The 115343-nt window shown below is 52.5% G+C and carries 81 protein-coding genes (1 of these 81 running past the window's edge); 31 read left to right on the forward strand and 50 right to left on the reverse strand.

Going from position 1 to position 115343, the window contains the following annotated elements:
* Positions 1–3673: Ig-like domain-containing protein (locus EYC87_RS00005; RefSeq protein ID WP_279251036.1), on the forward strand; the 3673-nt coding region annotated here is incomplete at its 5' end.
* A 296-nt stretch (positions 3674–3969) separates the two neighbouring features.
* Here the strand turns inward: EYC87_RS00005 and EYC87_RS00010 are convergent.
* On the reverse strand, positions 3970–5112 hold the full coding sequence (locus EYC87_RS00010; protein ID WP_279251037.1) for a TetR/AcrR family transcriptional regulator: 1143 nt from the start codon (positions 5110–5112) through the stop codon (positions 3970–3972).
* A 170-nt stretch (positions 5113–5282) separates the two neighbouring features.
* On the opposite strand from EYC87_RS00010, the gene EYC87_RS00015 reads away from it, so the two are divergent.
* Positions 5283–5597: a hypothetical protein gene (locus EYC87_RS00015; RefSeq protein ID WP_279251038.1), complete on the forward strand. Its 315-nt coding sequence runs from the start codon at positions 5283–5285 to the stop codon at positions 5595–5597.
* A 111-nt stretch (positions 5598–5708) separates the two neighbouring features.
* On the opposite strand, the gene EYC87_RS00020 is transcribed toward EYC87_RS00015, so the two are convergent.
* Both EYC87_RS00020 and EYC87_RS00025 read right to left on the reverse strand, forming a co-directional pair.
* Complete coding sequence (locus tag EYC87_RS00020; RefSeq protein WP_279251039.1) at positions 5709–7628, reverse strand: bifunctional diguanylate cyclase/phosphodiesterase; 1920 nt, start codon at positions 7626–7628, stop codon at positions 5709–5711.
* Between the two features lie 24 nt (positions 7629–7652).
* Complete coding sequence (locus EYC87_RS00025) at positions 7653–8351, reverse strand: transglutaminase-like cysteine peptidase (protein ID WP_279251040.1); 699 nt, start codon at positions 8349–8351, stop codon at positions 7653–7655.
* Positions 8352–8632: 281 nt separating this feature from the next.
* Here EYC87_RS00025 and EYC87_RS00030 point away from each other — a divergent pair, with 281 nt between their 5' ends.
* Positions 8633–10528 (forward strand): TolC family outer membrane protein, encoded by a 1896-nt coding sequence (locus EYC87_RS00030; protein WP_279251041.1) that lies wholly within the window; start codon positions 8633–8635, stop codon positions 10526–10528.
* 56 nt (positions 10529–10584) lie between these two features.
* Here EYC87_RS00030 and EYC87_RS00035 read toward each other — a convergent pair whose 3' ends face one another.
* On the reverse strand, positions 10585–12147 hold the full coding sequence (locus EYC87_RS00035) for a S1C family serine protease (protein WP_279251042.1): 1563 nt from the start codon (positions 12145–12147) through the stop codon (positions 10585–10587).
* Positions 12148–12169: 22 nt separating this feature from the next.
* Positions 12170–12853, reverse strand: coding sequence for a DNA-3-methyladenine glycosylase I (locus tag EYC87_RS00040; RefSeq protein WP_279251043.1), 684 nt, complete (start codon positions 12851–12853; stop codon positions 12170–12172).
* Positions 12854–12913: 60 nt separating this feature from the next.
* On the opposite strand from EYC87_RS00040, the gene EYC87_RS00045 reads away from it, so the two are divergent.
* Positions 12914–13543 (forward strand): mechanosensitive ion channel domain-containing protein, encoded by a 630-nt coding sequence (locus EYC87_RS00045; RefSeq protein ID WP_279251044.1) that lies wholly within the window; start codon positions 12914–12916, stop codon positions 13541–13543.
* A gap of 606 nt (positions 13544–14149) precedes the next feature.
* Here EYC87_RS00045 and EYC87_RS00050 read toward each other — a convergent pair.
* The 4 genes from EYC87_RS00050 to EYC87_RS00065 are packed head-to-tail and all read right to left on the reverse strand — an operon-like array spanning position 14150 to position 21096.
* Positions 14150–16096, reverse strand: a complete 1947-nt coding sequence (locus tag EYC87_RS00050) for an outer membrane protein assembly factor BamB family protein (protein ID WP_279251045.1) — start codon at positions 16094–16096, stop codon at positions 14150–14152.
* An 8-nt stretch (positions 16097–16104) separates the two neighbouring features.
* Positions 16105–18003 (reverse strand): pyrroloquinoline quinone-dependent dehydrogenase, encoded by a 1899-nt coding sequence (locus EYC87_RS00055; RefSeq protein ID WP_279251046.1) that lies wholly within the window; start codon positions 18001–18003, stop codon positions 16105–16107.
* A 5-nt stretch (positions 18004–18008) separates the two neighbouring features.
* Entirely contained in the window at positions 18009–19808 is a 1800-nt protein-coding gene (locus EYC87_RS00060) for a lyase (RefSeq protein WP_279251047.1), read from the reverse strand.
* Between the two features lie 43 nt (positions 19809–19851).
* Positions 19852–21096 (reverse strand): cytochrome P450, encoded by a 1245-nt coding sequence (locus tag EYC87_RS00065; RefSeq protein WP_157045143.1) that lies wholly within the window; start codon positions 21094–21096, stop codon positions 19852–19854.
* Positions 21097–21245: 149 nt separating this feature from the next.
* Here EYC87_RS00065 and EYC87_RS00070 point away from each other — a divergent pair, with 149 nt between their 5' ends.
* Entirely contained in the window at positions 21246–22517 is a 1272-nt protein-coding gene (locus tag EYC87_RS00070) for a cation:proton antiporter (protein ID WP_279251048.1), read from the forward strand.
* Here EYC87_RS00070 and EYC87_RS00075 read toward each other — a convergent pair.
* On the reverse strand, positions 22514–23440 hold the full coding sequence (locus EYC87_RS00075) for a histone deacetylase family protein (RefSeq protein WP_279251049.1): 927 nt from the start codon (positions 23438–23440) through the stop codon (positions 22514–22516). The two genes, EYC87_RS00070 and EYC87_RS00075, sit on opposite strands and share 4 nt — an antisense overlap.
* A 240-nt stretch (positions 23441–23680) precedes the next feature.
* Between EYC87_RS00075 and EYC87_RS00080 the strand changes: the two genes are divergently transcribed.
* The 4 genes from EYC87_RS00080 to EYC87_RS00095 all read left to right on the forward strand — a co-directional run bounded on the left by EYC87_RS00080 (position 23681) and on the right by EYC87_RS00095 (position 28434).
* The gene (locus EYC87_RS00080) at positions 23681–24865 is read left to right on the forward strand and encodes a patatin-like phospholipase family protein (protein ID WP_279251050.1); all 1185 of its coding nucleotides are present in this window, start codon (positions 23681–23683) and stop codon (positions 24863–24865) included.
* A 47-nt stretch (positions 24866–24912) separates the two neighbouring features.
* Complete coding sequence (gene xrtH / locus EYC87_RS00085; RefSeq protein ID WP_279251051.1) at positions 24913–25425, forward strand: exosortase H; 513 nt, start codon at positions 24913–24915, stop codon at positions 25423–25425.
* Complete coding sequence (locus EYC87_RS00090) at positions 25406–26032, forward strand: exosortase H-associated membrane protein (RefSeq protein ID WP_279251052.1); 627 nt, start codon at positions 25406–25408, stop codon at positions 26030–26032. Before xrtH ends, EYC87_RS00090 begins: the two co-directional genes overlap by 20 nt.
* A 119-nt stretch (positions 26033–26151) precedes the next feature.
* Positions 26152–28434 carry a TonB-dependent receptor gene (locus EYC87_RS00095; RefSeq protein ID WP_279251053.1) on the forward strand — a complete coding sequence of 761 codons (2283 nt, stop codon included), beginning with the start codon at positions 26152–26154 and terminating at the stop codon, positions 28432–28434.
* Between the two features lie 69 nt (positions 28435–28503).
* On the opposite strand, the gene EYC87_RS00100 is transcribed toward EYC87_RS00095, so the two are convergent.
* The 3 genes from EYC87_RS00100 to EYC87_RS00110 form a co-directional block, all read right to left on the reverse strand.
* Complete coding sequence (locus EYC87_RS00100) at positions 28504–29802, reverse strand: NCS2 family permease (protein ID WP_279251054.1); 1299 nt, start codon at positions 29800–29802, stop codon at positions 28504–28506.
* Positions 29803–29848: 46 nt separating this feature from the next.
* Positions 29849–30079 carry a DUF1653 domain-containing protein gene (locus EYC87_RS00105; protein WP_007229699.1) on the reverse strand — a complete coding sequence of 77 codons (231 nt, stop codon included), beginning with the start codon at positions 30077–30079 and terminating at the stop codon, positions 29849–29851.
* A gap of 61 nt (positions 30080–30140) precedes the next feature.
* Entirely contained in the window at positions 30141–30809 is a 669-nt protein-coding gene (locus tag EYC87_RS00110; RefSeq protein ID WP_279251055.1) for a Crp/Fnr family transcriptional regulator, read from the reverse strand.
* Between EYC87_RS00110 and EYC87_RS00115 the strand changes: the two genes are divergently transcribed.
* The 4 genes from EYC87_RS00115 to EYC87_RS00130 all read left to right on the forward strand — a co-directional run bounded on the left by EYC87_RS00115 (position 30775) and on the right by EYC87_RS00130 (position 34709).
* Positions 30775–31566 carry a class II aldolase/adducin family protein gene (locus EYC87_RS00115; RefSeq protein WP_279251056.1) on the forward strand — a complete coding sequence of 264 codons (792 nt, stop codon included), beginning with the start codon at positions 30775–30777 and terminating at the stop codon, positions 31564–31566. The genes EYC87_RS00110 and EYC87_RS00115 overlap by 35 nt on opposite strands.
* A gap of 150 nt (positions 31567–31716) precedes the next feature.
* Positions 31717–33126 (forward strand): DcaP family trimeric outer membrane transporter, encoded by a 1410-nt coding sequence (locus EYC87_RS00120; protein ID WP_279251057.1) that lies wholly within the window; start codon positions 31717–31719, stop codon positions 33124–33126.
* A 127-nt stretch (positions 33127–33253) separates the two neighbouring features.
* Positions 33254–34132, forward strand: a complete 879-nt coding sequence (locus EYC87_RS00125) for an SDR family NAD(P)-dependent oxidoreductase (RefSeq protein WP_007229577.1) — start codon at positions 33254–33256, stop codon at positions 34130–34132.
* Positions 34133–34202: 70 nt separating this feature from the next.
* Positions 34203–34709, forward strand: coding sequence for a ferritin (locus tag EYC87_RS00130; protein ID WP_279251058.1), 507 nt, complete (start codon positions 34203–34205; stop codon positions 34707–34709).
* Between the two features lie 441 nt (positions 34710–35150).
* Here the strand turns inward: EYC87_RS00130 and EYC87_RS00135 are convergent, their stop codons facing one another.
* The 7 genes from EYC87_RS00135 to EYC87_RS00165 form a co-directional block, all read right to left on the reverse strand.
* A complete protein-coding gene (locus EYC87_RS00135) occupies positions 35151–35909 on the reverse strand; it encodes a sugar phosphate isomerase/epimerase family protein (RefSeq protein ID WP_279251059.1) in 759 nt (252 codons plus the stop codon).
* 7 nt (positions 35910–35916) lie between these two features.
* Complete coding sequence (locus EYC87_RS00140; protein WP_279251060.1) at positions 35917–37377, reverse strand: MFS transporter; 1461 nt, start codon at positions 37375–37377, stop codon at positions 35917–35919.
* A 161-nt stretch (positions 37378–37538) separates the two neighbouring features.
* A complete protein-coding gene (gene glk / locus EYC87_RS00145; protein WP_279251061.1) occupies positions 37539–38495 on the reverse strand; it encodes a glucokinase in 957 nt (318 codons plus the stop codon).
* Between the two features lie 15 nt (positions 38496–38510).
* A complete protein-coding gene (locus EYC87_RS00150) occupies positions 38511–40373 on the reverse strand; it encodes a glycoside hydrolase family 3 protein (RefSeq protein WP_279251062.1) in 1863 nt (620 codons plus the stop codon).
* A gap of 73 nt (positions 40374–40446) precedes the next feature.
* A complete protein-coding gene (locus EYC87_RS00155) occupies positions 40447–42012 on the reverse strand; it encodes a sugar porter family MFS transporter (RefSeq protein WP_279251063.1) in 1566 nt (521 codons plus the stop codon).
* Positions 42009–44219 carry a beta-glucosidase BglX gene (bglX, locus tag EYC87_RS00160; RefSeq protein ID WP_279251064.1) on the reverse strand — a complete coding sequence of 737 codons (2211 nt, stop codon included), beginning with the start codon at positions 44217–44219 and terminating at the stop codon, positions 42009–42011. Before bglX ends, EYC87_RS00155 begins: the two co-directional genes overlap by 4 nt.
* Before the next feature lie 341 nt (positions 44220–44560).
* A complete protein-coding gene (locus tag EYC87_RS00165; protein WP_279251065.1) occupies positions 44561–45367 on the reverse strand; it encodes an IPTL-CTERM sorting domain-containing protein in 807 nt (268 codons plus the stop codon).
* A 446-nt stretch (positions 45368–45813) separates the two neighbouring features.
* On the opposite strand from EYC87_RS00165, the gene EYC87_RS00170 reads away from it, so the two are divergent.
* Complete coding sequence (locus tag EYC87_RS00170) at positions 45814–49257, forward strand: hypothetical protein (protein WP_279251066.1); 3444 nt, start codon at positions 45814–45816, stop codon at positions 49255–49257.
* Between the two features lie 156 nt (positions 49258–49413).
* On the opposite strand, the gene EYC87_RS00175 is transcribed toward EYC87_RS00170, so the two are convergent.
* Positions 49414–50412 carry a hypothetical protein gene (locus EYC87_RS00175; RefSeq protein ID WP_279251067.1) on the reverse strand — a complete coding sequence of 333 codons (999 nt, stop codon included), beginning with the start codon at positions 50410–50412 and terminating at the stop codon, positions 49414–49416.
* Positions 50413–50798: 386 nt separating this feature from the next.
* Between EYC87_RS00175 and EYC87_RS00180 the strand changes: the two genes are divergently transcribed.
* Positions 50799–53882 carry a glycoside hydrolase family 16 protein gene (locus EYC87_RS00180; RefSeq protein WP_279251068.1) on the forward strand — a complete coding sequence of 1028 codons (3084 nt, stop codon included), beginning with the start codon at positions 50799–50801 and terminating at the stop codon, positions 53880–53882.
* A 127-nt stretch (positions 53883–54009) separates the two neighbouring features.
* Here the strand turns inward: EYC87_RS00180 and EYC87_RS00185 are convergent, their stop codons facing one another.
* Positions 54010–54234 carry a DUF5989 family protein gene (locus EYC87_RS00185; RefSeq protein WP_341474962.1) on the reverse strand — a complete coding sequence of 75 codons (225 nt, stop codon included), beginning with the start codon at positions 54232–54234 and terminating at the stop codon, positions 54010–54012.
* Between the two features lie 94 nt (positions 54235–54328).
* Between EYC87_RS00185 and EYC87_RS00190 the strand changes: the two genes are divergently transcribed.
* Complete coding sequence (locus tag EYC87_RS00190) at positions 54329–56167, forward strand: carbamoyltransferase family protein (protein ID WP_279251069.1); 1839 nt, start codon at positions 54329–54331, stop codon at positions 56165–56167.
* A 5-nt stretch (positions 56168–56172) separates the two neighbouring features.
* On the forward strand, positions 56173–56583 hold the full coding sequence (locus EYC87_RS00195) for an SxtJ family membrane protein (RefSeq protein WP_279251070.1): 411 nt from the start codon (positions 56173–56175) through the stop codon (positions 56581–56583).
* Between the two features lie 13 nt (positions 56584–56596).
* On the opposite strand, the gene EYC87_RS00200 is transcribed toward EYC87_RS00195, so the two are convergent.
* The 7 genes from EYC87_RS00200 to EYC87_RS00230 form a co-directional block, all read right to left on the reverse strand.
* On the reverse strand, positions 56597–58747 hold the full coding sequence (locus tag EYC87_RS00200; RefSeq protein WP_279251071.1) for a tetratricopeptide repeat protein: 2151 nt from the start codon (positions 58745–58747) through the stop codon (positions 56597–56599).
* Positions 58748–58752: 5 nt separating this feature from the next.
* Positions 58753–60240 carry a tryptophan halogenase family protein gene (locus tag EYC87_RS00205; protein ID WP_279251072.1) on the reverse strand — a complete coding sequence of 496 codons (1488 nt, stop codon included), beginning with the start codon at positions 60238–60240 and terminating at the stop codon, positions 58753–58755.
* Between the two features lie 29 nt (positions 60241–60269).
* On the reverse strand, positions 60270–61286 hold the full coding sequence (locus EYC87_RS00210) for a cupin-like domain-containing protein (protein WP_279251073.1): 1017 nt from the start codon (positions 61284–61286) through the stop codon (positions 60270–60272).
* A gap of 28 nt (positions 61287–61314) precedes the next feature.
* The gene (locus EYC87_RS00215) at positions 61315–62037 is read right to left on the reverse strand and encodes a SapC family protein (RefSeq protein ID WP_279251074.1); all 723 of its coding nucleotides are present in this window, start codon (positions 62035–62037) and stop codon (positions 61315–61317) included.
* 26 nt (positions 62038–62063) lie between these two features.
* Complete coding sequence (locus EYC87_RS00220) at positions 62064–63620, reverse strand: tryptophan halogenase family protein (RefSeq protein ID WP_279251075.1); 1557 nt, start codon at positions 63618–63620, stop codon at positions 62064–62066.
* Between the two features lie 157 nt (positions 63621–63777).
* Positions 63778–66732, reverse strand: coding sequence for a TonB-dependent receptor (locus EYC87_RS00225; RefSeq protein WP_040541744.1), 2955 nt, complete (start codon positions 66730–66732; stop codon positions 63778–63780).
* A gap of 190 nt (positions 66733–66922) precedes the next feature.
* Entirely contained in the window at positions 66923–67678 is a 756-nt protein-coding gene (locus EYC87_RS00230; protein ID WP_279251076.1) for a sugar-binding protein, read from the reverse strand.
* Between the two features lie 251 nt (positions 67679–67929).
* On the opposite strand from EYC87_RS00230, the gene EYC87_RS00235 reads away from it, so the two are divergent.
* From EYC87_RS00235 to EYC87_RS00245, 3 genes are all read left to right on the forward strand, one after another.
* On the forward strand, positions 67930–69087 hold the full coding sequence (locus tag EYC87_RS00235; RefSeq protein ID WP_279251077.1) for a sensor histidine kinase: 1158 nt from the start codon (positions 67930–67932) through the stop codon (positions 69085–69087).
* Complete coding sequence (locus tag EYC87_RS00240; RefSeq protein WP_279251078.1) at positions 69074–69892, forward strand: LytR/AlgR family response regulator transcription factor; 819 nt, start codon at positions 69074–69076, stop codon at positions 69890–69892. The genes EYC87_RS00235 and EYC87_RS00240 overlap by 14 nt, the downstream gene beginning before the upstream one ends.
* 106 nt (positions 69893–69998) lie before the next feature.
* Positions 69999–71255, forward strand: a complete 1257-nt coding sequence (locus EYC87_RS00245) for a family 16 glycosylhydrolase (protein WP_279251079.1) — start codon at positions 69999–70001, stop codon at positions 71253–71255.
* Between the two features lie 42 nt (positions 71256–71297).
* On the opposite strand, the gene EYC87_RS00250 is transcribed toward EYC87_RS00245, so the two are convergent.
* The gene (locus tag EYC87_RS00250) at positions 71298–72155 is read right to left on the reverse strand and encodes a glycoside hydrolase family 16 protein (RefSeq protein WP_279251080.1); all 858 of its coding nucleotides are present in this window, start codon (positions 72153–72155) and stop codon (positions 71298–71300) included.
* Positions 72156–72362: 207 nt separating this feature from the next.
* Here EYC87_RS00250 and EYC87_RS00255 point away from each other — a divergent pair, with 207 nt between their 5' ends.
* A complete protein-coding gene (locus tag EYC87_RS00255; protein ID WP_279251081.1) occupies positions 72363–74228 on the forward strand; it encodes a Na+/H+ antiporter NhaC family protein in 1866 nt (621 codons plus the stop codon).
* Positions 74229–74386: 158 nt separating this feature from the next.
* Here the strand turns inward: EYC87_RS00255 and EYC87_RS00260 are convergent, their stop codons facing one another.
* From EYC87_RS00260 to EYC87_RS00280, 5 genes are all read right to left on the reverse strand, one after another.
* Complete coding sequence (locus EYC87_RS00260; protein WP_279251082.1) at positions 74387–75541, reverse strand: glycine cleavage T C-terminal barrel domain-containing protein; 1155 nt, start codon at positions 75539–75541, stop codon at positions 74387–74389.
* 37 nt (positions 75542–75578) lie between these two features.
* Positions 75579–77201, reverse strand: a complete 1623-nt coding sequence (locus EYC87_RS00265; RefSeq protein ID WP_279251083.1) for an acyl-CoA synthetase — start codon at positions 77199–77201, stop codon at positions 75579–75581.
* A complete protein-coding gene (locus tag EYC87_RS00270) occupies positions 77198–77992 on the reverse strand; it encodes an enoyl-CoA hydratase (protein ID WP_279251084.1) in 795 nt (264 codons plus the stop codon). The genes EYC87_RS00265 and EYC87_RS00270 overlap by 4 nt, the downstream gene beginning before the upstream one ends.
* 52 nt (positions 77993–78044) lie before the next feature.
* Complete coding sequence (locus EYC87_RS00275) at positions 78045–78482, reverse strand: CoA-binding protein (protein WP_279251085.1); 438 nt, start codon at positions 78480–78482, stop codon at positions 78045–78047.
* 168 nt (positions 78483–78650) lie between these two features.
* Complete coding sequence (locus EYC87_RS00280) at positions 78651–79877, reverse strand: MFS transporter (RefSeq protein ID WP_279251086.1); 1227 nt, start codon at positions 79875–79877, stop codon at positions 78651–78653.
* A gap of 223 nt (positions 79878–80100) precedes the next feature.
* On the opposite strand from EYC87_RS00280, the gene EYC87_RS00285 reads away from it, so the two are divergent.
* Entirely contained in the window at positions 80101–81873 is a 1773-nt protein-coding gene (locus EYC87_RS00285; protein ID WP_279251087.1) for an amidohydrolase, read from the forward strand.
* Between the two features lie 13 nt (positions 81874–81886).
* Here the strand turns inward: EYC87_RS00285 and EYC87_RS00290 are convergent, their stop codons facing one another.
* Positions 81887–82279 carry a RidA family protein gene (locus tag EYC87_RS00290; RefSeq protein WP_279251088.1) on the reverse strand — a complete coding sequence of 131 codons (393 nt, stop codon included), beginning with the start codon at positions 82277–82279 and terminating at the stop codon, positions 81887–81889.
* A 364-nt stretch (positions 82280–82643) separates the two neighbouring features.
* Between EYC87_RS00290 and EYC87_RS00295 the strand changes: the two genes are divergently transcribed.
* The 4 genes from EYC87_RS00295 (at position 82644) to EYC87_RS00310 (ending at position 90497) form a co-directional block, all read left to right on the forward strand.
* Positions 82644–84323, forward strand: a complete 1680-nt coding sequence (locus EYC87_RS00295) for a PAS domain-containing sensor histidine kinase (protein WP_279251089.1) — start codon at positions 82644–82646, stop codon at positions 84321–84323.
* Between the two features lie 192 nt (positions 84324–84515).
* Positions 84516–87404 (forward strand): M16 family metallopeptidase, encoded by a 2889-nt coding sequence (locus EYC87_RS00300; RefSeq protein ID WP_279251090.1) that lies wholly within the window; start codon positions 84516–84518, stop codon positions 87402–87404.
* Between the two features lie 136 nt (positions 87405–87540).
* Positions 87541–88587 (forward strand): phosphotransferase, encoded by a 1047-nt coding sequence (locus EYC87_RS00305; protein WP_279251091.1) that lies wholly within the window; start codon positions 87541–87543, stop codon positions 88585–88587.
* Between the two features lie 188 nt (positions 88588–88775).
* Positions 88776–90497, forward strand: a complete 1722-nt coding sequence (locus EYC87_RS00310) for an amidohydrolase (protein WP_279251092.1) — start codon at positions 88776–88778, stop codon at positions 90495–90497.
* Between the two features lie 123 nt (positions 90498–90620).
* On the opposite strand, the gene EYC87_RS00315 is transcribed toward EYC87_RS00310, so the two are convergent.
* The 11 genes from EYC87_RS00315 to EYC87_RS00365 all read right to left on the reverse strand — a co-directional run bounded on the left by EYC87_RS00315 (position 90621) and on the right by EYC87_RS00365 (position 104096).
* Positions 90621–90836: a TIGR02450 family Trp-rich protein gene (locus EYC87_RS00315; RefSeq protein ID WP_279251093.1), complete on the reverse strand. Its 216-nt coding sequence runs from the start codon at positions 90834–90836 to the stop codon at positions 90621–90623.
* A gap of 248 nt (positions 90837–91084) precedes the next feature.
* Positions 91085–92293 carry an MFS transporter gene (locus EYC87_RS00320; RefSeq protein WP_279251094.1) on the reverse strand — a complete coding sequence of 403 codons (1209 nt, stop codon included), beginning with the start codon at positions 92291–92293 and terminating at the stop codon, positions 91085–91087.
* Between the two features lie 40 nt (positions 92294–92333).
* Positions 92334–93953, reverse strand: a complete 1620-nt coding sequence (locus tag EYC87_RS00325; protein WP_279251884.1) for an AMP-binding protein — start codon at positions 93951–93953, stop codon at positions 92334–92336.
* 94 nt (positions 93954–94047) lie between these two features.
* Positions 94048–95250: a CaiB/BaiF CoA transferase family protein gene (locus EYC87_RS00330; RefSeq protein WP_279251095.1), complete on the reverse strand. Its 1203-nt coding sequence runs from the start codon at positions 95248–95250 to the stop codon at positions 94048–94050.
* A 96-nt stretch (positions 95251–95346) separates the two neighbouring features.
* On the reverse strand, positions 95347–96966 hold the full coding sequence (locus tag EYC87_RS00335) for an AMP-binding protein (protein WP_279251096.1): 1620 nt from the start codon (positions 96964–96966) through the stop codon (positions 95347–95349).
* Between the two features lie 78 nt (positions 96967–97044).
* Complete coding sequence (locus EYC87_RS00340) at positions 97045–98061, reverse strand: LLM class F420-dependent oxidoreductase (RefSeq protein WP_279251097.1); 1017 nt, start codon at positions 98059–98061, stop codon at positions 97045–97047.
* A 328-nt stretch (positions 98062–98389) separates the two neighbouring features.
* Positions 98390–98713 carry a DUF6812 domain-containing protein gene (locus EYC87_RS00345; RefSeq protein ID WP_279251098.1) on the reverse strand — a complete coding sequence of 108 codons (324 nt, stop codon included), beginning with the start codon at positions 98711–98713 and terminating at the stop codon, positions 98390–98392.
* Positions 98714–98824: 111 nt separating this feature from the next.
* Positions 98825–100531 (reverse strand): FAD-dependent oxidoreductase, encoded by a 1707-nt coding sequence (locus EYC87_RS00350; protein ID WP_279251099.1) that lies wholly within the window; start codon positions 100529–100531, stop codon positions 98825–98827.
* A 17-nt stretch (positions 100532–100548) separates the two neighbouring features.
* Positions 100549–101169 carry a gluconate 2-dehydrogenase subunit 3 family protein gene (locus EYC87_RS00355; protein ID WP_279251100.1) on the reverse strand — a complete coding sequence of 207 codons (621 nt, stop codon included), beginning with the start codon at positions 101167–101169 and terminating at the stop codon, positions 100549–100551.
* A 252-nt stretch (positions 101170–101421) separates the two neighbouring features.
* Complete coding sequence (locus tag EYC87_RS00360; RefSeq protein WP_279251101.1) at positions 101422–102825, reverse strand: phosphotransferase family protein; 1404 nt, start codon at positions 102823–102825, stop codon at positions 101422–101424.
* A 5-nt stretch (positions 102826–102830) separates the two neighbouring features.
* Positions 102831–104096, reverse strand: coding sequence for an acyl-CoA dehydrogenase family protein (locus EYC87_RS00365; RefSeq protein ID WP_279251102.1), 1266 nt, complete (start codon positions 104094–104096; stop codon positions 102831–102833).
* Between the two features lie 268 nt (positions 104097–104364).
* On the opposite strand from EYC87_RS00365, the gene EYC87_RS00370 reads away from it, so the two are divergent.
* Entirely contained in the window at positions 104365–105654 is a 1290-nt protein-coding gene (locus tag EYC87_RS00370; RefSeq protein ID WP_279251103.1) for an APC family permease, read from the forward strand.
* A 55-nt stretch (positions 105655–105709) separates the two neighbouring features.
* Here EYC87_RS00370 and EYC87_RS00375 read toward each other — a convergent pair whose 3' ends face one another.
* The 3 genes from EYC87_RS00375 to EYC87_RS00385 form a co-directional block, all read right to left on the reverse strand.
* Positions 105710–106822: a DUF1214 domain-containing protein gene (locus EYC87_RS00375; RefSeq protein WP_279251104.1), complete on the reverse strand. Its 1113-nt coding sequence runs from the start codon at positions 106820–106822 to the stop codon at positions 105710–105712.
* Complete coding sequence (locus EYC87_RS00380) at positions 106812–108074, reverse strand: sulfotransferase family protein (protein WP_279251105.1); 1263 nt, start codon at positions 108072–108074, stop codon at positions 106812–106814. The genes EYC87_RS00375 and EYC87_RS00380 overlap by 11 nt, the downstream gene beginning before the upstream one ends.
* 144 nt (positions 108075–108218) lie before the next feature.
* Positions 108219–109940: a haloalkane dehalogenase gene (locus EYC87_RS00385; protein ID WP_279251106.1), complete on the reverse strand. Its 1722-nt coding sequence runs from the start codon at positions 109938–109940 to the stop codon at positions 108219–108221.
* Positions 109941–110141: 201 nt separating this feature from the next.
* Between EYC87_RS00385 and EYC87_RS00390 the strand changes: the two genes are divergently transcribed.
* The 4 genes from EYC87_RS00390 to EYC87_RS00405 form a co-directional block, all read left to right on the forward strand.
* Positions 110142–111464, forward strand: a complete 1323-nt coding sequence (locus EYC87_RS00390; RefSeq protein ID WP_279251107.1) for a DUF1501 domain-containing protein — start codon at positions 110142–110144, stop codon at positions 111462–111464.
* Positions 111461–114019 carry a DUF1588 domain-containing protein gene (locus tag EYC87_RS00395; protein WP_279251108.1) on the forward strand — a complete coding sequence of 853 codons (2559 nt, stop codon included), beginning with the start codon at positions 111461–111463 and terminating at the stop codon, positions 114017–114019. Before EYC87_RS00390 ends, EYC87_RS00395 begins: the two co-directional genes overlap by 4 nt.
* Positions 114020–114309: 290 nt before the next feature.
* Positions 114310–114630: a hypothetical protein gene (locus tag EYC87_RS00400; protein ID WP_279251109.1), complete on the forward strand. Its 321-nt coding sequence runs from the start codon at positions 114310–114312 to the stop codon at positions 114628–114630.
* On the forward strand, positions 114623–115343 hold the 5' portion of the coding sequence (locus tag EYC87_RS00405; RefSeq protein ID WP_279251110.1) for a 2OG-Fe(II) oxygenase family protein. 128 nt of this gene lie beyond the right edge of the window; 721 of the gene's 849 nt are visible here — the first part of the coding sequence; its start codon is at positions 114623–114625; the stop codon falls past the right edge of the window. The genes EYC87_RS00400 and EYC87_RS00405 overlap by 8 nt, the downstream gene beginning before the upstream one ends.

Genomic DNA, 115343 nt, shown 5'->3' on the forward strand with positions numbered 1-115343 from the left:
ACTGGATGATGCTTTAGTTGAGTCCACCGAGAACCTGCTGCTTAACTTGAGCAATGCGAGCAATGCCACGATCGCCGATCCGCAGGGCGTGGTGACAATTCAGGATAACGATAACCCTCCACCCGAGACACCGCCGATCGCCAATAATGATGAATTCACTACCGATGTGAACGAGTCTGTGTCTGGCACGGTCTTCCCCAATGACGTTCAAACGGATGGTGATGCCTTCACTGTTACGAGTAACACTGATCCTGCCAATGGATCAGTGACGGTTAACACTGACGGTACCTTTGAATACACACCTGATGAGAACTTCAGTGGTGTAGACACCTTTACCTATACAATCTCTGATGACGATGGCAGCGATACAGCGACTGTAACAATCACCATCAATGGCTCGGACTCTCCATTTACGGTTGCTGATGACGAGGATGCCTTTAGTGAGGCCCAGGTTGAGGGTGGTGCTGAAGTGGCGGGTAATATCAACGTACTGGATAACGATAGCGATGACCCAGATGTAAACGATAATCCGGTTGAGGTTGTTCCCGCTGCAGGCGTACCCGCATTATCGACGTTGGATAACGTACAATTGGGTACGATTGATTTTGCCGCTGATGGCACATACAAGTTGACGCTGAACGCAGAAGGCCAGTCGCGCGCGAACGCGTTGAACAATGACGAAACTTTGGCAGTTGCGGCGGATTACACCGCAACCAATGCGGACGATCCTGCACAAACTGAAGACGCGACACTGACGATTACGATTAACGGTGTGGATGATGCCTTTGTTGCCCGTGATGATGTCGATGCGTTCAGCGAGAGCGCGGTTGAAGCGGGCCAGACGGTTGATGGCAACATCAATGTGCTGACGACTGCACCGGGCGTTGATGGACCTGATCCTGATACGAACGACAATCCGATCACGGTTGTGGCTGCAACGGGTGTTGCTGCGCTGTCGACTGCTGACGATGTACAGCTGGGTACGATTGATTTTGCCGCAGATGGTACGTACAAACTGACTTTGAACGCGGAAGGCCAGGCGCGAGCGAATGCGCTCAATAATGGAGAGACCCTGGCTGTTGCGGCGGATTACACCGCAACCAATGCGGACGATCCTGCACAAACAGATGACGCGACACTGACGATTACGATTAACGGTGTGGATGATGCCTTTGTTGCCCGTGATGATGTCGATGCGTTCAGCGAGAGCGCGGTTGAAGCGGGCCGGCCTGTTTTTGGCAACATCAATGTGCTGACGACTGCACCGGGCGTTGATGGACCTGATCCTGATACGAACGACAATCCGATCACGGTTGTGGCTGCAACGGGTGTTGCTGCGCTGTCGACTGCTGACGATGTACAGCTGGGTACGATTGATTTTGCCGCAGATGGTACGTACAAACTGACTTTGAACGCGGAAGGCCAGGCGCGAGCGAATGCGCTCAATAATGGAGAGACCCTGGCTGTTGCGGCGGATTACACCGCAACCAATGCGGACGATCCTGCACAAACAGATGACGCGACACTGACGATTACGATCAATGGTGATAATGATCAGCCGACGATCGATATTGATATTGTCGAGAACGAAGTCTACGAGTCATATCTCCCGGGCGGTACAGATCTACCTGCCAGTATTGATACGCCTTTAACTGCTTCAGGCACGATCACGTTGTCTGATTCAGATGGACCTGAAGATATGGTCCAAATTCGCATTGGTGGAGCCTTAGCCAATGGTGGATCCTTAGGCAGTCAAGTGGTGACTCTGGCTGAGCTGCAGGGCCTAGAGGCTGGTTTGGTGTCTACCATTCCACTTTCTAATGCAGCGGGCGTTGAATATGGGGATCTCGTACTAAATAGTTACGACAGTAATACCGGAGTTATCGAGTGGACGTATACGCTTGATACGGTAGTCGATAACGATTTGCAGGCCGAGATAGATAACTTAGCTGAAGATACTCTGGATCGTACTTATATCACGGTAGAAATCTCTGATAACGGTGGTAGCACGTGGGTAGGCCCCGAGACTGGATCCATTATTGTTTTCGATGATGACCCAATGTTTATGGCAGATAGTGCAATTGTAGTAAGCGCTCCGGACAACAGTAACAATGACCCTGTAGATATTATTGACTGGACCGCTGGTGCCGACGGTTTTGCGAGCATTACCTCTAATTCAGGTGCAGCTGAAATAGAGTCCTCGTCTGCAGACACTGTGGTTATTAACCTCCTGGACGGAGGCGAGATAGTGGCTGTTCTGACGCTTAATGCTGATGGTACTGATTCGTTAGTCGTGGTCGATCGGCCGCCCGAGATAGTAGAGGTTGCGCTTTCTACAGCCTCTGTGGTGGCAGGCGGTCCAATTGTCGGCTATATCATCACTGACGAGATCTCTGGTTTGGAGACCCTTGTTACTGGTTCTGATGACGTGAACCCCAGCAACCAGGGTTGGGCTATTGATGATCAACAGGTCGATCCGGGTGAGGAGATTAGCTTTGCGTTTTCAAACGCAGAGGTTGAGAGTTTTCAATTTGACGTCGTGGGGTTCACTGGGGGTCAACAAGCTAATAACGTAGCAACTCTGGATATTCTGATTAGCTACAATGAAGGTGGCTCAACTCCGCTAAACGGTGTAAATGTGAACGAAGACGGCACATTTACGACCAATGACTATGCATTGGATGCCGGTAAGACTATTGCATCTGTGAGTGTAACGAGCGCCGAAGTCGATAAGGGTGACGGTTTCAGGCTTAACGATGTGCTGGCTTTTGCGATTTCTGAGAACGATCCTGATGATCTCGATTTTAACTTTACTTTGAATCTCGTAGATCAAGATGGTGACAACGCCAGCCAGGACTTTGAAATCACCTTGCGTGGATCTGAGGAGGGGGATATCTCGATCAGTCCTGTGGCGCCAATCACGATCGACCTCAACAACGATGGTGTGGACTATGTTTCTCGAGATGCGGGCGTGGTCTTCACCGATGAGGAATCTGGTGAATCGGTCAACACCGCCTGGGTCGGCCCGGACGACGGCCTTCTGGTGATCGATGCTGATCAGTCCGGCACTGTTAATGAAGCGAAAGAGTATGTCTTCACTGAGTGGAGTGATACCGCAGAGACTGATATGGAAGCAGTTGCTGAAGTATTTGATACGAATCAGGATGGAGTGCTCGACGCGAACGATGAGCGTTTTGATGAGTTCGCAGTGTGGCAGGACGCCGACTCTGACGGCGTTACTGACGAAGGTGAGTTAACTTCTCTGGTTGACCTGGGCGTGGATAGCATCGCTCTGGACTACTCAGCTGAGAGTACTTCAGGCACAGCAGCTGACGGGGATGTGGTTATTCACGGACAGTCTGCAGTAACCTGGAGCGATGGTAGCACTACGGTTGCAGAAGACACATCCTTTGCAACTGAGTCACTTGATTTGAGAGACCTTCTCTCTGACGAGGGCGCGAACGACGATCTGTCTGCCTACTTGAATGTTTCTTTTGATGGCAGCGACACCGTCATTGAAGTGAGCAACTCTGGTGGTTTCGCCGATGGCACCACTGATGGCGTGCAAATTGATCAAACCATTACCGTCGAGGGAGTTGATTTGGTGGGCAGCGATGATTTGGCCGCAGCCATCCAGAACATGTTGAATAGCGGGCAGTTAAGTACCGACTAGATTCTTAACAGAGTATGATCAATCCCTGCTGTCTCGCGATGGCGGGGATTTTTTTTGAAAAGAGTGAGATGGTGTTGCCGTCTAGGCACAAAGATTTATGAATGTGCCTGGTAAGATTACGGTCAATTCCCGCCATCGGGCTCGATTACACCTTGACTGCTGGCTTACTCAATGTGGGCTATTTCAGAAAGGACGCAGCTCGGGGAAGGAAAAAAGACGTGTATTTCATCGATAGTCTTTTTTGGTATAACACTTGGGCCACACACGGGGGCTTGCGTTGATCAAGTCTGTGCTTGTTAGAACCGCTTGGCCATTACAGACTCATCTTTTGAAGTCGTCATTCCTAAATGATGAAGTAGTTCACGCAACTCGAATTCTGCGAGATTGACGTTTTTATGGATAGCCGCAGCGCCTGATTCTTTAGCGTAATTTTGTGCCGTCTGAAGTAGTTTTATCGCCACAACTGTGCCTAGGCTCTTCGGATAGTGCAGGTCGGTAATAACGGCTAACGATTGCGCAAGAGTCAATGATGTAAGTGATTGCACGCGGACAAAACCTTGTACTTGGGTTGTATCGTCGACGTAGACAAAAAGCTCGCACTCGTCCTGGGTGACGGAATGTTCCACGAGCAATCGAGCTGTGTCTCGGTCTTGAGTGATAGTTGATGTTTTAATTAGGAGATCGGTAACTTTGTCTATGTCTTGCTTCGTCGCAATACGGCATATTGCAGCGGTATCGACTGCCGAGTCCTCATCTATGTGTTGCGGTAGGTCATACGCCCAGGGAAAAACGCTGCCGAGAAAAGACTGGTAAAGCACTCTGTGTGCATCAGGTCCAGACCAGCTTTTATGGTAGTAGGCCTCAGACCAGAATCCATCGATCATGGAGTAAAAGGCGGTGGCGATAGCTTCGTGATTCATACGCTTGCCAGCATCATCCATAGCCAATATACCTTTACAAAACTCTGCAATCATTGCGTAGTTTAGGTTTTCGGATCTATCGAGTAACAACTGGGTTTCCGGTGTGTTATTTTGATTCGTATAGTAACAACACAAGGTGCAAATCTTTTCTCTACTGTCGGCTGAGCCCGTGTCGAGAAGCACTTCAAATGCTGCGCTGAGCCCCGCCACGGGGTTGTTTGCATAGGTCTGGCTGGTTTGAAGAACCGTTTCTTCAAACTCTTTACTCAAATCAAAAATAACCTGATGAAGCAAATCTTGCTTGGTGTTGAAGTAAAAGTTGACTGCAGCTGCGCCCAGGCCGGCGCGCCCCGCAATCTTTTTTAAGGTGGCACCGTCAAGGCCGTTTTCGGCGATCACCGAATAGGCAGCAGACAGCAACTGCTGTCGCCTATCAGGACGACGGTTTAATGTATCTTTGGTTTCCATGGCAACGTTTTTAGCTTTGTTTTTCACACAGAGTAACAATTTTTCCCTCACCTGTCTCTGTACTCCCGCCGGTTGTGCCTACTTATCGAGCTAAGTTTCTGCGCTTTGCGTGCAAATTAGCTGGCACGGCGGCAATGTGTACTTATAATGTTTTGACGAACAGACAGTCTGTGCCGGTTGATTGGGCTGCTTTTGGTAGTTGTGCGCCTGGGAGATGGTTGATGCCGTATGTGATGCGAGATGAGAAAGGGGTTGTGGTTGCCGTTAGTGCCGTGCGCGCGGCCGGCTTTGAAGAGCGATTGGATTCAGGTTCACCCGAGCTGACGCAGTTTTTGAATGAGCAAGATGCGGCCAACTCATTGGACGCCACTGATAAAGACTTTGTTCGCGTACTTGAGGACGTGGTCGAACTACTGATTGCAAAAGGTGTCATTTTATTCACTGACCTTCCCGGGTCAGCGCAGGATAAGATCATGCGCAGGCAAAGATTGCGAAGTGAGCATGCAGGTAAGTTAGATTTGATTGGCGAAGATTAAGCAGTAAGTCACGGTCTTCTATAATTGCACGTAGCCGGATTGCCGTCTGTCTGGGAATGAGCAGGACGTCACTGCGAGTTCAAAAAAATCTCCTCAATGACGCCGAAGCCATTACTCTGTTAATGAAATCCCTGGCCCAGTCGCACCATCTGCACCAATCTCCAGCATGGTTTGCCACTCTTGCTCAGTGCGCACTCCTTCCGCGTAAACCTTCACGCCAATAGAGTGACCAACGGTGCACAGTGTTCTCAGTAGCGTCTGGTTGGCGGAGTTGTTTTCGATATCCCGCACGAAACTGGCGTCTATTTTCAGGTAATCCAGGCCCACATCACTCAGGTTGCCCAAGTCAGAAAGCTGATGCCCCACGTGCTCAATACCGATTTTGCAGCCACTGGCCTTGACCCTTTTGCACAATGATTTAAAGTTTTGAATGTGCCGGAAAGCCATAGCCTCAGGAATTTCAATCCATAGGTTTTTAGCGGCAGCGCTCTTGGCGGTGAATCGCTCACCTATCCAGCTGACGAAGCCTGGCTCTACTACCGCGGCCACTGACAGGTTAATAGCCGTTGGATAACCGGTGGTCTCTATAGAGCGCAGCGCCAGGTCAACCACGTGCTTGTCTAATTCTGAAGATATCTCCAGGCGATTAACCCACGGCAGGAATTGACCAGCAGACAGTTTTTCTCCTTGCCACTTGAGCCGCACCATTGCTTCGTAATGAATTAATTCGTTTTCCAGACCAACCAGGGGGAAGTAATCGAGGAGGAAGTTTTGATCACGGAATGATTGCTCCAAAATTTCACGCCATTCCTCCATCTGTTGACGCACAGGTTGCATCTGGATATCGCCTTCAAAAGCAACGCTGATACTGGACTCGCCCTCGCGCTCGTTGGCAAGAAGGGCGCCATCCAGCCGGGTCATTATTGAGCCGATTGTATCGCCGTGCGCGTAAATGGTCGTTGCCGCTGGAAGCAGTATGCCTTCATCCATGCTGCGTGCCTCTAGTACCTGGCGTATCCCGTCCTGCATTTGTTGGGCAGCTTCATTAGGGTCCATCGCACGTGGCGCTAAAATGGCAAAGTCTGAGCCATTAAGCCTGCACGCAGCCCAGCGGCTATGTGACATTACGATTCGATTGAGCTCATTGCCTACTTCACTGAGTACGCCGTCCATGGCCGCACGACCAAACAACTGGTTCATGCGCGCCAGGCCGGTGATGCGCAACAGGGTGAGGCTACCGGTGGCGTTGACGTCATCACTTTCGAGAGCGGCATCTACAGATTTCATAAATGGCTCACGGTTGTTCAATCCAGTGACCTTATCTACGTGTGCTTCTCGCTGCCACTTCTGCAAGCGCTTCGCCTCTTGCCCCAGAACGTGTTTGATGCGCGCCGACATCTCGTTCATAGCGCTGACGACCTGCTTAAATTCCAGTGTGCTGGGCTCGGGGATGGTAATGAAGCGGCGGTTACCAATAGCCTGGGCCTGTTCAACAACATCATCCAGCGGTTTAAGGATGCGTTTTAGCACTTGCCCGCCCAAGAAGCCTGAGATCAGCATTGCCACCAGAAAAATGAGAGCCAGCATCTGCGCGCTCTGCCACAAACGCTCATAGGCAAATTTAGAATGGCTGCGCAGAGTCAGCGTGCCCACTTGCTGCCAGCCGGACTGCACCGTCGCAATGCCAGCATCAACGTTGATCTCGAACGCGGTTACAAACCAGGAGGGTGCCTGGTCGATAGGTTGCTCATCCTGGCGCAGTATCTTCAACTTGCCTTCAGGGTCGCGCAGTTCTATCAACTCGTAGAAACCGGTATCAAACTGGGCAGAAAGGGTTAGCTCAAGCAAGATATCGTCTGCGCCCTGTTGGGTTAACGACAAAGCCAACGCTGCAGCGTTATCGGCGTTCTTCATTGAGATCTGCTGTTCCAGATAGGACTTGGCGGAAACAGTGGATACCAGAAAGCTGCCGCTGAATACCAGCAGTAGCAGCACAATGATCGCTATCCAGAGTTTTTTGTGTAATGACATGTCAGGCTCCGTTACTCATTCGGTTTATCCCAGTCCTTCAGCCGCTGCGCGCTGCAGCAGATCTCTCCAGCGAGAGAGCTTGGCGCCGGGGTTGGTGGTCGCTGGCGTTGCTGCGCCGCCCACCCAAAGGCCCCGGCTGTTAAAACCGTAAACTGGCGTCAAATCGGTACGCTTGGTGGCTAGGTAAATATCTGTGATCAGATTATCGAGAATTTGGGGTACAGCAGCAGGGGTAGGGTAGTAGGCCAGTACCATGTGAGCTGCGTGAATCTTGCTATTGGGGCCGCCCATTTGAGCCTTTACGTAGGTAATGCGGAGCTTGTCGATGTCTACACCCGCTAGCACCAACATTGAATATTTGGCGATGGCAAAGTCTTCACAGTCACCCCTGCCGTTGCCCATGGTTTCCAGCGGAGTGGCCCAGTAGTCTTTTTGACCCCAGGCTTCGGGGTCTTGTACCCAGCGAATTTTTCGGTTGAAGAACTTATTGGCGGCGTCGAGCTTTTGCGCCTCTGGCATGCTTTTCATTGCCTCGATCGTCTCGTTCCACTCATCGACTAAATTGACGGTATCTTGTCCGTAGCGCTGAGAGGCCAGCGACCGCATGCGATCCAGGTCCAGCTGTCCCCAGACCAGGGTAGTAAATACAATGCATACCAATAGAGCCAGGCAGGTGCGCTGGAAGGTATGGGTTGCCTGGGAAAATCCGTGTCCCAAAATCATTCTCATTTCAATTTTGTTGGTAAAACTACTCTCACCTTCAGTTACAGGTGGACGAAATGTAATATTAGACTACTTTTACACTAACGGCAGGCCGACTTATACCACTTGGGGCATATGGCCGTCTGAAAATGTGACTAGGATAAGAGTTTTTTGTAATCAGTGACCGATATTGCATAATTTCGTCTATACTGACAAGCTCGGAAAAGTAAACACATGGAAAGTGTGGGGCGCCGTGTATCTGCATCGGTGAATTCAGCCAGAAGCTATAGGGAGTTTGCACAATGGAAAGTAAAAATATAAAGCTGTCAGCATTGACGGCAGTAGTAGGGATGACAGCAACATTGGCTTTTGGCCAAACACAGGTCCCAGTGGGGCTAGATACAGTTACAGATTTTAGAACCGCGGTAACACAGGGCGTTTTGGTTAGCCCGAGAGTCAACGCTGACTGGTATAACTTCGAAGCGACGCGAGAGGCTGAGCGTGGTGCCAGAGGCGGTTACCTCCCTAGCGTGGATTTGTATTCCGAATGGGGCCGAGAAGAGCGAGAGACGCCACTGATCGACCTGGGAGATTACTCCCGCGATGCCACCCGCTTCAGCATCACCCAGATGCTGTTTGACGGGTTTGGCACCAGAGATCAGGTCGCTGCATTGGGTTTCGCCAAGTTGTCCCGTTATTACGACTTCAAACGCGCTTCGGAAGAAGTAGGCCTGGAGGCCGCTGGAGCGTATTTGGACACAGTTAAGTTTCAGAACCTGGTGAAATTCGCCGAAGACAATTACATCGTACACAAGAATGTGTACGAGAAGATTGAGGAGCGCACCGGTGGCGGTGTTAGCCAGGGCGTAGACCTTGAGCAGGCCTCTGCTCGTGTGTCCCTGGCGGAATCCAACCTGGTGACCGAACTCACTAATCTGCACGATGTGATGGCGCGCTTTCACCGTGTGGTCGGCAATTTGCCCGGCGACAATCTTGCGATGCCTTCGGTACCGGTCGGCCAGATCCCTGAGTTGCGGGAAACTGCGCTGGAGATGGCTTATCAGCGTAGCCCAGTTATAAACGCGGCCATTGAGAACCTGCGGTCTTCGCAAGAGTCATTGAATGCGACCAACGCGCCGATGATGCCTCGCCTGGATTTGCGTTATCGAAACGAGGTAGAGCATGACACTGATGGCCTTCAGGGGCGATTTGATGAGGAGGCAGTGGAAGTCGTGCTGTCGTACAACTTGTGGCGTGGTGGTTCGGACAGTGCGCGCAAGCGTGAGTACTACAACCTCTACAACGCAGCTATCGAAGAGCGTAAGCAAGCGTGTTTAAATGTTCGTCAGGAAGTCACTATTGCGTTCAATGATGTGGAAGCGCTAGAGCGCCAGGTCGAAGTGCTGCAACGTAACCTGATCTCCCAGGACAAAACTCGCAGGGCTTACCGAGACCAGTTTGATATCGGTCAACGCACCTTACTCGACCTGCTGGACTCCCAGAATGAGTACTTCGATACTCAGCGCGCTCATACCAGTGCAGTAACGGATTTGGGTGTGGCTCAGGCACGCACGCTAGCCAATATGGGCTTGCTGTTAGCAGCGCTTGAAATGGACGGTCTTAACGCAGACAAGATTGCTGAGCTAGATCTGGATTTTACCCGCGATGGTGACGATGAGAACGCCCAGGCGCTGTGTCCACAGGGCGCACCATTATCCGCTGCAGTTGACCGCGATGCTTTGTTTGCCCGTTTGAACGCCAGCGCTGACCCAGCTGTCGCTGCCGCTTCTGCGGCTGCACTTGCCGGGCTTGCTGCCGGCAGTGACCGCTATCGTGCGGTAGACGGTGATATGGTTTCTCTGGAAGTGGATGTTCAGTTCGATTTCAACTCTTCGGTCATTTCTTCTGCCTATGACAGTGAGATTGCCAGATTCGCCGGGGTTTTGCGCGAGAATTCTGGCGTGCGCACTACTGTAGAAGGACACACTGACTCCAGTGGCGAAAACAACTACAACCAGTGGTTGTCTGAACGTCGCGCGAATGCGGTACGCGACATGCTGATCAATGAACACGGTATTCCGGCAGAGCAGCTGGTGGCCATTGGCCGCGGTGAGGACTATCCGATTGCTGGTAACGATACTGCTGAGGATCGTGCCCGCAACCGCCGCGTTGAGCTGGTGATGGACACGATTGAGTAACGTCAGGAAAGGTTAATCAAGGGCGCCTCAGGGCGCCCTTTTTTTGTGCCTGCCGGTTAGCGACAGAACTCATCAATTGCGATGGCAAAATTCAGGCTCTGGCCTTCAGCGATCGTGAAGGTGGTAATGCCCACCAGGTAACCCGAACGATCAAATAAACCGCCCCCGGAAGAGCCGGAGGAAATTGCCGCGTCCGTCTGGATTAACCTGAGCCCACCGCGCGAGCGCTTCTGGCCGACGATACCCCTGGAGAGCGAGGTCTCCAGGCCTTTGGGGTTGCCTATAGCAGCCACATCTTCGCCAATTTTGACCGCAGTGTAACTGCGACCGCGGCGGACGTATGTGGGTAAGTTGTTGCCCACTTCTAATATGCAGCGATCGCCCTCGCGGTCGGAAGCTTTAAGTCGTGCGGGGAGACTCCACCCCATTCTCCGAATTGTGATTTGTTTGGGGTTTTCTATCAGATGGCAGTTTGTAATGAGCTCACTGGGTGATACTGCCACAGCGGAACCCCGGGATTTGCTGTTGCCGTTGCGGGAGTCCACGGTCCATATAGCCTGGACGTTGGCCTCGAATACCTCATTCCAGCCTAACTCCCTGCCTGAATACTTCAGGTTACTGCATAACTGTGCAGTGGTCGGGGACCAGGCGGGCCAACCCGGAAGATAGTTATTGACCTGCGTGCGTGATGCTTTATTGGCAACAGGCACACCGGACGGCCTCTGGAAGTTTAAAGCCGCTATAAAATCGTAACCCTTGTGAGAGTCCTGTCTGGCCTCATCAATCACCTGCCGCTGAGCTGAACTCATCAGCGCAATGCGTCGGTCTACAAATTTTTTTCGCCCGGTCTCTCGCGAATAGTGGGTACTGGTGAAGTTGTCCTCAGCGCAAGATCCCCATTTGGGGTTTTTAGCGAGCAACAAGCCTTCCTGCCAATAATAGTAACCAATGTTCCAGTTTTCGTGGGCGGGGCTGCCGCCGAAATACAGTTGACCTAGGTTGAGCGTGGCCTGGCAGCGTTCCTGCTGCTTGCGGCTATTACCGGCGATTGACTGAAGATAACGTAACGAATCGTTGTGCAGACCTCGATCACTCAATGACTCGGCGTAAGCAAGTTCAAGTGACTGGTTGCCATTGTTTACAGCAATACCGAGGTACTTGAATGCTTTGTCGACATCACGCACCACGCCTGAGGTGTCTCCAGCGTAAGCCCGATAAAGATATGTGCCTGCGTCCGCGAGCTTTTTGGGGTCTGTGCCTGAGTCGGTGTAGGTCTCAAGCAGTTCAACCAGATTGGACTTCTGGTTATTCGCGTCATAGTAGGACACCAGCGTTGCCAGTGCTTCGGTGTTTCCCGCTCGCACCAGTCGGGTGCAATTTGAAATTTCCCTGGCCTTGATGTCACTTAGCTGCTGGGAGTTGAGTGTTCTTTGGTAGCGAATGCGGCCGCTGCTGTCCTTACCCTGGTCGCTGACAATACTACTCGGGCATCTGCCGCGATCAAGATTACTGGCCGCGTTGGCACCGGTTGCGTCTTTTTTCCCAGAAGACGCACAAGCCTGAAGCACAATAAGTAATAACGTGGTAACTATAGGTGAATAATAATTCGGGGCCTTCAAATGGAGTACTTCCGAAATTCTATCATTGTCCTGGCGAGTCAACGGAGAGTGCGCAGATCCTGCTCATAGCCGCATAAGAGACACTCGACTCCAAGTGCCAATCATTAAATGCGCCTTGTATTAACCTCATTTCACGCTGACTGGTGGGATTTTCATTGATATCGATATTGGCCCGCCGCAAGCACCGCACCACATCCCCTGTCACCACAAATGTGTCCTTACCCATATTGCGCAGCACGCGCTGTCCGCTCATGCCACCCAGACGGCTACCGTGCTTTTTCATATGCTGGAACAGGCCGATGAGGTCATCTTCGGGCCAACGACTGACAAATTTGCCGAAGCTACCATGTTCTTGTTGTATGTCGACAATGTACTGGGCGTTGGCCTGAATACTTAATACTTTCTGTCTATTGCGAATGATGCGCGGGTTCTGGGCGAAACGATCAATTTGATCGGGGCTTAGCATCAATATTTTTTCAGGCGGAAAGCCGAAAAATACGTCTTCAAAATCGTCCCACTTGCGATCGACGACGCGCCAGACAAATCCCGCCTGGAAAATGCAGTGGGTCATTTCCGAGAGCCATCGATTGTTGTTGGTGGTGGCTAGCGCCCTGGCGCTGCGGGCCTTTGGCATCAGCCCCGCCACTGCTTTCGCGCCGCCATGGCGCTCGCAGGCACGTTCGTAAATCGAGGAGAATTTTTCCATGGCTCTAGTGTAGAGGATTGATTCAGTCCTCGCTATATTAAGGGCAGTACATGCCTTTCGATGCCATCAATAAGATTTATAACTGCAAGAGTAGACGCCATCCCCGAAGCAAATAGTGCTCCTAATAATACCGCCCCAGCTGACGTCGCCTTAGCACTTGCGGCGCCACAGAAAGTGGTGGCGCCAATCAGTGGTGCGGACGCGGCATCGCCGATGATGCAGTTGATCATTGGTGGGAGCATAATCGGTGGCGCATTGCTGATGTTTGCTATTACCGGTGTGTTCATGAGTTTCCATTGGACCCTGCGTCTGGCGGCCAAGATCATCGTCGCATTTGGTCATGCCGTTTCTTATGTGTGGCAGGGCTTTATTGGTTACCTGCCTAACCTGGAGACAATTATTTTTATTATTGTTGCCCGTTATGTCATTCGTCTTATCGGCCTTATTGTCGAGGACATAAGTAGTCGTCGAATCTATCTAAAGAATTTTTATCTCGAGTGCGCCGATACCCGTGGCAGGGTGGTGGAGCGATCTACTTTTGTGACACGTATTCAATCGTTGAAGAATGTCATTGTCTCTATTCCTAATTCCATGGTGCTAACCAATATCATCATCAATTACAGCAAAAACTCAGGGCAGAGTGGCTTGCCGGTTCACACCGGCGTGACCATTGGTTATGACGTGCCCTGACAGACTGTCAATAAACTGTTGATTGTCACTGCCCAAAGAACTGAACATATTGTTGAGAACCCAACCCCATTCGTACTGCAAACGTCGCTGGATGATAACTATGTCAGCTATGAAATTAACGGCTGAACTAAACATCCGGAAGAACTCCCGCGCATTTACTCCAATCTACACGCCAATATTCTGGATGAATTTCACGGCCAAAAGGTTGAGATTACTTCGCCCCAGTGCCGTTCGGTGCGCGATGGTGGCGATTCTACGATCCCCGAGGTGATTCTTCGAAAACCGCTAGAGAAAGAAACGTAAAAAAACTATGGCCTTTTTACTCGCACTTCCTGCGGATAAACCGGAGCAGTGAGTTCGTCTATTATTGTTGTGATAGCCATCAAGCTTCTATCCTGTGTTAATAGTTTTGCTATGCCGTACATCTGTATTTTCAGAAACTTCAGTTGCGGAGGCTCAGCGACTTTTAGGGAACATTTTTTTTGACCATAGGTACGAATCCAAACGTTGCAAAAATGTTCGCAGCTGTTGAACGAGGCATGATTCAGCTTGGAAAAACCTGCATTGGCTGCCAGGAGGGCATCTCTCACCCAAATGCCTAAGGGGTTATTCCTGTGGCAAACGATAGGCGAGTAAGACATTTCCCGGCAGCTGGCCGAACATGGAATAGCCCGACTGCAGGTACAGCCAGTCGCCAGCGATGACCTGTCCGCTGACATCCACGGCTCCACCATGGCCGGTAATTCCATTAGCGCTATCGAAAGCTTGTGCCGACTCCGTGCGCCACAGTATTTTTCCAGTATCAATATCGTAGGCCCTTAACACACCATTCAGTCCCGCGCTGAAGGCCAGGGTATCAGTAGTGATTGCGGCGGCTGACAGTCCGTAGAAAAAAGAACAGGAATATTGATCTTGTAAACTGATCTTGCGGGTAGAGCGAGTGTTCTCCAGGCCGCTAAGTAGTCTGTTTTCTGGCCTTATCTCGCAGTCGCGCATCACCGGTTGTTCCCAGATGACTGCGCCTGAGGCAAGGTCAAGGGCATACAGTCCAGGCCTTGGGGTGTAGTCTTGCCTGTCGCGTTCTGGGTCCGCCACAGGCACAACCAGAGTGTTGCCGCTCAGTGACATGCCCCAGTGAATGCCGCCGTTGGTCGTGCCATCACTGACACGCTGGTGCCACAGCAATTCGCCTTGTGCAGAGGATGGCTCAGGATTGAGTGCGTAAACTTCACCTGACTTCTGGCCGGCCAGCAACAGCTCTCTGCCGCCCGCATCCTCTGCGATGATGACTGAAGCGCCGAAGTCGAAATCTCCGCCCGGATTTTCAGGGCAATTGGGACCGTCGCCCCAACAGCCAGCATTCCAGACGTCACCTTCAGTGGCCTGAAACTTCCAAGCCAGTTGGCCGCTGGCCATGTCCAGGGCAATGATAGCGTCGGAAGTGTCGGTAGCGGGATGGGTCATGTTCTCGCCGGTGCCAAAATATAGGCGTCCGCGCTTTGAATCAATCGCTGGCGTTGTCCATACCGAGGCACCGGAGGGGCCGAAAATATCGATACCGGCGCGGGTCTGGCCGCGCAGGCTGGCGTCTTCTGTTGCATGCCATTCCCATAGGCGCTCGCCTGAATTTGCATCCAGCGCGATCAGGCCACCGTGCGAGTGGCAGCAGGCGTAATGAGGGCTGCCGGATACGGCCACTTCATAAGAAGAAACAGGCACGAATAAACGGTTATTGTGATAGCTGATCGACCCGGTAATGACGGAAGTGTCAAACAAACGGGCACTGTGTTGCCAGCGTACGTCCAGAGTGATCGGGTCAACAGCGAAAATAGAGGCCAGGGAATCTGCGAACACCAGCGACTCGACGCCTTCGTTCGAGGTGATCACCGTGATGGCAGAGCGGATGCCACTCAAGACTTCGGTGTGACGTAAGACGCAGCCGCGCTGACGGTCAATCGCATAAAGCTTGCCGGTCTTGTCGCCAAAATAGAGGGTATTGCCAATGATCGCGGGTTGCGAGCGCATGTCAGTGACCTTGGGGAAGGCGAGCGCCCAGGCGAGCTCTAACTGATCTACGTTGCTGCGTTTGATGCCAGTCAGCTCGGGGTTTAGGTAACGTCGGTTGTCATCGCCCAGGCCCCAATTGGTCACGAAGCGAGTAGTGCTGTCTTTGGGTGTGCCGTCGCAGCTGTGGTCCGCAATCCAGGCACCGTGATCACCGCCTGCGCCACTGAGATAGATTGCTATCAGGAACTGCTCGCGTTGGCTCAGATGAGCCGCCATGGGTTGCATCTTGCCAAACCCCATAGCAATTAGAATGCTTTCCCGAGAGAAGCCTGATAAGGCTTCTCTTGTCGGAGCATGAGCAGCGGAATTGTCATGGCAGCTAGCGCAGCTGTCGTCGAATAATTTTTCACCGAAGTAGGCCAGGGGTAGTTTATCGGCATGGCGAATGGCAAACGTCTCAAGGGCCTTGATTGGCGCGTCCAGAGTAGCCGTGTAAATGACGAGGCCCGCAACGACGGCAGTGATCACAAACAGAACTTTCTTCATCAGCGGGCTCAGTTCTCTGGCAAGGCGAATGCGAACAGGTAATCACTTTGCTCGCGGTTAAACATAAAGTGGCCACCAGCATTAATCACAAGGTACTGGCGACCGCGGTAAGTGTAGGTCATGGGCGTAGCAGTGGCATCCACGGGAAGCGTGTAACGCCACAAAGTCTCGCCACTACTGACGTCAAAAGCGCGCAGCTGCCTGTCCATAGTGGCACCAACAAAAAATAGGCCCCCCGCAGTAGCGATGCCGCCTCCCAAATTGGGAGTGCCCCATTCGATATGGAAAGGTAAGGGGAATGGGCCCATCTCATGGACCGAACCGAGCGCCGTCTCCCACAGGATCTTGCCTTTGACTAGATCGACCGCTATCAGCTTGCCCCAGGGCGGTGCGCTGCAGGGAATGCCCAGCGACGAGACCAGGGTACCGAGCTCTACGGTGTATGGCGTGCCCTTCATCGGTACCTGAAAGCGCTGCCCCGAGGTGGGGTGATCGCCGCCGGCCTCCGGCGGAGGTATGCTCGCCGTTGCAATCAGCTGGCCGGTGAACGGTGCTGTATTGATGTTGAGAATCAGGATGCCACTGTCTGCCAGCACCGCGCCACCGCCCCAGTTGGCGCCGCCCAGGCTGCCAGGCAACAGCAGGGTGAGTTTTTCACTCAGTGGCGTGAACAGCCCGAGACTATCCAGCTCCTTTAGCTTTTTAGCGCACTGACCCCTGTCCCACGGGGTTAAACCCCAGGCCTGGTCAGGCGTGAGAAAGGTGTCCAGCAAGGGGGGCGGTGCAATCGGCTTGGGTTGCGTCGTAGCTGCCATTTCGCCAGGTATTTGCGAGGGCGGAACCGGCTGCTCGGTAATCTCCCATAGCGATTCGCCCGTGCGCCGGTCCAGCACAAACACAAACCCCTGCTTGGTCGGTTGCGCGAGCGCGGGAATACTTGCGCCGTTCTTTTTCCAGTCAAACAGAATGGGCTGAGCCGGGCTATCGTAATCCCACAGGTCATGCCTGACGTGTTGAAAGTGCCAGCGCACTTCACCTGATTGTAAATCAAGCGCTACGACGCTATTGGCGTAGCCGTTATCTCCTGGTCTGTTGACTCCGTAGTAATCCGGTGAGGCCGCGCTGGTGGGTAAGTAGAGCAAGTTCAGGTTTTCATCTATGGACATGGGGGCCCACACATTGGCGCCGCCACTGTTCTTAAGGCCAGCTACCGGATCGAAGCTCCAGGTCAGTTTTCCGGTCAAGCTATCGAATGCCTGCACGGTGCCTCGTGGCGCTTTTGCATAGTGAAAGTCGATAACCGCAGATCCTGCGATGATCAGGCCAGCGGCCGCCACTGGTGGCGAAGAATTACTGATGTAGTCGGTCGACATGTCATTGCCGAACTGCCCGACTTCGCCTTTGTTGCCGAAATCTTTGCAGCGTTTACCGTCTAGCGCATCCAGTGCGATCAGGCGACGGTCATAGGTGATGGTAAAAATTCTGTGGCGACAGGGTTCACCAGGAGTTACTCGTGTTTCCTCGTAATAGGTTACACCCCTGCAGCGCAAAGGACGCTCGGTTTGTACATTGATTTTCGGGTCATATGCCCAGCGTTGTGCTCCGCTACCCGGGTCCAGCGCCATCACTTTGTTCAGGGCTGAGCAGTAAACCAGCGAAGCCCCCGCCGCAGGTGGCAATAGTATGGGTGTGGATTGGCCAGAGGTCTTTTGCAGGAGATGGTCGGGTAGTTTGCTGTCGCCGCTGCGATGAATCCACGCCACCTCCAACTGATCTACATTGTTACGATCAATTTGAGCGGCCGCGGAATAATGGGTACCGCCGCTATTGCCGCCGTAGAAAGGCCAGCCCTGCGCCCAACCTGTTAGGGAATAAAGCGCCAGTGCGGTTGCTGCTAATAAGCGCACGATGATCAGTCGACCAGGGGAGTGATACGCAACAAAGTGGGTGTTGCTCCCTCTGACTGCCAGGTGGGGAAGTGGGAGTTAGTGGTGTATACCGCGCCGTCTTGTTCCGAAATTTCAATGTCGCGGGTAAAGAATCGTTGGCGAGGCATGGGGAAGACCTTCCAGCCTTCGGTGGCAATATCGAAGCTCATAATGGTGTCGGATTGGTTGCCGTTGACCCAGACGGTACCTCGATCCCTGTCCACATTCAGTGCATAAGGCAGTTCGTTGATGACCGGTAATTCGTAATCCGTAAAGTCCTTGCTGATCGGGTCGTATTTCACCAGCAGGCTATTTTGGAACGCGACTATCCAGATATTGCCATTGGCATCGGCGCGCAAACGCCTGGGCCCGCTGTAGGGGAAATCGATCATGGTGATCTCACCGGTGTCAGGCTCAATGTGTGCCAGGTCGTTGGCGTAAAGTCGTGCAACCCAAATTCCGCCATCGGGCGCAACATCGATGCCGTAGGGCATGGGTAAGCCAGTGGAATCTCTATCGGCCGAGGGCAGGGGGCGATCTTCTGGGTCAAGAAGAAACAGTGCTGGCAGTGCCTTCAAGATCAGCCATTCCTGTATCCCGCGGGCGGGAAGATCATAGAGTGTGAACTCGGCGCTTTCTCGATCAAACATGGCGACTTGTGAGGAGAGGGCGAGAGTAAACCAGATCCGGTCTTGCTCGTCGGTGCGAATGGTGTGTGGATAAAGCCCTGCGGACATTTCGTGAGTAATGAATTTCTTTGTGGTTACGTCAAACTCCAGTAATGCTTGCTGCAGGGACGGGGTGATAAAGATATTGCCGTCTTTTTTTGAATAGGCAAAGGAATGGACGCCCATATAGTTCTGCATTTTAGGAAACAAGGTGAAGCGGTTACCCAGGATGCCACCCACTCGGGCGTCTCCCTCGTGAGGGACTTTGTAAACCGTATATTCCCCGGTCTTTGGATCAATTTCGTAGAGTCTGTCGAACAGGTTGTCGCCAACATAGACAAAACCATTGGGATGCAGCAGGAAGTCGTGCATTTGTGAAAAACCGTCACCGATAGGCCACTCGGTCATTTCGATAGCTGCCAGGTGAGTTTCCCAGCGGCGCGGCGCGGGGACTTGTTCGGGGTTTTCCCTAAGATCCCGGTACTCTTTCTGTAATAATGCTGCCACGGGTTGAATATCATCTCCCGGAAGGCGAGCGCCGTAGGTATTCATGCGCTCTATAACGCTGACCCATTGCTCCACGGTGCGCTCGTTGCGCATAAAGGGAGAAGCTTGCTGATGGCAGAAAGAGCAGTTGAGTTGGAACACTTCTTTAAGGGCGTGATCCCCACCAAATGCAAGTTGGGATAGCCAGACGTTGGATGGGTAGCTGGCAATCAACTCCTGAGAATTCATCGGGCTCAGTTTCAGGTTGCCCACTGCACTATTGGAATAATTGTCTTTGAAGCCCTGCGCTCGAACGCGGTAGCTGTACTTGCCCTCCCGGGCAATATCAACCTGCCCCTGGGCATTGGTGAAGCGAGTGACAGTGACCGCTGCAGTGTTGGTGATACCGTCTGGCGCATAGCCGTCGTCGCTGAGATCGGGAGTGGGTGTGTCTAGTGGAGTGCGCGTCACCATTGCCTGGGGGATCGGGTTGCCCTCAGGGTCGCTCACCTGAAGTTGCACCGCCTGGGCGGTCATAGCGAGTAAACAGAACAGGGGGGCGAGCTTGCGCATCATTATTACCTCCGACAGGGCGCTGGCAATTATCCCAGTTTTGTCGATGTAGGTCATGTGGTAGCTCAACCCGGCGCTAACCGGGTCAAGTGGCTAAGGTTCAGCCGCAGTGGGTGCGCAGCAGCAACCGCTTAAAGACGATCGCATTGTGATCGGTGGGATCGCGCTCAGGCTCTTCTGCAAGTTCAATATTGGGGAACCGGCGGTGCAATTCGGAAACGGTCAGGTATAGCTGGCGCTTGGCCAGTGCAGCACCGATACAGAAGCGGGGGCCGTAACCAAACATGACATCCGGGTTGAACTCACGCTCAACATCAAATATCTCGGGGTTATCATAGTACTTGAGGTTGTAGTCTTTCAGATGCGGCATCATCAGTACCATAACGCCTTTGCGCAGTTGCTGGCCCATGAACTGCATGTTATCTGGCGCATAGCGGGCAAAGCCCATCTTGGAGGCTACTCCCCAGCGGCTGATTTCCGAGAAGGCGTTGGAAAAAGTATCCGGGGTAGCCAGTGCCTTATCGATCTGGTCTTTGTGCTTGAGTAGCGAATATACCGTCCATTGCTGGGCGACCAGGGTGGTGTCTGCACCTGCGCCAATCAGTGCCAGAATCATGGTGATGATGTCACCTTCTTCAAAACCTTCGTTCTCTTCTTCGATACGCAGCAGCGTAGACAGGAAGTCATCTTGTACCGGAGCCTGGCGACGTTCGGTAATGACTTCCTTGATGATATCGATGGCCTTGTTGCTGTCCTGACGGGCGGCTTCGCGTTGCTCGTCGGAAATGGTCGGATTCCAGGTTTCGGTGAAGGTAACAATCACCTTCTTGATCTCGGGCCAGTATTTTTCCGGAATACCGACCATGCGGGTAATGGAAATGAAAGGAATATGATTGGCGATCGCTTCTATATAGTCGAAGCTCTCGGGTTCACCCAGTTCGTCGAACAACTTTTTGATTTCCGGTTCAATCTTGGCCTGGATGTTGTCTACTACATTGCGTGAAAATGCTGGAGCTGTCACACGACGCACCACCCGGTGGTGGCTCTGATCGGCCAGGAGGCTGTGGCCAATCATGGCTCGTTCAAAATTACTCCACTCGTCTTCCGGAGGGCGCTGGGGGGCAAACTCCCAGTCGTAGAAATCGGAGGACAGGGGCTCTGTCTTCCAGCACCCCATAATGTCTTCCATCTGGGTCATGATCCAGGCCTGCCAGGGTTCGTACCAAACCAGGGGGCCTCGCTCCGCCAATGCCAGGCATTGGGTGATCGGATCTGTCATGTACTCCGGTGAATTCGGGTTGTATATCTCTGCCACTGGGGGCAGTGATTCGGCGGCCTCGGCCATGGTGTTCTCCGACATGGATGATGAGTGGCAAAAGTATACATATGTGCACTTTTGCTGCAAGTGACAAATCGGCCATAAGCGAAGTGCCGTGGTAGCATGTCCCTAACTTGTTCAGGGATATTGACTGCAATCATGAGAGAAGGATCTTCGTGACCCGGGGTAAACGCACCCTTCTGCTGTTGGTTGCAGCCGCACTGCTGCCCTCCCTGGCCTGGGCTAGTGGTGCCAGCGAGGTATTCACCCGCACTTCCCTGGCCTTGATTCTGATGATTACCCTGGCGGATGCCTGTGGCTTTCTGTTTGAGCGCCTTGGTTTGCCGGAACTGGTGGGGGAAATTTCCGCCGGGATATTATTGGGCAATCTCGCTCTGCTGGGCATCGACTTTAACTTCACCGCGTTGTTGCGAGACAGCGAGTTCATGACTTACTCCTCCGAGTTGGCCCTGGTGCTACTACTGTTCCTGGTTGGCGTAGATTCAGATATGAAGGAGTTGCTTAAGGTGGGCCGTAACGCCGCCACAGTGGCCTTTGCTGGAGTTGCTTTGCCGGTATTGTTGGGTCTGGGGACAGCGACTGCACTGGGTATTAGCGGCGGGATACAGGGTTGGTTTGTTGGCGCCATGCTTGCTGCCACATCAGTGGGAATTACGGCAAAGCTGCTGGAGGCCCAGGGCAAACTCAAGTCGCCTTCGGGCGAGGTTATCCTGGGCGCCGCTGTGATCGACGATGTACTCGGTATTTTGTTGCTGGCTGTGCTCGCCAGCGTGGCTGCCAGTGGCGAATTTCAATGGTCTGCGCTGGTCATCATTGTGGCCAAGGCGCTGCTGTTCTTTGGTGGTGCCTTGTTTATTGGTCAGCGACTGATGCCGCAGATGGTGCACATGGTAGCGCTTACCAAGCATGCCAGTATCTGGACCGGGTTTGCGTTCTGCCTGGCGTTGGGTTTTGCCGAACTGGCCGCCCTTGCCGGGCTGGCTCCCCTGATTGGCGCATTTGTCGCGGGATTGCTGCTGGACGATGTCTATTTTCGGGTAGGCGCTACTTTGCAAAAGCATACTCTGGAAGAACTGATCCGCCCAATCAGCGATATTCTGATCAGTATCTTTTTTGTGGGTGTTGGTGCTCAGGTGCAATTGGAGGTTTTAGCCGACAGTGCAATTCTGCTCACGATTGTAGCGCTGACGCTGGTGGCAATCGGTTCAAAAACAATCGCGGGCTATATGGTGAAGGGGCGAGGGTTTGACCGGCTGGGTATCGGTTTCGGAATGGTACCCCGGGGGGAGGTCGGATTGGTGTTCGCAGCTTTTGCCTTTAGCCACGGGATCTTCATGCCCAAGACATATACTGCACTCATAATGGTGGTGTTACTGACCACGATCATTGGCCCGGCGTTGTTGAAGCCCAGGCTGTCCCGGTTTTAGCCGGCTTCCAGCATTGTTCTCAAATGCGCTTCCACACAGCGCGCGAGGGCGTCAAGGTCGTAGCCGCCTTCCAGTGAAGACACGATTCGTCCCTGGGCGCTGCGGTCTGCGATTTCGCAAAGGCGGCGGGTTATCCACGCAAAGTCATCTTCAACCAGATTGAAATCTGCCAATGGGTCAGCCTGATGTCCATCGAAACCTGCGGATATGAGAATCAACTGCGGCGCGAACTCGGCTAATCGCGGCAGCCAGTGTTCGCTAACAGCAGCCCGGTAGGCGTCGCCATCGCAACCAGCGGGCAGCGGCAGGTTGGAAATATTGGCCGCTTCAGTGTCGTGTCCGCTGTGCGGATAATGAGGGTGTTGGAAGCTCGAGCAGAACAGAATGCGTTCCTCACCCTTGACGATGTGCTCAGTGCCGTTGCCGTGGTGTACGTCAAAATCGACGATGGCCACTCGCTCAAGTCCGTATTGGTTTAATGCGTGAAATGCTGCCACCGTTATATTATTGAACAGACAAAACCCCATGGCCTTGTCATGTTCAGCATGATGACCCGGGGGGCGAACGCCACAGAATACGTGATTGATCGGTCCAGCCATGACCATGTCCACACCTTGCACTGCGGCGCCGGCGGCGAGCTGTGCCGCCCGCAGTGAAAAGGGATTCATGGCGGTATCACCATCGAGCGCGACTCTGCCGTGCTCAGGGGATTGACGAAAAATAGAGTCAAGGTAAGCGCCGTCATGGGCCGCTAATAACTGCGGCTTCTGCACCGGCGTGGCGCTGTGTTGCTGCAGAACTTTATCCAGACCGACAGCGCTTAAGTGGTCATTGATTGCCGACAACCGAGCCGGTTGTTCTGGATGACGAGAGCCCATTTCATGCAATAAACAATCAGGGTGGGTGATATAGCCGATTCTCATGGTTTAGCTCCACTTTTTGCTGATCATGCCTACTGCCGTCTGCTGGTGCAACTAACGTGAAGCAAATATGTCGACACGCTGCGTCGAACCCTTCCTTTGGGAATTGTGTCGTTTAAAACGACGTAGCTGCGCGACAAAGCTCTACTGTTGCGCGCCCTTTGGCTTGCTTATCAATGTGTTTACCAGGGGCCAAGCACTTACGGTCTGGCAATCGGTTATCACTTCCAGTAAAACAGGGGTATGACTAAACAACATCTCCCCGCCACTGATCGCACGGCCCTGGTTCTTACCGGTGGCGGTGCGCGCGCCGCCTACCAGGTCGGCGTTCTCAAAGCCGCTGCAGAAATACTGCCCAAGCGGGCACAAAATCCTTTTTCGATTATTACTGGTACCTCCGCGGGGGCGATCAATGCAGTGGCGCTGGGGGCATCGGCCAACAACTTTCGCCTGGCGGTCAAGAAAGTCGAGCATATCTGGACTAACCTGCGCGTTGAGCAGGTCTATCGGGCCGGTTATCTGGATCTCGCAGGCAGCGTACTGCGATTGATTGGCTCTTTATTTCACCGAGGCACCGGCTTGCATAAGCCATTGTCGCTGCTGGATACAGCGCCATTGGCAAAGCTGCTGGAGCAGGCAATCAATTTTGAAGATCTGGAACGGCGGCTAGAGGGCGGTCTGTTGGATGCTATCGGTGTTACCGCCTCAAGCTATGACAATGGCGAGTCGGTGACCTTTTACCAGAGCAACCTTGATGGCAGTGTTCTGCTGCCGTGGCGTCGGTCTCGGCGCCGAGGAGTGCCGACTCGTATCGCTGTGCAGCACTTGCTGGCATCTTCTGCTATCCCTGCCATACTGCCGGCAACTGCTATTGATGGGACTTATTTCGGCGATGGCGCATTGCGCCAGGTTTCTCCTATCAGTCCGGCCCTGCATTTAGGAGCCCAACGCGTCATGGTCGTTGGAGTCAGCGGTAACCCAACGCATCCGCCAGCAGATCATGTCAACGCGCGGTCCCCCTCATTGGCAAAAATGGTCGGGCATGTCTTCAATAGTGCTTTTATCGACGCCCTGGAAAATGACATGGAGCACCTGGAGCGGGTGAATGAGTTGGTGGGGGTGGTGAAAAATGAGAACCCCCATGCATCGACGGGTGATATGCGTTTGATCGACTTTCTCAGTATTAACCCCTCTATCGAGATTGATGAACTGGTCGCTGATCATATACACCGTTTACCCCGCGCTATGCGCACCGTGCTGAATATCACCGGCGCAACCCCCAAAGGTGGCGGCGCCAGCCTGGCCAGCTATTTATTGTTCGAGGGCAACTTTTGCCGTGACCTGATCGAGTGCGGGTATCGCGATGCCATGGAGCAGCGCGACATGCTTGAGAGTTTTTTCCATCCGCCCGGCACGATGAATTTATAGGCGTTCCCTGCTAATATGACGAGTCATTTTCTGTAAGGGTTTAACGTTTGAAACGCTTTGTTATCACTTTCGCTATTGTCCTGGTGGCGTTATTTTCGCTGGAAATGCTTAATCCTGTGCAGGAACATCTGGTGGTTCCTTTTACCACCATGCTCGCCAAAATCAGCGCTGCATTAATCTCGCCTTTTGACAACGGCGTCATTGCCTATGGCAAGGTGCTGCAATTCAAGGATACAGGGTTCGCAGTATCGATTGAGGCCGGTTGTAATGGTGTCGAAGCCACCATTGTGCTGATTGCAGCTGTAGTCGCTTACCCTGCAAGTTGGAAGGCGCGTATCAGTGCGATTGCGCTGGGCTTTCTTGCGATCCAGGTTCTTAATATTGCCCGCATTATTTCCCTGTTTTATCTGGGCGACTGGGATATCGATATTTTTTCCTGGGTGCACTTATACCTTTGGCCCTCCTTGATCATGCTGGATGTACTGGTGGTGTTTATTGTGTACCTGCGTTATTTATCGCGGAAGCCATCTGGAGGCGACAATGCCCTTGCCGCCGGATAACAATCTGCGGCAATTTCTATTGTTTGCCTTCGCGTTGATTATTCCTTTTTTCGCGCTGTGGACGGTGGCTATGGGATCTATCGCGATGCCTGCGGTAGGCCTGGCCGATATGATTCTCAAAGCCTGGTTTCCTGACGTTGTAGCTGGCCTCAATTTCCAGGGTGGGAAAGCTGTTTTGATGACGCAGTTTGGGGAACTCAATGGTGCACCGGTGCCCCCTGAGCAATCCGAGTACCAACTGGGGTTTCTCATAAACCCTGGCGTTTTGTCTTATTCGTTGCCTTTTTACGCAACTTTGCACTTTGCCACTGACAAGGACGAATATCTGGGTAGCTTTATTACTGGCATTTTCGTTTTGTATCCCCTGGCACTGCTGGGCTTGCTGAGTCTTTGTTTGAAAGATCTCATGGTCAATCTCGGATCGCTGTTTATGGAGCAGAGCGGCGTCCCCAATGGCACCTTTATTGCCTTGTTTTACCAGCTGAACGTATTAATTGTACCTACCGTGGCCCCCGCATTATTGTGGGCCTGGCAGAGCCGTGACACCGCATTGTTGCGCGGTATTCTCAATCTTCGGCCCGCCTCGCCAGAGGTCGAATCAGGATGAATAAATCGCTCAGCTATTTTAATTTGGCTGGGTCAATGCTAAATTCCTTGCCCTCCACTGAACACCGCAGAAAAAGGGGCAGAGACTCCTCAGCGCACATCACCTAACGAGGATCCCATATGTTGAAACCCACACTTCCACTGCAGGCGCTTGGCCTGGCGGTGACGGCCGCTATTTCTGTTTCAGTTGCTGCTCAGGATGCCAGACCGGTCTTCGAAGAGGTAATTGTTACCGCCGAGAAACGCACTGAAAGCCTGCAGGATTTGTCGCAGGCAGTAACCGCCCTGTCCGATGAAGATCTCGATAACCGACAAATCACTACCTTTGTCGACCTTAGCGCTATCGCTCCGGGGGTGAATATCGCCAAGAATGAGGGTTTCAAGACGGTCATCACGATTCGTGGTGTGGGTAACGAAGCCAATCAAAATGCCATTGCTAATCCGTCTGTGTCCTATCACCTGGATGGTATTTACGTCGCTTCTCCGTTTGCCTTGCAAACCGACTTTCTCGACCTGGAGCGCATAGAGGTCCTGCGTGGTCCGCAGGGCACGCTGTTCGGCCAGAACTCTACCGGTGGTGCGATTAACGTGATCACCAAGGCGCCTACCCTCGATGAGGTGTATGGCTCTGCTGACCTGACATTGGGTAATTACGACCTGGTGCGCGCTCGCGGCGCAATTAACGTGCCCATGGGTGACAGTGTGGCCATGCGCGCCAGCATCGCAACTAACCAGCACGATGGGTTCTCTGATAACGTGGTACTGGATCAGGAACTGGATGATGCAGATAGCATCTCCGGTCGCCTGCGTTTGCTGATAGAGCCTACGGATACGTTTCGTGCTCACCTTACCGCTCAGTACTTTGACGAAGACCGCAACGGAGCTGCCCAGAAAGGACTGCTGGATACCACCCGTGACCCCCGCAAGCTGCGCCAGGATTCGGCAGCTGAGTATCAACTGACGTCAGAACTTTACAGCGCGGTGCTGGAATGGGACCTGGAGCCTTTTACCGTCAAGTCGCTGACCAGCTACCAGCATGATGATGTGTTGATTCGCCGCGATAATGACCGCAACGATCTGGCGAGTTTGCCGCCTTTCGCCCTGCTGCCTAGTTTCTACGATGCCGAAACCAGCGACCTAAAGACATTTACCCAGGAGTTCAACCTTATTTCCGGAGACCCTATGTTCGGCAAGCTGGACTGGGTTGCGGGTGTGTTCTATTTGGACACCGAAATAAAGGGCACTATTCTGGAACGTCTGGACTTCGGCTTTGACGGCGAATTTGACCCCTTTACTGTAGAAGATGTTTACAGTTTTTCAGGTGATTTCGGTTTCATTTCCGATGCTGAGCCTACTCGTGAATCAATGTCAGTGTATGGCCAGGGAACCTGGAACTTTAATGACGAGTGGCGCACCGTGTTTGGTTTGCGTTACACCGACGATGAAGTGACTTCCGAGGTCACCAACTTTTATGGGCGCGGCGGCACTCAATCATTGAAAGTACAAAGCGACAAGGTTACCGGTCGGCTGGTGTTGGAACATGATTTTAATGATTACACCATGGCTTATGTTTCGTTCACCCGCGGCTTCAAGCCCGGTGGTTCTAATTTGACCTTTGGTCTAGAGGATGAGATCGCGCCTATCGTAGTACTTCCTACTTACGAGGAAGAAGTGGTTGATGCCTATGAAGTAGGCCTCAAAACCGACCTGGCCGATGGCCGAGTGAGAATCAATACCGCAGCGTTCTACTACGATTACGAGGGCCTGCAATACCAGGCAACGGATCCGGAGGTGTTTCAGGGCGGCGTAGGTAACATTCCTGAGTCAGAAATATATGGCGCTGAGCTCGAGTTTGCAGCGTTCCTGACTGACAACCTGGTGCTGGATGCGCGCATGGCCTGGCTGGAAACTGAAATCACCGCAGATCATCTGGCGCTGGATAACGTTCAGTCTGATGCTGCCACCAATGCATTGATTGGCCAGGGTTTTGATCTATTCAGCCCGGAAATTCAAATAGCCCGCGCCGCCCAGGTACAGAACGTAAAAGGCAATGAGCTGGCTAAAACGCCTGGCTTTACCGCCAATCTGGCGCTGAACTGGGACACTGAGCTGGGTTCCTGGGGTGAAATGCGTAGCACTTTCCAATACACCTATCGCGGTGATTTCAAGCATCGAATCTTCAACAACGACAAGACGGATGTGGTTGATAGCTACGATGTCATAGATTTGGTCGTTGGCTTCTATCCGGGCTCTGCAGATTGGCGCGTAGAGCTGATTGGCAAAAATCTGACTGATGAAGACGGAATCAATGCCCGCTTCACCGACGTATTTGGTGTCGGCGCTACCGGCGATGAGCTAATCGCTCCCCGTCAGTACATGGTAAGGGTGGGCCTGGACTTCTGATGACAGCTCTTTGTTGAATTGATAAAAAATCCCCGCTGAAGCGGGGATTTTTTTGCCTGCCATTGAGGCTTAGAAAAAGGCGAACTTGGCGAGGAAAATGACGGCCAGGAACCAGGCGCCAAAACTTACCTCGCTAAAACGCCCGGCAATCACTTTGATAGCCACGTAGCTGATAAAACCCACCGCAATGCCATTGGCAATAGAAAACGTCAGTGGAATCATAATGATGGTCAGTAGTGAGGGGATGAGTTCGGTGGCGTCTTCATAGTCCAGCCCCTGCATGCCCGACATCATTAGCAGGGCCACGTAAATTAGTGCACCTGCGGTAGCGTAGGCCGGCACCATGCCTGCCAGCGGGGAAAAGAACATCGCCAGCAAAAATAGAATACCCACGGTAACGGCAGTCAGGCCGGTGCGGCCTCCCGCAGCTACACCGGCTGCGCTTTCAACGTAACTGGTGACGGGTGCACAACCGAACAATGCGCCCACCACGCTGGAAGAACTGTCTGCCTGCAGCGCTTTATCCATATTCTGAATCTCACCCTGTTTAGTGACCAGGTTTGCTCGAGTTGCAACGCCTAACAGGGTGCCCGCGGTGTCGAACAGGTTCACAAATAAAATGGCGATAATTACGCTCACCATTCCCACCTCGAAAGCGCCGACAATATCCAGTTGCATCAGCGTTGGTGCGATGCTGGGCGGCGCCGCAACCAGTCCCTGGTATTCGACCATACCGGTCAGCACGCCCAGCACGGTAATCGCTAATACGCCCAACATGATTGCGCCGGGAACCTGGCGGACGGAGAGTCCGGCGATCAGAATAAAGCCCAGTGCGGCCATTAAAGGTTCAGGCTGGGTCAGGTCGCCCAGTGAGAGCAGGGTAGCCGGGTTTTCGGTAATCAAACCGCCGCTTTTCAGGCCAATGAAGCCCACAAATAAGCCCACACCCGCTCCCATTGCCACGCGCAGGTCTTTGGGGATGCTGTTGAGCATCCAGGCGCGCAGCCGGGTGACGCTCATAATGACGAACAGGATTCCAGCAATGAACACAGCGCCGAGGGCCACTTGCCAGCTATAACCCATTTCTCCTACCACTGTGTAGGTGAAAAATGCATTCAGACCCATGCCCGGGGCCAGTCCCACCGGCCAATTGGCGTAGAGCCCCATGAATACGCAGGCCAGGGCCGCGGCAAGGCAGGTAGCTGCAAAACTGGCACCCAGGTCCATGCCGGCAGACGCCATCATCTGGGGGTTCACGAAGATGATGTAGGCCATGGTGATAAAGGTGGTGAGGCCGGCTAAAACCTCGGTAGAGACGCGGGTCTCGTGTTCTTCCAGTTTGAACAGGCGTTCCAACAGTGCTTGCATGATCTAATTGCGCCTTCGCAGAATGAGCCGCTTATGGTCGCACAGACTATTGGGCTGCGGAAGCGGGACGCAGGTATTCGAAACGGGGAATAGCGATACCGTCCCGGTCTACCGACTCCTGCCACATAGCCAGCGGCCGGACCCAGAGGGCTTGATCCCCGTAAAGCGGCCGATAAACTGCCATGGCTTCTTCTGTTTCAGAATGAGTGGCAATATCAATTAATTGGTACTCATTTCCCTTATAGTGCTGGTAGATTCCGGGTTGGGGCTGGGCCATTAAATTGTTCCTGCTGATTTGGGGTGAGGGCACTTAACATATGTTAATGCCAGTTCCGGGTTTATTGACTATTCTTACGCTTGAGTCTGGAGAGCGACACCGGATCAATACCCAGGTAAGACGCGATCTGAAACTGGGCCACCCGCTGCGGCAGGTCCGCCTCGTTATCGAGCAGCCACTGGTAACGTTGTTCAGCATTGCAGGTTAGCAGCATGGCTTCACGCTGTTCATTGCGGATAAAGGCTTCTGCCAACATTTGTTGGGCGGCGCGGGCGATAGGCAGCTTATTTTGAGCCTCCAAGGCCATCGCTTCGTAGGGGAAGCTCAGGGCCTTCACTGGCTCAAGGGCCTGTATTGAGAATGGGGCTGCAGAGCCTGTCATGGCGGCGCTGACCGGGCCAGTAAGTTGGCCGGGTCGAAAGAACGCCTTGTTGCGCTCGCGCCCATCGGACGTGGTGTAAAACAGGCGTACCAGGCCAGTTTGCAGTAAATACAAGGTGTCGTCGACGTCACCTGCATGTACCAGATAATCGTCGACCGCGAACGTTGTCGGGGAAATCGCCTGCAGCCATGTACTATTGCTGTTCAGGTCAGGTATTCCCCAACGCTCCAGCCAGGGGGCGAAGAGTGCCATGTTGTCGAGTTGATCCATGGCAAGATTATAAACCGAGAAGCACAGTAAAAAGGTGATAGTGATGAATGAAGCAACCAACAACATTGTGATGAACATAGACTCATTCGATGATGTCCAGTTGACACCCGAGGGTACTGAGGAAATCCGTAAAGACCGCAAAATTAAACTGGCCGCAGCTCTACGCCTGTTCGGTAAGCTCGGTTTTGACGAGGGCGTGGCGGGTCATATCACTGTGCGAGATCCGGAGCTCACCGATCATTTTTGGGTGAATCCGATGGGACGCTCCTTCAAGCAGATGAGAGTGTCCGACCTGCTGCTGGTGAGCCACACTGGTGAAGTGGTAGAAGGCGATGGTCTGCTCAATGGCGCAGCTTTCACTATTCATTCCCGGATTCATATGAGTAATCCTGCGATCACTGCTGCTGCCCATTCCCACTCAGTTTACGGCAAGGCTTTTTCTTCTCTGGGCAAAAAACTGGCTCCCCTCACTCAGGACTCCTGTGCATTCTATGATGACCATGTGCTGTTTGATGATTTTTCCGGCGTGGTTCTGGATAACACAGAGGGTGAGCGTATTGCCGCCGCGATGGACGATAGCAAAGGCGCCATCCTGCAGAATCACGGGTTGCTGACAGTGGGCGAAACCATCGATGCCGCTGCCTGGTGGTACATCACTATGGAGCGCACCTGTCAGGCGCAGCTAATGGCCGAAGCTGCCGGCACACCAAAGCCAATCGACCACGACGTTGCATTGCAAACCCGCGAAACGGTCGGGTCTCCCCTGGCTGGCTGGTTCAGCTTCCAGCCGCTGTTCGACGTGATTGTTGCCGAGCAGCCTGAGTTGCTCGATTAAGCGCAGCGCTACTAGCGCAAACAGCCCCGGTGACGCAACCGGGGTGGCTTAACAGCTCGGATATTTATTAAATTTCAGGCTGGATGGGTTGCCAGATTCAACGCAGCCAACTACATTGAAAACACATCAAATTCAAAGGAATTCAACAACATGAACCGGCACTTGCAGATACTTCCTCTGGCTGTTTCCCTGGCCATAGGTACTTTGTCCGTGAATGCGGCGACCGACGGTGACACCATTCGCATGTTGGAGCAGCAGCTTGAACAGCAGCGGATTATGCTGGAGCAGCAACAGCAGGTACTAGAAACGATGCAGCAAGAACTGCAACAGCTTAAGACGGTTCAGACCGAACAAGTGGTGAAAGCCCAGCACCATGCGCAGCCCAGGGAGTTGGAGTCTTCAGCCGAGATAGCGAGTAATACCTCAGGTGGCGGCTTCGGCTTCGATGTTTATGGTTTCGTGATGGCCGATGCCGTTTATGACTTCAAACGCGTTGACCCGGACTGGAACGATACCTTGCGGGTGTCGACTATCCCTACTCAGGACGGGCAGTATGGTCAGGACGGCGAGTTCGTTTTCAGCGTGCGTCAATCGCGCCTGGGTATCAAGGCAGACTACGACACTCCGGTGGGTAAGGTAACTGCATTACTGGAAGGCGAACTGTTTGGAGTGGGTGGCGATGCCGGTCAGACCACACCGCGCCTGCGGCACGCCTGGGCGACGCTGAATAATTTCGGTATGGGGCAAACCTGGTCTAACTTTATGGATGCGGATGTGTTCCCCAATACCATTGATTACTGGGGACCCACTGGGATGGTGTTTTATCGTAATCAGCAGATTCGCTATACGTTCCCGATGGACAGCAGTGAATTCTCCATCGCCCTGGAAAACCCTGATACGGCATTAACGGTGGGTAAGTTCAGGGATGCATGTACCAGTGCGGTGTTAGACGAAAGCTGTGATTCTGCTCTGGAGGACGTTATCCGCAAGCATAATGATATTCCGGACTTGACCCTGCGGTATCGCAGCGACAACGACTGGGGTCATTGGCAGTTGGCGGGTATTGCTCGCGAGCTGGGTTATGAGCGATTGGACACTGGCAGAAAAGACTCCGAGTTTGGCTGGGGAGTCAATGCCAGTACGGTGATCAACACTTTTGGCCAAGACAAACTCAAGCTGCAACTGGTCTACGGTGAAGGCATCGGTAACTACATGAACGATGGTGGGGTAGACCTTGCACCCGCCAAAAACCAGTTAGTCGGTAACTCTGCCGAAGCGGTGCCGATACTGGGTGTCGTCGCCTACTATGACCATTACTGGAACGATCAATGGTCGTCTTCGGTTGGCTGGAGCAGTATTAATCTGGATACAACTAAAGGCCAGGCTGGAGGCGAATTTGAAGAAGGTCAGATCGCACAGATCAATTTGCTGCACTACCCAACAGAAGGCGTCATGATCGGCGGCGAGCTGTTATGGGGTGAGCGTGTGGACGTTAGTGGTGACGATGGCTACGATGTGCGCGCCCAGCTTTCACTGAAAGTCAATTTCCCCCGAAACTAGTTCTTCCTTATTTCCATGCGGCCCTCCGGAGTGATTGAATTCGTCACTTCGGAGGATCGCATTGGACACTGTTCCCTTTCCTTCATTGTGGGACTATAACGGCTCACTTTGTTTTAGGAGTAACGACATGCAGGATTTTTCCAATAAAGTAGCGGTGGTCACTGGCGGTGCCGGCGGCATTGGCAAGGCACTGGTCAAGTCATTGCTGGATGAAGGTGCCAAGGTGGTGATTGCCGATGTGGAAGACGGTGCACTGCAGGCAGCGGTCGAGGAGTGCAGTGGCGAAGGACGTCACGTTAGTGCCTTCAAGGTTGATGTGCGCAAGCCAGAGTCCCTGGACGCCCTGGCGGACTATGTTTACGACCAGCACGGCGCCTGCCATCTGTTGTTCAATAATGCCGGTGTAGCGGCGCCTTCTTCCAATATCTGGGAAACCACGCCTAATGACTGGGCCTGGATTTATAGTGTTAACGTGATGGGTATTGCTCATGGTATTCAGTCCTTCGTACCGAGAATGATTGCCGGTGGTGAGGAGGGTTATGTGATTAACACCACCTCTGGCGACGGCGGTATTTCCAGTCTTCCCTATCAATCAGTGTATGCCTCCAGTAAAGCCGCCGTTTGCGCCATGACCGAATGCCTGGCCTCACAGCTGGAAAGTGAAGGCACAAAATTGAAAGCGTCGCTGTTTTACCCTTCAGGCGGCATGCTGGTCACCGGACTTTGGAATCCAGAGCGTAACCGTCCGGACGAGCTCAAGCGTGAGAAGCCTGGAGCACCACCACCGGATATCGAAGCGTTCAAGGACGCTATGAAAGCCGCTGGCGTCGAGATGCAATTTCAGGATCTTGATGAGCTGGCACGCTTCACCCTGGACGGGGTGCGTGAAGAGCGTTTCGTGATCATGATGAACCTGGATGATGCGGCGGACACCCTGCAGGCGCGATCTGAGCGCTATCGGCGGGCTGAGCTGCCTATTGTTTTCGAAGAAATTCCGCAGATGTAAGGCCCTCGGGCGGTGGCATCCGCTGCCGCCCTTCAATAGAATGGGCGAACCAATTCAACAAGGTTTGCTCATGATCTCTGAACAAATGCAGAAAGCGCTGTATAAGCAGCTTAATGATGAATTCTACTCTGCCTATCTCTACCTCGCGATGTCTGCTTACTGCGCACATATTGATTTTAATGGCGCGGCCAACTGGCTCAAGCAGCAGTATGAAGAAGAGCAAATGCATGCCACTAAAATTTATAACTACCTGATAGAGCAGGGTGCACACGTGGTGCTTAAGGAGATCCCCCAGCCACCCAGCGAGTTCGGCAAGATTCTCGATGTTTTTAAAGCATCATTAGCTCATGAGCAGGCCATGACCGCCAAGCTCAATAACCTCAGCGATCAGGCGCTGAAAGAAAAAGATCATGCCACTTATAATTTATTGCAGTGGTTTGTGAATGAGCAGGTGGAGGAGGAATCTACCGTAGGAGAGATCATTTCCAAGCTGAAGCTGGTGAAGGAAGATGGCTACGGATTGCTGATGATCGACAACGAACTGGGCTCACGAGCTGCGCCCAAGGCTGTCGTCTAAGAAAACTTCTTTGCGGATCTAGTGCTGATTTTTCTCGCACTATCACGGTTCCTCGTTCCTCACCCATCGCCAGTGATATTTATGGGCAGGTTGCGCATCAGGGAGCGCAGGGAGCGCAGCGAAAGTCTCTCGATCACACAATTACTGACCTGCGATCTGCAGTTTTGCCGGCGATAATAGATCAACAGGGCCTGAAAAAGCGGTGGCCGTGGTGGAGAAGGCTAGTTTCTTAATAATCAGCCTTTCAAGGATTATTGAACCCTGCATTCCCTCTTAACTTGTAAACAGTCCAGCATGCCGCATTACCCTTTCTATCACTGCCTAGCGGTGAGATTCTAAGGTTGTTGGGCATGCGGTCCCGACGTTTTTGTTTTGTGTGTCCCTGGCGGGACTTTGACGGGCGGGTTGGTTTTTACCATCCCGCCTTTTTTTTGCCCAAGATTAAGGGTTCAGTATCTCATTCAATCTGCTCAGGCCCAGGGCGGCCGACGCCAGTGCCGCCTCCGGTTCGTCGCGTTCTACAAACAGGTATTGAACAGCGTCCAGAGGCAGATGTCCCAGCAATTTGGCAAAGTCGATTTGTCCATTGCCTATATCGGTTTCGCCACCACTTGAGTCCATATCCTTGGCATGAAGTAGTGCAAAACGACCGGGATGCTCGACAAACAAGTCCATTGGATTCCTGCCCGCATGAACCGCCCAGTAAAGGTCCAGTTCGTAACACACGTAATCCGGGTTAGTCTGCGCAAGCAGGAAATCGTAGGGAGTAAAATTTGAGAGAGCTGAAAACTCGAAATCATGGTTGTGGTATGCGAGCTTGAGGCCTCGGGTCTGGGCTAACTGTCCGACATCATTGAGAAGGTCGGCCAGTTGGTAGTACCCATTTTCGGTGCGAAGGGTTTCTTCCCACCATGCCAGAACAAGGTATTTATGACCCGCCTCAGCTGCTTCGTCAAGCGCCAGTTCCGGGCGATGTAACAAGCGATGTGGCGCCACATGCGCCGACGGTGCGCTTAATCCCTGTTGATCCAAAAGCTTCGATATGTGCGCAGGCGGGTGCTTAAAGTAGCCCGCAAACTCAACGTTTTTGTAGCCCATTGCCGCGACAGCTGCCAGGGTTCCCGGCAGGTCCTGTTGCATCAGTTCCCTTAGCGTATAAAGTTGCAGACCTATCGCTGGTGATAATTGCGAGAGAGTCATTTACTGCTCAGGAAACCGTACCACGCCTTCGTTCAAGTTCATCGCGAACGTTGGCTGCTACTTTTTCAGTGATGGGATAGGAGGCAATCAACCAGATGGCCACTGCAGAAGAAACCACTGGAACAAGAACGTCAAACAAACGCATGTAGATTAAAGTCTGGCTGGACTGCTCACCACCGAGAGCAACGTCAAAGCCGGTGGCGTTGAGCAATACACCGCCAATAGCCAACGCGGCGGCCATGCCAAGTTTAACTACCCACCAGTAAATAGAGCCAAACATGCCTTCTCTTCTCTCGTGGCTTTGCAGCTCGTCCATGTCGCAGACGTCAGCGATCATTGAACCCATCAAGGTAAATAATCCCCCGAGGCCGAAGGCGATAAAAGGCGCTGGAAGTAGCAGCAGCAATGGATAGCGCGGATCGTAGCAGATCCATTTCAGCGCATAACCAAACATTGAAACGCCTACTGCCACAAAAAATGCGCGGCGTTTGCCTATCAGCGTTGAAAGCCAGCTGATGAAAAATATGACAAAGAAAGTCCCAAATGCAGAGACGGTACCAGACCAACCCGCATATTCCGCGCCCAGTTCCTGATCTCCACCAAAGATGTAATAAATGATGATGTAAGACTGAAACGACGCCACCATCATGAAGCCATTAAATACCAGGAACGTGGCGGCGCACAGTTTGAGAAAGGGCGAAAATTTCAGGGTCATTGCAAATCCCTGTAAAAAAGCGCCGGTTCTTTGTTTAATCTGGCTGGCCATTGAGGACAAGCCTGTCGCCACATCATTGAGTTCCTCGCCAGCGAGGTCCTGATATCGCTCGCGTAAGAAAATGGCCGGCAACACCCCGAGAATCATGACGGCGATTGCGACTGCAACGGCAAGCCCGGCGGCGCCGCTGGCAAGATCGTCAAACATACCCTCATGCTGCATGATCCAGAGGAACCAGGGCGATACCAGGTACGCCAGCTGGCCCATGAAGTTTTGCACTGCCATGACCCGGGTTCGCTCGTGGTAGTCGGGGGTGAGTTCGTAACCCAGTGCCACCCAAGGGGTAGCGAACATGGTGTAAAAGAGATAGAAAATTAGCGAGCCGATGAGGAAGAACCAGAAATAGTAGTCCTCCGATTTTCCCTCGGGTAGCTGCCACAAGAGCGCGAACGAGATGCTTGCTAATATCGCGCCCACAAAAATATAAGGTCTGCGCCTACCCCAGCGAGATCGGGTCTGGTCGGAAATGTAGCCCATCAGAGGATCAGTGAAGGCGTCGATCAATCGGGGCAAAGCACCCAGTAATCCCACCAGCGCCGGGTTCATGCCCAGCCCAAGGTTGAGGACGATGCTCATGCCGCCAATGGCCGCCGCCAGAAGATTGTTGACGAATGCACCAATGCCGTAAATGATCTTTTCGGTCAGGGGCACCCTGTCTTGTTCAGGTGTCTGGTAGTGCAGATCCGTGGCCATATCGGTCCTTGGGAAGATGCTCAGTCCGGGACAGGTTTAGGTGAACCGGCGGGCAACCATTATTATAGGACCGGGTAGTGTGTGCAGCACAGAGCTGTTCTGCAAGTCGAAGTCGTTCAGTGGGACTATTGCTGCGATCAGTAGGGTCGGCAAAAAGTCGCTCAGGAGCCCGGAGCGCACACCTCGAGTGTTAGCGCTCTTGCGCAACCCTGCAGACCCGGTTGCTCAGCCAGCACGATTGCCAGCGGTATGGAGGCATTGAAATCGTGGAAGCGACCCTTCGCCCGAAAGTGCTCCAGAAAACAATCTTCATCGAGAAATTCCAGCATTCTGGGCACGATACCGCCCGATATATAAACTCCCCGGCTAGCACCGGTCATTAGGGCGACGTCACCAGCAAACGCTGCGAGAATCGCCAGGAAGTCATCGATGGTCTTGCGGCAGATTGGGTCATTAGCCTGTGCCCCAGCGGTGACTTCAGCGGCCGGTAACTCCCGGCACTGCCCTTGTAAATGGCAGTTAGCCCAATATAGGTTAGCAAGACCCGGTCCAGACAGGATGCGCTCGGCAGATATTCTACGGTAGCGCTTGCGCAATACTTCCAGCAGATCAGACTGGTGTGAATCGGCGGGGGCGAATCCGACATGACCCGCCTCCGAGGGCAAAATATCTCCCGAGGGCATTAACGCCGATACGCCCAGTCCGGTGCCGGGGCCGATAACCGCCGTCACTCCCTGACCTTTTGGGCGTGCCGATCCCAGGCGACGTAACTCAGTACTCTCCAGGTTGGCAATGCTCAGGACCTGGGCGCTGAAATCGTTGATGACTTTAACCGGAATACCCAGCGACCTTTCAAGCTCTTCCCGCCGGAAGGTCCAATGATTGTTGGGGAGGTCGATGGGGTCCGTATCCACAGGGCCAGCCACGGCCAGGCAAACTGCCTCGAGCACGCTAGTGTCCTGGCTATCGATGTATGCCTCAATTGCCTGCAGTAAAAATGGAAACTCTGCACAAGGGAAAACCTGCACGTTAGCCAAATGGCAGGTAGCAGAATTTACCGAGGCAAAGCGGGCGTTGGTACCGCCGATATCCGCAACAATATATTTTGAAGACTGCATGTAAGTCGGTTCTGCTTAGTTGACCTGGTTACCGCTAAGGCCGTAGCCATAGGCGAATAACGGACGATAATCATCGTCGCCAATATTCGATGTCCTGTTGTCGCTGCGCGGCCAGGAAAACGATAGCTTACCGGAGAAGTCATGGTCGCCAAACAACACATCTGCGACGCCTTGACCTTCCGAGCCTGGCAGCCAGGCAGCAACGAATGCAGTGGATGCTGACAGCTCCTGGTTGGTCACCAGCGGTCGTCCAGAAAGCATGACAGTAACTACCGGAACGCCCCGCGAGGTAATGTTGGTGATAGTCTGCAGGTCTTCAGGATGTAAGTCGGCAAGAACGAGCGTGTCGCCATAGGGCTCAAGGACTTTCAGCAGACCCTTGATCTGTGAGCCCGCCTGGACAATCACATCATCGCCGGTCCGTATGTCGCCCATGCCTTCGGCGTAAGGCTTTTCGCCAATAACGACTACGGCAACATCGTGAAGCGCAGGATCTGCGTCTTCGCCAGTGCCATTTGTACTCAGAACAGACCCGGCGGCAACATCACGAATGCCTTGCCAGATAGAGGTGCCGCCAACGACGAACTCGTTCCCAGAGGTACCTTGCCAGGCTATGGTGAATCCGCCGCATTGATGACCGATGTTGTCAGCGTTTTTGCCAGCCACCAGAATGCGCTGATTCTTCGCCAGAGGCAGTAGCTGTTGCTCATTTTTTAACAATACGAGAGATTTGCGCACGGCTTCGCGGGCGATTTGTCGATGAGCTTCACTGCCGAAACTCTGGTCGTTAGACCAGGGACGAGCTTTGGGCCTTGGTTTCTCGAACAGGCCAAAGGCAAATTTCACCCGCAAAATACGTCGCACAGCATCATCTATCCGTGACATGGGCACGGTGCCTTGTACTACGTGATGGGTGAGGTGATCAATAAAGTGATGCCAGTGCTCCGAGACCATGAACATATCAATGCCCGCGTTGGTGCCTGCGGCCACGGCTTCAAAATAGTTTTCTGACAGGTAGTCGATGCCATCCCAATCGGAGATAACGAACCCGTTGAAGCTCATTCGCTCCTTGAGTACGTAACTCAGCAGGTATTTATGACCATGGCATTTGTCGCCGTTCCAGCTGTTAAACGAAGCCATCACGGTGAGTACGCCGTTGTCGATCGCTGGGTAGTAAGGCTTGATATGCACACTTTCCAATTCAGACTCGCTGATTCGGGTGTCACCCTGGTCGATGCCCTCGGTGGTGCCGCCATCGCCCACCCAGTGCTTTACGCAGGCGACAACAGCGTCATCTCCCAGATCGCCCTGCAAGCCATCGACAAACGCACCCGAGTAAGCGCCCACAATGTCAGGGTCCTCTGAATAGCTCTCATAGGTCCGACCCCACAGGTTGTTGCGAGCCACAGCCAGGGTAGGAGCAAATGTCCAATCGACGCCTGTAGCGAGAATTTCTTTCGCTGTCACCTGCGCGATACGGTTTAATAAATCTTCGTCTCTGGCTGCGCCCAGGCCGATATTGTGGGGAAAAATTGTAGCTCCACTGACATTGTTGTGGCCGTGAACGGCATCTACGCCATAAAGCACAGGAATGGCGAGGTGTTCATCATCTTCCTCCATGGAAGCCATCCAGTAGGCGTCGTTCATATCAACCCAGTCGTTGACCTGGTTGTCGCCGGGGCAAGATCCGCCGCCACTAAGCACGGAGCCGATATGAAAAGCCTTCACTTGTTCTGGCTCTATCGCCATACGCTCAGTCTGCACCATTTGGCCGATTTTTTGAGCCAGTGTCATTCTGCCCAGTAAGGCCTCGACTTTTTGTTCCAGTTCAGTATTCATAGGGAGCCGCATCTGAGCGATGTTGATTGATTGATTCATGTTTCAAGTGCCATTAACTAAAGGTATAAACGATGGAGTGCGAGAGGTATTTGTAATACGGACTTGTTCATCTTCACTGGCCTACCAGACTGGTTTCCAGGTCTTCGAGCGTCTTTCCGCGAGTTTCAGGCAATAGCCATAACACCAGTCCGAGTCCCAGCAGGGCAAAAATCCCGTACATCAGAAACGTCGAGGCGTTACCCAGATTAGCCAGCTGCCATGGAAATAATAATTGCACCAGGAAACTGACCGCAGAATTTACCAGTCCCACGATAGAAATGGCGACACCTCGAACTCGATTGGGGAAAAGCTCAGAAAAAAGCACCCACATGACGGGGCCGATCGATATTGCAAAGCAGGCAACAAATCCCAGAATGCCGGCGAGTATTACCCCCGGTTGGATGTTGATCGCATTGCTCAACAGTTCGGATTCAATTTTTAAAAAGCCATCTTCGCCAAGCTGCTGAATGAGCGCCGCGCGAAAAGCCAGATCAGTGTCGTAGGTCACTCCCGTCAGTGGCTTCAGTGCAGGTAGGTCCGCGGTAGCTGGTAGGGCCGCAAGTAAACTTGAATCTATGGAATAACTCGCCTGGCTAAAACCCCAGCTCAGCACAAGCATGCTGACTGCCATGCCTGCCACACCGAACACCAGCAGTGGCTTGCGGCCCAGTTTGTCGATCAGCGTCATAGCTACAATAGTGAAGACCAGGTTGGTCAGGCCGACCAGAACGGCCTGCATAAAGGATGCATCGGTGCCAATACCTGACTGTTCAAAGATCATCGGTGCGTAGAAAAATACCGCGTTTATCCCCGTGATCTGCTGCAGTATCGCGACGACCAGGCCTATCATCATCACCTTGCGCAATGACGGCTCAAGCAAGCTGCGGAAGCCGCCAACAGCTGCCTCTGCGCCCGCGGTGAGGCTGCGGGTAATTAGCTTCAACTCGGTTTTTGCTTGCTCGGCGCCATTAAATAAGCGCAGCACCTTCATGGCTTCGTTGCTGTTGCCCTGCATGGCTAGCCAGCGAGGGCTTTCGGGAACAAACCTGAGGCTGAAAAAGTACAATACGGCTGGAATCAGCTCGATGCCCAGCATCCAACGCCAGGTTTGGCTCTCCAGCATTGCGCTCTCAGTCCACGCTGCGCCTGACTGGCTTAGATTTAGAATCACGTAGTTGCTGAAAAATGCCACCGAAATGCCAATGACAATATTTAACTGATTAATCGAGACCATGCGTCCGCGAGTAGCAGCGGGTGCAATTTCAGCGATATACATGGGGGCAATAATCAGCGCTGCACCCACGCCCAGTCCGCCAATGATTCGAGCAATGACCAGGGCCGAAAAGCTTGGGGCGAATGCCGACGCTAACGCGGAAATGGCAAACAAGACTGCCGCCGCACGCAGTATGGGCTTGCGTCCATAGCGGTCGCTCATGGGACCGGCAACCAACATGGCGATAGTAGCCGCCAATGCTAATGAAGCGACTGACCAACCCAGTTCGATTTTGTTGAGAGAAAATTCCAGCTCAATGAAGCCGACGACACCGGCTATTACCGATGCATCGAAACCCATGAGAAAGCCCCCTAATGCGGCGATCAAAGCGGTACGAATGGTGATTTTTTTATCGGCTATAGTCATTCTCGGATCTGGAACTCAGTCCACAAATGTGCGTTGGAATCCCCGCCGATCCAGGCGTGAAAGCCACCGGGCTCGGTGACCAGTTCCATCTTACGGTTGTGAAAGGCAAGCTCGTCGGTATGGATTTCAAAGCTGACGCGCTTGCTTTCGCCGGGCGCGAGCGGCACGCGGCGAAACCCCTTTAGCTCTCTTACCGGTCGGGTGACGTTGCCAGCCAGGTCGCGAATGTACAACTGGACGACTTCTTCAGCTTCACGGCTACCGCAATTTTGTACAGTTGCCGACAGTGTAATTGTCTCGCCCATAGCAATCGATTCAGCCGATCGTTCAAATTCGCGATAGTCAAAATGCGTATAAGACAGCCCGAACCCAAAAGGAAACTGGGGGGTGAAACCAGCGTCCAGATGGAAGGCTGACATGCCCAGCGAGGTCTGTGCAGCCCGTCCATCAATCTCATCTATGTGAGTGATATTTTCATGACTGGGCGGCCTGCCGGTATTTTTGCGGGCGTAATAAATAGGTACCTGGCCGACCAAGCGTGGAAAGGACACAGGCAGCTTACCCGACGGCATAGCTACGCCAAAAAGTAAGTCGATAATCGCCGGTCCACCCATGGTTCCCGGATGCCAGGCATAGAGTATGGCTGAAACTTTATCCAGAACTGAGCCTAGGGTGAGAGGGCGCCCCGCCATCACTACCAGCACGATTGAAGTGCCGGTTGCAGCGACCTCATTAATCAAGGCCTCCTGGCTGCCCGGTAAGTCGATTTCTGCTCGGCAGTGCGCTTCACCGGATAAAATGGACTCTTCACCCATGAACATGATCGCCACATCTGACTCTGCAGCGATCTTGACCGCTTCATGATGGCCGTCATGGTCGCGGCTACGCGATGACGACATGCCGCTCGCCCAGCGCACCTCAAATGCATCACCAGCCAGGTCGTGGACTGCCTGCAGGCAGGTGTGACTATGATGCGCCTCACCATCGAATACCCAGGTGCCAAGTTGTTCGTAACCGTCGTCGGCTAATGGGCCGATGACTGCGACAGAGCCCAAAGCATCTCGTGACAATGGGAGCATTTGGTGATCGTTTTTCAGCAGGACACAGCTGCGTTCGGCGGCGTCTCTGGCTGCCTGCAGGTGATCCGGGTTAACCGGTTGGGGGAATTGTCCCGGGTCGGTATATGGATTGTCAAAAAGACCCAACTCAAATTTTAGTTTGAGAATGCCGAAAACCAATGAATCCAGTTCCGCTTCCTCGATTTTGCCTTCCGCTATCAGCGATGGGATATGGTCTTTATAGAGAGAACTGGCCATTTCCATGTTAATGCCGGCATTGGTTGCTTCGAGCACAGCGTCCCGGTCATTGGCAGTAAAGCCATGCACAGTCAGTTCGCGAATAGCGTCCCAGTCACTGACGACAAAACCATTAAAGCACCATTCTTCGCGCAGTATCTGGCGCATTAAAAACTCGTTGCCGGCGGCGGGTACGCCGTTCAGGTCGCTAAACGAGGCCATAAAGGTAGCGACACCGGCATTCAGCGCCTGCTTGAACGGGGGCAGGTAGACGTTACGTAATTCATTTTCAGGGATATTGGCGGTGTTGTAGTCAAGTCCGCCTTCCACCGCACCATAACCGACAAAGTGCTTGGCGCAGGCGGCGATTGAGTTTGAGTCGGAGAGCTGGTTGCCCTGAAATCCTCTCACCATTGCCGCTCCGAGCACGCCGCACAGGTATGGGTCTTCACCCAAACTCTCGGCGATTCTGCCCCAGCGTGGATCGCGCGTGATATCGATCATCGGGGCAAAAGTCCAGTTAACTCCGGTGGAAGCTGCCTCGGTTGCGGCAATGGCAGCGCCTTGCTCAAGGACTTTCGGATCCCAGCTGGCGGCCTGGCCCAGGGGAATCGGAAATATAGTTTTGAAACCATGGATAACATCGCGACCTATCAATAGCGGTATGCCCAACCGGCTCTCTTGCATGGCAATTCGCTGTAGCTCATTAACCTTCTCAACATCGACTTCATTGAGCACAGAACCAATGTGGCCATTGCGAATGGCATCATGGAGATTCCAGCCACCGCCATTGACCTGGCTCATTTGGCCGATCTTTTCTTCGAGGGTCATTTGCTCTAGCAGTGAGCAGGCTTTGGCTTCGCTGCTGCTTAGCGGATATGAGCGTTTTGCCGTGATGGAACTCTGCGGCATAAAGAGGTGTCTCCAATGACTTGTCTGGGACTGAGCTTGGCGAATATTATTGTAGCCAGCTCATGCTGGATAGAGTTCACTTGCCCGAATACCCTATGGTCCGCCAATGGCATTGCCGGAACCATTAAAAAACGCCCAAGTGGACTGGCATTAAGATGAAATGGTCCGGCAACGATATGGATAGTGCACCCTCTTTTGATAATTTGAATCAATTTCTCTTGTCCCAGGCACTGCGTAAAGCTCATGGTGACAGGGTTAGGGCACGTTTAGCGCGCAAATGTTGTAGGGAAATAAAAAAAGGGCGCCTATGGCGCCCTTTGTTCAAACACTTGGTCGGCTATTTACTTACGCTTGCGTCCCGCAGCACGAGCACCAAAGAGCCCCATAATGCCAGTCAATAAAACCATCCCCCAAATTGGAAGAACAGGTACTGCTGTAGGATCAGACGCACCTGAACCACCGCCCCCAGAGGGGCAAGTCGCTCCAACCGAGACTGACGCAGCGCCAGCGTCGCCCGCGGTTGCTGGATTGGCGTTTGGACCCTCAAAAGTAAAGCCTTTTTGAACAATCACATTGATATCGCCAAGCACCTCGATGCTCAGGTCGGTGGACCCTGAACCCGCTCCATAAACTTCGCCTATTACGTTGTATATATTGTCGCCGTTAGCGGCTCCGTCTGTCAGTACTTTGATAAACGATTCTGTCACAACGTAGGGTGCGCTCAAACCAGAAGTGTCTGAGCATGCAGTGAAGGTGTAGGTGCCGCCGGGGCCGATGGGCACTGCTTCGTCGCTAGTCATGATTGCTTGTATCCACTTGTTGCCGCTACCAGTATCGCCGCTACCCTGACACCAGAACGCAAGTCCATCTGGATCAGCCCCAAAGCAAACATCCTCGTAGTAACCTGTGTTCGGGCTGAGAGTCCAGGACCCAGCGGATCCCGAGAAACCACCACGACCCAGGTCAGTATAGACCTCAGAGTAGACATAGTTGCCTGCGCCGTCGCCTGCAGCATTAAGGTTGGAAACGTTATTGAAGATGCTTGTTGGGACCTGTGCGGTTGCTGGCACCGCTGCGAGGGTTAGTGTTGACACGGCAACAGCGCCTATGACGGCCCTTGTCAGTGCATTGCGAGAGAATCTTTCCATTATTATGAGCTCCAAAAAGAGGAAGTAGACAGATGAATCAAAATTAATAACTCGCGGCAGCACTACAATCCCTGCCGAAACTACCTTGGCTTAAACATACATGATCGACATCGATAGGCTGTTGTTTTTCGATAGGGCGGACTATTGATGCGTTCAACAGGAATTAAGCAGGGTGTAATAGGCCTTGCGTAAGGAACAGCAGGGTTCGATTCGTCAAGATCACCGCTTCAATAATGGTATTTCTGCGCCTGGTTGCATGGTTTGATGTAGTGCCCGTTTTGGTGCCGCACCTGCCCACACAGTCACCAGCGCCGTCTGGTCGTAGTGGCGAACCGGCTTATCGCACATTCATTGTTCACCAGAGCAACTGCTGTACTCTATACCGTCGCTGAATACGGGTAAAAGTGGTGGCCTTTCAGGCCCGCGCAGACCAAGAGAATAAAAATATGACACCAGGTCAACATAACGATAACGCTGTCCCTAATGGCGAATTTACCACTCTCGATGGAGAACGTTATTACGCGATCTATGACGTAGACCATATGGCTCCGTTTCTGATCAGCCTTGCCTCTGATAGCGATCACTGGATGTTTGTCGCCTCAAATGGAGGTTTGACAGCGGGCCGTATCTCGCCAGAAACAGCGTTATTTCCATATATCACGGTTGATAATATCTACGACAGCACTGCAAAAACCGGCTGTAAAACGCTGTTGAGAGTGGTTAATGAAGGGACGACACAGCTTTGGGAACCATTCAACACAGAAAAAGGCTCGGATTACGCAATTCGTCGTAATCTGTATCGAAACCAACTCGGCAATAAACTGGTGTTTGAGGAGATCAACAACGACCTTTCGCTATGTTTTCGCTATACCTGGGCTACCAGCGAGCGCTTTGGCTTTGTGCGTAGCTGTACCCTGCATAATACGGGGGCAACATCCACCGATGTTGAGGTGCTCGATGGCATACAGAACATTCTGCCAGCGGGCACGCCTCGTCATACACAGACTGATTCCAGCTATCTTGTAGATGCCTACAAGCTCAGCCAGCTCGATGCCGCCACCGGCCTGGCCTTTTATACGCTTTTTTCCGGTATCAGCGACCGCGCTGAGCCCAAGGAGTCACTGCGGGCCAATACGGTATTTTTCCTCGGCAGCGAACAGCCTCGTATTTTACTTTGCGCAACGCAAGTTCAGCAGTTTAAGCGAGGTCAGCCGATTAGCACGGAGCCGGCCATCCGCGGTATCCGCGGCGCTTACCTGGCACACTTCAAACTTGATCTTCTTAGCGACGGTGCGAGCCACTGGCAGTTTGTGATCGGCTCAGAGTCTAGCCAGGCAGAGTGCTCCCAGCTGCGTAATGAGTTAGTTGACCCGGATTCACTTGCAAATTTAGTGGCGCGGGACGTAGCCACAGGCTCTGATAGCCTGGCAAAAATTATGGCATCGGCTGATGCCTACCAGTGCACCTCTGAAGAAATAGTGACCACACACCATTACGCTAACGTTCTCTACAATGTCTTCCGGGGAGGCATACCCGACGAGCAGTACCAGGTGTCTGCCAAGCACCTGCAAGGGCACGTACGGCACTTTAATGCCCAGGTTTACCAGCAAAACCGGTCCTTTCTTGAGCGGCTCCCACAAAACATCGACGTTGGTGAGCTGTTGGAGTGCGTGAGCGCCCTGAACCAACCGCAATTGATGCGTCTGACGATGGAGTACCTGCCTATTACCTTTGGCAGGCGACACGGCGACCCCAGCCGGCCCTGGAACCTGTTTGAGATCCGCTTGCGCGATGAGCAGGGCGAACGGTTGCTTACTTATCAGGGCAATTGGCGAGACATTTTCCAGAATTGGGAAGCGCTGTTGTTCAGTTATCCTGCATTCACAGAAAATGTTATCGCCAAGTTTGTTAACGCCTCCACGGTGGATGGGTTCAATCCCTATCGGATGACCAGCGCGGGCATAGATTGGGAAGTAGAGGACCCGGAGGATCCCTGGAGCTACATTGGCTACTGGGGCGACCACCAGATTATTTACCTGCTGAAACTGCTGGAATTGTCGCGCAACTTTCATCCCGATCGTCTCAATGAGCTGCTCAACAAGCCCTTGTTCAGCTATGCCAATGTGCCTTACCGCATCAAGCCCTATGCGGATTTGCTGGCCGACCCCAAAAGTACTGTAGTTTTTGATGCCGATCTGGCGCGCACAATCGAGTCCCGAGTAGAAACGATGGGCGCAGACGGTAAGTTGGTGTTGGATGCATCCGGGCAGGTGTACCAGGTCACGCTGCTCGAAAAGCTATTGGTTACGCTGCTCACAAAAGTTAGCAACCTGGTGATTGACGGTGGCATATGGCTGAACACGCAGAGGCCAGAATGGAATGACGCCAACAACGCACTGGTGGGTAATGGGCTCTCCATGGTCACCCTGTATTATCTCCGTCGCTACCTGCTGTTCATGCAAGACATCACTGCGCAACAATCGTCCGATGTCACGGTGTCGAACGAGGTGGCAGACTGGTTGCAGGGCGCTGTTGCTGTGCTGCAGGACACCGCTGAATCGGCGTTTTCGTCCGCGGATCGGCAGCAGATGCTGACTCGCATGGGCGAGGCCTATGGCGACTATCGCTTGAAGGTCTACGAGCAGGAGGGCTTTTCTGGTGCGCGCGGGGTTTCTCCGCACACCATGGACGAGTTGCTGCAGCGGTCACTTCAGGTCGTAGACCGCAGTATCAGGAACAACTTGCGCGAAGATGGCCTTTATCATGCCTACAACCTACTAGACCAGCGCCAGGGCGATATTCAGTTCGAGCATCTCTACCCCATGTTGGAAGGGCAGGTGGCCGTTCTGAGTTCTGGTGCCCTGGATCCCGTCGAGGTGATTGACGTCCTGAACCGGCTTTACGACAGCGCCATGTATACCGCCCGGGAAGACTCGTTTCTCCTCTACCCCGACAGGGAAGTAGACGGTTTTCTGGACAAGAATTTGTTTCCTAGAGAAGACGCGCAGGCTGCTGCCCTGTTGGAAACGATGCTCACGAGCGGCGACTATCGTATTGCAGAACCGGATGGTGAAGCGTCACTGCGTTTCAGTCCAAGGCTGGTCAACATCAACGCGCTTGATGAGTTGCTGGATGACCTGGAGGCCGACTACCCACAACAAGTGCCAGCAAGTCGTGAGAGCATCAGGGAGCTTTACGAGAGGGTGTTCCACCATCGGGCGTTTACCGGTCGTTCGGGGGGTATGTTCGCCTTTGAGGGCTTGGGCAGCATTTACTGGCATATGATTTCCAAGCTGATGCTGGCTATTCAGGAAAATTTCTTCAGCGCCTATGACCAACAGTCAGATCCTGCGGCGGTAAAGGCGTTGGGGGATTTGTATTATCGGGTGCGTAAGGGGATAGGTTTTAACAAGGCGCCCGCTGATTATGGTGCCTTCCCGGCGGATCCCTACTCACACACACCAGCGCACCTTGGCGCTCAGCAGCCTGGCATGACAGGGCAGGTGAAGGAAGAGATTCTGACTCGCTTTGGAGAATTGGGGGTGCGCATCTCCGAGGGGAGGGTGCAGTTTGATGTGGCCTTGCTGCGCGAGGTCGAGTTTATTGCACAAGATACCACCTTCCGCTATCTCGATACTGAGGGCGCTTGGCAGGAAATAGCGGTGCCTGCAAGAGGGCTCGCATTTACGTGCTGGCAGGTGCCCGTTGTCTATCGGTTAGTTGATTCAGCAGTATCGTTGACTCTGATCGATGCTGATGACGAGGCGCTGCATTTACAGGAGCTTGAAATTCCCAAGCAGATCGCGAGTGATTTGTTTGCGAGGAATGGGCGCGTAAAACGCATTGAATTGGAGCTCTTACCGAGCATGCTGCTGGCTGCAAGGGATTGATGTAAAGCTGTATCTTTAGTGACGGGATAGCACAGCGTTGCGCTAGCAGTCGGATGCAAAGGCGGGTGATTGGCAGAGAATAAAGCGTTGAGCGCGCCGCGCTAATGTGAACGCCCCTAGTGTTATCAACAGTAGGGGCGTTTCGATCCTGCCTATTTAGCCTTCCGAAACAATCTTGAAGCTAACATTGTCGTAAATTATCCCGGTGGGATCATAGTTTGTAGCCGTATTGGCGAATCCAAACTGCAATAACATGCCCGCCATTTCACTGGTCAATGTAATCTCAATGCTGCGAGTTTCCCACGTGGTGCCCAGCGTGCCGGTGTCTGTAGTGACAGGAGGTTCTGTTGGTTGATAGCTGTTCTCCGGGTCCAATACCTTGGCAAAAGCAATAGCCTGAGAAGCGGCGGTCAGGGCGCCCTCGCCAGGTAGCTTTGCATCAAAGGTGAAGACATAAGTGCCAGCGGCCTCAGCGCCTAAGCGGTACTCCTGATAGACGTTTACCTCTACAAATTGACCTCTTTCGTGCTGTAACTGGCCGTTGTACTCGCTGTCATAATTGCTAAAAACGTTGAGTTGTCGCAAGAACTGATCAGTACCGCCTTCGTTCAGCGTCAATGCACTGATATTTCCGCTGTTGGGAGCTCCCCCCTCGACCGCATAGCCCCCTACATAGGTGGAGCCGTCGGCTTCAAATATATTAACGTACGACACCCAGTTGTCCCCGAGGGCCTCGCTGGTGATGTCATTGCATTCGAAACCAGAGCTGTAGTCCACGTCAGGTCCTGTGGAACGGAATACCGGGGTCAAGAAGGTTACATCTTCTCTTTCCAAAAAAACCGCGAGAGTGCTGTCTTCGAGTGGGGCAGTGTAGAGCCGAGCCGCCGGGTTGGTAGAGCATCCGTAGAAATGGAGTGAAGCCTGTTTCCAGCGCACAAAGTCGTAGCCCTCGTCCGCGACAGCAACAAAGGTTTCGTCAAAAAGAAAATCGACCACGGGAATGTCTTCGCATTCAGTATCGCTTTGACAGGTCGGGAAGTTGCCGGACTGAATTTCAACGACGCCGCCTGGGGCAGTATTGACTCGTATGAAGCAGCCAGAAAGAAGCGAAACAGCAGTGGCAACCGCCAGAAGACGAAATAGAAGTGTGTTCATAGGAGTGATCCTCGAGTGCAATGGCGCGGATGATAACAAAATGAAACGGTTTTGCTTTAAGTTTTACGACGAGATTCCGCACAAAACGCTGAAAGGGACTTGGGGTGCGGTAAGTCGGCTTCTTTTTTAGTACGTTACCTTGTATGGAGCTTCGGCTACAGCTGTGTTCATTTTTTGCCGAGGGCAATTACGCTTTGATTTAAGGGGAAGGAGTCAGTGCTGCGCGTCTATGAGGCGCGCTAAGTTTGTCTCTCCCGGCTGTGGCGAGGGATAATCCATCTTATCCCATCTATAGCCCTTTATGTCGCTTTTAACTTACAACGATGAGGGTTTTATAGGATAAGTTATCGTGAGAATAGTCAACAGTTCGACAGCGGAGATAATAAATGTACAAACTGTTCAAGAGATTGCAGCACGGGCTTGTGCTGCCGGCACTCACGGCCTTGATCGTCGGCTGTGGCGGCGGTGGGGGAGGCGCGGAGTCGCCAAAGAGCCCTCCGTTTTATCCCGAACCGGAAGACGAATGGACCATGGTCTGGAGTGACGAGTTCGATGGCAGCAGCCTGGATTTGTCTAACTGGGACATCCAGAAAGGTGACGGTTCAGATTACGGCATTCCCGGTTGGGGCAACAACGAGCTCCAGTGGTATCAGGCAGAGAATATTTCCGTTGTCGATGGCCTGATGACAATCTCGGCTCGTACCGAAAACGTCGGCGGGTATCCATACACGTCCGCTCGGATTCGCACGTTTGAAAAGTTTGATTTTACCTACGGACGCATCGAAGCCCGTATCCAGGCCGCCCCCGGGCAAGGCCTATGGTCAGCGTTCTGGATGCTGCCCACGAACTCTCCCTACACCACTTGGGCCGCTCAGGGAGAAGTGGACATCATGGAAGTGGTCAACCCTGCGACTGAAAATGAGAGGACCTTTGCCACTGTCCATTACGGTTTCCCCTGGCCGCTCAATCAAGCGGCAGGTGGCGCCCCAATTCCCGCAGACGACCCATCGGGTGAATTTAACGAATACGCAGTCGAGTGGTCTAACAACGAGCTGCGTTGGTATGTAAACGGTGAGCACTATCAAACCGTTACCAAGGACACCTGGTACAGCTATTACTATGCCGACCAGCAAACGGGTTATGTGAACGGTGCTGGCGCTGCGCCCTTTGATGTCGATTTCCATATTTTGTTGAACCTCGCCGTGGGAGGCAACTTGCCCGGGGCACCGGATGCAGGATCGATTCCCTCAGACATGGTGATTGATTATGTGCGTGTCTTCAGCTGCAGCTACGATCAGGACGATGGAGTTGGCTGTAACTCAAACGCGGATCGCACTCTGCCGACCCCTGACGCTCAAGAGCCCTTCGAGGACAGTTTCGATCTGTATACGGATGCCGCTGGAACTATTCCGGGCAGGGATGGCAGCGAACGTGAGCTGGCCGTTAATTCTTTCTGGAATAATGAAGGCTCTCTGGTATTTTCCGAGGTGAGCTCCGGTGATGCCGATCGCGGTACTGTGATCGATGTTCAAACCAGCAATTCCGGCAACATCTCTATCAATCCGGTCGATGAAGATGCGGTCGAGCTATACGGCATGGGCAACAATCCCAATTTTTGGGAACTGCATGCCGCTGAGCTGAAGTTTGATATTTATGTAGACAGTGCGAGCACTGATTCCGCCAGCTCTCTGCTGATCAAGATGGATAGTGGTTACCCCGCTGTGGGCTTCGTCGACCTGAAGGTCGCAGATCTTCCCAGTGATCAGTGGACCACTATCAGCGTAAAGCTGAATGACATCATCGCCAGCCGCGCTGAAGGTCTCAACCCGATTAATACCAAGAAAATTGTTAGCCTGTTCGTATTCGAGCCGACCAGCTCAGCCCATGTCCAGCTGGACAATATTGAGCTGGCATGTGGTCACCCCACCGGCTGTGGCATCCGTGCGCCGGGCGATGATGGTGGCTTGCCACCCGATGGTGGCCCGCCCAAGTGGGAAGGCACCTGGAGAATCCGTGCTGAAGCCGGCTCCCTGAGAGTTGGACCGGAGCCAGGTGATGGTTCCTGGTGGGCAATTGATGATGCAGGTGTTGTCGATCGCGCTTGTTACTACAACGATGACTACATTTTTGGTACCGATGGATCTTTCCAGAACGTACTTGGTGAAGATACGTGGTTGGAACCCTGGCAGGGCGTTGACGCCGAACAGTGTGGTGCACCGGTATTCCCGCACGATGGTTTGACTGACGACGCTACCTGGTCTTACGACGAGGGCGCAGGCACCCTTACAATTGATGGCTACGGAGCTTACGCAGGTCTGCCCAAGGCCGTGAATGGCGGCGAACTGCCAGCAGTGGCGATTCCCACCTCGGTGACCTATAACGCCGTATTCGGCGACAGCGTGAGCGCTACGCTCTCGATTGAGTCGGGTGATGGCGTCTGGTGGACCTTCGAGCTGATCAAAACCGAGAATGTAGAACCGCCCGAGGGAGATCCTGAACTTGCGGGCACTTGGCGCGTGGCCCTGGAAGAGGGCGCGCTGGGAGTAGGTCCTGAGCCGGGCGATGGCTCCTGGTGGGCAATTGATGAAGCCGGTCTGGTCGCCAGGGAGTGTTACTTCGATGACGACTATGTCTTCGGCACTGACGGTACGTTCCAGAACGTGCTCGGTGACGACACCTGGTTGGAGCCCTGGCAGGGCGTTGACGCTGAACAGTGTGGGACACCGGAGTTCCCCCACGACGGTATGAACGACGCCACCTGGTCCTATGATGAGGGTGACGGTACGCTCACGCTCGACGGGTTCGGTGCCTACCTGGGTCTGCCCAAGGCAGTGAATGATGGCGAACTGCCCGCGGTGCCCGTCCCGACCTCGGTCACGTATACCGTCACCTTTGAAGACAACAATACACTGTTGGTCAATATAGAAGCTGGTGATGGCGTCTGGTGGAGCTACAAGTTAGTGAAGGTCGGTGATGCACCAGAGCCGCCGCCGATACAGGGTACCTGGGCAGTCGCCTCTGAGGCGGGTTCACTGGCAGTCGGTCCCGAGCCCGGAGATGGTTCCTGGTGGGCTATCGATGACGCCGGCCTCACTGCCCGCGCGTGCTACTTTGATGATGCTTATGCCTTCAACGGCGATGGAACGTTTAACAACATTCTGGGAGATGACACCTGGTTGGAGCCATGGCAAGGCGTTGATGCCGAGCAATGTGGCGAGCCTGTATTCCCCCATGATGGTGTGACGGATACCACCTGGTCCTATGATGAAGGCGCCGGCACCCTGACCCTGGATGGGTTTGGGTCTTACCTCGGACTGCCCAAGGCAGTGAACGATGGTGAGTTGCCTGCGGTGTCTGTGCCCACATCAATCACTTACAACATCGTATTCGAAGATAACAATCGAACTATGATCGTGAGTATTGAAGCGGGAGACGGAGTCTTCTGGACCTACAAACTGGTGAAAAACTAGGTGCTGACTAAACAGTTTGCGACGGGCTTATAGCCGGTCGCACACTGCGGCATAATGAGCGCTTTTTTGCACCACGCAGGAAAGCGCTTTTTTTTGCCTGTCTAATGGGTGACGAGAACGACTGTGTTTAAAACAGGGTATAAATAAACGGCGCAATGGCTGAGCCCTGGGTTAGTACGATCAGCATTCCAAGAACTAACAGGATCAGTATGATCGGCGCTAACCACAACTTCTTACGCTGCTTCAGAAAGGCCCATAAGTCTTTGATAAGTTCGAGTATCAAACTACTTGCTCCGAGTATTGCTAAACCGCGGTTCAGTATTCCATTGCGCCTCGATGAGTTGCTATTCAAGGTCGGGATCGGAGTATGATACCTGCTTTGGGCAGACTATACTTCTGCGAAGCACTGCGTCACCTGCAAGCCTTTCAGGAAACTCTTGCATAACATGAATATCCTCGCTATTTCCGCCTACTATCACGATAGTGCCGCTGTGCTATTGTGTGATGGAGAAATTATTGCGGCGGCGCAGGAAGAGCGGTTTAGCCGCAAGAAGCACGACGCTCAATTTCCAGCCCTGGCATTGCAGTATTGCCTGGAGGAGGGCAATGTAAGTTTCGACGCAATCGATTACGTCGCGTTTTATGATAAACCACTGCTTAAGTTCGAAAGGTTGTTGGAAACATACCTGGCTTATGCTCCTGTTGGTTTTCGATCATTCCTGACCGCCATGCCAGTTTGGTTGAAAGAAAAACTTTTCCTCAAAGACCTGTTGCGCCGAGAGCTGGCCCAGATTGCCGGCTGCAAGAAAACAGAAGTCCCCCAGCTGTTGTTCGGCGAACATCACGAGTCCCACGCAGCCTCTGCCTTCTATCCATCGCCCTATGACAAGGCCGCGGTGCTATGCATGGATGGTGTTGGCGAATGGGCTACAACTTCGGTGTGGCTCGGAGAAGGCAGCTCGTTGACACCAGTATGGCAAATTGACTTTCCGCACTCACTTGGCCTGCTTTACTCCGCGTTTACTTACTACACTGGCTTCAAAGTAAATTCGGGAGAGTACAAACTCATGGGTCTCGCGCCCTACGGGGTTCCAGAATATGCTGATCTGATTCTTGAGAAGCTGCTGCACTTGAAAGACGACGGCACGTTTCGCATGGACATGCAGTATTTTGATTATGCGAATGGCCTGACCATGACTAATAGGCGTTTTGATACGCTTTTTGGTGGCCCGCCCAGACAACCGGAGGCACCGCTAACGCAGCGCGAAATGAATATGGCCGCCTCAATTCAGGCAGTGACCGAGGCAGTCGTGCTGAAACTGGCAAGTACGGTGCATCGTGAGATGGATGTCGATTATCTTTGCCTGGCTGGAGGTGTAGCCCTCAATAGTGTGGCCAACGGGCGCTTGCTGCGGGAGGGGCCGTTTAAAGATATATGGGTGCAGCCGGCCTCTGGCGATGCGGGGGGTGCGCTGGGGGTGGCTTATTCTGCATGGCACAACTATCTGAAAAACCCCAGAACGTCCCAGTCTGGCGACAGCATGCGTGGCGGCTACCTGGGCCCGGCGTTTTCTGACACCGATATTCGGTCCTATCTGGATTCTGTGGGCGCGCAATACAGGCAGCTCAGTGATGAAGGGTTGTATAGCCAGGTCGCGCAGATGCTCACCCAGGATAAAGTAGTGGGTTGGTTTCAGGGGCGAATGGAGTTCGGGCCCCGTGCCCTTGGAGGTCGCTCAATTCTTGGTGACCCCCGCAGTAAGACCATGCAGTCTGTTATGAATCAGAAAATAAAGTACAGGGAGTCTTTCAGGCCCTTTGCGCCATCCGTAATGGCAGAAAAAGCGTCGGACTACTTTGAATTGGATCGCCCCAGTCCCTATATGTTGCTGGTTGCAGGGCTGCAAAAAAATAAACGTATTGCAATTTCAGGAGATCAGGAGCAAATGTTTGGCATTGAAAAGTTGCATGTCGCGAGGTCTGAAATACCTGCGGTCACTCATGTCGATTACTCTGCTCGGGTACAAACGGTGCATCAGGAAACCAATCCTGGTTATTGGGCATTACTGCATGAATTTGAAAAAATCACGAATTGTCCAGTGTTGGTTAATACGTCTTTTAACGTCCGCGGTGAACCCATCGTGTGCACACCCGAGGATGCCTATCGATGCTTTATGCGCACAGAAATGGATTATCTGGCGTTAGGAAACTTTGTCCTCGCGAAGGGAGATCAACCTGATTGGGCTAATGATGACGACTGGCAAAATCAGTTTGAGTTGGACTAGTGCTTATGAATAACTCACCGATTGAAGAGCTGGACCGCAGAGGCTATCGGAATTTCGCGCTGACCTTCGGAACCATTTTGGTCATCCTGTTTGGATTGTTTTTTCCATGGCTTCTGGCGCTACGTTTTCCAGTCTGGCCCTGGCTGTTTTTGCTCGGCCTGGGACTTTGGGGTGCGTTGGTGCCAATGACGCTGCGGCCTTTTTATCGCATCTGGATGAAATTTGGTCTGCTGTTGAGTAAGGTCACAACGCCTTTGATCCTGGGGGTTGTTTACTACGGAGTGATTACTCCGACAGGGCTGATTGCACGTCTGTTTCGCAGTGACCCATTAAACCGAAATTGTGAACAAGAATGCAGCAGCTACCGAGTTGAGTCGCAGCCAAAGCCAAACGATCACATGGAGAATCCGTTTTAGTGCAGTGGAATTACTATCCGTTTGCAGGCGGCTGTTTGCGAGCCCTTCTGGGTTGCATATCTTTCCAGGTTTTTGCCTGTGACTGATCGCCTGCCAGTCGCATAATCTGCGACATTTTGGCATAAAGCGTCGGATACTCCTGCACTCGACCTGACCCTACTACCCCTTTGCCATACCGCTGGGCCTGGGCCGCGTAACGCTTAACATCGCTGGCGCTGCCGGATTGATCCGAGTACCGAATTAGGGTGGCATAGGCCTGCAGCACGTAGTGAATTTGTTCCTGATAGTCCTCGGTAACACCTTCGAGGTAATTCGTAGCGCTCTCGGCGTCGCCCAGTTTGAAGTAGACCAGACCCAACCACCCTCTGAGTTGCGCTATAAGCGCATCATCACCGCGCGCATTGCCCAGCGCGGCTTCGAGGTAGGTCAACTCCTCTTGATATTGTCCGTCCTTATGCAGCATTTTCGCCAGCATAATCTGGCTGTCGCGGTGGTGGGGGTATTCGATATACAGTAACTTCAGCTGTTCTGATGCGCCCTGTTGGTCACCCACATGTTCGAGCAGGTGCGCCAGTTCGTAGCGAAGGCGCCAGTCGCCCTTGCCGCTGCGAAGTACTGCTTGCCTGCGTTCAATTTGATCTGCAATCGACCCCAACTGTGCCTCTGACTGCCGTTTTCTATCGTCAATAAACTGCATCAAAGCGGCCTGGTTGCTTTGGCCTGTAAAGGGCGGCGCCTTCACCATGTTAACCACACGGTCCATGACTTTGAGCGTCATATTGCTGGGATAGCCAATCCTGCTGGCGACCACTGCTTGTCCGGGGAGACGATAACCGTTTACGCCCATATCTTTGAGAATGGCGCGAGAAAATTCGCGGGCTAGCACGTAGTCGCCGCTAAAGTCGTAGTGCACGTGTTCAAGAAACAGGTTCCATCCTGGTTGTCCCGGACGGCTCTGTGTCGCGAAAGCTGCGTCGTTGTCGACCAAGGTGAGCGGGCTTTGGTCAAACTCCGACGCGACATCTCGAACAATTGAGTTAATGCGAGAGTCAGCCCTGAATCTCAAGCTATCAAGATCCCGGGCTTTCTGCAGATGTATGGCACTTTGCCCATAATCTTCCATGGCCTCATAGGCAATCGCCAACTGAAATTGTGTTTCAGCGTAGTTAGGGTCGATGGACGCTGCCGTGTTTAGGCGCGATATTGCCGCTGGCCAGTTCCGCTCAAGCATACTGTCGTTGGCCAGGCTCAGTGCTGATTCCCATTGGGTGATTTTTTCAGCTGGCAGATCAGTTTTCTGTGCGGATAAAAATGGCGCAGAGTGGCGCAGGTTGACAGGAACAGTCGAAACAATGACGTGGGCCCCCTTGTCCTGAAGAGTTGCAACAATGTCGATAAGATTACGTCGGTAGTGGCTGTAAACGGTTTCCAGGCGAGGGTCGTTCAACGCGACACTTTCACTAGTAAACATCTGCATGCCTTTCCACTTCAGTTCCTGCTTGTGATCGCGTTCGCCAGTGCCCGCAGCAAGGTCGGTCATGGCCTGACCGATACTGGATCTTTTGATCGCTTGCAGCGACCGTATCATTTTCAGACTCGACAGAAAGTTCTGGTTAAAGGTGCCGGGACCGTAGGGGCCAATAACCTCATTGTTTCCCATAAGCACGATAGCGAAATCCGCAGAGCCCTTTGGAATTGACCGCGCGGTTTCGTACACCACGTGCGAATTGATAGCCGTCATGGCTGTGTTGATGACCTCAATTGGACGGGATGGAAGCGCCTGCTTCAGCATAGCTTCCAGATGTCTGCTAAACCCGTGGGCAGGATTGGGAAATCCCCTGGCGGCGGATCCGCCCAGAACAAAGACGCGAACCGTACCGTCGTCGGGCTGGACACTAAATGTATTCTCCAGCGGAGTAATGTTCAGAGAAGCGGGGTAAAACTGCTCTATAAAAACCGGGTTGTCCTGATAATAGGATTGGCCGTTGACTTGTATTTCGGCAAAGTAATCAAAGTTTTTGTCATACCCAAAGAGCTTTAACCCCTGCTCCAGTGCAAGGAAAAAAAGCGCGGGTATCACCAGGACAGCAATTAGCCCGAAAAAGAACGTTTTTACCCGCGACATCAGCGATGTTGTCTCAGGCCTGGGGCTGCGCTTATTCACATTAGCTAGCCGACGGCCTTGCAATAGTGGGCCACGAAATCTGCGTGTGAGGGCAGCTGGGAAACCAGGCTCTTCGCGTTGTTCTCGATGGTCTGCAGGAAAGATTTGAGCTCAACGTCGCTCATCATATCCACGATAGGATGATATTGCTCAGGTGTTATTCCCTGCCCCATCATTACTTGTACCCATGAGTTCTCTGCAAACACATCATCCTGCGGTTTAAACACTCTGCCGGTTTCCCTGAACAGATCGATTCGATGCTGCAAGCTGTCTGGAATTGACATCTCCCGGCAATAGTTCCAAAAATCCGTGTCGTCGCGCTCCGTCACATGATAGTGCAAAATTATAAAATCGCGGATGCAATCAGCTTCCCGCCGCAATTTTTCGTTGTATTCGTTCACTACCGACTTAGTGATTCCCTGAAACGGAAACATCAATAGCAGCCACATTATTCCATTCTGAATGAGATGAATGCTGGTCGATTCAAGTGGCTCAATGAATCCACTGGAAAGACCCAGAGCGATGCAGTTCTTGTTCCAGTATTGCTTTCGTTGGCCAGTGCGAAATTTAATGGGGCGCGGTTTGGTAATAGGTGCACCCTCAACATTGTCTAACAATATTTGTTCTGCTTTATCGTCCGACAGGTATTTCGAGCTATATACAAATCCGTTGCCCACTCGATGCTGGAGCGGTATGCGCCATTGCCAGCCTGAGCAGCGGGCAATAGACCGCGTATACGGAACTGCCTCGCCGACGGATTCTGTTTGCACTGCCAGTGCGCTGTCACAGGGTAGCCAGTGAGACCAGTCATCGAATCCACTCTCCAAGGCCTGCTCTATAAGCAATGCTCTGAATCCCGTGCAGTCAATGAAGAGGTCACCCTCAACAACTTGACCCGATTCCAGTCTCAAACTCTGGATATAACCGTCATCGGTATTGCATTGCACATCGCTGATCTTGCCTTCTATTCTTCGCACACCATGTTGTTCAGCAATTTTGCGAAGAAAGCGACCATAAAGCCCAGCGTCGAGATGATAGGCATAATTCAGTTTTTTCTGTGACTGGATAGCGAACTTGGACTGTTCTGCGGCTTTAAGCTCGGGACAATATTCACCGTAATCGCTGCTAATGCCCCGTTCCATGCCTTTGAGCCAAAAGTGATGAAAGCCTGCTGCCCAGCAGCCCTGTCCGGTGTCACCGAAAGAGTGAATGTAACGATGACCTTGCTTTCGCCAGTTTTCAAACTCTATCCCAAGCTTGAAAGTGCCTTGTGTGGCCTGTAAAAATTCGGGCTCGGGAATTTGTAGCAGCCGGTTTATGGTTAAAATGGTGGGTATGGTGGCTTCGCCCACACCGACGGTTGGAATGTCATCTGACTCAACCAGGGCGATGTCCAGTTGTTTACCGATCAGCTTGGAGAGGGCAGCAGCGGCCATCCAGCCTGCAGTTCCACCTCCGGCTATCACTACGCGTTTAATACTCTTGTTTTGCAATTGCAGCGACCTCTACCTTATTGAGTCATTTACTGTTTTAAGTGATTGAGCAGCTCTGCTCGTAATCTGCGCGCCATAACTTCATCAATGTTTCCCAGCCTTCCCTTTGCATGCTCAGCGATGTGGTCTGTCCCACCTTCAGGTGGCTCGAACACATGCTGGTTGAACATTGATTGCCAGGCTTGTCGTTGGGCTAGAGGAAGTTCCTTAATTGCCAACATGGCGTGGTTAAGGGCGTCCGCCGGGGAACCGAGATATGCGGGTTCTCTACTCCACCAGTAATTAACCAGAACGTTGATGGCATCAAGGGCCTCCACGTGATGCCACCACATGCTGGGCAGGAAGATAGCGTCACCCGGCTCGAGCTCGGCGACCTGTGATGCAGCCAGCGCCTCACTGAATTTTGGATACTTTTGCAAATCAGGTGCTGAAAAATCGACCATGCTGATCTGCTGGCCTGCCGGTGTCAGATCATGCGGCCCGGTATAAAGATTGGCTACTTGTTCAGGTGGAAATACAGTGAAGCGTCTTCTTCCCAGAACACAGCAAGCAATATTATTGGGCGAATCGAAATGCGCTGCCACCCGGCTTTTATTGCCTATCCAAATACTGGTGAGGGGTTTGTGGGTGTCAAGATTCAGGTCGTTGTCTTGCCTGAAACCGCTGAGCCAGGTATCTATCGCAGTAGAGCCAACATAGAATGCCGGCGATTTTTCCTGATGTTCAAATTCGATTAGCTTGTTAAAGACATCGCCCAGACTCGCTTCCATCTGCACGAAATTAAAGCCGGTCATGTCGTCATTGTAAAAAAATCGGCCTTCAATTTCTGCGGTGCCCAGAAACAGTGAGACGGGCTTGCCCCGATAGTATTCTCGCAGGCGGTCCAGCACTGCACCGGGCCCTTGTGCTGCTGTTCGCACGATAGGCCAATCAGATACAAGTCCGCGCAAGATTAGCGGCTTTGCAGCGGTCAGCACTTCCTCGGGCAGATCCGTTGGATTGCAGCCGTAGATTTCTTCGATAGCGTTGATTGTTTCTGGCACCATGATTTCTTCAGTTTGATGTAGGCGTGTACTACACGCTGGCCTTATCGTTACGCAGTCTTATAAGCTTACCCAACTGTGATTGCGACGCCGCCATCATGAAGGCGGGCAGCAGGAAGCCGCTGTTTTTTAGCTCCTCCAGGGCGTCACTACTGAGCGTTTGGAGCTTTTCATCATCCAGGGTATAGAATCCTTGCAGCTGGTTTTTAGATTGATCATTTAACGTGATGTCCAAGGTAATTGACTCCACCAGGTCCAGCTTCACTAACAGAGCCATAAAGGCTTTATTATCTTCATTCCCCGAGTGAATGGCCTCAAGCATGTCAGCCATGGTTTCAAGGAAAGGGCTTTTGCCGCCCTGTGGCAGAAATAAAGCCTCTCCCTCTGACTCGCTGACCCGCGGATGATTCATGTCAATGGTCAACACTCGCTGAGCTTCGGTGGCAGGATTTGGCTTTTGGAAGCCAATGAGAAACGGCGGGCGCCTGATCATAATTGGAATGTAGGAGTTATTCCAGCAGTCGCCTTCCAGGAACAGGTTTTCCCCTTGTGCAAAACCAAAAACGGCGACGGGGTAGAACTCACCATTATCAGGATCTTTGTAGATCAGTATGGGGTAGCAGGCCTGAACGCTTCTCATCTCTGAGGGGAATGTCATCGTAAACATCACGTCATCCCCATATTGGGCGCCGCGGGCAGTAATGACCCGGGTTGCCTGATGATCGATATTATTAACGAGTTGGTAGTTGGGCATACGGAGTTCCGATTGAGAGGGTGGCGTCAGATATGGCCAAATCCCTGGTGTTTAACTTGGTCTGTCAAGTCGCGGTTGGTGGGCAGGTTAGTCAGTAACTTCCCGGCCATACTGTCATTGGATGCGAATATTTGCCTGGCGCGCTGTTGATCCGACTCGTCGCTACGCTTGCGCGCGGTCATTGGCTGGCTTGGGTACTCCATACCGTAGAGCACGTATTGATAGCTTGCCGATGGGAACATTTGATCGACATGCGTTTCATCACAATACCATGGGCTGCGGGTGCGCCACAGCTTAAGTTGCGCGGCCAGATCGCTTGGAATTGACTCATCAGACCGGTTGTCCAGCCAATATTGCGAGTCGTTGCGACGGGAAAGCACATAGTGCAATTTCAAAAATCCAATGATCTGTTGCCACCGGGTGGCGAACTTGTCATTAAATTTTTCTGCAACGATATCCATGACCTGCCGATCTGCGGGCATCTGCTCAGCAATCATTCGGGCGCTCAATTCTATCAGCACCAATGCGGACGCCTCTAAAGGTTCTACAAAGCCGGCAGACAAGCCTATCGCCACGCAGTTCTTATGCCAGAATTTTTGGCGATATCCTGGGTTGATGTCAATAGTTCTGGGGGCGAGCTCTTCGAATGGAACCCCAGCGCTATTACCCACATAGGCTTTAAGCTCATCCATGGCTTGCTGTTCGTCGATGTATTTGCTGGAGAAAACGTAGCCTGTCCCTCTTCTGGAGGGCAGTCCTATATCCCAGATCCAGCCTGCGCTGCGCGCGGTGGACAGTGTAGCTGACGCAATAGGGGCGCTTTCATCAGCGTAGGGCACCTGAACGGCGATAGCGCGGTCATTGAACAGAACATCTTTTTTACCGATCAGTGGTATAGAGTAGTGTCGGCCTATTAACAGTGAAGCAAACCCGGTGCAATCTATAAACAGGTCGCCATTAATCTGCCCATGGGCTTTGCCCTGCAAAGACGCAATATCTCCATTGGGCGCGCTATGGATCTTTTCAACGTGGTCAATGACATGAGTAACCCCTAGTTTTTCTACCGCGTGTTTGCGGAGCAAGCGCGCAAACTTTATAGCGTCTAGATGATAGCCATAATTGAGGGAACCGGCGTAATCGGGAGCGCTGATCTGCTTGGGGGCTTTGTAACTTTCACACACGCGTAACTGGGGGCAAACAGCATTGGCAAAGCTCACCTTATCCCGATGTGGGGCCCAGAAATCGGCGAGATTGATTTCCTGGTAACCCTCAGGGAGGGAAAAGGGGTGATAGTAGCTCTCATTCCCACCTTCCAGCCAGCTGGTAAATTTTGAACCCTGCTTGAAAGACGCATCACATTCGCGGAAAAATTCCGTCTCTGAGATACCTATTTTTTGGAGTGTGGTGCGCATGGAAGGCCAGGTGCCTTCGCCAACTCCGATGGACTTTGTTTCTGCAGACTCGATCAGGGTGACTGATATACCACCGGGCCCAGATTTGAACTCTGCCGCGAGAGTGGCGGCAGTTAACCACCCAGCCGAGCCGCCACCGACCACGACGACCTTCTCAATACGATTTACCATGGGGATAAAGATTTCACTCCAAAGCGCAGGGCCGACAAGACTCTTGGAGTTGACGCGGCCCTGCCGAGCAGTTTAACCAATCTCCCTAAGTATATGAAGCCGCTATATAGCGGCTTCATAGGGTCATCTTATCAGTGCGCTATTTTACACCATCAAGCTAGTAGGTGTATCTGAAGCCCACCGTATATCGCGGGCCAGACTGGGTTGCTGAGTTAAGCTGGCGCTCGCTTCTTGCGTAGGCACGGGTGGTTTCATCAGTGATATTGATGCCTTCGACAAAAACAGTAAATGCATCGGTCACTGCGTAGCTCGCGTTGGCATCCCACTGCTCATATTCTGCAGTATAGCTGGGCTGGCTTACACCTCCGGTGAAGAAGTCGTCGCGCCAGTTGTAGGCCACTCGCACTTGGATGCCGTACTTGTCGTAATAGCCGATAAAGTTTCGAGTATCACTCAAGCCTGGCAGGGCAAACTGAGGATCGTTTGATGAATTATCAAAAGTCGCATTACCATCAACGAAGGTTGCGTTGGCGATGAAGCCAAACCCTGTCTCTGCAAAGTCCTGCTGCCAGGCTATTTCCCAACCATCGATATCCGCTTCTCTCTCGGAGTTAATCTTGGTGTCTACATCAAAATAGGCAGGATCATCGCGGCCAGGCACGCCACTAATCGTTTGGGTTGCCACGTTAACGCCGTCGGCACCGGAGTTATTGGTGAAAATATAATCTCGGATGTCCGCGTTGGAAGCTGTGAGCCCCAGCGCTGCAGTCGCCTGATCGTATAAAGGTCCCAGGGCGGGGTGCGCCAGTTCCGGGAACAGCACAACATCGAACTGCTCAGCATCGGTGACGAAGTTCTTAACCGATTTTTCAAAGTAACCGATCGAAACATAGCTCAAGTCGCCGTAATACCATTCTGCAGAAAAGTCCCAGTTCTCGCTTTCATGAGGCTGCAGTCCGGGGTTGCCCACGGTACCGTCTGCCGTGTGTTCGCCGCCAACGACCCGCAGCACTTCGCCAATCGACAAGTTGCCTTTCAAGTCGCCAAAACCCGCTCTGGCGATGGTTTCACTGTAAGAGGCTCGAACTTTGATGTTATCTGTCAACTCGATGTCGAAATCGAGACTTGGCAACGTCACATCATAGGAGTCTTCCAGGGATGACGGGATTAGCGTGGTGGAAGGTATCGCTGAAAACTCATTGGTAGATGCCCAATCGATCCTCGTATAGTTGGTGGACTCTGCGCTGGCGGTGACATCGGTCTCCTCATAGCGCAGGCCAAATCGAACGTTAAAAGCCCGATCAAATACGTTGCCCATATGATTCACTTGAACGAACGCTGACATGGTCTCCTCGTTCAGGCGATTACCAAAGCCAGCGTCGCTATCGGCACAGAACCCGGTGCCACAGTCGCCGCCCGCGAGAGCGGTTGCCAGGTGCCATGAATCATTTTCGGGAAGATTCTGCAGAAGCTCGGCTCGCTGCGCGACAGCTTTCATATCAAATAGGAAAAAATTGTTGTCAATACTGCTGCCGCCACCCAGTTCGTCAAAAACACCTTTGAGCGAGGCCGGTACGACCAAATCAGCGACAGTACCGTAAGCTGACGCCTGATTTTGCCCCCAGCTATTGCGCTGTACGTTGCTGCCTGCCTCAAAGTTGTCCAGGTCTGTCAGAGAAACTCCAAAGTCGATATTGGTTCGCTCTGTGAATTCGAAATTACCGCCAAACTGAGTCTGTTCAATGTCCATTTCAGCCCAGCTGTTGCCGAAGACACTACCGGTTATCTGCATGTCATCGGGGCTTAGAGGGTCGTTTACATCAATGGTGGTCACAGGAATTTCGGTGCTGTAATCGGTGGACGCGCCCCGGCGCTCGTAGCTGGCGATAGTGATCACCGCGTTGCTGCCGAAACGGCTATTGGGCGATCTCTCTGCCGTGGAGTCGTGATAATCCAGCGCCAGAGTCAAACGATCGGTAACATCCCAAACCAGGTTAAAACCAAGCGATTCGCGCTCATTCTTTGACGCGTCGACGCCACCACCCATAGGCAGGTCAACCTGATCGTCAAATTCGGTGTAAACCAGCGGGGATACTATCGGTCCGTCACTCCAGGTGCCTGATTGGCCAGTAGGGCTGAACCAAATCGACATATCGTTGAAACGGTGGTCAAGTTCCAGTTCGGCGTAGTTGTAGTCCAGCGTCGCTGTAACCGCCTCGACGGGGCTCCACTGGAGGGTTATTTGACCGTTGATACGCTCTCGTTCCCATTCTTCTACCCGGTAAATCATTTGCTGGGGCAGTGCCACAAGGTCGGTGTCATTAGGGCGGTTTGTCTGCAGTCCATTGTCGGGTATTGCCGAGCCGTCCTTCTCAAACCATGCGGTATTAGATCCGCCCGCCTGCCCGGAATGACGCTCTTGGTAGCTGCCGGAGATAGAGACACCGACAGTGTCGTCCAGGAACGTCTGGCTCCATATGCCGGAAACTTCGGGAGTATAGTCGTCGCCTTCAACGGTCGAAGTGTCGTGAACTGCTTTTACCCCAAGGCTTGCGACTAACCCGGGTCTTTCCAGCGGGCGAGGGGTTTTGATGTTGATGGTTGCGCCAATGCCACCAGTAGCAATGCTGGCCCGGCTTGTTTTGTATACTTCAACCGAGGATACGCTCTCTGAGGCAATGTCAGCGAAGTCAAAGCCGCGGCCCGTGCCGCCGTGGGTGGGCATTTGGCGTCCGTTGAGTGTTATGAGGTTAAAATCCGAACCAAAGCCCCGTACTGTGACCTTTGAGCCCTCGCCACGCTGGCGATCAATAGAAACACCGGTTATGCGCTGTAGCGACTCGGCCAGGTTGGTGTCAGGGAATTTACCGATGTCTTCTGCGGTAATAGCATCAACCACACCAAAAGAGTCTCGCTTGGTGTCTACCGCTGCTGCCAGGCTCTGCCTGATGCCGGTGACAATAACTTCTTCCATTACCGGCTGTGGCTCACTCGGAGCCTGTGCCTGTGCTTGTTCCGGTTCCTGTGCGTACAGTGGTAACGATGCCGCTGTACCCAGAGCCAGAGATACCGCGCAGGCCATCCGTTGCTTGACGAAACTATTTGCTCGCATGAAAGGTGCTTCCTCGTGATCGAATTTTATTAGGCTACTTTGAGCAGAGCATCGCATACCGGGCAATCGAACAAAACTTGATTGCGGTAAGGCGGATTTGACCTGCGGCGAAGTGGATGTAAAAGGCAAATACTCGTGGTCCGTGAGCAAATCTTGCAGTCGTTGCTAGTTGTGTAAGTCCTTATTGGCTTTAATCAGTCAATTCCAGGGTTCCGAATAGGCCAGCATCAATCCATCCGCGGTCCTTGTGGTCGCCGGCAGCGTGCTCTGAGCCAATAAAGTGTTCCCTTAGTTCACTGCGGTCGTTGTCACAATAGGCAAGCATAAAACCCATGACTTTGCCCACTTTCAGTTCGACCGGCTGGTTGTCGTCAGCGTTATCACGATATTTGTCGTTGTAGATATCGACGGCGATCTCCCAAACAACCTTGTCTCCTTGCTGGCGCCACTGGCTGCGAGTGTGATGAGTGTACTCTTGTGCCATCTTGTTGGATCCAATATCGATGGCCCGGTTGTCCAGTGACATGTGGTAAGCGAAGGCATTGTGATTGTACTGGTGGTCACCACCTGAGTGATCTTCATCAATAAAGATCTCCAGACAGTCGTCATCCCAGTACTGAGTCAGAGGGTCGCGGTGAAAGTCGACCAGTACATCGTCGGTGAACTCGACAAGCACATAAAGTTTCTGCTCGGTCCAGGTGACTTTATAGCGCCCGTTGAAGTCTGTTGGCTCTAACGGTCCCCCCAGCCAGATGTTGTTGAGAGGGCGCCATTGGGCGCTCTCCCATGCGACATCATTACTGCTTCCATCGATGGACGGAGCGACGTTCGCAAAACGTGCGAGGTAGTGGCTGCGATCCGCGTCATGACTGGCTGCTAGCGGTTGCTCCTGAGCTGTAGCAAAGCTCACAGTTGTCATTAGCAATAACTGAAGGGCGCGAATCATAGGCAAGTATTTCTTCATTGTTATGGTATTGGCGCTGCAGACGCCGGAAAGTAAAAAGTATGTTCCTGACCGATAACAGAGGCAAGCTATTGCGCCCAGCGGGACTTTCAGTGCGATAAAACGGATGCTATTACTAACATCGAGGCGCAAAGGCTGTAAAATATTGGGTTCGAATGAAAAGTATCTGACGGAGCCTTTGATGGCCACTGTTATGTTAGACGCATTGCACCTAATGACGGGGTATTTCTGTTGTGATTAGGCCGCTGGTAGCAGCCCTGCATGCAGATCGCGAAGCACGTTTCTGGTTCTGCCAGTTGATTGGCTGGCTAGGCTGGTCAGTCGGTACGTTTCTTACCATTACCCTTGTCGATGGCAATGTTGATTGGATTAATGTCGGCCATATCGCAATGTCGGCCGTGCTGGGCGTATTGGCTACTTCGCCGTTGCGACCTATCTATCAATTCACCTTTGAATCAGGTCTGGGTACACGGTTATCGGTAGCAGCGATATCGGTCATAATTTTTAGTGGCCTCTGGACGGTTTTGCGTATACAGGTATTTGCCTGGTTTATGGGTGAGCCGCCACTCTGGAAAGAAGCTAACTATTGGTATTTTGGATCGCTGTTTGTTTTCCTCAGTTGGACTGTTCTCTATTACGGCATCAAGTACTACGACATGCTGACAACCGAGCACCAGAAATTAGTGGAAGAGGTGGCGGATAAACGGGCTGAGCAAATGCTTCGTTTTCGTGCCGAGGCAGACGCTCATGAAGCCCAGATGCGCATGCTCCATTACCAGCTGGCGCCACATTTTTTGTTCAACACACTCAATGCCATAAACGCACTGGTCAGATTAGGTGAGGTTGCCCGTGCTCAGGAAATGATTCAGTTACTGGGAGACTTTCTCAGGCACGCCCTGAAGCAGGACGCGGTAGAGAGCGTGACTCTGGATTATGAAATGGAATCATTGATGCTCTACCTGAACATAGAAAAGGCCAGATTTGAGGACAGGCTATCTCTGCGGTTAGATATTGATCCGGCGTCGTTGAACGCCAGGGTGCCAGCGCTGCTGCTACAGCCAATTATTGAAAATGCTATGAAGTATGCAGTTTCCGAGTGCGAAGATGGTGGTGAACTGTCCATAGTGTCTCGGGTACAGGAAGAGCAGTTGTATCTCGAGGTTACCGATACCGGACCCGGTATGGAGATGGATTCAGCAGAGGACAGCAGAGGCATTGGTTTGCGCAATGTCAAAGAACGACTGGAGGCGCTGTATGGAGAAAACCAAAAATTTAAGCTTGGTGCTAACGACCCCACCGGCTTAACCGTCAGTATTTTGATTCCCCTCATCTTTGCTGACGACGGGCTGGCTGGCGCGCAAGCTGAGGAGGCTGTCTTTGCGCAAGCTTAGAACCGTTGTGGTTGACGATGAGCCATTAGCGAGGCGCTTGATGCGCTCTATGTTGAGCGAGCTTGATAACGTTGAACTGGTGGCGGAATGTCGCAACGGAAGAGAGGCGATTGCCGCCGTTCAGGGTCTGGCGCCGGATCTGCTCTTGCTTGATATAAAAATGCCCGGAATGACGGGTTTCGATGTGGTCAGGGAATTGCAGGCAGACATTATGCCAATGGTGATCTTCTGTACAGCCTACCAGCGCTATGCCCTGGATGCCTTCGACCTGCACGCGGTGGATTATCTGCTCAAGCCGGTTGATGAAGTTCGCTTAGAGCGAGCGGTGGCTCGTGCCTGGCAGCGAGCAGAGCCGGACGAAGAGACTCAGAATAAGTCACCGCTGATAGGGGCCATTGACGAGATAGCGCATAAAGTCGCCAGCCGTGGTGCAAGCCATCGTGTTCCCCAGGTGCCCCACGAAAGCATTAATGATGGCGGTAAATTGGCGATCAAGGATCACGACGGCACCATCCTGGTGGGTATTGATGATATTGAATGGATCGATGCTGCCGGTGACTACATGTGCATTCATGTTGGTAGTGAAACTCATATCATGCGCAGTACCCTTAAAAGCCTGATGTCGCGATTTGACCCGGAGAAGTTCAAGCGTATTCATCGTTCCACTATTGTGAATCTGGACCGGATCGTCAAAGCAACGCCGTTACAAAAGGGCGAGTACATGCTTGATCTGGACTGTGGTGAGAAGCTTAAAGTCAGTCGCAATTACCGCCAGGAAGTTAAACTTTTTTTGGATGCTAATTGATTAGATGTTTCAGCGTAATGCGACTTTTTTAATTTCCGAGTGCTGGTTCGTCCTATTTGTACTGGTGGGGTTTGGTATGGGTTACTATCCACAGGCTGGGCAGGCTATGAATTTACACGATGCCAGTGCGGTGGTTTGGGCCGTCAATTTGGGCGGCGCGACGCATCAGTCTGCGGATGGCGTTGCTTTTCAGGCCGACGACCATGCCAGCGCAACAGGTTCTCAGCTGTCTGAGGTCCTGGGTGCGCAGGACAGCACAATCTATCAGACCTACCGAGCCGGCGAGATCTCAATGTCCAGGTCGCTGCCAAACGGCACCTATGACCTCACTCTCTATTTCGCTGAACCTCACGGGGCCGAGCCGAGTGAGCGTGTATTTGATGTACTGGCGCAGGGTCGAACTGTGATAAACCAGCTGGACGTGAGTCAGTCGCGTTCGAGCTCTGCGCCTTCCGCCTTAAAGCGAGTGGTAACCGGCGTGGTGGTAGATGACGGCAAGCTGCGCGTGCAACTTCGCGCGATACGATCAGAACCTTTTCTCAGCGCATTTTCTGTGCGCGCGCGCAAGCCCGACGGTAGAAGCTGGCGCGTGGTCTGGTCTGATGAATTCGATTATGAGGGCCAACCTGATGCCCGCAAATGGGGTGTGGATCAGTGGCCAGCGCGTAAGGTGAACGACGAGGATCAGGCCTACACGGACAGGTCAAAAAATATCCGCGTTGCAGACGGTAAGTTGGTGCTCGAGGCACATCGGGAGGATTACCAGGGCGCGGCTTATACCTCCGGTCGATTGCATAGCATGGGGCGAGGTGACTTTCTGTATGGCCGTATTGACGTCAACGCCAAGTTACCTGCCGGACAGGGGCTCTGGTCGGCGCTTTGGATGTTACCCAGCGACCCCTACCGTTATGCTACTACTTGCGATAACGGCGCTGAATGGCAGGGCAATCCCGATTGTGATGCCTGGCCTAATTCCGGTGAGATCGACATCATGGAGCATGTGGGCTACGACATGAAGCGAGTGCACAGCACCGTGCATAACAGGCGTTTTTTCAGCAGTGGTCCTGAACTGCGCAATGCCAGTATTGAAGTTGACGATGTTGCCGGTCGTTTTCATCTTTATTCACTGGAATGGGCACCGAACCATATTCGGGTGTTTGTTGACGGTGTAGAGTTCTATCGCTATTCCAGACAAGGAGATGACTGGCGAGACTGGCCGTTTGACCAGCCCTTCCATCTGATTATGAACCTGGCGGTGGGCGGCCATTGGGGTCGAGCAGGCGGAGAGATCGATGAGACGGTCTTCCCTGCAACCATGGAAATTGACTACGTTAGGGTATTTGAGCCGGTCTCGAGCAATTAATTGAACGTCAGGTTGTAAGCGTGCGATGGAGATAATCCAGGGTCAATCAAGAGACTCATGCCTGACCCAATCGACCTCCATGGTCCAGCTTTCGCGCATTGGAGAGTTGTTGATTTTGGCGAAATTGAGAACAGCGAACATGGGCTCGGCGATTTTATCCCCCCACTCAAGCAGTCGATAAACCTCGGTGCCATCGAGGCGAAATACAATATCTTGGCCTACCCATTCCACGGAATATTCGTGAAACTCTGCCAACGTGGCCTGCTGAACCAGCATATGCCCTTGCCAGTCACCGCCTCCGCAGTGGCCAAGGCTCTTGATTACTCTCGCGGCATAGTGGTCGGGTCCGCCATCGCTGTGGTGCTCAAAAATATCAATCTCGCCAGAACCGGCCATGGGCCAGCAGACATTTTCGTCTTGCTCCTGCACCGGGGGTTCGTTATTTCGAGCACCTAGTAACCACCAGGCGGGGAACATGCCAGGCTGGCCACTGTTTTCCACCTTGAGCCTTGCTGTCCATTTGCCTTTGCTGAATTCCTGGCGATTTTTGGAGGTAATGCGCCCGGCAACGTACCGAGTGTCGGGGTGTTGCTCCCCCGTTTTGGACAAGTTGTCGCAGGCTTGTAGTGAGCCAAGGTCAACAACGCGCAACTTCAAACTGCCGTCGCTGACCTCACGGGTATTGTGCAAGCCCTCAGGCAGGTAGCACTGGTCTTCTCCATTTACCCATAGAAGCTGGTCCTGCCAGTGCTGCGGATTGAAGTCATCGAAGTCATCGAAAAAGTCGACTTTCCACTGCGGTGCTACCGAGGTGCTTGCGACAAGGTCAGGGTTGGAATCGGCCTGTGCTGGGCAATAGAGCAGTGCTGCCGCGAGAAGTATGTAAGCTTTTGCGATCATTCAGCCACCATCGGTGTTTCTGCAAGCTTAGCCTTTGCCGACTTAAAGACAAGATGCAATCGATAAACCGGACTGGTTTGAAGTCAGTGTGGATTTGGAATCGCAGGCTTCTCACTCAACAGGCATAGAATCTGTCAATTGCCCATACCCGCGAAGGAGGCCGTGGAGTAAGATAAAGATAATAAAAAAGATTGGAATGATTCCTCCATGAAAAAGATGTTGCTAGGCGTTTTTCTTACTTTCGCCTGTATTGCTACCAACGCTGTGCAGGCAAATACTCCTCAACTGGAGGTTCCCCCGGTATTACTCACTGACCTCGCAGTGCCGATCACCATCAGCGAGCCTGGCTCACAGCAGCTGAGTCTGTTTATTGATGGAGAGCTGGTGTTTGAAGGTTTTCCCAATGACGGGCAGACATTGGTTGAGATAGAGCAACAAAAATACGGTAGTTCGACCATTGAACTGCGCGATAGCACAGCCGTGCTGCAACAGGTTGAAGTTCCCGTGATACCCGCCTGGGCTTCCCTGTTGCCGCCTGTCATTGCCATTACGCTCGCTTTTTTGCTGCGTGCGGTTATTCCGGCATTGTTTGCAGGCATTATCGCCGGTGCCTGGGCGGTAAACGGCTTGACCCTGCAAGGGGGAGTCAAAGCACTGTTCGACTCCATGGCGGTATACATGCTGGATGCGCTGTCAGATCCGGGTCATGCGGCCATTATTATTTTCACCATGACGATTGGCGGTATGGTGGGGGTGGTGTCGCGCAATGGCGGCATGCTGGGTATTGTTAACCGTGCACTGACCATCGCCAAGACGCCGCGTAAAGGTCAGGCAGTCATCGCTTTTCTCGGACTGACTATATTCTTTGACGACTATTCCAACACCCTCATTGTTGGTAATGCCACTCGCCCCATGAGTGATCATCTGAAAATATCTCGTGAAAAACTCGCCTATCTGGTGGACTCCACCGCAGCGCCGGTGGCGTCTATTGCCATCATCACTACCTGGGTAGGCTTTCAGGTAGGTCTAATTAACGAATCCATCGCTGGTATTGAGGGCATTACCCAGCCGGCTTACACCTTATTTCTGCATTCTATTCCCTACAGCTTCTATCCGTTCCTCGCCTTGCTGCTGGTGTTCACTGTGGTAGCGAGTAAGCGTGACTTTGGGGCCATGCTCAAAGCTGAGCGCCGTGCTCGCGAAACAGGCCAGGTATCTCGTCCCCACGGTAAAAGTACAGCCAGTCGCGAAATTGATGAGATGAGCGAGAAGGAAGGCGTTACCTGCCGAGCAATCAATGGTGTTGTGCCCATTGTCACCCTGGTTGTTACGGTGATTGTCGGTCTTTACATTGATGGCGAAGGCGACTCCTTGCAGGACATTGTCGGTAGCGCCGATTCCTATCGGGTGTTGATCTGGGCTTCATTCCTATCGTCGCTGGTGGCTGTGATTCTTACCTTATCTCAGGGTTTACTCAGTCTGGAGGAAACCGTCGACGCGTGGGTGGTGGGAGCCAAGTTTATGATCACCGGCCTCATCGTTTTGTTAATGGCCTGGGCGATTGCCGATGTGAGCAATAACCTGCAAACCGCGAATTTCTTGATCTCCATACTGGGTGATGGTCTGTCGCCATACTTCCTGCCCACAGCCGTATTTTTGCTCGCCGCGGTCACTGGCTTTGCCACTGGCTCCAGCTGGGCCGTCATGGGAATTCTGATGCCTTTGGTTATCCCTCTGTGCTGGGCCGTGATGCAGGCCAATGGGATTGCCGATGCAGATCACATGCACATTCTCTATTCCTGCCTGGCTTGCGTGCTTACCGGTGCGGTTTGGTCTGACCATTGCTCACCCATTTCCGACACCACCGTCTTGTCGTCATTGGCAACCGGTTGCAACCATATGGATCACGTTACCACCCAGCTTCCTTATGCTTCACTGTCTGGTGTCATCGCGCTGGTAGTGTGCACTCTTCCGGTGGGCTACGGTATGCCCTGGTGGCTGATGCTGGGAGCAGGGGGTGCATTACTGGGCGTGACCTATTGGTTTGTGAGTAAGCCTGTAGAGGTGGTGTGAACGACGCGGCACGTGTCCAAGGTTGCGGCGGCCTATGTTGTGGCTGGCTGTTACCAAAATGCTGCGGGAGCTTTGCGCGAGAGTGTTTCGGCGCCTCGATGGATGATCCGGATTTAAACAATATACTTTAAAAAAGGGGTTGGAGGGCCGCAGATCACTCAGCTTCTGGCTGCTAATGCCTTCTTTGGATCGTGAAATGGAATGGCAACGACGGTGCAATTACGCCGATCTCCGTGAATATCAATCTGAAGACCGGTGCCTTCGCTTGAAACATCAGTTGCCACCATAGCCAGGGCGATGTTTTTCTTCAGGCGTGGTGAATAAATTGAAGAGTTTAGCTGCCCGACTTTTGCGCCAGCGCTGAAAATAGGGTGGTGTGCGTCGTTTGATCCAATCAACGGTGCACCTTCAATTTCCAGTCCTATAAAGTACTGATCGACACCCCGCTCGTGGATGCTGGTCAGCGCCGCTTTGCTCACAAAATCTGCGTCCATCTCAAGGTCGACCAGGCGGTCCATACCCATTTCGTAGGGGTTGTTCGCGAGTGTCATGTCCGCATGGTAGGACAGCATACCCGCTTCGATGCGGCGAATGCTTGAGGTGTGCCCCGGCTTCAAACCCAGGGGGGTGCCTACAGCCATCAAGTGTTCCCACAATTTGTCGCCTGCAGATCCGTCCCGCAAAAATATTTCATAGCCAAGTTCACTAGACCATCCAGTTCGAGAAATGATCAGAGGCACGCCTTCCCAGTCATATTCCATGAACCAGTAGTACTTGAGGTCTGTTGGCGCGTCACCGAAAGCGGCGCGCAGCACGTCGCGGGATTTCGGTCCCTGCAATTGCAGAGGAGAGACATCGGGCTCAGTGATTCGTATATCCATGCCGGAACTGACTGCAACACCTTTTGCCCACAGCAGAACATCACTGTCAGCGATAGACAGCCAAAAGTGGTTTTCGCCGAGTTTGAGCATAATAGGATCGTTAATAATTCCGCCGTCCTGATCGGTGATCAGCACGTACTTACACTGCCCTACCTGCATTTTCGAAAGGTCGCGGCAACTCAGGAACTGGGTAAACTTAGCGGCATCGGGGCCGGTGATTTCAACCTGCCGTTCAACGGAGACATCACACAGTATTGCTTCGTTAACCAGATTCCAGAAGTTTTGCACCGGGTCGCCAAAATCGCGAGGAATGTACATGTGGTTGTAGACCGAAAATCCTTGAGCGCCCCAGCGTAAAGCCGCATCAGAATATGGGGACTTGCGCACCTGGGTGCCAAAGCTGAACTGGGTAAAATTGGTTTGGTTCTTCATTCTTTCTACTCTCGTTGTCGGCTAAACATCGATCGTATTAAGACCTATCTCTAACCCGATCCCGCAATTCGTTCTTGCGTATTTTGCCAGTGGTTGTTTTTGGCAACTCACCGAAGATCACCTTTTTGGGGCGCTGGAAGCTCGCCAACTTCGACTTTGCATGATCCAGCAGTGCTTGCTCTGTGACCTCGGTGCCCTCAGCCAACTCAACAAAGGCGCAGGGAACTTCGCCCCATTTTTCGTTCGGCATAGCAACGACAGCAGCAAGGCTCACTGCCGAGTGCGAGTAAAGCGCCTTCTCTACTTCGATGGACGAAATGTTCTCGCCGCCGGAAATGATAATATCCTTGCTTCTATCACGGATTTCAATATAGCCGTCGCTGTGATGTACGGCGATGTCGCCTGACCAGAACCAACCGTCTTTGAATGCCTTGGCAGTCTCTTCCGGTTCTTTGAGATAACCCTTCATCACGATGTTGCCACGAAATACGATCTCTCCCAGTGTCTGCCCATCCCAGGGCACCGGTTGGCCTGTCTCAGGATCCAATACCCGTACGTCTTCTTCCAGTTCATAGGCCACGCCTTGCCGGGCCTTCAGGTTTGCTCGATCATCAACTGAGAGCTCACGCCAGCTCGGTTTTTCTGCGCAGACCACAGCGGGGCCATAAACTTCTGTTAGTCCGTAAACGTGAGTGATGGAAATTCCCATCGCCTCTATACTGGCGATGACGGAAGCAGGCGGCGGGGCAGCAGCGGTCATCATTTTGACGTGCTGGGTAAACTCGCGTTGGTCCTGCGGAGCTGCCCCGGAAATCATCGACATGATAATAGGAGCACCACAGAGATGGGTGACGCCCTCTTCTGCAAACGCATTGTATATAGCATCTGCCTTGGGTGATCGGAGAAACACGTGAGTGCCGGCCAATAGTGTGATCGTCCAGGGAAAGCACCAGCCGTTGCAATGGAACAGTGGCAAGGTCCACAGGTAAACCGGGTGATGCGGCATCTCCCAGGTGATGACGTTGTTGACCGTATTAGTCCATGCACCGCGATGGGAATATACCACGCCTTTGGGTCGCCCGGTCGTGCCAGACGTGTAGTTGAGCGCCAGAGCATCCCACTCATCGTTTGGCAGGGTATAGGCAAATTCAGGATCTCCCTGAGCCAGCAGTTCATCGTAAGTCAGTGCGCCAATTCGTTCACCACCCGGGCCTTGGGTGTCTTGTATATCGATCACCAGGATGTCCCGGCCAGATTGTTTTAAGGCCTCTTTCGCCATACCCGAAAACTCGGTGTCTACCAACAGCGCCTTCGCTTCTCCGTGTTCCAGAATGTAGGCAATAGTGGCGGCATCCAGGCGCACATTGTTTGCGTTGAGTACGGCGCCCAGCATAGGAATCGCCAGAGCGCATTCCAGTGCCTCGGGGATGTTGGGCGCGATCAGTGCGACAGTGTCACCGCTGCTCACGCCGTGGCTGGCAAGGGCTGACGCCAGGCGTTTGCATCGTTGGGCGACTTCTCCCCAGTTGCGCCTTATTGAGCCATGCACCTGGGCGGGCAATTCCGGGTGTACCCGCTCTACTCGCTTGAGAATTGAAACCGGGGACAATGCGGTGTGATTGGCCGCGCATTTCTCCAACTCTGTGCCTGCGTAAATCATTCTCCCGTCCACTCCGGCATCGATTCCTTGCGGGTAAATGCACCAATGCCAGCTGCTGCATCTCGCGCCATCATGTTCTGTGCCATGACCCGACCGGCAAAGGTGTAGGCATCTTCTAGGGGCATTTGAAGCTGTTCATAGAAAGCACGCTTGCCCACCTTGATGGCCGCAGAGGACTTGTCGGCGATAATACGCGCCATTTCCATGGAAGCATCTTCCAGGCCCTCTTGTGCTACGGTGCGATTGATTAGCCCCATTTCAGCCACTCGCGCAGCGGGCAGAAACTCACCCAGTAACAACATCTCCATCGCGAGCTTTCGGCTGATGTTGCGGCTGAGTGCGACCATCGGGGTAGAGCAAAACAACCCTATATTGACGCCGGAGGTGGCAAACTTTGCCTCGTTGGATGCTATCGCCAGATCACAAGAGGCGACCAGTTGGCACCCGGCAGCGGTGGCAATGCCCTTAACCTCTGCAATCACCGGTTGGGGCAAGCGCACTACCCGCAACATCATGGCCGAGCAGGTCGCAAACAGGTCCTGGAAGTACTGGAAACCGCCATCGGCATCCTGGCGTCGCTCGGTCATTTCTTTCAGGTTATGGCCGGCGCAAAAGTGATTGCCCGCGCTGCGAAGAATGACCGCCTTGACCGAACGGTCTACAGCGATGTCATCAAGCACTTTTGATAGCGTCGTTAGCATACCTTCAGATAGCGCGTTGATCGTGCCAGGTGAATTCAACGTTAAGATGCAAACGCCGTTATCGTCCGAGCGTAAAATTAATTTATCCATTAAATGTTTCCTGTAGCACTTGTCTTATTATTTGCAGATTATGGCAAACTTTCTAGTTTGGCCGCGACAGCTCGATCTTTGGACATCTGTCCATTACTACCTTTAACCCGGCCTTCTCGGCAAGGGCAGCGGCGCTATCATCATAAATATCGAGTTGGCCCCAAAGTACTTTCGCACCGATGGCAATGGCCTTTTCTGCGAAACTGTAAAATTCTTCCTTGGGGCGAAATACTTCTACCATATCAACAGGGCGGTCGATCGCTTCCAATGAATGATAGACCTTGAGGCCGCGTATTTCAGTCAGGCTCGGATTTGGATTAACCGGGATGATGTCGTAGCCTGCTTCCTGCAAAACTCGCATAACATCATTGCTAAACTTGGTTTCGTCCGCACTGGCCCCGACCAGGGCAATCGTGTTCACTGATTTGAGGATGTTGACCGGATACGCTGGGTCATAATCATAGCGTTGATCAGCGTCGGCTTTAGGCATTGAAAACTCCTTCGGTGCAGCGATGTCTTTCTGCAAATCACGACGTTCCTGTGGCGCACCTCAAGGCAGGCGGCAAGGCTTTTGTCGCACCTCCGAGCAGTGTAGCGCGCTAATCGCAGGTTGGGTAATCAGTGGCCCATGGGTTCAAAGGCGAAAACTAGGGCAATACTAGTGCTCTTCTTCGGCATGTAACACCGTACCCACCGGGTTGGTAGTCACCTGAATGGACGACAGGGTTTTGTATTCTTCCGGCAAGGCGGGAATCGTTAACACACGCCAGATGCTGATGACCGCCATGAGAAACAGTGCAACCGCCAGAACAAGAAAAAAGCTGTCCAGGCCAAACACATCCATCCAGAAGGCTACCGTGATGGGGCCCGTGATCGAGGTAAGCCCGGCTAGCAGTACCATGGTGCCACTGGCGGGGACAATTTCGCTGGGCCGGAGGTGATCGTTGGTGAGCGCCGCCACGATTGAATACAGGGACAGGCAAAAACCACCAAAGACAAAAGCCAGTATATACAGCTTATCTGAAGCTACTGTCTCTCCGCTTGCCGCCAGCGCGGCGATCAAGGCCACAATGCTGGCCCCGCCTAGCACCCAACGGCGATCCATATGGTCAGACAACTTCCCCAGCGGCCACTGTAGAATCATGCCGCCTGCCATCATCGACCCCATGAAGAAAGCGACCTCAGACACACTCATGCCCATTTTCGTGGCATAAACGGCGCCCATGCCAAAGACCACACTGGCCATCCACTGTGACAGGATAATGCCGATGACACCCATGGGTGCTCGCCGCCATAAATGAGCAATGCTGACCCGCTCGGTTTCTTCAATGTGAGGCGTGGCTATCACCGTCAATAAAATCGGCACTGCGGCAACGCTAACCATCACCGAGATCAGGATAAACAGAGTGAAATCCTGAGGGTCCGCCACGTTCAGCAAAAATTGCCCGGCACAGACTCCCGCGAGCAATATTGTCATATAAATTGCCAGAATCTGGCCTCGGGTTTCATTACTGGACGCCTGGTTCAGCCAGCTTTCCGAGGCGACGTAAATACAGGAAAAGGCGAAACCGGTTAGCAGGCGCATGGCCGCCCAGGCCCAGGGGTCCACATAGAGTGCGTGAACCAGAATGGTCACGGACGCGACCGCCGAGACCGCCGCAAAGATCCGGATATGTCCTACTCGCTCTATAATTCTGGGTGCCAGCATGGACCCACCCAGGAAACCGGCGAAGTAGCAGGACATTAGGAGGCCGATCAGAGAGTCTTCAAAGCCCTCTAACTCAGCTCTCACACCCAGCAGGCTGCCTTGCACACCCACGGCGAGGCCAATGAGCGATAACCCCAGAAAAAGGGGCCAAACGGATAAAGCTGTTCTTACAGGCATGATGGGTTACCCGCGAGAGAAAAGGCGCGCTACTTTACACCTGAGAAAAAGAAAAAAAAAGACTCCTAAAAAAGGTATTACTGCACATCTGGGCTCCCTGCTGCCCCCTTGATACGGGTCCATCTGCGAAAGAAAAAGTAGCCTTTAGTGTCTCGCCAATAGCTTCTAAACAAAGCGATTAAATCGTAGACTTCAAAGGTACGGGTATTTTGAGGCTCCGGCTATGTTCACTGTTAACTCCATCTATTTGAAATCCGTGGTAGTCAGCGTAGCGCTGTTGCTGTGCGCCTGCCAGGCTGAGCCGTTGTTCAACTCGCAAGCAGTCGAGGCTGTGGATCGCCCAGCGGCCGAGAATCTGGCTTCTCATGTTTTTGTTGGTGCAGAAATATTTACCTCCAGCGAAAAAACACCGCTCGCCTCTGTAATGGCCATTAGTGACGATCGCATCGTCTATATTGGCGACCCCGAAGGTCTGGAACCGTTTGTTTCAGATTCAACAATAACGGTGGATCTGCAAGGAAAGTTGATTCTGCCAGGATTGATCGATGCTCACACCCACCCGGGCTATCTCGCTGTATACGACCGGATGATAGACCTGCCAGAGGCCAAAAATCGGGAGGATCAGATTGAGGACATAAAAATCTTGTTAGCTGAGAATGCTGATGCGGAAGTCATTTATGCCATTGGCTGGGATAATCGATTTTTTGGAACCGAGGGTCCAAGCGCAGCTGAGCTGGATGAGTTGGAGTCAGAGCGCCCAGTGCTTATTTTTGATATCACCATGCATAGCCTGTGGGTCAATTCCAGGGCGCTGGAGGTTTCTGGATTGGGCGATGATCCGGTCGACCCACTGCCCGGTGTGGCTTACTACAAGCGTGATGAAAACGGCGAGCTTACCGGCTACATTACGGAAATGGCAGCCACCTTATTCGCCAGCCTCTTTTTCGAAATGGGGGAGTCAGAGGAAGCTACCTTACTCGGTTACATTAATTACCTGAGTAGTCGGGGCGTTACCAGTTTGTTGGACGCGGGCAATTTCGGGTTCGACGAAGAAGTTTATAGCTCCGTAAAAAAATTGGATGAGAGGGGCGCTCTGCCCATGCGCTATCACGGTGCCTATACCTTGTTTTTGCCGAATCAGGCCGAGACAGCGCTGGACGAGCTGCAACGATTGGCCGCTGCCTATAATTCAGAGAATCTAAAAATAGATACATTGAAGGTCTTTTTTGATGGTGTAGTAGAAACGCGGACAGCGCATATGTTGCAGAACTATGACGACACACCGGGCAACAGGGGGGGCAGCCTGTTCGGCGTGGGCACTCTGACAAAGCTTGTGGTGGATTTGGATCAAGCCGGGTTTAACCTGCACGTACACGCTCTCGGTGATCAATCGTCCAGAACCGTGCTGGATGCGGTCGAAGCCGCTCGTCAACAACTGGGAAGACCCCTGGGTATCAGGGTTGCCATCACTCACTTACAGGTTATCGATCCCGCGGATTTTTCCCGCTACGCCGAGCTGGATGTCATTGGCCAGTTTACCCCCGCATGGCATTACTATGATCAATCGTTCTATGCAGAGGCACTCGGGGAGCGAGCCAAACATCCTTACCCGGTTGCTGAGCTGATGAAGGAGGGTGCTACCGTCAACTTCTCCAGCGATGTGTATTTTCCCAGCGAGTGGGCCGACGACTCGGCCAGTCCATTTACTGGCATTCAGGTCGGACACACCAGACGGGGCAGGGAGTCAGGGCCTGACGATCCGGCAAGCGGCCCCAAGTCCGAGCAATTGAGCCGTGAGGCTATGGTCACGGGTTATACGATGGGTGGTGCGATCCAGCTTGGCACTGAAGGCGCGTTGGGCTCGCTCGAAGCGGGAAAAAAAGCAGATTTCATTGTTTTAGGCGACGACCTGTTTGCTATGGATCCTGCGGGCATCAGCGAAATCATACCTGAAGTCGTCGTCCTCAATGGCAAGCGAGTGCAGGGCCAATGGTGATAGTGGGTCCGTATTAACCTGATATCGCAATGCACTTGATTTCAATTTTCAGTGATGGGTCGACAAGCCCTGTTACTTGAACCAGCGTCTGACAGACTTCGGGTTTCTTACCGTAGAACCCTTCGCGGGCGCTAAACAATGCGGACACTTGTGCCATGCAGTCATTAATGTCGGTGACGAACCATGTCTCGTCAACAATGTTATCCAGTGAAGCACCGTATTCCATCAGTATTGTTTCGATGTTTTTATAGGCAAGGCTCATTTGTGACAGTAAGTCAGACGGAACAATGCCGGCATCATCGATCCCAACCTGACCCGATAAAAAGATGGAGTCACCCACCTGCACTGCTTGGCTATAAAAGTCTGCATAAGGTCCGGTGCGAAGAAGCTTTTTAGAAATAGTCATATAGAGCCTTGGTTGCTGTAATCTTCGAGTACGGTATTGAGCTTACCCACGAATTATTTGCATGTTTCTTTGGAAATACCAACAAAATCTGCAATATTTAAAGATGACGTTAGACACTTTTACTCGAGTCTGCACTCGGTTACACGAGGCAGCGAGTTCAGGGTCACGAAAACTAAGCACGCGCTTTCATCAACCAGCCATTTGGAAAAAGGTAAACGGCCCGACATTTAATGGTATTCCCAGATGAGAGGTGGCAATGGCTCGTCTGGCGTCTTGGTGAAAATTATTCTATAGTCGAAGCTTGGCGTAGGTGTAGGGTACTGACTTCGGTCTGTATTCTGAGCGGCAAAACTTGGCCACTATAATGAAAAATAATTCTAAGAGCCTGCAAGCATTAGTCGATAAACTGCAGAACGAACTGGCTGTAGCTCATGCTCGCATTCGTGCACTTGAGGGGCCCTCAACACCTCCAAAGCAAGTTGGCGCTTCCGCGTCTGCATCAAACCAAACCGATAAGAGCGCCAGGGCACGAGAAGTGGCCCTTCATCAAACAGAAGAAATCGCTAAATTGGGGCATGAAATTTGGGACCATGTTCAAGAAAAAACCCTGTTTGTTTCAGAGGAGTTAGCGAGAATTTATGGCCTTAGCGTTGATGAATACATGCTAGCGGTGCAGAAGATGGAGGACTATTTCAAATTTGTTGTCCCTGAGGATCGCGAGGCCTATAAAGAGTTCGAAAATCGATTCCAAAAAGAGGAAAGCTTCAATCCCTTGTCGATTGAATACCGCATAACACGAACCGACGGAAAAATTCGACACCTTCGTCAAAGCAGTAAACTCATCCCAGCTGAAGTTGGTCCACCTACCCAATCTCTCAACGTGATTCAAGACATCACCAGATTTAAGCAAGTAGAAGCGGAGTTGCAGCGAAGCCGAGGTGCCCTTGAGGAATCGACGGAGATACTCGCTTTGAGTGCAAGTATCGCAAATCTCGGGCATGCGGTCTGGGACTACGACGACGACAAGTTCTTGTTGGTGTCTGACGGTTGGGCCTCTTGCTTTGGTCTTACACAAGACGATTTTTTGGAAATTGCCCCTGATCTTGATCACTATCTTCTGCTAGTTCATCCCGGTGATCGTGAGCGCTATAAGGCTTACTATTACGACGAAAGCGATTTCCCCCAAATTGATTACAGAATCATTGATAGCAATGGCGAAACCCGTCATGTAGAGCAGCACTACATGTTGCGTGAACAGTCGGGACTCGATACAGCGGTTGTTACAATTCAGGATATTACTGAGAACAAGAAGACAGAAGCCCAGCTTATTCAGTCCTCCAAACTCATCACCCTTGGTGAAATGTCGGCTGCTATGGCGCATGAACTGAATCAACCTCTCAACGTCATTGTACTAGCAGCTGAAAATGCCGCTCGCAAAATTTCACAGGGCACGGCAGAGCAGTCATACCTTATAGAGAGGCTTGAGCGGATTGTGGCGCAGGCTAAACGGGCCTCGACTATTATCAATCACCTTCGCACCTTTGGTAGGGAAGCCAAAGAAGAGTTTTATGAGGTTGATTTACGAAAGGCTGCAGTTGGCGCACTAGAACTCATGGGTGAGCAACTCAGGCTGGCGCAGGTTGAGGTTGAAACAAATTTTGATGACGATTTTCCACTGGTGATGGGACATCAAATTCAGCTTGAGCAAATGTTTATTAATCTGTACTCCAACGCATTTCATGCGATTAAAAAAAATGACCCCGAAGAAAGGACTATTCTCATAGAGGCATTCAAGTCTAGAGGGGGTGAAGCAACGATCAGGGTTTCGGACACCGGCGGCGGTATTCCCGACTCGGTGCTTCCTAATATTTTCGATCCGTTTTATACAACGAAGAGTATCGAAGAAGGCACAGGCCTTGGCTTGTCAGTCAGCTATGGCTTTGTTCTTGCCATGGGTGGAACGATTGCGGCCTCCAATACGGAATTGGGGGTTTGCTTCGAGATCAAGATACCATCCGCTATTGAAGATGGAACCAGTAACTAAGGCAAATACCCTGAGAAATTGGGCTTCTTACACTGTGGTGGCACAAGGCGCTTCTATCAGCGTTCCAGCAGGCTCGTTGTTAAGGCGTTTTTTTATTGCGGCGGGAGCGGACTGAGTTGAACCATGCCTGAAGTTCATGGTCAACAACATCTATTATCGCAACAGTATTTGCCGCTTACGGCTGGAAACCTTATGAAATCTTTACCACTTTCCCTGATCTTGTCAGGCCTTTTGTTGGCTGGAGTTGGCTGTCAGGTAAAAAATGATCCTACGCCTATCGGCGGCCAGCCTGCGCTGCCCGATGGCATTACATTAGTTGAGTCGGTGGAGCGAGAAACAGCCGACCAACTCATTATTCCCTACAAAAAATACAGCCTGGATAACGGCCTCACCGTCATTCTTCACGAGGATAATTCTGATCCGCTGGTGCATGTTGACGTAACCTATCACGTTGGTTCCGGCCGGGAAGAGGTTGGTAAATCAGGCTTTGCCCATTTTTTTGAACATATGATGTTTCAGGGGACTGAGAATGTCGCGGATGAAGGTCATTTCAAAATTGTGGCTGAGTCTGGTGGGACGTTAAATGGCACAACCAGTGCCGATCGGACCAATTACTATCAAACCGTACCCTCTAACCAGTTGGAAAAGATGCTGTGGCTGGAAGCAGATCGGATGGGGTTCTTGCTGGACGCAGTTACGCAGGAAAAATTCGAGATTCAGCGTGAAACGGTTAAGAATGAGCGCGGTCAGAATTACGATAATCGACCTTATGGACTGGTGAGAGAGCGCGTCGGCGAAGCCCTGCACCCGGAAGGTCATCCTTACTCGTGGTCGACTATCGGTTACCTGGAAGACCTCGATCGGGTTGATGTTAATGACCTGAAGAAATTCTTTCTACGCTGGTATGGGCCCAATAATGCCACCCTGACGATTGGGGGCGACTTTGACGAAGCACAGACATTGCAATGGCTAGCTAAATACTACCGCCCCATCCCTCGTGGCCCTCAGGTCGACGAGCCTGAAAAGCCCACTGTTGAACTGGACAGTGATCGCTATATCTCCATGGAAGATCGGGTGTCGTTGCCGATGTTGTACATGTCATTTCCCACGGTGAGCCTGCATCACCCAGACGAGGCACCATTGGACGTGCTGATGTTCATTTTGGGCCAGGGCGAAACCTCGCTGCTTTATAAAAACATGGTCAAAAATGGCGTTGCGGTGCAAGCGAGCTCAAACCACGGTTGTCAGGAGTTGCTTTGTACCTTCACCATCGTTGCGCTGCCAAATCCGGCCAATGGCAAAACATTGGCTGACCTGGAAAAAATCATTCGCGAGTCCCTGGCTGAGTTCGAGGGGCGCGGGGTTAATGAAGACGACTTGACTCGCGTTAAAATGAGCATTGTGTCCAGCATGATTTACAGCCTGGAGAGTGTTGCCGGCAAAGTGACGCAGTTGGCTTCTTATGAAATCTTCGAGGGCAATCCCAACTATATTGCGCAAAATATCGCGCGCTATGAAAGTGTGACCGAAGCAGATGTCATGCGAGTGTACAGAAAATACATCGTTGGCAAGCCCGCCGTCGTTATGAGCACGGTGCCTAATGGTCAGCTGGATCAGATTGCAGGGCCAGATAACTGGGAGCGTTACCAGCGGGCTTTGCCTGATTATATGGCGACCAGTGATGCCGATCTTGCTTACCGTCGCGCGAAAGATAATTTCGATCGCAGCATACAGCCTCCGGCTGGAGATAACCCTCGTATTAGCTTGCCGTTCATCTGGCGATCCGAACTGGGCAATGGTGTGAGCGTGCTGGGCGCAGTCAATGATGAAACGCCGACCACAACTATTCGTCTTAGCATGACAGCGGGCCAGCGCGACGAGCCGCTGGAAAAACTCGGCCTTGCGGCAATCACAGCATCAATGATGAACGAAGCAACTCTGAAATCGACTAACGAAGAGCTCAGTAATCGCCTGCAAAAGCTGGGTTCGACTATTACTTTCAGTGCTGATAACAACAGAACAACCGTCGCCATTCGCAGCTTAAGCGAGAATGTTGATGCCACGCTTGCCGTTGCTGCCGAAAAGTTACTGCAGCCAAAATTCGACTCTGATGATTTCAAACGTGTAAAGGCGCAAACCCTGCAAGCGATCCAGAGCAGTAAAACCAATGCTGCGGACACCGTGGCCAGCGTTTATCAGGAGTTGCTCTTCGGTAGGGACAATCCATTCGCATATCTCGATATTGGTACCGTTGATACTGTGAGCGAAATCACGCTGGATGACGTTAAAGCGTTTCACGCGGCTTACTACTCTTCAAAAATTGCCTCCATCGTTGCCGTCAGCAACTTTGACCGCGATGAATTAGTGAAAAAATTGCTTGTTTTTGAGCCCTGGGGTGGCGAAAAAGTCACCCGTGTTGCGTTACAGCCATTCCCGAAGATTGAGGGAACCAAGCTGTACCTGGTTGATAAGCCGGGGGCAGCACAGTCGGAAATACGCATTGCCAAGCGTTCACTGAGTTATGACGCAACTGGCGAGTTTTACCGTGCAAATCTGATGAACTTCGTTTTAGGCGGTAACTTTAACAGTCGCATTAACTTGAACTTGCGCGAGGACAAAGGCTATTCCTATGGTGCCCGGTCGGGGTTCAGTGGGGAACAGGATTATGGTACTTACGTTGCGAGCGCGGCAGTGCGCACCGATGCAACCCAGGACTCTATCGTTCAAATCGAAAAAGAAGTTCGTCACTACGCAGAAAGCGGTATTACAAAACCGGAGCTGAGCTTTACCAAAAATGCAATTGGCCAGCGAGATGCAAGACGATACGAAACACCAACTCAAAAGCTGGCATTCCTTTCGCAGATCGTTCAGTACAAGCTCGATGATGACTTTGTGACGAGACGCAATGAAATTCTTGCAGACATTGGCCAGGAAGAAATCAATAACTTGGCGAGGGAGCATCTTGATGTGGCTGACATGATTATCGTAGTAGTTGGAGATAAACAGACTATTTTCCCCGGACTAAAGGAACTCGGCTACGATATTGTTGAGCTTGATGCTGACGGTAATTTGGTAGAGTAACTTGCTTATAGCGGTGAGCATATTTTAATGGGCGTTTTTGGTCAGTTGGGCAAGCTAGCCCTCGGCAATAGTTAAAACGGCCAACAGCATCTGCGTCTTATGTCGCTAATCAGCCCGGTTCAATGAAGGAGTTCTTATGTCAAATATTCCGCAGGCGCTGAGCGAGGTGAGTATAGAGTGGTTGAGCCGCGTTCTGAATACCCCAGTTGCCGCCTTTAGGGTGACTGATGCCAATGACGGGACAACAGGCAGAGGTGTGCTGGAATTGCAATATGAGCACCAATCCGATCTGCCTGCACGGCTCTTTGTAAAGCTGCCCCCCTCTGACGAGGCACAGCGCGCCTTCGTTATTTCCAGTGGCATGGGTAAGCGAGAGGCCATGTTCTATCAACAGCTTGGTTCAAAGGTGCCAGTGCGAGTCCCATATTGCTATTACGCTGGTAGCTGCGATTCGGGCGCGCGCTACATCATGTTGCTAGAGCATCTGGAAGACAGCAACTGTAGCTTCCAAAATGCGAGAGACCACTATTCCTCGCACTACCTTCGTTCAGTACTGGACAGGTTTGCCCGCCTTCATAGTGCCTATTGGGAATCACCGGATTTCGTTGCCGAGCTGGACTGGCTTCAGCCTCCGTTACAGCACGAAATCGGTGCGCAACTGGTCGCACTGGCGCTAGAACAGCATGTTTCAGCCATGCCGCCTGTCTTTGCGGCTATGTGTGAGTTATACATAGCCGAAACTGACGCAATACACCGGCTGTGGAATAGGGGGCCTGATACCTTGATTCATGGCGATGTGCACGATGGCAATATGTTCCTGGATAGCAGTGTGCCGGGCTTTCTGGACTGGGCATTGACGGCCCGCGGGCCGGGCATGCGTGATGTGGGCTATTTTCTTGCAGGCACCCTGACAGAGAACGATCAGCAATCGTTAGCACAGGATCTAGTGTCTTATTATCGAGAGCAGTTGTTACGTTATGGCGTTTTCGCGCCTCCGCTGGAAGAGTTGCTTCAGCAATACCGTTGGCACGCTGCCTACGTCTGGGTTGGCGCGGTCACAACTCTGGCCATGGGTGATGCCTGGCAGCCCATGAATTACACACTTTCATCTCTGCAACGCATACATTGCGCTTTAGAGAGCCTTGACACGGTGAACGCTATTAGCGCCGCGGTTCGATCCTGAGACAGGTGTGCTTATAGCGGCAAGCAATTTAAAAGCCAAGCTTGTGTCTGGTAAATGTTGCAATGACACCTCACTGTTTGCCTGCTTATTTATATAAGAACTTGACCAAATAGCAGCTGCGTCTAATATAAATCCGTAGCTATTAGTTGTGCGTAAATTTTAGAACACAAAGCGGTTTGGAGAAGAAAGTGAAAGCAAAAGGGAATTGGCGTTCGGGGTATGTGTCTTGTGTTGTGATGCTACTCGCTCTTGGGAATCCTGCGAGTGCACAAGAGGTGGCGGATACGATTTACACCGGCGGTACCATTATTACCGTTGACGATGCGGCGCCACGGGCTGAATCGGTGGCCGTAAAACAGGGTCGTATTATCGCGGTAGGCGCCGAAGCGGATGTGGCTCAGCATCAAGGCCAGGACACAAAGATGCACGACCTGAAAGGGCAAGCGTTGCTCCCTGGATTCGTCGACAGCCATGGTCATGTGATTATGGGAGGCTTGCAGGCATTGTCTGCAAATTTACTGGCTCCGCCTGATGGTAATGTGGTCGACTTGGCCAGCCTGCAAAAGACGCTGCGCGACTGGGTTGGCGCAAATAGCGCCGCGGTCAAACAGGCTGGATTGATTATCGGCTTTGGCTACGACGAGTCTCAGTTGAAGGAAAGACGTCCGCCAACGCGGGACGATCTCGACAGTGTGTCGAGTGATGTTCCTATTTATGTGGTGCATCAGTCAGGTCATTTCGGCGTTGCAAACTCTGCTGCCTTGGCGTTGTCGGGAATCACCGCCACGAGCAAATCTCCCCCGGGCGGAAAGATCCGCCGGGAGGAGGGGAGCCAGCGCCCTAATGGAGTGCTTGAGGAGAATGCCCATTTTTTAGTGCTGGGTAAGCTGATGTCAAAGGTCGATCAAGAGGGTTTTAAAGCTTTTGCCCGAGCCGGCAGTAAACTCTGGGCAAAGTATGGCTACACCACTGCGCAGGAGGGTCGGGCCGCTCCCGAACTGCTATCGATCGCAAAAGCTGTGGCTGCCGAGGGCGGACTGTTGAATGATGTGGTTATTTACCCCGACATACTTATCGACAGAGATTTTATCGCCTCGAATGTCTCTGCCACCTATCAAAACGGACTTCGAGTTGGTGGCGCCAAGCTGACCATCGACGGGTCTCCGCAGGGCTTCACTGCGCTCCGTGATCGACCTTATTACGCCCCGGTCGGGGTTTACCCGCCTGGCTATAAAGGCTATGCCGCAGCCGAGATGGATAAAGTGGTTGATGCGGTCGATTGGGCTTATGAAAAAAATATTCAGTTGTTGACCCACTCCAACGGAGAGGGCGCCTCCGATATGCTGCTCGCGGCCATTGCCAATGCCGCTAATCGCTTTGGAGAGGGTGATCGGCGAACCGTGCTGATACACGGTCAATTCTTGCGTGAAGATCAGGTCGACACAATGCATGAACTTGGTGTGTTTCCCTCTCTGTTTCCCATGCATACTTTTTATTGGGGCGATTGGCATCGCGAGCACACCGTAGGCCCTTCAAACGCAGATAATATTTCTCCTACTGGCTGGGTTCGCGAGCGGGGCATGATGTTCGGTTCACATCACGATGCTCCGGTCGCGTTACCCGATTCAATGCGCGTGTTAGACGCTACCGTTACCCGGAGAACGCGCTCGGGAGACATTCTGGGGCCGGCGCAACGTGTGGATGTCATGACCGGCATAAAAGCCATGACTATCTGGCCTGCGTGGCAGCATTTTGAGGAGAAAGACAAAGGGTCCATAGAGGTCGGAAAGCTCGCTGACTTTGTCATCTTGTCCGACGACCCAACCAAAATCGATCCCGAGGTCATCGATACTCTGAAAGTAATGATAACGATAAAAGAAGACAAGGTTATCTATAGCCAATCACCTTAGGTTTTAAAACGCCTGAGGTAAAACTCTGGTCAAAGAAAGTGAGTGGGAAGCAGCGTCGGTATGTTAACTGACTAAAGCGGTTTCGTTGCCTGACCTGCTGATGGTGTAGCCATGGCTGGAAAATTATTTCCAGCCATGGACCCAGGTGCTCTCATCTTTCAGGTCGTGCCAATCTATCGCAACAGAGCGTTTCGACATCACCGCCTCGATGAAACAGGAAATAACATTACCTTCTTCATCAAATTCAACTTCAGAGACCACGAAGTGTTTTTCCTTTCTTTGCGGATTTACTGCGGTCCACTTACTATTGAGTAGTTTCTTGGGGTTTATTTTATTCATTGGCACTCGATAAGCACCTAAGGCTTGTCGCAGTGCCGAACTTCCGATTTTCCTTATGTGTCATTGTCGGTCTCCTGTTGGTCCGGTGATCGTCGTTCGAACGCTGCGACAACCACGTAAGCAATACGGGTGAAAAAATTCCGAAATCAGTCCGGCGATAGGCTGTAAAATTTAAGGTCACCCTTTAGGACAGTGGCGATTATTCGTTATCGAGGTTTGCCAAAGCGAGTTTAGCAGGCCGATGATACCTAATGGTCCAGCGTAGAAATTTTTAGAGGCACCAGGAACAGTGCGCCAAATACCAGCACCCCGGAAAATGCCAGAAGGCATAACTGGTAACTACCTGTAGCATCGTAAAGCCGCCCGGTAACGGTGAACCCTGGCATCACCAGCAACGAAATTAGCGGCCCCATTAGCCCCATTGCGCGACCATAGCTAACCAGGCCAAACACACTGGCCATTAGTAAACCCCACACCGGGATCATACCTCCTGATGCCAGGCCCAGAAGGCCAACGGCTAACAGCATTAACGGATAGCCAGGCTCTGTGGCCATGAGCAGCAGGGCCATTACCAGCAGCGCCATGGCGGCCCAAAGGCCTATTTTTAAATTAACCTTGTCAGCAGCCACGCCAAATGCCAGTTTCCCCAACAAGCCCATAATAGCGACCACCATTATCAGGGTAGAAGCCCGGGTCGCGCTGACTCCCAAGCCTGCCGCATAGGGCGCCATATTGGCGAGAATGGAAATATACACACTGAGCATCAGGCCTACTGATATGCCAATTTGCCAGTAGCCGGGATGGCGAATGATATCTTTAAGCGTAAGTTCAGGGACATCTGTTGAGGCACTTGCACCGGGCTTGCCTTTCTCGGGTAATAAGCCCACATCTGCTGGTTTGCCTCGAATTGTTAGCACCACGAAGGGGAGGACAATCAGAACAGTGCACAGGGCAAGGTTTTCCAGTGCCCCACGCCAGCCTGAGGTTTGCAACCACCATGCGACCAGGCCCGGGACGACAATGCCACCGACAGACGTGCCGACAGCCGAAATTCCCAATGCCTTGCCACGGCTGGATGTGAACCAACGCGATATGCTGACCTGGCTTGGAGGAATGCCCGCGAAGGCATTGGCCGCAGCCATGGTCAAACCAAAAATGACGATGTATTGCGCTATGGAGCTGGAATTGGCCAAGGCCCAAAGGCCTGCCGCAAACATTAGTGTGCCCGCCGCTATGATCCAGCGGACCGGATAACGATCCAGCATCACGCCAGCTAAGGGTTGCAAAATCATGCCGGTAAATATGCCGGCCGTTAGGCTGTACATGACTTGTTCGAGGCTAACACCGAATTCTTCTCGAATCAGCGGGGTGAGCAGGCTGATCGAATAGGAGAAAAATCCGACGACTGCCAGCTGCGAGACAAAAGTCCCAGCAACCACATACCAGCCGTAAAACATAAAATGCTCCTTTATTATTTTAGGGGCATTGCCCGAAAATTCAGGTCAGTTCTTTTTCAGCAAGCGCTTTGGTGGCCTGATAGTCGGCCTTGCCATTGGCCCCGCGAAACACCTTATCTACGTACAGCACATGCTTAGGCACTTTATAACCGGCTACGAATCTGCGCACATAATCCCTCAATATTTCAGCCTCCACTTGCGCATCAGCGGCTAACTGCACCACGGCTGTCACTGCCTGCCCCCATTTCTCGTCGGGAGTACCTACCACCAGGCAATCGTCTACCAGGTCATGAGACTTCAATGTTGCCTCGATCTCGTCAGGATAAATTTTCTCACCGCCACTGTTAATACAAACATTGCCGCGGCCTAAAAATGTCAGGCTGCGATCTGCATGCAACTGCACCCAGTCGCCGGGGATGGAGTAACGCAGGCCATCAACAGTGATAAATGTTTCTGCGGTTTTCTTTTCGTCCTTGTAGTAGCCCAATGGCAACGTACCTGAGATAGCCAGAAATCCGGGCTCACCGCTACCGGGCTGCACTTCTTGTAAATCCTTGGTGAATACCTTGGCATTGGGCGTCAGCTGCATTTTTACTGCGCCATCTTCAAGCGTGGAATCTTTGTTAGATCGGGCCTGGGCAGAGGTGGATGATTCGGACGAGGCCATATTGTCGACAATCATTATTTCAGGACAATGCTTGAGCAGCGCCTTCTTATTGTGAGGGCTGAAAATCATCGCACTGGAAATCACAAACCTCAGGCTCGCGAGGCTGGAGCTTCCCTTGGCGGCGTCTATGGCTGTGATAATCGGCTGGGCGAACGCGTCACCGGCAATCGTTATAGCCGCTATTTTATGCTTATCAACACACTGTAAGGCGACGTCGGCATCAAAACCGTGGGTGCGCAGTAAAACGCAGGTATTCCCGTAGCCCAAGGCGTTAATTACCGTGTACAAGCCGGCTCCGTGCATAAGAGGAAGTATCACCAGCGCGTTGGCGCCTCCACCCTTTGGCCTCAGTGCCAACTCTTCCGGAAATTGTGGTGATGCCAGTTCGGGGTTTTTTTGATTTACCCCAATCATATTCCACAAGCTGTACTGCTCCCACATCGCCGCTTTGGGCATGCCGGTGGTGCCACCGGTATACAGAAATATCTGATCTTCAGGTGATCGCTCTATCGCCAGTTTTTCGCCGTTGCCTGTGTTGCTAAGTTCACTCAGTGCAACCGCCCAATCAACGGCAGGCTTGGCGTCATCACAAATTTCTATGAAATTCTTCACCAGCGGGAGTTGCTCCCGAATGGCATCCAGGTGGTCGGCGTAGTCGGATTCAAAAATTACAAACCGGGCGTCGCTGTTATCTAACAGGTACTCTAACTCCTGTGGGCCGTAGCGAAAGTTGACATTTACATGCACTAGCCGCGCTTTAAAAATTGCGATCAGCGCTTGCACGTACTCAGCGCGATTTTTTGAATAAATCGCGACTTTGTCTCCCGGACTACCGCCCATAGCAATGAGCTGGCTGGCGAGATTGTTGGTGCTTTCGCGCATCTCCTTCGCGGTAAAGACGCGGCCGGTACCCGACTCGTCCTCTTCAATCAGGACTACGGTTTCAGGACTCAGTTGCTCATCAACGTAATCGTAAAGATCGCCAAAATTCATCGCCACGGTCATTTTTCTCCTTTAGATTATTAGCTTGGGTATGTCGGTTAGTCGGGTGCTCATACCGCGAAAACGCTGTAGCCGAAGGCCGAGACTATGCAACGACGCCGTCTGATCGCAACTCACTGATGCTGGCGTCGTTATGACCGATTTCTTTAAGGATCTCGTCGGTATGCTGACCGAGTGTCGCGGCGGGTCGCAGAGGCGGTGAGGGAGTGCCGAGAAAGCTGGCCGGGTTATTGGGCTCCAGCATTTGTCCCGCATTGGGATTGTCTATTGTGGCGAAAGTATCACATGCCAATATTTGCGGATGTACTGGCAAATCTGCAAGAGACTGGGCCATGGCGCAGGGTACGCCCTCTGCTTCCATGGCGGCAATCGCCTCAGCGGCTGGCGTACGACTGGCGGTCGCATTAATGCGGCGGACCAGTGCCATTAGTTCTTCGGGGTGTGTATTGCGACCCGCAAGCGTTGCTAATTTTGAATCTTTTTCGTCGAAGCCGAAGGCGCGACAATAGCCGGCAAATTGTGCGTCGGTGACGGGCGATGCAATACCATAGCCATCCTCAAATTTTGTCAAGCGCGCTCCCTTGGAAACCGAGAGCCCTTCCTTAACTTCTTCGCCTTGCTTTCCCTTGCCCAGAAAGGCTGCGGTACCTGCGACGTCTGCCCACAGAAATCCGATGACGGCATCTACCATTGATAACTTAATGTGCTGCCCGCCGGCACCTCTTTCCCGTGCAAATAAGGCAGCAGATATGGCCTGGCTCGCGGTCAGTGCCGTGAGCTTGTCGGCGAAAAGCTGGTAGTACTGAACCGGCTCTCCGGTGTGTGGATCTTCTTGGCTTCGGGAAACGCCCGCGAACGCTTGAATAACGGCATCGTAGGCCGGTTTGTCTTTATAGGGGCCCTGATCGCCGAAACCACTGGCCGACAGGTATATAAGGTTTGGGTTGTATTCACGCAGGGATTCATAATCGACGCCGAGGCGCTTGGCAACACCGGGACGAAAATTTTGCAGGACCACATCAACTTGCTCGGCGAGCTTACATATAATCTCTACGCCGTGTTCGCTTTTCAGATTCAGCGCCAGCGATCGCTTACCACGATTCACATTGTGATAAAGCCCACTCACACCGCCACGGTTAGTGCTCAGGTGGCGCATTAAATCGCCAAGCCCCGGTGGCTCCACCTTAACCACATCGGCACCCTGATCACTTAATACCGTAGCAGCACCGGGTCCTGCAACCATAGATCCAAGGTCTAGTACCTTAATTCCAGAAAATGGTCCTGACACAAACTTCTCCTTTCCGCCGTGGGCGTCGTCGAGCAAGCTATGATGCTACTTATTGACGGCGCCGGCTAATACCCTCTCTCCCGGGTATTCACTCGTTTAGTGATCACCCTCCTTAGCAAGGCAATCAGCTGCAAAGGTAGTAATCTTTGAATAGTCAATCTTGCCATTGGCAAATCTTTGCATTGAGGAGATCGCATAGATCTTTCTCGGTACTTTATAGTCGGCCAGTTGTTCCTTCAGGTAGGTCTGCAAGGCCTGCACATCCAGACTGTCTTTATTTAGGTCTGGCCCTTCGACAATAGCCGTCACCACCTTACCAAAACGTGGATGCGGCAACCCCACCAATACTGCATCTTCAATAGCCTCATGCCGAAGCAATAACTGTTCGACCTCAACGGTATAGACTTTTTCGCCTCCGGTGTTGATGACATTGCTATCCCTGCCCAGTAGTTCCAACATACCGTCTTCCCTCACCGTACAGCGATCACCGGTTCTAACATAGCGCTGACCATTTATAGTGACAAAGGTTTCTGCGGTCTTCTCCGGCTCGTTGTAGTATCCGATGGGTGAGAATCCACCTGCGTAGGCAATACCAATCACGTCGCTGCCCGGCCGCACTTCGTTCATATCGTCATCAAACACCTTGGTGGTTGGCATAGGTAGAAATATGCCTGCCTGACCTGAGGTTAAAGCATAACCTGATGCTTCGGTCGAACCTAATGTATCCATCAAAACCATATCGCTGCGTAATGCCAAAAAGCGTGACCTGCTCGCATCACTGAGAATGGCACCGGATGAAACCAGCGCATTTATTGAACTGAAACAGTCATCTTGTCGTTGCTCGACGGCATCCAGGAGCGGCAGGGCAAATGCATCGCCAACGATAACCAGTGCACCCACTTTATGGGCAACAATTAAATCAAGACACTTGTCGGCATCAAAGCGCAGATTGTCGGTGGTTACTACGGGTGATGCCTGGGCCAAGGCCGACAACGCCATCATCAAACCCGTGCCATGCATTAGCGGGCACAGAGGAAACAAGGGCGCAGAAGGGGGCTGTTCCTGCAATATCTCAATATACTGGTCGATAGATTCGGGAGGCTTTTCCAGTGCAGCCGGCGCCATGGCGCCAAAGCTCCAAACACTCATTTTGTGCCAGAGGTCGGTGTGCAGCCACTGGGTGCCCTTTGGCAGGCCCGTGGTGCCTCCCGTGGCGATCAGGATCTGATTGTCACTGGCAGTATTCTTCTGGAAGGTATCTGCCGAGTGGAGATACAAGTCGTTTAGGGAAACGGCAAAACCATTGACCGGTGCCGACTCGGTCACCTCAACAAAAGCAATGGTTTTAGTGAGTTGAGGTTTGATTTGGGCCACTCGCTCGGCAAACTCGACACCGTATACCAGCACCTTGATGTCCAACCCATTGCACAAGTCTTCCAGCTCTTTATTCTGGTAACGATAATTGATATTAACGTGGGCGTATCCCGCCATACTGCTGCCGATGAAGGTCTCCATGTAGGCGTTGGAGTTACGCATATAGTGACCAATATGACTATGCCGTTCCAGCTGCAGAGCTTGCATCCAGGCACCGATTCCACGCGCTCGCTTGCGCAACTGGGCAAAGCTAATGGTTGTATTCTCGTGAATAAGGGCAGGGCGGTCAGCCATTGCACCCTGTCCAATGCGATCAACGGCCTCACTGTAGTTCCAATTCATTAATAGCTCTCCATACTAAAATTCAGCCGTCCGTGCATGGCTGGTGATTACCACTCGGCCTGCGAGCAAAATCTCTGCTCACAAAATTAGCTCAGCCATGTCTCTAAGTTGTTGCTTGTCTGTGGTCGCGACCAACAGCGTGGTTACTTTGGAATCATTCCAGGCCTGCAGGCGATCCCTGATTCTGTCTTTGGGTCCTATCAGTGCCATGGCATCGGCCAACTCGTCGGGGATTACCCGGGCTGCTTCATCGCGTTTGCCTTCGAAGAACAGATTTTGAATTTGCTCGGCCTCGTCGGCATACCCCATCCGTTCGAAGAGATTTTTGTGGAAATTAGTGCCTTTTGCGCCCATGCCACCAACGTAAAGGCTGAGAAAATGTTTCACGCCCAGCAAGCCAGCGTCGATGTCATCGGTGATATTGACAGTGACCATCTGCGCTATCTGGAAGTCTGGCTTGGTATTAGTGAGCGAGCTTGCGTAAACACTTTCATCATAGGGGTTATAAAACAGGGGGAGCCAGCCATCTGCAATTTCAGTACTTAAAGCGATATTCTTTGGCCCCTCCGCTCCCAGGTAGATTGGGATTTTATTGCGCAGCGGATGGACCATCGGCTTGAGGGGTTTCCCCAGACCCATACCGTCTTCCCCGCCGTAGGGCATCGGGTAGTGCGGACCGGGGTTGGTGACCCGCTCCTCGCGAGCGAATACCTGGCGAATGATATCGATGTACTCACGTGTGCGTGCCAACGGTTTGGGAAAGGGTTGCCCATACCAGCCCTCGACTACTTGCGGACCTGATACGCCCAGTCCGAGTATCAGGCGTCCATTGGACAGCATATCCAGCGTTAATGCGTGCATGGCACAAGAAGTGGGGGTTCTGCCAGATAGCTGAACGACGGCTGTGCCCAACTTGATTGTTTCAGTATTTGCGCCGATCCAGGCCAGGGGCGTGAATGCATCATTGCCCCAGGTTTCTGCTGACCAAACTGAGTCGTAGCCCAGTTTCTCTGCCTCTTGCGCCATTTCCACGAAATTTGGCTGAGGTGCCGCACCCCAGTAGCCTTGTGCAAGACCTAACTTCAAAGCAGCCATAGTAGGTTTCCTTTGTGATACGCTATTTTGCCGTTCTATAGACGATTGCAGCCGAGCTGAATCCAAAACCAAGCAATTACGAAAATAATCAGTGTCTTTTTTATTTGTAAGTGACTCGATGTAATATTACATCAAACTGTAATTTTCAATTCAAATATTACATATAAGTGTAAATTTAGGCAAGCCCCCAGACTACCATTACCACCTTGAATGCTGGTCCAGGCAGAATGCGTCTAAAGCTGTCAAAAAAAGACGCGTGGAAACTTGTTGGGGTGTGCTGTGTTATAGGCGCGTGAAACGGGGCATCACGCTGATGCTGACGTCAATATTATGCAAGCTCCAATGAGCCGCCGGTGCCGCGACGATCGCCAGACCGACGATCATCAAGCGCGCGTCTGTCCTCGCTGTTCATCTCGCTACTTTTGCTATCGGCCTCTTCAACCTGCTGGATGAAGCGCTTGGACAACATCACCATTTTATATTTATTGTTGTCACCGAGCGCATGTAGAGGAAGAAACGCGCGCTTGTCGTTCATTACATCTTGCAGGCGTTCATTAGGCTCCAGGTAAAACAGTCCCAGCAGTCTCTGACCGTCTGACATTTTGACGTAAATCTTCAGAGCGGCTTTATCAATGTTCGAGGGTGTAGTCACGCAATGCTATCCTCTTTTTTAATGACGCTAGCACGTCAGCGATAATAAGTATAAATGCAGTATTAGGGCAAAAGCTCGTAGGTCTAAATGCTAGATTAAGGTGGATCAAGGCTAGATGAAACCTTCAGCCAATTGCTTGACCGCATAGTCACAAGCTCTTGCGGTAAAAGCCATATATGTCAGCGAGGGATTAACGCAAGAGGCCGATGTCATGAACGAACCGTCTGTCACAAACAAATTAGGCACATCATGGGCCTGATTATAGTTATTGAGTACAGATTCTCTGGGGTCGTCGCCCATGCGAGCGGTGCCCATCTCGTGAATACCCTCTCCGGGCATCGACATTTCGTCGCCGGCGGGCAATGAGTAAACCGCACCTGCAGCTTTTAACAAACGCTCAGCGTGCACAGACGCATCTTTGCGCAATTTGTATTCGTTGTCGCTCCATCTAAATTCAAATGCCACCTGCGGCATTCCAAAGCTGTCTTTTTTGTTTGGGTCGAGATACATCCGGTTACTTTTCTGTGGCAGGCACTCAGTAAAACCGGCAAGTACGAATATCCAGGGGCCGGGTTTGCGCATTGAGTCCTTGTAGTCTGCACCAAACCCTTTTGAGTTGAAGTTCATTTGCCAATCTGTTCGCAGCAGCGCGGTTTGGTAACCATAACCACGGACAAAATCAGCATCTTCGTCCTGACCATCAAGGTTACGGAAGCGCGGGATGTATAGCCCTGTCGGCCGGTTGCCATGGTAATAGCTGTCCATGTTGTCTAAAAACAGTCCCATGCCACTCATGCCCAAAGTGTGGTCCATTAAGTAGTGTCCAAGTGTGCCACTGCTGTTGGCCAGGCCGTTGGGAAAGAATTCGCTTTTGGAATTCATTAATATTTGCGTGCTACCAATGGTGGACGCGCACAAAAAGAACACGCGTGCAGAAAACGATGAACGCTCCCGGGTTTTAGTGTCGATCACATGCACGCGAGATATTTTTCCGCTCTCGTTATCGTACTCCAGGCGATCGACTAACATATTGGACTTTAACGTGAGATTGCCGGTGGCTCTGGCTGCTGGCAGAGTTGAACTTTGTGAGCTGAAATAGCTGCCCGTTGAGCAACCACGTGCACAGGGTCCGCAATAGTGACACGCGCTGCGACCCGGGAGGTCTTCTGTGAGGATGGCGGTACGAGCACTGGTGAGCGTTACGTCTGGCGCTTTTTTCTTTAAGCGCTGGCCTATGGTTTCTTCCAGTGCAAACCAGGGCATCGGTGGCTGATACTCGCCATCGGGAAACTGGGGTAGGCCCTCTTTCTTGCCATTTATGCCAGCGAATTTTTCAACGTAGCTATACCAAGGGGCGATTTCGTCGTATGTCACTGGCCATGGAATACCATGCCCATCAGTAGCATTCGCTTTGAAATCCATGTCGCTAAGGCGATACGTTTGGCGCCCCCAGAGTACGGACCTGCCCCCCACGATGTTTGAACGAATCCACATGAAAGGATTCTCTTTGTCGACGACGTAAGGGTTTTCCTTCTCGTTCATCCAAAATTCGCGATTGTATTCTCCAAAGGAATGAAACACCTTTGCCGCCATTGGATATTCTTCGTCATACAGCTCCCTCGGTTTTTTGCCTTGATAAGGCAATTTCCAGTTGGGTGCGTGCTCGCCGTAGTAGCCGGAGCCATGTTCGAGGTCCTCACCGCGTTCGAGCACGAGCACCTTAAGTCCTTTTTCAGTGAGCTCTTTTGCTGCCCAGCCACCGGAAATTCCCGATCCGACTACAATTGCATCAAAATCGTAATGCTTACTTTCAATCATGATAATTCCAGTCGCAATTAAATTGTCGAGCCAGCCCAGGTGCTGTCGTCAGGTGACAGCGGTATATCTCCGTCAAAGGTCATCGGCATTGCCTCATACCTTAATACCTGGGTAGAACCTTTCTCGGAGGTAAAGAAACCCCAGGCAACAAGCTCTTTAATCTGGCAGATGAAGGGTGCATCGCTAATGAAAGCTCGCCGCACGTTACCGAATGCATACCAATCGGAGTCGGACGCAGCATCTTCCAGCGCTTCCATAATTTCCAATTGCTGCTCCGTCGTTAAATCGGGAAAAGCTTTGCCGTATTCTTCTGGAATGCGCGACGCCATATACTGAAGACCATCCTGAAGAATCGCTCTCTCCTGATCGTTCATCCAGTCGGCAGCCATTAACTCGATAAAGCGAGGGACGCCGGCATCGATTGCTCCCGGCGTATCGGTGCGTGGAATAACAATCTCTGACATCGCCGCTACAATGCGGCGCTGTTCTGTAGAGAAATAATCTACTGCCCCAAGATTGTAATTGGGTGCGCTTGCCATATAGGCACGTTGCTCGTCACTCAGGGTAAAGCCAAGCTGGCTAGCCGTAGCCCCCGTCAGCAGTATAGCGGCACACTGTAAAAACTCTCTTCGTTCCATTTGACTTGTATTCCTCTACGTTTGCGTCTGACGTTTGGCAAAATAAGTACCGAGCCCGCGAACGCCATACAGGCAATTAACTGATGTACCCAGGAGCCAAAGTAACACTCTACAGCGTTAAAGCGACTGTACAGCCAATACACTGCCGCAGCCTGACTTTTTAGCAGTTGGAAATCGTAGTCTCAGTCGCCCGTTCCTCAGAGTATAAGGCATTTCAAAGCCCATTTGAGGGCGCTTGTGGCAATAAGCTTGTCAATACTCGTTCTTAAGTGCACTGTAACCCGGCTGGTCCAGGAATAATTGACACGCTACGGTTTGCCGCAAATGTTCCGCCAGTCCCTGTGTGTTCAGCGGGAGTGAGTCTCTCAGTTGATGCACCAATTCCCAGCGCAGGGTATCCAGGTCATCATTGGCAGTAAGCAGTTCCCCCAATCTGGCTGTTTCCTCTTGCGCTATTTTTGCGCCGTGGCGAAACTCGCGCTGGGCGATACTCAATGAGTTGGCTGCCACGCGAGCTAGAAATTGGCTGTGTCCATCGAGTTGTTTCGCAACGGTTTCCCTGAGGAACGCTTCAACCCCTGCAAGTAGTTCGCCGGGCATCGGTAACTGCGTACCGGTGACGGTCGAGTCATCGCTTGCGGGCAGGCGATAGTCACCCGGTATGAGCAGGCTGACGCAGTCCATTTGTGCTTCCGAGGAACGTCGTCCTATCACCGGACGCTCCAGGCTGGGTGTCTCTCCTGTGCGCCAGGCTTGTGCCATTTGCAAGGTGACCATGGCCCACCAAAAGGAACCAAATACCTGCCAGAATCGCAGCGTTTGCCGATCAACATTTAAGCCTGATGTGCTTTCGTAGCCGGCAAGTAAGTCGTCGAGATGGCCAAAACCACCCACCGGCAGTTCACTGTTGCCAAAGCGCCAGGAGTTAACACACAACCAGCCAAGGTCGCGCATTGGGTCGCCTATATGCGCCAGTTCCCAGTCGAGTACCGCGTTAATGCCTGCGCCAGCGGTTACCATCAGGTTGCCATTTCGGAAGTCGCCATGCACTAGCGTATGGCGCGAGTCGACTGGCAAATTATCCTTTAGCCATCGCCACGTGTAATCAATCATGGGCACCGGTACATTGATGTCGCAATAATACTCCCAGGTTTGGTCGACCAGGTCAGCGGGCGTTATTGAGGGAAGTTGGTCTGCCAATGCGGTGTTTTGCCACGGCAGCCTGTGAATTCTGCCGAGAAGTTCACCGCATTGACGTGCCAGTTGCGGTCGAATATCGGCAAGCTCAGGTGCTCGGTTGATGCGTTGCCCCAGCGTTTCGCCATCCAGCCACTGCATGATAAACCCGGAACCTAATTGGTCGTCAGGCTGCAGCACGTAAAACACCTCTGGCCCGGGAATTCCCGATTGAACGGCCAGCCGCAATAATGCTGCTTCGATTTCCAGTGTTATAGCCCCTGCGCCAGATTGTGACACCGCGTTGGGTTGACGCCTGCGCAGGGCCAGCCTGGATTCTCCGCTGCGACTACGAAAGGTGATGCGCCAGGTTTCCTGGCTGGCACCGGCGCTGAGTTGTTGACAGGACTCCAGTTCATAGAATTCGTCGAACTCTCTGCGCAAAACGATTTCAATCCGCTCGCTGAGTGCGTCTTCCATTGAATTTATTCCACGCCTTTGGGCTTCTGCTGCGCCATGAAGCCAAACATATAGCCCGCGACGCGACGCATCTGGATTTCATCGGCGCCCTCGGTGATCCGATAACGACGATGATGGCGATAAATGTGTTCAAACGGTTTGTAACGGGAGTAACCCATGCCGCCGTGCACTTGCATTGCAGTATCCGCGGCTTCACAGCACAGTCGGTTCGCCTGGTAGTTACAGATAGACACCTTGTCAGAGACCGAGAAGGGGCCATCCTTGTCCATCAGCCAGGCGGTTTTGTGAATCAGCGCCTGCAACATTTCGGCGCGGGCGTGCAAGTCCACAAGGGGAAACTGTATCCCCTGGTTTAACGACAGTTTTTTACCAAAAGGTTTGCGCTCATTGGCATAGCTCACTGCTTCTGCAATGCAGTATCGCGCTGCCCCCAAACTGGAGGCGGCCTGGCGAATACGGTTCTCATTAAAAAAGTGCTGGACTACGGCCAGGCCATATCCCTCTTTACCAAAAATGGCGCTGTGAGGCACACGGACCTCAGTAAATGAAACGCGCGCGTGATCTGAGGGCATGTTGAAAGTCCACAGATATTCTTCGACGTTTACGCCGGGCGTAGTCATGGGAACCAGAAAGGCGGTTATTCCCAGCCCGTCGCCTGGTTTTCCTGATGTCCGTGCCATTACCAGGTCGGCATCGGCGATATGTACACCGGTATTCCAGGTCTTCTCTCCATTGATTATCCAACTGTCGCCATCGCGTCGACCAACGGTTTCCATATGCGTAGCATCGGAGCCGTGCTCCGGTTCAGTAATGCCGAAGGCAAAGCCTTTGTCGGCATTTTTGATGCCATCGAGCCACTCTGCTTTCTGTTCTTCGCTGCCATATTCCAACAGCAATAACAGACCGATATTATTGCCTACGATTGAATGTTCGTTTTGCAGATCGTTATGCAACCCCAGGCCCTTTGCCGCCAGATGCTCGCGGATGATGGCCATCCCCAGGTTGCTACCATTTCGGCCGCCATAAGCAGACGGGAACGGATAGCTATAAATACCCGCCTCTATGGCGAGTTTTTTTGCAGATTGCAATAACGCTTCCCAGTCATGGTTAGGCAGGCCGTCTCTGTCCCAGTCAGTGCGGGCATTTTCACGGCGATGATCGAAAAAGCGCTGGTTATCGTCTTTTGCTTCCAGTGGCTTTATCTTGGACTCTATGAATCGGTCAACCTCTGTCAAAAAATAGGCAATATCGTGGGGGATGTCGAAATCCATTAAGGGTTCTCCTGCCTGACTTTCGCTTCTTTAGCGATCAATGTAATCACTAACAATGGGTTTATGCGCCCCAAGGCCAGTGCCACAGTTTGCTCAAGGCGTTTCACCGGATTAGGGTGAGCCGCAAGTAAAATTCGATAAGAAGTATGGAATAGGACTGATTCGGCGCCAACAGCAAAAAGTGTGTTTTAGAAAGCGGCTCGCAGGTTGCCATATCCTTCGACCACTGTCAGCGTATAATCCTTACCGTCATATAAGCGATTAACGCATGAATTACTATACACCCAAAGTAGCAACTGCGCTTGTAGTGGCCAATATGATTGGCACTGGCGTCTTCACCTCGTTGGGTTTTCAGCTGCTGTCGCTGTCGTCGCCCATTGCAATATTGATACTCTGGGCGATAGGTGGTGTTTGTGCCCTTTGCGGTGCGCTGTGTTACGCCGAGCTAGGTTCGAGGCATCCTGCCTCAGGCGGTGAATATCACTTTCTGACTGAGCTGATTCATCCCTATGCCGGGTTTGTGTCCGGTGCTGTTTCAGCCACGGTGGGTTTCGCTGCACCGGTTGCGTTGGCTGCGCTGACATTTGGCAGTTACCTGGAGGTCGCGCTATTACCCATAGATGCCAAGGTGTCTGCTAGCGTTTTAATTATTGCTGTTGTTGTGGTTCATTCGCGAACACATCACGAAAGCTCGGCCGGGCAATACTATCTCACTGCCTTGAAACTTATGTTAATCCTGTTGTTTATCGGTTACGCGCTTATTCAGCGCCCAGAATATAGCGATCAGCTAGCCCTTAACGACGCTGATTTATTCCGTGATATTTTCAGTAGCGATGCAGCGATTGCGCTAATTTATGTGACTTACGCTTTTTCCGGTTGGAACGCAGCCACCTATATCCTGGGTGAAATAGAGAATCCTGCGCGGTATCTACCCCGAATTTTAATGATTGGCTGTGGCTTGGTTGCTGTTGTCTATGTTGCTTTGAATACCGTGTTTTTGTCGTCAGCTCCCATCGAAGCATTGCGCGGAGAGCTTGAAATTGCTTATGTCGTGGCTCATTACATGATTGGTCCTGAGGCGGGATTTTTTGTGTCCTTGGTGCTAGCCGGTATTTTAACTTCCACTGTTAGTGCAATGATTCTGGCCGGACCACGCGCACTGCAGCGCTTAGGCGAAGATTATCCCAGACTCTCAATGCTTGGCCGTACCAATGAAGATGGCATACCGGTAACGGCAATTATTTTTATGGCAGGAATATCTTTTGTTTTTCTGTGGACGTCGACCTTTGAGCAAATCCTGCTGTTCGCCGGTCTTTTGATGGCCTTCAACACGTTTGTCACGGTAATTGCATTGTTTGTTAGTCGTAACCGACACCCCGACAAAGTGAGCGACCTGGATTATCGAATGCCTCTGTATCCGCTACCTGCTCTTCTGTTCCTGGCCATAACGGGTTGGACACTGGTTTATTCGGCGAGTCAATTTCCGTTGCAGGTTCTGGTTGTGCTACTCGCCTTGGTGTTTGGTTTGGGTCTGTTCAAGTGGGCGCAAGGGCGCTGATGGAGATTAACGTCAGGGGAGACAGTAATAGTGGCTTCATTTAAGTAAGCACACTTTATCGCTCCAGATCGGCTTGTTTTACCACCTCGGTTTGCGGCGTCTCTACTTCACCCTCCGCCAGGAAGAAGCGCCAGAACACCAGTCCAAAGGCATTGCCCTCTGTATCCAGCCAGTTCGATACGCCGGGGTCAGTGTGAGCCAGCACCATACGGAAGCTACCATCTTCGTTCAACTCGGTCTGAGCTCGGTTCAGCGCCACGCTGCGACTGCGATAGTCGAAGGTCTGCTGGAAGCGATTCCATAGACAGACATTGGCGAAGCGGCAATCTGGCCACCGCCCGGTTATGACCAATGCCTCATCTGGCCCTAATAGGAAAGGTGCCATTGAGTAGTGCGCATCCGCTGCAGCCAGACCGTGCTCTCCAGGCAGCTGTGGTTGGGGGAAACAGTTAGGGGTAATGGACATAAAGTTCGGCATCTCACCGCTGGACAGCAATGGCATGTTCAGAGTGCGACTGCGCACCACGTTACATACACGACGAATGCCATCGGCAATGCTGACATCGTCCGCCGGTGGAAGCGATGCCGCCGCACTGGTGCAACTGATGGCCATGCGCGGCTCCAACTCAGGGTCAGTTGCCGCAGGCGCCGCCTGCTCGAAGTAATGCCGGGTGGTAATCCGTGAAGCGCCCTCCGGTAAAGCCAACCAGTTGCGCGACTGGGTCTCGCCGCCCAGGAAGATGCTGAAGCGGCCGTCTGCGTCGATATCGATCTGCGTATCGTTGATCGCACCGCAGGTTTCGGCAATGCGATCGCCATCGGCGTTTTTCTCGATGGTCATGGAAAAATAAATAGCGCCGTTCATCTGTCCGTCGACGCGGTAGCTATAATCCGGTGCAACAGGGGCATCAAAGTAGATGGCGTCCGGATTGTCACCGGTCAGCTTGCGGCTAGGGGTCACGATACGTCGGAAGTCCGGCATTTGCGCATCTTTGTCAAAATAACCGACCAGCGCTGCTTCTAATATGTGCATCAGGGCCCGATGAGATCCCGCCACATCTTGCACCGAAGCCAGATTGCGCTCCTCAGTGCACCAGTGTTCATCGACTTCCTGCAACAGGGCGATCAACTCGCGAAGTGCCACTCTGCTCTGGGTTTCAATTGTCATTTGCCAGTACCTCACTGGGTATTTGATAGGAAGATTGGTAGGCAGCAAAGCGCTCACGCTCAGCGCTTAGGTCGAGCCCGGATTCAGCCAGGCTGTAAGTGTGCTTGCCGTGACGCTCACTCTCCCTGCCGTTATCTAAAAAGCCCTGCATCATCGCAGCCTTGTCATGACTGAGCTCTAGGCCGAAGTATTCGTAAATGCGCCGCACGGCGGCCACTTCCCCTTTGCGGAACTCGGCGAATTGCACGTCGATAACACGATCGCTAGCCAATAGCCCTCGCTGGCGAGCAGACATGGTGCGCTCTGTGCCGAAGTGCAGCAGATCCGCATAGGCACGGGTGGTTCTCACCAGGTCGCGATCATTCGAACCCAAACCACGCAGGGTGGATACCAGGCTGCCGATAGACATGGCCACCTTCAACGGATCGCGATGGGTCTGCACAACCCTGGCATCAGGGTATTCGCGCAGCATGTCGTCGATATTCCACAGGTACTGCGGAGACTTGAGCACCCAGGTATCTCCCGGACACTTCCATTGCAGCAATTGAAGCCAGCGACGGTGATTCTTGAAGACCTCAGTCATGTCTTCGGCTACCAGCCATTGCTGATATCGATCCACCCTAAACTGCACATCGAAAATCATCGAGACAAAATCGTAGGCAAAGAGGGCCACACACTCCTGTGGCAGCTCTGCACCCATGGGGTGCATGTTGCGAAAGTCTGGCAACAACTGGTCTACCCGGGCCAGTTCCTCCTCGCATTGGCGAATACGTGGATCGCTGCGATAGCTTGCTGTCTCCGGTGGAGGGAATGGGTAGGCTACCTCCCAACTCAGGGGTGCACGGAATTGCGGGTCCAGTGCCATTAGCTCATGCAGGCTGGTAGTACCTGTTCGGGGCATGCCCAGGATGAAAATCGGCGCTTTGATTTCCTGCTCTGCAATTTCCGGGTGGCGCTTGAATATATCGATAAATTGCAGCCGGTTGACCAGCAATCGCAAGATGTCCTGGCGGGCCATTAGTCGGCCCAGAGCGGTCAGTTGCGCATCTTCTTCCAGGGACCGGCACAGCCGCGCCAGAGGTCCGCGAAAGTAGTCTGAACCGAAGTCGTTGAGCCCGGCCTGTTTTGCTGCATGGGCTATCAGGGCTTCGGGTTGCAGCGACAGCAGGCGCGCACCTAGTGGGCCAGTGATCGAGAATCCGGCGTTCATCAGTCGCACGGGCAGGGGTAGTGGGGCGTTAGCGATACTCATGCTCCTAATATTGCCCTTCAGTCGATTGGCATACAAGGCCAGAGCAGTCGTTTGATGCGCAAGGTTCTGGTCACTGCAAACCCGAGGTGTTGATTTGTCGAAACCCAATAGGGCAATCAACAATCTACTCGCGAATCGCACACCCTATAATACAGCCCTGAGTTCAGGTACCGGTCCCTGAAACGAATCCTCGTTATCGGAGCGAATCACAAGATTTCCTTCAAATAGCTCGATAACCAGTTTTTCCGGTGTCGTGTATTCCACCAGCTTCCACAGGTCGGGAATCGTGGGCTGGTCGCTGACCCGGTTCGCGTTGCGGCCGATACGAAAGTACACATCACCCGACGGAGCCACCAGCAACACCAGGATGCTCCCGGCGTTATAGGTAATCTCGTGATATTTGCGCACGCTGGTCACCATCAATAACCCGTCCTCGTCCAGGGGAGCTGACTGCTCCACAACGGTAGCCACATGCAACCAGGGAAAGCCGAAAAGTTGTTCTACGAGGAAGTCACCCTCTTTCAATCCATCGGGTGAGCGCAGGAAGCGATTGGAATCTGGACCATCAACTCCCGCCTCGCGCGGTGTATTCTTTATCCAGCCATCAGGTAGCTCAAGTGCAGCGAATTCCTCTCCGGTGATTGCTGGACTAACCCAGGCACGGAAAGTCCCATCCGGTTGCGGCTCCAGAATCTCGAACCCCCTGGGTCCCTCTTCTTCGGGTTCTGGCTCAGGCTCGCTCAGATTAAGTGGGTTATCTTGCATAAACAGCACCACATACGCCGCCATTTCTTCACCCACTTCTTCCTGAATAAAATGGCCCGCTTCATAGCGCGTATGGGGTTGCCCCTGGGCACCGGGCACATGGGCAATCCACTTATTCTGGTTTGCGACCGAGCCTAGATAGCGATCGTTGTCTCCGCCTATGAAAAGGAAAGGCCGCTCAAAAAGTCCCAGCGCCTCATAGGCGGGAAAGTTCGCCTGTCCGAACCCTGCGACCATGGAGGGGAATGCGCGTATGCCACCCCAATAGATTCGTGCCGGGAACGGGGCGTTATAGGAGTCGTACTCTGCCTGCGTTAAATTGTTGCCGATCGAGAGGTCGACCATATCCGCGGCAAACAGATGCGGAGCTGTAGCGGCGAAATCTACCCAATACTGGAAACCCGTTACCCGGTCGGTGGGGCGCAAGGACAAATGTTCGGCGGTGCCTTCAATCGTTTCGTCAAACTCGAATACAGGTACCGTGAAGGGATTGAACCCATCGGGGATTAGCGCCAAATCACCGTTGGCGACCACGATACGAGCGAACTTATCAGGGTCGTCGCCCGCCATGCGCAGGCCAATCAAGCTACCCCAGTCTTGTACGAAGAGCGTAATATCGGTGAGATCCAACTCGCTGACGAAAGACTTCATCCACGCTACATGCTGCTCATACTGGTGCACACGAGGGTCCACCGGCTTGTCGGATCGCCCCATGCCAATATGGTCCGGGGCGACAACCCGATAACCGGCCTCCACCAGCACCGGAATCATCTTACGGTAGAGGTAGGACCAAGTGGGCTGGCCGTGCAGCAGCAGTATCACCTCACCGTCACGAGGCCCCTCGTCCACGAAGTGGTAACGCAGGCCGTCCACCTCCACATAGTTAGGGCTGAAGGGATAATCGTCTAAATAGTCGAAACATGCATCCGGCGTGCGCACGAATTCGATATTACCTGCGGTGGTATTCACCGCGATATCTTCTTCGGGAAGCTTACATAAATCCTGCGCCTGCACCGCCTCCTCAACACTAACGCGCTGATTGTCTGAGCCGTCACTACAGCCCGCCAGCATCACAAGGAGTAGAAAGCCAGATAAGGCCAATATTTTTTTTGATTGAAAAATATCTACTCTCCAGTATCTGTGACTCGGGTCGCATCCAGGCACGCCTGTCCAGCAGACACTGCCAAAGTTGCGAGATAATTTTCCTTTTCGTTATTGCCCGACTATAATTCTGGGGTGTGTGATAACCGAAAAGGACCCTAATACAGCATAATCCCAAGGTGGATGTTGGGGAAGAGTCAAATGTATAGAGACATTACTCGGCGTGGCTTACTACGCAACGCATTGATCGCTACTAGTGGGTTCGCGTTGGGAGGAGTCGCCGGTAGCCACGTTTACGCAGCGCCAACGAGCTATAAAGGCAAGTTACTTGTTACCTTGCAATTAAATGGTGGGGCAGACGTTACCTGCTTTTGCGACCCCAAGGAAAATACCCCCGGCGAGCCTGACATCAATCATTGGGCGGATACAGCAGGGACAATGACAAAGGGCAAGATTTCTTACGCACCGTTTGCCCAAAACCAGAAGTTTTTCAATAAGTACTACAAGCAGATGATGGTCGTTAATGGAGTGGATGCCCAGACCAACTCCCATTCTACGGGCATCTTATACAACTGGAGCGGTCGCAACGCGGTGGGTGCTCCTTCCATTACAGCGCTACACGCGGCCAAACGCTCCCCTCAGCACGCCATGGGTTACACCACCTTTGGTGGTTACAGCCAGACCGGCAACCTGCTTCGTTTCACTCGGGTCAACGATCTCAACGGAATTCGCTCGCTGCTCAACCCAACAGTGAATCCATGGGATGGGGGAAATGCTCGTCCGACAAATGAAACCAGGCTGGTGGAAAGTTACGTTGACGACAGCCTAAAGCAGCTTAAGTCGTCTGGTTTATCACCACGCCAAATGGCCACTGTTGAGGCTTATACCCAGGCGCGAAATTCTCGTCAGGGTCTGGCGAACCTGTTTGATATCATGCCTAGCGCCGACGATATGGTGCCAGACGATTATGTGGCAACACCCATGGGATGGAGTTCCGATCTCAAACGTCGCATGCAGGGCGCCCTGCTGATTTTTAAAGCAGGCCTGGGTTCCGCCGCAGATCTGGAACTCGGGGGCTTTGACTCCCACGATGCAAACGACAGCTGGCAGGACCCACTGCTTAGCCATACGACCGAGGCCATCGACTTTTTCTGGTCCTATGCCCAAGAGCTGGGCCTCGCAAATCGCATTACCCTGCTCATCGGCTCTGATTTTGGTCGCACCAATTTTTATAACGATGCTGACGGTAAGGACCACTGGCCGATTGGCTCATATATCGTGATGGAGAAAAACCCGGTCTGGGGAAACCGGGTCGTGGGCCATACCGATGAACTACACAACGCCCTTAAAGTAAATCCCAAGACCTTGAGGCCTGATCAATTCAAGGGTGTCAACATCCTGCCTTCCCATGTGCATTTGGCCCTGCGCCAATATCTCGGGCTCGAAGGCTTTGCTAATGAAGCCGGGTTCCGGCTGGACGTGGAATCATTGCCCCTGTTTGACCGCAGCAGGAGCACAATATGAAAACTATGGTCGAGCGAGTTCTAAAGTCGAGTCACCTGCCTGGTTTGGCAAGAACAAGACAGGTGCCGATAATGGCGCTATGCGCTTTGCTATGGACTATGACCGTCAGTGCCCAGGATGGCGAGGCATTTTTTGCCAGTGATGTTTCCCCGCATGTGGAACCCTGCTTCGCTTGCCACCTGAATGGTGGAGTTGCAGACAACAGTGGGGCGCGGCTGGTTTTCCGGGACGGCGCCGACAGCTTCAATTACAACGCAATGGCTGACTTTTATGCCCATTCGGATGTGGATCAGGGGCTGATACTTGCCAAGATTTCTGGAGGCGCTGGCCACGGTGGTGCCCAGATCCATGCAAGCGGCTCAAGCGGTTACAAGGCCATCGAGAAGCTGCTGGATATTATCAGTGGGAACAACAACTCGGGGGGCGATTCTGTTGATCAGGATTTCTGGCGGGGGCTTGTATTAGAGTCCAGGGAGCGCACTTTGCGCCGAGCGGCCATCATGTTGGCGGGGAAGCTGCCTACAGCAGGCCAACTAAAAAATGTGGCCAAGAGTGAAGTAAACCTGCGTGCCGCTTTATTACGGTTCATGAAGGGAGCTCAGTTTCACGATTTTCTGATCACGGGCGCCAATGACCGGATTCATACAGATGGGTTTAATAATGGGATGAACTTTGAATTCGGCTTTGAAGGCGTCTATCAAGAAGCAAACCTGGCGCGGAATCTGGAGCGCTGTGAATGGGGGCCCGACGTTTCTCGACAGCAGCAGATACAACAGGCCCGCAGTCTTAGCGAGTGTAACTATCGGGAGGCGGTTTACGATTACGGTGTCATTCGCGAACCCCTGGAGTTAATTGCTCACGTGGTCGAGCGAAACCTGCCTTACAAGCAGATCTTGACCGGTAATTACACGATGGCCAATCGTTACACCGCAAATATATATGGGGCTAAAAAACTGTTTTCACCGGTAAACCCTGAGGAAGAATACGACCCTTCCGCAGCTGTAAAGTATAAAAAAGTGAGAGATAAAGGGCAGGCTGATTTTTCGGGTGACTTTGAGAGTCAGTGCGACGAATCAGGCTGTTGGGTGAAAAAAGTTGACGGTACTATCAGTCGGCCGCATGCAGGGGTATTAACGACACATGCATGGTTGGCTCGCTACCCAACGACAGATACCAATCGCAATCGGGCACGGGCACGTTGGACGCTCTATCACTTTCTGGGGATCGATATCGAGAGGTCGGCCCCCCGGACCCAGGACCCAGATGCGTTGACCGATACCAACAACCCCACTATGAATAATGCGGCCTGTACTGTGTGCCATGAGCGGATGGACCCAGTCGCTGGCGCCTACCAGAACTTCAGTGAGTTCGGTAAGTATCGGGATAGCGGCAGCGACTCACTGGCCGATGCTTATAAGTTTCCGGAGTGGTTCGGCGGCGACCCTGATGATACGCCCTATCAGCAGGGCGATGTCTGGTACCGCGATATGCGTCAGCCAGGAATAAATGGTAAGACCACTGACAAGAAACACGGCAGTGCGGCGTGGTTGGGACAACAGATAGTCAATGACCCCCGTTTCGCTAAAGCGACAGTCGCATTCTGGTGGCCAGCCATTATGGGCGCTAACCCTTTGATAGCACCGGGATCCACAACCGATGTTGACTATCAGCAACAGCTTAATGCTTACAATGCCCAGCAGGAGCTGATGGATGAACTGGCGCAAAAGTTTCGTTCAAATAATTTTAAAGCGAAGCAACTTTTTGCCGATATGATCATGTCACCCTGGTTCAGAGCAGAAGGCTTTGACAGTGAAGATCTCAATGAGCGCATGGTTGAACTGGCTAGTGTCGGTAGCGGCCGCCTGCTATCTCCTGAAGAATTAGATCGCAAGGCGTTTGCTATTTTTGGCACACGCTGGAACGAACGTAGTTCTCAGATGGTTAGCGGTTCTATATCGGGAGATTGGACTCAACTTCGATATGGAGACGAACGAATCGCCTACGGCGGCATTGATTCGTTCGGTGTCACTGAGCGCGCTCGCGAATTGACTGCGTTAATGTCGAATGTTGCCGATCGCCAGGCGGTTGAGTTTGCCTGTCGGGTGGCCGTCTGGGATTTCAACCGAAATGTGCTCAAGGCCATCCGCAATGACTGCAGCACAGACGACTGGTGGGAGTTCGATTGGAATCGCAAAGTCTGTCAACTACAACCGCCAGAGCCTCGTCCTGCGCTGTTTAACAGGGTCTCTAAAACGACAACGCCGAGTGAGGCAAACCGTGCAAAGATCGAGACCCAGATCGTGCTGCTTTACGACAAGATGCTGGGCCGGGAGATTTCCCGCAATGCTCTCGAGGTCAAGCAGCTTTATGATCTACTGGAATCTCGGTATCAAGAAAGCAAGGATCAGGGTTGGGTGGACAACCCTTGTTGGCTGGGTAGTGAAAAATACGATTCCCTGAGCTGGGAGCAGAGAAATGACCCGCAGGGCATGGTGGCAGCATGGTCCGGCGTCGTGCGGGCGCTAATGAATCACTATTGGTATCTCCATGACTAGTTCAACGATGCCCCCAGGCTAACTACTTGGCGGGATGCAGCTGAGCGTGCTTCATCATTAGATATGCGCTTCAATTCCTTTGCCGCCTTTGACTTAAGTTAACAGCCCACCCGCTCAGATGACTACCTGGACTGTGCTTTTACCCGGCCAATTTTGCCCGAACAGCTATTTCACAAGCCGCCCGTCTCGCTTATCATAGGTCGCCTTGGGAGGGGTATTTAAGTCCCCTCGGCAGGCTCTGTAACACAATCAGAGCCGTTGCCCTTATCGTTCTCTTGGAAGAAAAGTAGATGCCCAACCGTTTTCTAATGCCTGTCATGCTGTCAGTCGCAGCAGTCGTCACGCCAGGTTCGATACAACTGGCCTCCGCTGAGGAGGCCGCGTGCGCATCACCGGCGGTGCCTATTGAAGCTGAAGAATATACACCACTGACATCGGACAATTACGCGAGGACGGAGACCCAGCAGATTTTTGCGGGAGCGTATATCCAGAAGATTGCGCAGGCGACCGGCTATAGCGGTATGGAGGTGCTGATGCCCGAACGGGTTCCCTCTGACCCCAATCACAAAGCCTTCGCTCGGGCAAACTTCGGATTCTTTTGCGATGGTTGATAATTGTCAGACCGTATTACTGAACGAGGGGCTTCCCGTCGCCTCGATCTCGGAGCAGCAGCGCCTGGTGTTTCCTACCGCGGAGGACCTCGATCGCGCGTGGGCTCTCGGTGTCTTTTACCTGGAGATTCCCGACGCTCTGCACCTCGACGGCGCCCGTCAATTCGGGCGCGAACTGCTCGACGAGGATAGTGCTTATCGCAGGATTCCTAAGTATGGCGAACTGGAGGGCTTCATCGCTCTTGATAATAACCAACAAACCAAGTTGGCCCTATGCCGCCATCATTGGGATCAACACTATCCCGCAGAGGTTGCCCAGTTTGGCCGCCAACTCGATGACATTGGCGTCGCCATTATTCGTGAGGTGTTTCACCAGTCGGGCATTCCCGAGCCCTTCTGGAGTCGCGCTTCAGGGGGCTACGCCTCGGGTGCGGGCACTGCGTTTCTGAACTTCGTCCACTACGACACCCGCCATACCGATCTGGGACTGCGCCCCCATACAGACTACGGTTTCGTCACGATCCTTGATGCCACCGCTCCGGGCTTGCAGATTGAAGTGGCCGGCACGTTTGAGGATGTGCCGGTACTACCCGGCCACTTAGTCATCAACTTTGGTGAAGCGCTGCATTTCATCACGGCACACTCTGAGCGCAGTGTGGGTGCCGCAGTGCATCGGGTACTGAGCCAGCAAGCGAACCATCCTATTCGCCACG

The sequence above is a fragment of the Candidatus Seongchinamella marina genome, assembly GCF_026262685.1.
GTDB classification, from domain to species: domain Bacteria; phylum Pseudomonadota; class Gammaproteobacteria; order Pseudomonadales; family Halieaceae; genus Halioglobus; species Halioglobus marinus.

Excerpts from the sequence above, each read along its gene's own strand:
- EYC87_RS00030 (WP_279251041.1), top strand. The coding sequence starts at position 8,633 with ATGGAAAGTAAAAATATAAAGCTGTCAGCATTGACGGCAGTAGTAGGG.
- EYC87_RS00300 (WP_279251090.1), top strand. The coding sequence starts at position 84,516 with ATGAAATCTTTACCACTTTCCCTGATCTTGTCAGGCCTTTTGTTGGCT.
- EYC87_RS00040 (WP_279251043.1), bottom strand. The coding sequence starts at position 12,853 with ATGGAAAAATTCTCCTCGATTTACGAACGTGCCTGCGAGCGCCATGGC.
- EYC87_RS00335 (WP_279251096.1), bottom strand. The coding sequence starts at position 96,966 with ATGAATTGGAACTACAGTGAGGCCGTTGATCGCATTGGACAGGGTGCA.
- EYC87_RS00295 (WP_279251089.1), top strand. The coding sequence starts at position 82,644 with ATGAAAAATAATTCTAAGAGCCTGCAAGCATTAGTCGATAAACTGCAG.
- EYC87_RS00400 (WP_279251109.1), top strand. The coding sequence starts at position 114,310 with ATGCCCAACCGTTTTCTAATGCCTGTCATGCTGTCAGTCGCAGCAGTC.
- EYC87_RS00285 (WP_279251087.1), top strand. The coding sequence starts at position 80,101 with ATGTTCACTGTTAACTCCATCTATTTGAAATCCGTGGTAGTCAGCGTA.
- EYC87_RS00165 (WP_279251065.1), bottom strand. The coding sequence starts at position 45,367 with ATGGAAAGATTCTCTCGCAATGCACTGACAAGGGCCGTCATAGGCGCT.
- bglX (WP_279251064.1), bottom strand. The coding sequence starts at position 44,219 with ATGCCGCAGAGTTCCATCACGGCAAAACGCTCATATCCGCTAAGCAGC.
- EYC87_RS00230 (WP_279251076.1), bottom strand. The coding sequence starts at position 67,678 with ATGATTCGCGCCCTTCAGTTATTGCTAATGACAACTGTGAGCTTTGCT.
- EYC87_RS00390 (WP_279251107.1), top strand. The coding sequence starts at position 110,142 with ATGTATAGAGACATTACTCGGCGTGGCTTACTACGCAACGCATTGATC.
- EYC87_RS00280 (WP_279251086.1), bottom strand. The coding sequence starts at position 79,877 with ATGCCTGTAAGAACAGCTTTATCCGTTTGGCCCCTTTTTCTGGGGTTA.
- EYC87_RS00250 (WP_279251080.1), bottom strand. The coding sequence starts at position 72,155 with ATGATCGCAAAAGCTTACATACTTCTCGCGGCAGCACTGCTCTATTGC.
- EYC87_RS00150 (WP_279251062.1), bottom strand. The coding sequence starts at position 40,373 with ATGAATCAATCAATCAACATCGCTCAGATGCGGCTCCCTATGAATACT.
- EYC87_RS00060 (WP_279251047.1), bottom strand. The coding sequence starts at position 19,808 with ATGACCTACATCGACAAAACTGGGATAATTGCCAGCGCCCTGTCGGAG.
- EYC87_RS00050 (WP_279251045.1), bottom strand. The coding sequence starts at position 16,096 with ATGAAGAAAGTTCTGTTTGTGATCACTGCCGTCGTTGCGGGCCTCGTC.
- EYC87_RS00075 (WP_279251049.1), bottom strand. The coding sequence starts at position 23,440 with ATGAGAATCGGCTATATCACCCACCCTGATTGTTTATTGCATGAAATG.
- EYC87_RS00100 (WP_279251054.1), bottom strand. The coding sequence starts at position 29,802 with ATGCAAGCACTGTTGGAACGCCTGTTCAAACTGGAAGAACACGAGACC.
- EYC87_RS00290 (WP_279251088.1), bottom strand. The coding sequence starts at position 82,279 with ATGACTATTTCTAAAAAGCTTCTTCGCACCGGACCTTATGCAGACTTT.
- EYC87_RS00120 (WP_279251057.1), top strand. The coding sequence starts at position 31,717 with ATGAACCGGCACTTGCAGATACTTCCTCTGGCTGTTTCCCTGGCCATA.
- EYC87_RS00315 (WP_279251093.1), bottom strand. The coding sequence starts at position 90,836 with ATGAATAAAATAAACCCCAAGAAACTACTCAATAGTAAGTGGACCGCA.
- EYC87_RS00260 (WP_279251082.1), bottom strand. The coding sequence starts at position 75,541 with ATGAAGAACCAAACCAATTTTACCCAGTTCAGCTTTGGCACCCAGGTG.
- EYC87_RS00220 (WP_279251075.1), bottom strand. The coding sequence starts at position 63,620 with ATGGTAAATCGTATTGAGAAGGTCGTCGTGGTCGGTGGCGGCTCGGCT.
- EYC87_RS00375 (WP_279251104.1), bottom strand. The coding sequence starts at position 106,822 with ATGACAATTGAAACCCAGAGCAGAGTGGCACTTCGCGAGTTGATCGCC.
- EYC87_RS00045 (WP_279251044.1), top strand. The coding sequence starts at position 12,914 with ATGCCATCAATAAGATTTATAACTGCAAGAGTAGACGCCATCCCCGAA.
- EYC87_RS00065 (WP_157045143.1), bottom strand. The coding sequence starts at position 21,096 with ATGGCCGAGGCCGCCGAATCACTGCCCCCAGTGGCAGAGATATACAAC.
- EYC87_RS00015 (WP_279251038.1), top strand. The coding sequence starts at position 5,283 with ATGCCGTATGTGATGCGAGATGAGAAAGGGGTTGTGGTTGCCGTTAGT.
- EYC87_RS00020 (WP_279251039.1), bottom strand. The coding sequence starts at position 7,628 with ATGTCATTACACAAAAAACTCTGGATAGCGATCATTGTGCTGCTACTG.
- EYC87_RS00170 (WP_279251066.1), top strand. The coding sequence starts at position 45,814 with ATGACACCAGGTCAACATAACGATAACGCTGTCCCTAATGGCGAATTT.
- EYC87_RS00380 (WP_279251105.1), bottom strand. The coding sequence starts at position 108,074 with ATGAGTATCGCTAACGCCCCACTACCCCTGCCCGTGCGACTGATGAAC.
- EYC87_RS00195 (WP_279251070.1), top strand. The coding sequence starts at position 56,173 with ATGAATAACTCACCGATTGAAGAGCTGGACCGCAGAGGCTATCGGAAT.
- EYC87_RS00245 (WP_279251079.1), top strand. The coding sequence starts at position 69,999 with ATGAATTTACACGATGCCAGTGCGGTGGTTTGGGCCGTCAATTTGGGC.
- EYC87_RS00130 (WP_279251058.1), top strand. The coding sequence starts at position 34,203 with ATGATCTCTGAACAAATGCAGAAAGCGCTGTATAAGCAGCTTAATGAT.
- EYC87_RS00140 (WP_279251060.1), bottom strand. The coding sequence starts at position 37,377 with ATGGCCACGGATCTGCACTACCAGACACCTGAACAAGACAGGGTGCCC.
- EYC87_RS00090 (WP_279251052.1), top strand. The coding sequence starts at position 25,406 with ATGCCCTTGCCGCCGGATAACAATCTGCGGCAATTTCTATTGTTTGCC.
- EYC87_RS00350 (WP_279251099.1), bottom strand. The coding sequence starts at position 100,531 with ATGATTGAAAGTAAGCATTACGATTTTGATGCAATTGTAGTCGGATCG.
- EYC87_RS00360 (WP_279251101.1), bottom strand. The coding sequence starts at position 102,825 with ATGGAAGACGCACTCAGCGAGCGGATTGAAATCGTTTTGCGCAGAGAG.
- EYC87_RS00395 (WP_279251108.1), top strand. The coding sequence starts at position 111,461 with ATGAAAACTATGGTCGAGCGAGTTCTAAAGTCGAGTCACCTGCCTGGT.
- EYC87_RS00155 (WP_279251063.1), bottom strand. The coding sequence starts at position 42,012 with ATGACTATAGCCGATAAAAAAATCACCATTCGTACCGCTTTGATCGCC.
- EYC87_RS00355 (WP_279251100.1), bottom strand. The coding sequence starts at position 101,169 with ATGGAACGAAGAGAGTTTTTACAGTGTGCCGCTATACTGCTGACGGGG.
- EYC87_RS00175 (WP_279251067.1), bottom strand. The coding sequence starts at position 50,412 with ATGAACACACTTCTATTTCGTCTTCTGGCGGTTGCCACTGCTGTTTCG.
- EYC87_RS00190 (WP_279251069.1), top strand. The coding sequence starts at position 54,329 with ATGAATATCCTCGCTATTTCCGCCTACTATCACGATAGTGCCGCTGTG.
- EYC87_RS00340 (WP_279251097.1), bottom strand. The coding sequence starts at position 98,061 with ATGGCTGCTTTGAAGTTAGGTCTTGCACAAGGCTACTGGGGTGCGGCA.
- EYC87_RS00080 (WP_279251050.1), top strand. The coding sequence starts at position 23,681 with ATGACTAAACAACATCTCCCCGCCACTGATCGCACGGCCCTGGTTCTT.
- EYC87_RS00105 (WP_007229699.1), bottom strand. The coding sequence starts at position 30,079 with ATGGCCCAGCCCCAACCCGGAATCTACCAGCACTATAAGGGAAATGAG.
- EYC87_RS00125 (WP_007229577.1), top strand. The coding sequence starts at position 33,254 with ATGCAGGATTTTTCCAATAAAGTAGCGGTGGTCACTGGCGGTGCCGGC.
- EYC87_RS00210 (WP_279251073.1), bottom strand. The coding sequence starts at position 61,286 with ATGGTGCCAGAAACAATCAACGCTATCGAAGAAATCTACGGCTGCAAT.
- EYC87_RS00215 (WP_279251074.1), bottom strand. The coding sequence starts at position 62,037 with ATGCCCAACTACCAACTCGTTAATAATATCGATCATCAGGCAACCCGG.
- EYC87_RS00325 (WP_279251884.1), bottom strand. The coding sequence starts at position 93,953 with ATGAATTTTGGCGATCTTTACGATTACGTTGATGAGCAACTGAGTCCT.
- EYC87_RS00255 (WP_279251081.1), top strand. The coding sequence starts at position 72,363 with ATGAAAAAGATGTTGCTAGGCGTTTTTCTTACTTTCGCCTGTATTGCT.
- EYC87_RS00265 (WP_279251083.1), bottom strand. The coding sequence starts at position 77,201 with ATGATTTACGCAGGCACAGAGTTGGAGAAATGCGCGGCCAATCACACC.
- EYC87_RS00370 (WP_279251103.1), top strand. The coding sequence starts at position 104,365 with ATGAATTACTATACACCCAAAGTAGCAACTGCGCTTGTAGTGGCCAAT.
- EYC87_RS00320 (WP_279251094.1), bottom strand. The coding sequence starts at position 92,293 with ATGTTTTACGGCTGGTATGTGGTTGCTGGGACTTTTGTCTCGCAGCTG.
- EYC87_RS00095 (WP_279251053.1), top strand. The coding sequence starts at position 26,152 with ATGTTGAAACCCACACTTCCACTGCAGGCGCTTGGCCTGGCGGTGACG.
- EYC87_RS00270 (WP_279251084.1), bottom strand. The coding sequence starts at position 77,992 with ATGGATAAATTAATTTTACGCTCGGACGATAACGGCGTTTGCATCTTA.
- glk (WP_279251061.1), bottom strand. The coding sequence starts at position 38,495 with ATGCAGTCTTCAAAATATATTGTTGCGGATATCGGCGGTACCAACGCC.
- EYC87_RS00135 (WP_279251059.1), bottom strand. The coding sequence starts at position 35,909 with ATGACTCTCTCGCAATTATCACCAGCGATAGGTCTGCAACTTTATACG.
- EYC87_RS00225 (WP_040541744.1), bottom strand. The coding sequence starts at position 66,732 with ATGCGAGCAAATAGTTTCGTCAAGCAACGGATGGCCTGCGCGGTATCT.
- EYC87_RS00115 (WP_279251056.1), top strand. The coding sequence starts at position 30,775 with ATGAATGAAGCAACCAACAACATTGTGATGAACATAGACTCATTCGAT.
- EYC87_RS00180 (WP_279251068.1), top strand. The coding sequence starts at position 50,799 with ATGTACAAACTGTTCAAGAGATTGCAGCACGGGCTTGTGCTGCCGGCA.
- EYC87_RS00025 (WP_279251040.1), bottom strand. The coding sequence starts at position 8,351 with ATGATTTTGGGACACGGATTTTCCCAGGCAACCCATACCTTCCAGCGC.
- EYC87_RS00365 (WP_279251102.1), bottom strand. The coding sequence starts at position 104,096 with ATGGATTTCGACATCCCCCACGATATTGCCTATTTTTTGACAGAGGTT.
- EYC87_RS00305 (WP_279251091.1), top strand. The coding sequence starts at position 87,541 with ATGTCAAATATTCCGCAGGCGCTGAGCGAGGTGAGTATAGAGTGGTTG.
- EYC87_RS00110 (WP_279251055.1), bottom strand. The coding sequence starts at position 30,809 with ATGTTCATCACAATGTTGTTGGTTGCTTCATTCATCACTATCACCTTT.
- EYC87_RS00275 (WP_279251085.1), bottom strand. The coding sequence starts at position 78,482 with ATGCCTAAAGCCGACGCTGATCAACGCTATGATTATGACCCAGCGTAT.